Origin of the sequence: Massilia sp. TWP1-3-3, assembly GCF_049897805.1 — a bacterium.
GTDB lineage: Bacteria > Pseudomonadota > Gammaproteobacteria > Burkholderiales > Burkholderiaceae_D > Telluria_A.
Window position 1 is genome coordinate 230,686 of sequence record NZ_JAFCWX010000004.1, and the last position, 84,309, is coordinate 314,994.

83 protein-coding genes, 1 other RNA gene and 1 pseudogene (1 of these 85 only partly in view) are annotated in these 84,309 nt (G+C 62.7%); 30 read left to right on the plus strand and 55 right to left on the minus strand.

Annotated elements, in window-relative coordinates:
- The 19 genes and pseudogenes from ftsA to ACP7D4_RS05740 all read right to left on the minus strand — a co-directional run.
- Positions 1 to 790: the 5' portion of a cell division protein FtsA gene (gene ftsA / locus ACP7D4_RS05650; RefSeq protein WP_426104024.1), read on the minus strand. Its footprint begins 443 nt before the window's first position; only the first 790 of its 1,233 coding nucleotides appear in the window; the start codon lies at positions 788 to 790; the stop codon falls past the left edge of the window.
- Positions 791 to 801: 11 nt separating this feature from the next.
- Positions 802 to 1,638, minus strand: a complete 837-nt coding sequence (locus ACP7D4_RS05655) for a cell division protein FtsQ/DivIB (protein ID WP_426208086.1) — start codon at positions 1,636 to 1,638, stop codon at positions 802 to 804.
- A gap of 7 nt (positions 1,639 to 1,645) precedes the next feature.
- The gene (locus tag ACP7D4_RS05660) at positions 1,646 to 2,632 is read right to left on the minus strand and encodes a D-alanine--D-alanine ligase (RefSeq protein WP_426208087.1); all 987 of its coding nucleotides are present in this window, start codon (positions 2,630 to 2,632) and stop codon (positions 1,646 to 1,648) included.
- Positions 2,629 to 4,020, minus strand: a complete 1,392-nt coding sequence (gene murC, locus ACP7D4_RS05665; protein ID WP_426208089.1) for a UDP-N-acetylmuramate--L-alanine ligase — start codon at positions 4,018 to 4,020, stop codon at positions 2,629 to 2,631. The genes ACP7D4_RS05660 and murC overlap by 4 nt, the downstream gene beginning before the upstream one ends.
- Complete coding sequence (murG, locus tag ACP7D4_RS05670; RefSeq protein ID WP_426208091.1) at positions 4,017 to 5,126, minus strand: undecaprenyldiphospho-muramoylpentapeptide beta-N-acetylglucosaminyltransferase; 1,110 nt, start codon at positions 5,124 to 5,126, stop codon at positions 4,017 to 4,019. Before murG ends, murC begins: the two co-directional genes overlap by 4 nt.
- Positions 5,123 to 6,334 (minus strand): putative lipid II flippase FtsW, encoded by a 1,212-nt coding sequence (ftsW, locus tag ACP7D4_RS05675; protein ID WP_426104029.1) that lies wholly within the window; start codon positions 6,332 to 6,334, stop codon positions 5,123 to 5,125. Before ftsW ends, murG begins: the two co-directional genes overlap by 4 nt.
- The gene (gene murD, locus ACP7D4_RS05680) at positions 6,334 to 7,866 is read right to left on the minus strand and encodes a UDP-N-acetylmuramoyl-L-alanine--D-glutamate ligase (protein WP_426208092.1); all 1,533 of its coding nucleotides are present in this window, start codon (positions 7,864 to 7,866) and stop codon (positions 6,334 to 6,336) included. The genes ftsW and murD overlap by 1 nt, the downstream gene beginning before the upstream one ends.
- A gap of 3 nt (positions 7,867 to 7,869) precedes the next feature.
- Positions 7,870 to 9,039, minus strand: a complete 1,170-nt coding sequence (gene mraY, locus ACP7D4_RS05685; RefSeq protein WP_426104031.1) for a phospho-N-acetylmuramoyl-pentapeptide-transferase — start codon at positions 9,037 to 9,039, stop codon at positions 7,870 to 7,872.
- Between the two features lies 1 nt (position 9,040).
- On the minus strand, positions 9,041 to 10,453 hold the full coding sequence (locus tag ACP7D4_RS05690; protein WP_426208094.1) for a UDP-N-acetylmuramoyl-tripeptide--D-alanyl-D-alanine ligase: 1,413 nt from the start codon (positions 10,451 to 10,453) through the stop codon (positions 9,041 to 9,043).
- On the minus strand, positions 10,453 to 11,997 hold the full coding sequence (locus ACP7D4_RS05695; protein WP_426208096.1) for a UDP-N-acetylmuramoyl-L-alanyl-D-glutamate--2,6-diaminopimelate ligase: 1,545 nt from the start codon (positions 11,995 to 11,997) through the stop codon (positions 10,453 to 10,455). Before ACP7D4_RS05695 ends, ACP7D4_RS05690 begins: the two co-directional genes overlap by 1 nt.
- Positions 11,997 to 13,781: a peptidoglycan D,D-transpeptidase FtsI family protein gene (locus tag ACP7D4_RS05700; protein ID WP_426104033.1), complete on the minus strand. Its 1,785-nt coding sequence runs from the start codon at positions 13,779 to 13,781 to the stop codon at positions 11,997 to 11,999. Before ACP7D4_RS05700 ends, ACP7D4_RS05695 begins: the two co-directional genes overlap by 1 nt.
- On the minus strand, positions 13,778 to 14,050 hold the full coding sequence (gene ftsL, locus ACP7D4_RS05705) for a cell division protein FtsL (protein ID WP_426104034.1): 273 nt from the start codon (positions 14,048 to 14,050) through the stop codon (positions 13,778 to 13,780). The genes ACP7D4_RS05700 and ftsL overlap by 4 nt, the downstream gene beginning before the upstream one ends.
- Positions 14,047 to 15,006 carry a 16S rRNA (cytosine(1402)-N(4))-methyltransferase RsmH gene (rsmH, locus tag ACP7D4_RS05710; RefSeq protein ID WP_426104035.1) on the minus strand — a complete coding sequence of 320 codons (960 nt, stop codon included), beginning with the start codon at positions 15,004 to 15,006 and terminating at the stop codon, positions 14,047 to 14,049. Before rsmH ends, ftsL begins: the two co-directional genes overlap by 4 nt.
- Positions 15,007 to 15,015: 9 nt before the next feature.
- The gene (gene mraZ, locus ACP7D4_RS05715; protein ID WP_426104036.1) at positions 15,016 to 15,444 is read right to left on the minus strand and encodes a division/cell wall cluster transcriptional repressor MraZ; all 429 of its coding nucleotides are present in this window, start codon (positions 15,442 to 15,444) and stop codon (positions 15,016 to 15,018) included.
- Positions 15,445 to 15,961: 517 nt separating this feature from the next.
- Entirely contained in the window at positions 15,962 to 17,446 is a 1,485-nt protein-coding gene (glpK, locus tag ACP7D4_RS05720) for a glycerol kinase GlpK (RefSeq protein WP_426208097.1), read from the minus strand.
- A 154-nt stretch (positions 17,447 to 17,600) separates the two neighbouring features.
- Positions 17,601 to 17,961: RNase P RNA component class A (rnpB, locus tag ACP7D4_RS05725), an RNA gene on the minus strand.
- A gap of 168 nt (positions 17,962 to 18,129) precedes the next feature.
- Positions 18,130 to 19,908: pseudogene (locus ACP7D4_RS05730) on the minus strand (putative bifunctional diguanylate cyclase/phosphodiesterase); the annotation flags it as partial.
- Positions 19,899 to 20,093 (minus strand): hypothetical protein, encoded by a 195-nt coding sequence (locus ACP7D4_RS05735; protein WP_426104038.1) that lies wholly within the window; start codon positions 20,091 to 20,093, stop codon positions 19,899 to 19,901. The gene ACP7D4_RS05735 and the pseudogene ACP7D4_RS05730, both read right to left, overlap by 10 nt.
- A 118-nt stretch (positions 20,094 to 20,211) precedes the next feature.
- A complete protein-coding gene (locus tag ACP7D4_RS05740) occupies positions 20,212 to 20,967 on the minus strand; it encodes a CNNM domain-containing protein (protein ID WP_426208098.1) in 756 nt (251 codons plus the stop codon).
- Positions 20,968 to 21,179: 212 nt separating this feature from the next.
- Between ACP7D4_RS05740 and ACP7D4_RS05745 the strand changes: the two genes are divergently transcribed.
- Positions 21,180 to 22,877, plus strand: coding sequence for a thiamine pyrophosphate-binding protein (locus ACP7D4_RS05745; RefSeq protein ID WP_426208099.1), 1,698 nt, complete (start codon positions 21,180 to 21,182; stop codon positions 22,875 to 22,877).
- Between the two features lie 92 nt (positions 22,878 to 22,969).
- A complete protein-coding gene (locus ACP7D4_RS05750; protein ID WP_426208101.1) occupies positions 22,970 to 23,515 on the plus strand; it encodes a DUF7010 family protein in 546 nt (181 codons plus the stop codon).
- A gap of 191 nt (positions 23,516 to 23,706) precedes the next feature.
- Here ACP7D4_RS05750 and ACP7D4_RS05755 read toward each other — a convergent pair whose 3' ends face one another.
- Genes ACP7D4_RS05755 through ACP7D4_RS05790 form a run of 8 tightly spaced genes read right to left on the minus strand, consistent with a single transcriptional unit; the run spans position 23,707 to position 30,600 of the window.
- Positions 23,707 to 24,141, minus strand: a complete 435-nt coding sequence (locus ACP7D4_RS05755) for a nuclear transport factor 2 family protein (RefSeq protein ID WP_426104042.1) — start codon at positions 24,139 to 24,141, stop codon at positions 23,707 to 23,709.
- Positions 24,138 to 24,905 carry an SDR family NAD(P)-dependent oxidoreductase gene (locus ACP7D4_RS05760; protein WP_426208103.1) on the minus strand — a complete coding sequence of 256 codons (768 nt, stop codon included), beginning with the start codon at positions 24,903 to 24,905 and terminating at the stop codon, positions 24,138 to 24,140. Before ACP7D4_RS05760 ends, ACP7D4_RS05755 begins: the two co-directional genes overlap by 4 nt.
- Complete coding sequence (locus ACP7D4_RS05765) at positions 24,902 to 25,438, minus strand: DUF3833 domain-containing protein (RefSeq protein ID WP_426104044.1); 537 nt, start codon at positions 25,436 to 25,438, stop codon at positions 24,902 to 24,904. Before ACP7D4_RS05765 ends, ACP7D4_RS05760 begins: the two co-directional genes overlap by 4 nt.
- A gap of 11 nt (positions 25,439 to 25,449) precedes the next feature.
- Complete coding sequence (locus tag ACP7D4_RS05770) at positions 25,450 to 26,733, minus strand: MFS transporter (RefSeq protein ID WP_426208104.1); 1,284 nt, start codon at positions 26,731 to 26,733, stop codon at positions 25,450 to 25,452.
- Entirely contained in the window at positions 26,730 to 27,293 is a 564-nt protein-coding gene (locus tag ACP7D4_RS05775) for a chalcone isomerase family protein (RefSeq protein WP_426208106.1), read from the minus strand. The genes ACP7D4_RS05770 and ACP7D4_RS05775 overlap by 4 nt, the downstream gene beginning before the upstream one ends.
- Before the next feature lies 1 nt (position 27,294).
- Positions 27,295 to 28,527: a class I SAM-dependent methyltransferase gene (locus tag ACP7D4_RS05780; RefSeq protein WP_426104047.1), complete on the minus strand. Its 1,233-nt coding sequence runs from the start codon at positions 28,525 to 28,527 to the stop codon at positions 27,295 to 27,297.
- Positions 28,524 to 29,315, minus strand: a complete 792-nt coding sequence (locus ACP7D4_RS05785; RefSeq protein WP_426208107.1) for a DUF1365 domain-containing protein — start codon at positions 29,313 to 29,315, stop codon at positions 28,524 to 28,526. The genes ACP7D4_RS05780 and ACP7D4_RS05785 overlap by 4 nt, the downstream gene beginning before the upstream one ends.
- Entirely contained in the window at positions 29,302 to 30,600 is a 1,299-nt protein-coding gene (locus ACP7D4_RS05790; protein WP_426208108.1) for an NAD(P)/FAD-dependent oxidoreductase, read from the minus strand. The genes ACP7D4_RS05785 and ACP7D4_RS05790 overlap by 14 nt, the downstream gene beginning before the upstream one ends.
- 296 nt (positions 30,601 to 30,896) lie before the next feature.
- On the opposite strand from ACP7D4_RS05790, the gene ACP7D4_RS05795 reads away from it, so the two are divergent.
- Complete coding sequence (locus ACP7D4_RS05795) at positions 30,897 to 31,838, plus strand: MerR family transcriptional regulator (RefSeq protein WP_426104049.1); 942 nt, start codon at positions 30,897 to 30,899, stop codon at positions 31,836 to 31,838.
- Between the two features lie 40 nt (positions 31,839 to 31,878).
- Here ACP7D4_RS05795 and ACP7D4_RS05800 read toward each other — a convergent pair whose 3' ends face one another.
- Positions 31,879 to 32,292, minus strand: coding sequence for a hypothetical protein (locus tag ACP7D4_RS05800; RefSeq protein ID WP_426208110.1), 414 nt, complete (start codon positions 32,290 to 32,292; stop codon positions 31,879 to 31,881).
- A gap of 1,005 nt (positions 32,293 to 33,297) precedes the next feature.
- Here ACP7D4_RS05800 and ftsY point away from each other — a divergent pair.
- The 7 genes from ftsY (at position 33,298) to ggt (ending at position 40,798) form a co-directional block, all read left to right on the plus strand.
- Positions 33,298 to 34,638 (plus strand): signal recognition particle-docking protein FtsY, encoded by a 1,341-nt coding sequence (ftsY, locus tag ACP7D4_RS05805; RefSeq protein WP_426208171.1) that lies wholly within the window; start codon positions 33,298 to 33,300, stop codon positions 34,636 to 34,638.
- A 6-nt stretch (positions 34,639 to 34,644) separates the two neighbouring features.
- Positions 34,645 to 35,304: a cell division ATP-binding protein FtsE gene (locus tag ACP7D4_RS05810; protein WP_426104051.1), complete on the plus strand. Its 660-nt coding sequence runs from the start codon at positions 34,645 to 34,647 to the stop codon at positions 35,302 to 35,304.
- Entirely contained in the window at positions 35,301 to 36,221 is a 921-nt protein-coding gene (ftsX, locus tag ACP7D4_RS05815) for a permease-like cell division protein FtsX (protein ID WP_426104052.1), read from the plus strand. Before ACP7D4_RS05810 ends, ftsX begins: the two co-directional genes overlap by 4 nt.
- Positions 36,222 to 36,866: 645 nt before the next feature.
- Positions 36,867 to 37,766 (plus strand): RNA polymerase sigma factor RpoH, encoded by a 900-nt coding sequence (gene rpoH / locus ACP7D4_RS05820; protein WP_426208112.1) that lies wholly within the window; start codon positions 36,867 to 36,869, stop codon positions 37,764 to 37,766.
- 113 nt (positions 37,767 to 37,879) lie between these two features.
- Entirely contained in the window at positions 37,880 to 38,470 is a 591-nt protein-coding gene (locus ACP7D4_RS05825; RefSeq protein WP_426104054.1) for an ACP phosphodiesterase, read from the plus strand.
- Positions 38,471 to 38,695: 225 nt separating this feature from the next.
- Positions 38,696 to 39,022 carry a hypothetical protein gene (locus ACP7D4_RS05830; RefSeq protein ID WP_426208114.1) on the plus strand — a complete coding sequence of 109 codons (327 nt, stop codon included), beginning with the start codon at positions 38,696 to 38,698 and terminating at the stop codon, positions 39,020 to 39,022.
- A 27-nt stretch (positions 39,023 to 39,049) separates the two neighbouring features.
- The gene (ggt, locus tag ACP7D4_RS05835) at positions 39,050 to 40,798 is read left to right on the plus strand and encodes a gamma-glutamyltransferase (RefSeq protein WP_426104056.1); all 1,749 of its coding nucleotides are present in this window, start codon (positions 39,050 to 39,052) and stop codon (positions 40,796 to 40,798) included.
- Between the two features lie 23 nt (positions 40,799 to 40,821).
- Here ggt and ACP7D4_RS05840 read toward each other — a convergent pair whose 3' ends face one another.
- The 7 genes from ACP7D4_RS05840 to ACP7D4_RS05870 all read right to left on the minus strand — a co-directional run bounded on the left by ACP7D4_RS05840 (position 40,822) and on the right by ACP7D4_RS05870 (position 46,937).
- Positions 40,822 to 42,237, minus strand: coding sequence for a hypothetical protein (locus ACP7D4_RS05840; protein ID WP_426208116.1), 1,416 nt, complete (start codon positions 42,235 to 42,237; stop codon positions 40,822 to 40,824).
- The gene (locus ACP7D4_RS05845; RefSeq protein ID WP_426208118.1) at positions 42,234 to 43,109 is read right to left on the minus strand and encodes an ABC transporter ATP-binding protein; all 876 of its coding nucleotides are present in this window, start codon (positions 43,107 to 43,109) and stop codon (positions 42,234 to 42,236) included. The genes ACP7D4_RS05840 and ACP7D4_RS05845 overlap by 4 nt, the downstream gene beginning before the upstream one ends.
- Positions 43,106 to 43,504 carry a GntR family transcriptional regulator gene (locus ACP7D4_RS05850; protein ID WP_426104059.1) on the minus strand — a complete coding sequence of 133 codons (399 nt, stop codon included), beginning with the start codon at positions 43,502 to 43,504 and terminating at the stop codon, positions 43,106 to 43,108. The genes ACP7D4_RS05845 and ACP7D4_RS05850 overlap by 4 nt, the downstream gene beginning before the upstream one ends.
- 318 nt (positions 43,505 to 43,822) lie before the next feature.
- Entirely contained in the window at positions 43,823 to 44,404 is a 582-nt protein-coding gene (locus ACP7D4_RS05855; protein ID WP_426104060.1) for a TerD family protein, read from the minus strand.
- Positions 44,405 to 44,420: 16 nt separating this feature from the next.
- Positions 44,421 to 45,122 carry a TIGR00266 family protein gene (locus tag ACP7D4_RS05860; protein ID WP_426104061.1) on the minus strand — a complete coding sequence of 234 codons (702 nt, stop codon included), beginning with the start codon at positions 45,120 to 45,122 and terminating at the stop codon, positions 44,421 to 44,423.
- A 76-nt stretch (positions 45,123 to 45,198) separates the two neighbouring features.
- Complete coding sequence (locus tag ACP7D4_RS05865) at positions 45,199 to 45,774, minus strand: TerD family protein (RefSeq protein WP_426104062.1); 576 nt, start codon at positions 45,772 to 45,774, stop codon at positions 45,199 to 45,201.
- Between the two features lie 119 nt (positions 45,775 to 45,893).
- The gene (locus ACP7D4_RS05870; protein ID WP_426208121.1) at positions 45,894 to 46,937 is read right to left on the minus strand and encodes a DUF475 domain-containing protein; all 1,044 of its coding nucleotides are present in this window, start codon (positions 46,935 to 46,937) and stop codon (positions 45,894 to 45,896) included.
- 101 nt (positions 46,938 to 47,038) lie between these two features.
- Here ACP7D4_RS05870 and nhaR point away from each other — a divergent pair, with 101 nt between their 5' ends.
- The 3 genes from nhaR to ACP7D4_RS05885 all read left to right on the plus strand — a co-directional run bounded on the left by nhaR (position 47,039) and on the right by ACP7D4_RS05885 (position 50,784).
- Positions 47,039 to 47,947: a transcriptional activator NhaR gene (gene nhaR, locus ACP7D4_RS05875; protein WP_426104064.1), complete on the plus strand. Its 909-nt coding sequence runs from the start codon at positions 47,039 to 47,041 to the stop codon at positions 47,945 to 47,947.
- A gap of 55 nt (positions 47,948 to 48,002) precedes the next feature.
- On the plus strand, positions 48,003 to 49,343 hold the full coding sequence (locus ACP7D4_RS05880) for a hemolysin family protein (protein WP_426104065.1): 1,341 nt from the start codon (positions 48,003 to 48,005) through the stop codon (positions 49,341 to 49,343).
- A 211-nt stretch (positions 49,344 to 49,554) separates the two neighbouring features.
- Positions 49,555 to 50,784 carry an HD-GYP domain-containing protein gene (locus tag ACP7D4_RS05885; protein WP_426208123.1) on the plus strand — a complete coding sequence of 410 codons (1,230 nt, stop codon included), beginning with the start codon at positions 49,555 to 49,557 and terminating at the stop codon, positions 50,782 to 50,784.
- Positions 50,785 to 50,815: 31 nt separating this feature from the next.
- On the opposite strand, the gene ACP7D4_RS05890 is transcribed toward ACP7D4_RS05885, so the two are convergent.
- The 6 genes from ACP7D4_RS05890 to ACP7D4_RS05915 are packed head-to-tail and all read right to left on the minus strand — an operon-like array spanning position 50,816 to position 55,867.
- Positions 50,816 to 51,874: an AI-2E family transporter gene (locus tag ACP7D4_RS05890; RefSeq protein WP_426208125.1), complete on the minus strand. Its 1,059-nt coding sequence runs from the start codon at positions 51,872 to 51,874 to the stop codon at positions 50,816 to 50,818.
- A 48-nt stretch (positions 51,875 to 51,922) separates the two neighbouring features.
- A complete protein-coding gene (locus ACP7D4_RS05895; protein WP_426104068.1) occupies positions 51,923 to 52,510 on the minus strand; it encodes an SCO family protein in 588 nt (195 codons plus the stop codon).
- A gap of 1 nt (position 52,511) precedes the next feature.
- Positions 52,512 to 53,405 carry a heme o synthase gene (gene cyoE / locus ACP7D4_RS05900; RefSeq protein ID WP_426208127.1) on the minus strand — a complete coding sequence of 298 codons (894 nt, stop codon included), beginning with the start codon at positions 53,403 to 53,405 and terminating at the stop codon, positions 52,512 to 52,514.
- On the minus strand, positions 53,402 to 54,565 hold the full coding sequence (locus tag ACP7D4_RS05905) for a COX15/CtaA family protein (RefSeq protein WP_426208129.1): 1,164 nt from the start codon (positions 54,563 to 54,565) through the stop codon (positions 53,402 to 53,404). Before ACP7D4_RS05905 ends, cyoE begins: the two co-directional genes overlap by 4 nt.
- Positions 54,566 to 54,567: 2 nt before the next feature.
- Positions 54,568 to 55,161, minus strand: coding sequence for an SCO family protein (locus tag ACP7D4_RS05910; RefSeq protein ID WP_426208131.1), 594 nt, complete (start codon positions 55,159 to 55,161; stop codon positions 54,568 to 54,570).
- A complete protein-coding gene (locus ACP7D4_RS05915) occupies positions 55,148 to 55,867 on the minus strand; it encodes an SURF1 family protein (RefSeq protein WP_426208133.1) in 720 nt (239 codons plus the stop codon). Before ACP7D4_RS05915 ends, ACP7D4_RS05910 begins: the two co-directional genes overlap by 14 nt.
- A gap of 50 nt (positions 55,868 to 55,917) precedes the next feature.
- Here ACP7D4_RS05915 and ACP7D4_RS05920 point away from each other — a divergent pair, with 50 nt between their 5' ends.
- Positions 55,918 to 56,118: a twin transmembrane helix small protein gene (locus ACP7D4_RS05920; RefSeq protein ID WP_426104073.1), complete on the plus strand. Its 201-nt coding sequence runs from the start codon at positions 55,918 to 55,920 to the stop codon at positions 56,116 to 56,118.
- A gap of 144 nt (positions 56,119 to 56,262) precedes the next feature.
- Here ACP7D4_RS05920 and ACP7D4_RS05925 read toward each other — a convergent pair whose 3' ends face one another.
- From ACP7D4_RS05925 to ACP7D4_RS05950, 6 genes are all read right to left on the minus strand, one after another.
- On the minus strand, positions 56,263 to 57,120 hold the full coding sequence (locus ACP7D4_RS05925) for a cytochrome c oxidase subunit 3 (protein WP_426208136.1): 858 nt from the start codon (positions 57,118 to 57,120) through the stop codon (positions 56,263 to 56,265).
- A 63-nt stretch (positions 57,121 to 57,183) separates the two neighbouring features.
- Positions 57,184 to 57,411, minus strand: a complete 228-nt coding sequence (locus tag ACP7D4_RS05930) for a DUF2970 domain-containing protein (protein WP_426104075.1) — start codon at positions 57,409 to 57,411, stop codon at positions 57,184 to 57,186.
- On the minus strand, positions 57,411 to 57,995 hold the full coding sequence (locus tag ACP7D4_RS05935; protein WP_426208138.1) for a cytochrome c oxidase assembly protein: 585 nt from the start codon (positions 57,993 to 57,995) through the stop codon (positions 57,411 to 57,413). The genes ACP7D4_RS05930 and ACP7D4_RS05935 overlap by 1 nt, the downstream gene beginning before the upstream one ends.
- A gap of 161 nt (positions 57,996 to 58,156) precedes the next feature.
- Positions 58,157 to 59,740, minus strand: a complete 1,584-nt coding sequence (gene ctaD / locus ACP7D4_RS05940) for a cytochrome c oxidase subunit I (protein WP_426104077.1) — start codon at positions 59,738 to 59,740, stop codon at positions 58,157 to 58,159.
- A gap of 15 nt (positions 59,741 to 59,755) precedes the next feature.
- Positions 59,756 to 60,958, minus strand: coding sequence for a cytochrome c oxidase subunit II (gene coxB, locus ACP7D4_RS05945; RefSeq protein ID WP_426104078.1), 1,203 nt, complete (start codon positions 60,956 to 60,958; stop codon positions 59,756 to 59,758).
- 518 nt (positions 60,959 to 61,476) lie between these two features.
- Complete coding sequence (locus ACP7D4_RS05950) at positions 61,477 to 62,412, minus strand: methyltransferase domain-containing protein (protein WP_426104079.1); 936 nt, start codon at positions 62,410 to 62,412, stop codon at positions 61,477 to 61,479.
- A gap of 72 nt (positions 62,413 to 62,484) precedes the next feature.
- Here ACP7D4_RS05950 and ACP7D4_RS05955 point away from each other — a divergent pair, with 72 nt between their 5' ends.
- The gene (locus ACP7D4_RS05955; RefSeq protein ID WP_426104080.1) at positions 62,485 to 63,240 is read left to right on the plus strand and encodes a ComF family protein; all 756 of its coding nucleotides are present in this window, start codon (positions 62,485 to 62,487) and stop codon (positions 63,238 to 63,240) included.
- Between the two features lie 13 nt (positions 63,241 to 63,253).
- Entirely contained in the window at positions 63,254 to 63,724 is a 471-nt protein-coding gene (gene trmL / locus ACP7D4_RS05960; RefSeq protein WP_426104081.1) for a tRNA (uridine(34)/cytosine(34)/5-carboxymethylaminomethyluridine(34)-2'-O)-methyltransferase TrmL, read from the plus strand.
- An 82-nt stretch (positions 63,725 to 63,806) separates the two neighbouring features.
- On the opposite strand, the gene ACP7D4_RS05965 is transcribed toward trmL, so the two are convergent.
- Both ACP7D4_RS05965 and ACP7D4_RS05970 read right to left on the minus strand, forming a co-directional pair.
- Positions 63,807 to 65,144, minus strand: coding sequence for a M20/M25/M40 family metallo-hydrolase (locus tag ACP7D4_RS05965; protein WP_426208140.1), 1,338 nt, complete (start codon positions 65,142 to 65,144; stop codon positions 63,807 to 63,809).
- Positions 65,144 to 65,701, minus strand: coding sequence for a hypothetical protein (locus ACP7D4_RS05970; protein WP_426208142.1), 558 nt, complete (start codon positions 65,699 to 65,701; stop codon positions 65,144 to 65,146). The genes ACP7D4_RS05965 and ACP7D4_RS05970 overlap by 1 nt, the downstream gene beginning before the upstream one ends.
- A 239-nt stretch (positions 65,702 to 65,940) precedes the next feature.
- Here ACP7D4_RS05970 and ACP7D4_RS05975 point away from each other — a divergent pair, with 239 nt between their 5' ends.
- Both ACP7D4_RS05975 and ACP7D4_RS05980 read left to right on the plus strand, forming a co-directional pair.
- Entirely contained in the window at positions 65,941 to 66,234 is a 294-nt protein-coding gene (locus ACP7D4_RS05975; protein ID WP_426208144.1) for a hypothetical protein, read from the plus strand.
- Positions 66,221 to 67,705 (plus strand): S8 family serine peptidase, encoded by a 1,485-nt coding sequence (locus ACP7D4_RS05980; RefSeq protein ID WP_426104086.1) that lies wholly within the window; start codon positions 66,221 to 66,223, stop codon positions 67,703 to 67,705. Before ACP7D4_RS05975 ends, ACP7D4_RS05980 begins: the two co-directional genes overlap by 14 nt.
- A gap of 220 nt (positions 67,706 to 67,925) precedes the next feature.
- Here the strand turns inward: ACP7D4_RS05980 and ACP7D4_RS05985 are convergent, their stop codons facing one another.
- Positions 67,926 to 69,659, minus strand: coding sequence for a diguanylate cyclase domain-containing protein (locus ACP7D4_RS05985; protein ID WP_426208146.1), 1,734 nt, complete (start codon positions 69,657 to 69,659; stop codon positions 67,926 to 67,928).
- Positions 69,660 to 69,661: 2 nt separating this feature from the next.
- A complete protein-coding gene (locus ACP7D4_RS05990) occupies positions 69,662 to 70,723 on the minus strand; it encodes an extracellular solute-binding protein (RefSeq protein WP_426208148.1) in 1,062 nt (353 codons plus the stop codon).
- 322 nt (positions 70,724 to 71,045) lie between these two features.
- Here ACP7D4_RS05990 and ACP7D4_RS05995 point away from each other — a divergent pair, with 322 nt between their 5' ends.
- From ACP7D4_RS05995 to ACP7D4_RS06005, 3 genes are all read left to right on the plus strand, one after another.
- Entirely contained in the window at positions 71,046 to 72,485 is a 1,440-nt protein-coding gene (locus tag ACP7D4_RS05995) for a S41 family peptidase (protein WP_426208150.1), read from the plus strand.
- A gap of 213 nt (positions 72,486 to 72,698) precedes the next feature.
- The gene (locus tag ACP7D4_RS06000; RefSeq protein ID WP_426208152.1) at positions 72,699 to 73,466 is read left to right on the plus strand and encodes a hypothetical protein; all 768 of its coding nucleotides are present in this window, start codon (positions 72,699 to 72,701) and stop codon (positions 73,464 to 73,466) included.
- Positions 73,467 to 73,573: 107 nt separating this feature from the next.
- Positions 73,574 to 73,810: a hypothetical protein gene (locus ACP7D4_RS06005; protein WP_426104091.1), complete on the plus strand. Its 237-nt coding sequence runs from the start codon at positions 73,574 to 73,576 to the stop codon at positions 73,808 to 73,810.
- 66 nt (positions 73,811 to 73,876) lie between these two features.
- Here the strand turns inward: ACP7D4_RS06005 and ACP7D4_RS06010 are convergent, their stop codons facing one another.
- The gene (locus tag ACP7D4_RS06010; RefSeq protein ID WP_426104092.1) at positions 73,877 to 74,350 is read right to left on the minus strand and encodes an adenylyltransferase/cytidyltransferase family protein; all 474 of its coding nucleotides are present in this window, start codon (positions 74,348 to 74,350) and stop codon (positions 73,877 to 73,879) included.
- Positions 74,351 to 74,423: 73 nt separating this feature from the next.
- Complete coding sequence (locus ACP7D4_RS06015; protein WP_426104093.1) at positions 74,424 to 75,614, minus strand: PilT/PilU family type 4a pilus ATPase; 1,191 nt, start codon at positions 75,612 to 75,614, stop codon at positions 74,424 to 74,426.
- 165 nt (positions 75,615 to 75,779) lie between these two features.
- Between ACP7D4_RS06015 and ACP7D4_RS06020 the strand changes: the two genes are divergently transcribed.
- The 5 genes from ACP7D4_RS06020 (at position 75,780) to ACP7D4_RS06040 (ending at position 78,667) form a co-directional block, all read left to right on the plus strand.
- Entirely contained in the window at positions 75,780 to 76,721 is a 942-nt protein-coding gene (locus ACP7D4_RS06020) for a hydrogen peroxide-inducible genes activator (protein WP_426208154.1), read from the plus strand.
- Between the two features lie 17 nt (positions 76,722 to 76,738).
- On the plus strand, positions 76,739 to 77,593 hold the full coding sequence (gene ubiA, locus ACP7D4_RS06025) for a 4-hydroxybenzoate octaprenyltransferase (protein WP_426208173.1): 855 nt from the start codon (positions 76,739 to 76,741) through the stop codon (positions 77,591 to 77,593).
- Between the two features lie 68 nt (positions 77,594 to 77,661).
- On the plus strand, positions 77,662 to 77,982 hold the full coding sequence (locus tag ACP7D4_RS06030) for a DUF883 family protein (RefSeq protein WP_426104095.1): 321 nt from the start codon (positions 77,662 to 77,664) through the stop codon (positions 77,980 to 77,982).
- Between the two features lie 6 nt (positions 77,983 to 77,988).
- Positions 77,989 to 78,369: a phage holin family protein gene (locus ACP7D4_RS06035; protein WP_426104096.1), complete on the plus strand. Its 381-nt coding sequence runs from the start codon at positions 77,989 to 77,991 to the stop codon at positions 78,367 to 78,369.
- Positions 78,359 to 78,667 (plus strand): hypothetical protein, encoded by a 309-nt coding sequence (locus ACP7D4_RS06040; RefSeq protein WP_426104097.1) that lies wholly within the window; start codon positions 78,359 to 78,361, stop codon positions 78,665 to 78,667. The genes ACP7D4_RS06035 and ACP7D4_RS06040 overlap by 11 nt, the downstream gene beginning before the upstream one ends.
- Before the next feature lie 191 nt (positions 78,668 to 78,858).
- Here ACP7D4_RS06040 and proC read toward each other — a convergent pair whose 3' ends face one another.
- Both proC and ACP7D4_RS06050 read right to left on the minus strand, forming a co-directional pair.
- The gene (proC, locus tag ACP7D4_RS06045) at positions 78,859 to 79,677 is read right to left on the minus strand and encodes a pyrroline-5-carboxylate reductase (protein WP_426208156.1); all 819 of its coding nucleotides are present in this window, start codon (positions 79,675 to 79,677) and stop codon (positions 78,859 to 78,861) included.
- 19 nt (positions 79,678 to 79,696) lie between these two features.
- Positions 79,697 to 80,398, minus strand: coding sequence for a YggS family pyridoxal phosphate-dependent enzyme (locus ACP7D4_RS06050; RefSeq protein WP_426208158.1), 702 nt, complete (start codon positions 80,396 to 80,398; stop codon positions 79,697 to 79,699).
- Between the two features lie 88 nt (positions 80,399 to 80,486).
- Between ACP7D4_RS06050 and ACP7D4_RS06055 the strand changes: the two genes are divergently transcribed.
- The 4 genes from ACP7D4_RS06055 to ACP7D4_RS06070 all read left to right on the plus strand — a co-directional run bounded on the left by ACP7D4_RS06055 (position 80,487) and on the right by ACP7D4_RS06070 (position 83,779).
- Positions 80,487 to 81,530, plus strand: a complete 1,044-nt coding sequence (locus tag ACP7D4_RS06055) for a type IV pilus twitching motility protein PilT (protein WP_426104100.1) — start codon at positions 80,487 to 80,489, stop codon at positions 81,528 to 81,530.
- Between the two features lie 23 nt (positions 81,531 to 81,553).
- The gene (locus ACP7D4_RS06060) at positions 81,554 to 82,690 is read left to right on the plus strand and encodes a PilT/PilU family type 4a pilus ATPase (protein WP_426104101.1); all 1,137 of its coding nucleotides are present in this window, start codon (positions 81,554 to 81,556) and stop codon (positions 82,688 to 82,690) included.
- Positions 82,690 to 83,172 carry a glutathione peroxidase gene (locus ACP7D4_RS06065; protein WP_426208160.1) on the plus strand — a complete coding sequence of 161 codons (483 nt, stop codon included), beginning with the start codon at positions 82,690 to 82,692 and terminating at the stop codon, positions 83,170 to 83,172. Before ACP7D4_RS06060 ends, ACP7D4_RS06065 begins: the two co-directional genes overlap by 1 nt.
- A gap of 340 nt (positions 83,173 to 83,512) precedes the next feature.
- Positions 83,513 to 83,779 carry a hypothetical protein gene (locus tag ACP7D4_RS06070; RefSeq protein ID WP_426104103.1) on the plus strand — a complete coding sequence of 89 codons (267 nt, stop codon included), beginning with the start codon at positions 83,513 to 83,515 and terminating at the stop codon, positions 83,777 to 83,779.
- The last annotated feature ends 530 nt before the right edge of the window (positions 83,780 to 84,309 follow it).

The window sequence follows — 84,309 nt, forward strand, 5'->3', positions numbered from 1 at the left end:
TGGCCACGCCGTAGCGGATCTTGATTTCTTCGGCTTCCGAAGTCGGCGTGCGCAGCGCCATCGCAATGTCGTTGGTGATCTGGTCGCCGGCGATCGGAATAACCGCCGTATGGCGGATCGCGCCGTCCGAAAACACGGCGATGTCGGTGGTGCCCCCGCCAATGTCGATCAAGACCACGCCCAGTTCCTTTTCGTCGGCCGTCAGCACCGCGTCGGCCGAGGCCATCGGCTGCAAGATCAGGTCCGACACTTCCAGGCCGCAGCGGCGCACGCACTTGACGATGTTTTGCACCGCCGACACCGCGCCGGTGACGATGTGCACGCGCACTTCAAGGCGGATGCCGCTCATGCCGATCGGCTCGCGCACGTCTTCCTGGCTGTCGACGATGAATTCCTGCGGCACCGTATGCAGCAACTGCTGGTCGGTCGGGATGTTGACGGCCTTGGCAGTTTCGATCACGCGCGCCACGTCGGTGCTGGTCACTTCCTTGTCCTTGATGGCGACCATGCCGCTCGAATTGAACGAGCGGATATGGCTGCCGGCGATGCCTGCGTAGACATTGCGGATCTTGCAGTCGGCCATCAGCTCGGCTTCTTCGAGCGCGCGCTGGATCGACTCGACGGTCGCCTCGATATTGACGACGACGCCTTTTTTCAGGCCCCTCGATTCATGCTGACCGAGTCCGATCACTTCGTGGCGTCCGTCGGACATCACTTCGGCCACCACCGCCACCACTTTCGAGGTGCCGATATCGAGGCCGACGATCAGATTTTTCGCGTCTTTTGTCATTTTGCTGTCGCCTACCGTAACTTTGTTTTAACGCGGGTTGATTTGATTACTTTTTTCACTGTGGCGCTCTTGCTCACGCCAACAGGCTTGCTTGCATCCTGCGGAATCGTCAGGCCGGCGGAACTGAGCGCCAGGCCATTCGGGTACCGCATGTCGATCGTCTGGATCCCGTCCGGCAGCAGCGCCGCCAGTTGGGGATAAATATTCACCAGCCGGTCCACCCTCTTCTTCAACGTCGTCTTGTCCTGCTCGCGCCCCAGCGCCACGCTCATCCCGTTATCAAGCATGACGGTCCACGCATAGCGACTCGACAAGCTCAATTTGCCAGGCGCCAGGTGCAGCGGCGCAAACCACGCCCGCAATTCTGCAAACCGCGCCAGCACTTCCTTTTCGCTGCCCTCCGGCCCATCGAGCGCCGGCAGTTCGCGATCCTCGTCCGCCTCGGCCAAATTAGCGGTAAACACATCGCCCTTGACCGACAACAGGCGCCCATCTTCGCCCCAGGTGCCGAGCGCCTCATGCTCGTCAACTTCCACAATCAACTGGTCTGGCCATTCGCGCCGCACGGTTGCCTTGCGTACCCACGGCACCGATTCAAACGCGATCCGCACCTGCTCCAGATTGGCCGTGAAAAAATTTCCCTTGATGCGACCGACCACGCCGTTACGCAAGGTCAGCTTGTTCACGTGCTGCAACTCCCTGCCGAACATGCTCTCGACCGTCACTGCGCGCAGCGTAAACATCGGGCGCTGCGAGACCCACCACACGCCTGAGCCAATGAAGGCCAGAACCACCGCGGCCACCAGGGCGCTGGCGATTGCATTCAATGCTCGGACGTCATGCCACATCAGTTACTCATTCCTTGGTCAGCTTGCTCGGTTTGGTCAACTTTAAACGCGCGGAAGCGACGATCTCCACGCACAAATCTTCGTAGCTCATGCCGGTCGCGCGCGCCGCCATCGGCACCAGCGAATGACTTGTCATGCCGGGCGATGTGTTGACCTCGATCAGGAAAGGCTTGTTGTCGCGCTCGCGCAGCAGGATGTCGACCCGGCCCCAGCCCTCGCAGTCGAGGGCGCGGAACGCTTCCACGGCCAGGCGCTCCATCTCGGCGTTGGTGGCGGCGTCAAGCACGGCCGGGCAAAAATACTCGGTGTCGTCGTTGAAGTACTTGTTCTGGTAATCGTAGTTGCCATCGGGGGCGACGATCTCAACGATCGGCAGCGCGCGCGCGTTGACACCACGGCCCAAAACGGCGACGGTAAATTCGCGTCCGGTGACAAATTCCTCGGCCAGCACAATGTCGTCAAAGCCCGCTGCCAGTTCATAGGCCGCTTTCAGTTCGTCCGCTGCGCGCACCTTGGTAATGCCGATGGTCGAGCCTTCGTGCGGCGGCTTGACGATCAGCGGCAGGCCCAGGTCGGCCACCACGGCAGCCAGGTCGGTCGTCTCTGTCAGCGAAGCGTAGCGCGGCGTTGGCAAGCCTTTCATCAGCCAGATCATCTTGGTGTAGATCTTGTCCATGCCGATCGCGCAGGCCATGACGCCGCTGCCGGTGTACGGAATGTTGAGCTGCTCGAGCGCACCTTGCAAGCTGCCGTCTTCGCCAAAGCGCCCGTGCAGCGCAATGAACACGCGGTCAAACTTTTCAGCGGCCAGTTCGGCAATGCTGCGCTGCCCCGGATCGAAGGCATGCGCGTCAACGCCCTTGGACTGCAAGGCCGCCAGCACGCCGCTGCCGGACATGATCGACACATCGCGCTCGGCTGAACGCCCGCCAAACAGCACGCCGACCTTGCCCAGTGCTTTCACATCGATGGTTGGAAATGCGCTCACGTTCAAGCCTCCGTAAAAGAAGTCAGTTTGGCCGGCACGCCGCTGATCGAGCCGGCGCCCATGGTAATGACGACGTCGCCGTCCTGCACCAGGTCCATGATGGTGGCCGGCATGTCGGCAATGGCTTCGACAAAAATAGGTTCGACCTTGCCGTTCACGCGCAGCGCATGCGCCAGCGAACGGCCGTCGGCCGCGCGCACCGGCGCTTCGCCGGCGGCATAGACTTCGGCCAGCACCAGCACGTCGGCTTTGCCGAGCACTTTGACGAAGTCCTCGAACAGGTCGCGCGTGCGGCTGTAGCGGTGCGGCTGGAAAGCGAGCACCAGGCGACGGCCCGGGTACGCGGCGCGCGCGGCGGCCAGCGTGACTTCGGTCTCGATCGGGTGGTGGCCAAAGTCGTCGACCAGCGTAAAGGCGCCGCCCTTGGCAATGGCGATGTCGCCGTAGCGCGTAAAGCGGCGGCCCACGCCCGAAAACTGCTCAAGGCCTTGCTGGGTGGCGCTGTCCTCGACCCCGATTTCGCGCGCAATGGCAATTGCCGAGCAGGCGTTTTGCACATTGTGCAGGCCGGGCTGGTTGAGCACGAAGTCGGTGTCCGGATAGCCGTCCTGGATCACGGTGAAATGCATCTGCAGGCCGATGGCGCGCGCATTGACGGCGCGCACTTCGGCTTCTGCGGAAAAACCGTAGGTCGTGATCGGCTTGGTGACATGCGGGATGATGGCGCGCACATGCTCGTCGTCGATGCACAGCATCACCCGGCCATAAAACGGCAGGCGGTGCGTGAAGTGGACAAAAGCCTGCTTGAGCTTTTCGAAATCGTGCTCATAGGTTTCCATGTGATCGGCATCGATGTTGGTGATGACTTCGATCATTGGGGACAGGTTCAGGAACGACGCGTCCGATTCGTCCGCTTCGGCCACGATGTAGTCGCCCGTGCCCAGCTTGGCGTTGGCGCCGGCGCTGGTCAGACGTCCGCCGATGACGAAAGTCGGATCGAGCCCGCCTTGCGCCAGCACCGACGCCACCAGGCTGGTGGTGGTGGTCTTGCCATGTGTGCCGGCGATGGCGATGCCGCGTTTAAGGCGCATCAATTCACCGAGCATGATCGCGCGCGGCACGATAGGCGTTTTGTGGGCGCGCGCGGCCACCACTTCCGGATTGTCATCCTTGACCGCAGTCGAAGTGACCACGACATCGGCGCCGTCGACGTTGGCGGCCGCGTGGCCAAGCAATACGCGCGCGCCCAGGCTTTCGAGGCGCTGGGTGGCGGCATTGCTGCCCAAGTCCGAGCCGGACACGGTGTAGCCCAGGTTGACCAGCACTTCGGCAATGCCGCTCATGCCGCTGCCGCCGATGCCGACGAAATGGATATTCTTGATTTTATGTTTCATGTCTTGGTTTCAGTCTTATTCAACGATCCTGCCGGCGATCCCGCCAATACTTCGAGTACTGCTGCAATTGCTTCATTGGCGTTGCGCTTGCCCACGGCCAGTGCCGCCTCGGCCATGTCCAGACAGGTGGCGCGCTCGAGCGACGCCAGCAGCGTGGCCATGCTGGCCGCGCTCAATTCACCTTGCGGCACGTGGATGGCCGCCTTTTGCGATGCCATCCAGGTGGCGTTGTCGCGCTGGTGGCTGGTGGTGGTGGCCACGAACGGCACCAGCACGCTGGCCACGCCGGCGGCGGTCAGTTCCGACACGGTGATGGCGCCCGCGCGGCAGATCACCAGATCCGCCTTGGCATAGGCTGCGGCCATGTCGTCGATGAAGTCCACCACGTCCGCCGCGACGCTGGCCTCGGCGTACGACGCGCGCAACGCATCGATGTTTTTTTTGCCCGACTGGTGCGTGACGTGCGGGCGCGCAGCTTGCGGCAGCAGCGCCAGCGCGGCGGGAATGCTGTCGTTGAGGATCTTGGCGCCCAGGCTGCCGCCCACCACCAGGATGCGCAGCGCGCCAGTGCGCCCTTCAAAACGCGCACGCGGCGGCGCCATGTCCAGGATTTCCTGGCGCACAGGATTGCCGGTGACCATGGCCTTGCCGGCGGCGCGGCCAAAATCTGCCGGAAATCCGAACAGCACGCGCTGCGCCAGCGGCGTGAGAGTTTTGTTTGACAGCAGCAGCGCGGCGTCGGCGTTGACCAGCACCAGCGGCACGCGGCGCAGGCGCGCCATCATCCCGCCCGGCACGCAGACATAACCGCCCATGCCCAGCACCACATCCGGCTTGCGCTGGCGCAGGTAGCGCAGGCAGGTGACAAAACTGGCAGTCAGCTTGAAGGCGCCCCGCAAGGTATGTTGCAAGCCTTTGCCGCGCATGCCCTGGAAGTCGATGGTGTCGATCGCGATGCCCGCTTTGGGCACCAGATCCTGCTCCATGCCGTGGGCGGTACCTAGCCAGCTAACTTCCCAGCCGCGCGCCTGCATGGTGCGCGCAATCGCAATGCCCGGAAAAATATGCCCGCCGGTTCCGGCCGCCATGATCATCAGTCGCTTCATGCGCGCCCTCCCCGCATCAGAACGCGGTTTTCATAATCGATGCGCAGCAAGATCGCCAGACCGACGCAATTGAACAGTACTCCGGAGCCGCCATAGCTCATCAAGGGCAGCGTCAAGCCCTTGGTCGGCAGCAGGCCCAGGTTGACACCCATGTTGATAAAGGTCTGCACACCGATCCAGATGCCGATGCCCTTGGCCGCCAGGCCGGCGAACACCTGGTCAATCGCGATGGCTTGGCGCCCGATGTCGAAAGCGCGCTTGACGAGCCAGTAGAACAGGGCGATGACGACCAGCACGCCGGCCAGGCCCAGTTCTTCACCGATCACGGCCATGATGAAGTCGGTGTGCGCTTCCGGCAGGTAGTGCAGCTTTTCGACGCTGGCGCCCAGGCCCACGCCAAAAAATTCGCCGCGGCCAAAAGCGATCAGCGAATGTGTCAGCTGATAGGCCTTGTCGAGCGAATTGGCTTCGTCCCACGGGTTCAGGTAAGCGAACATGCGCGCGCGCCGAAACGGCGAGAGCCAGATGATCATTCCGAATATCACCCCGAGAAGACCCGTAATGCCGCCGAACCAGATGATATTGATCCCGCCCAGGAACAGGATGCCCATGGCGATGCAGACGATCACGCCAAAGGCGCCCAAGTCCGGTTCGAGCAGCAGCATCAGGCCCACCAGGCCGATCGCGCCGGCCATGGGCAAAAAGCCCTTGGTCAGCTTGTGCATGTATTCCTGCTTGCGCACGGTGTAATCGGCCGCGTACAGGACGGCGGCGATCTTCATGATCTCGGACGGCTGCAGCTTGAACACGATCAGGTTGAGCCAGCGCGTGGCGCCGTTGACCGATACGCCCACGCCCGGCACCAGCACCAGGGCCAGCAGGACCAGGGAGCCGACAAACATCATCGACGAATATTTTTGCCATACCTCGATGCGGATGCGGAAGACAAACAGGCCGGCCAGCACCGAAATCCCGATGAACATGGCTTGCTTTTGCAGGAAATAGACGTGCTTGTAGTTGGCGTATTTCGGCGAATCGGGCAGCGCGATCGAGGCCGAATAGACCATCACCAGCCCGAACAACATCATGAGCAGCGTGATCCAGACCAGCGGCTGGTCGTATTCCATCATTTTTGAGGCGCGCGCGCGGGAGCTGGTCAAAGCATCCTTTGACGAGCCGCTAAATTTGAATGGAATCTGGAGCGCCATCAGATGTCCTGTCCCTTTGCCAGCGCCAGTTCGCGCACGGCGCCGCAAAACACTTGCGCGCGGTGCGCGTAGTTGGTGAACATGTCCATGCTGGCGCAGGCGGGCGAGAGCAGCACGGCGTCGCCCGTCAAGGCCAGCGACGCGGCCTTTTCGACTGCTTCAGGCAGCGTGGCGCAGTCGAACATGTCGACGCCCGCCTCTTCAATGGCAGCGCGCAGCTTGGGTGCGTCGCGCCCGATCAGCACAATGGCGCGCACGTAGCGCGAGCACGGCTCGGCCAGCGGCGAAAAATCCTGGCCCTTGCCGTCGCCGCCGGCGATCAGCACGATGCGCTGGGTGGTACCCGACTGCCCACCCGACTGCGCTCCGGCAAAAGCCTTGCCCAGGCCGTTCAAGGCGGCCACGGTGGCGCCGACATTGGTGCCCTTGCTGTCGTCGTAGTAGTCGATGCCTTCAATGGCGGCCACCAGCTCCACGCGGTGCGGCTCGCCATGGTAGTCGCGCAGGCCGTGCAGCAGCGGCGCGAACGGCAGGCCGATGGCGCGGCACAGGGCCAGCGCGGCCAGCGCGTTGGCAGCATTATGCAGACCGCGGATGCGCAACGCGTCGGCCGGCATCAGGCGGCTGATCGTGCTTGGCACGACTTCAGGCGCTTCATTTTTCTTGCGCTTCTTTTCGCTTTCCTCGCCGGCGAGCGCCACGGCCAGCCACAGCACGCCGCGCTCGCTTTGCAGGCCGAAGCTTCCGGCGGCATCCGGTTCGTTGGTCCCGAAGGTGACGTTGTTGCCGGTGGCGGACGCCATCTGCATCACAGCCTGGTCGTCGCGATTGAGCACGCGCACCGTATTGGCGCCGAAGATGCGCGCTTTGTCCGCGCCATAGGCAGCCATGTCGCCATGCCAGTCGAGATGGTCCTGCGACAGGTTGAGCACCGTCGCGGCATCGGCTTGCAGGCTGAAGGTTGCGTGCAACTGGAAGCTCGACAGCTCGAGGATCCATGCCTGCGGCAGCGGCTCGCCATCGACCGCGGCGTCCAGCACTTCGCGCAGCACGTCGAGCGCCGCCGGACTGATATTGCCGGCCACGCGCGTGCGCAAGCCGGCGCGCTCGCACAACAAACCAGTCAGGCTGGTGACGGTGGTCTTGCCATTGGTGCCAGTGATCGCGATGACCTTTGGCGCATAGCCGCGTTCCACCTTGAGCGCGGCGAGCGCCTGGGCGAACAGTTCGATCTCGCTCCAGAGCGGGATACTGCGCACGCCCGCCTCAGGCCCGATCTCGGCCAGTTCGCGCTCAGGCATCAAGCCCGGGCTGACGGCGACAAAATCGATGGTGTCGAGCAGCGCAATATTGAAGGGCGCGCCGGCAAATTCAACACCGGGGACGGCATCGCGCAAGGCCTGCAGGCGCTGCGGCTCCTGGCGCGTGTCGGCAACGCGCACGCGCGCGCCGCAACGGGCCAGCCATTGCGCCATTGCGAGCCCGGTTTCCCCGAGCCCCAGTACCAGTGCGTGTTTGCCGTCGTAGTTCATCGGTCAGCGCAGCTTCAGGGTTGACAGGCCAACTAACACCAGCATCATGGTGATGATCCAGAAACGCACGACAACCTGCGTCTCCTTCCAGCCTTTTTGTTCAAAATGGTGATGCAAGGGCGCCATCAGGAACACGCGACGGCCAACGCCGGTACGCTTCTTGGTGATCTTGAAGACGACCACCTGGATCATCACCGACACCGTCTCGGCGACGAACACGCCGCCCATGATGAACAGGACGATCTCCTGGCGCACGATGACGGCGATGGTGCCGAGCGCGCCGCCAAGCGCGAGCGCGCCCACGTCGCCCATGAACATCTGGGCCGGATGCGCGTTAAACCACAGGAAGGCCAGGCCGGCGCCAGCCATCGCGCCGCAAAAGATCAGCAGTTCGCCCGCGCCTTCAATATGCGGAATGAACAGGTAGCCGGAATACTTGGCGCTGCCGGTCAGGTAGGCGAACAGGCCAAGGGCCGAGCCGACCATCACGGTGGGCATGATGGCCAGGCCATCGAGGCCGTCGGTGATGTTGACCGCGTTGCTGGTGCCGACAATGACGCAATAGGTCAGCGCGATGAAACCCCACACGCCCAGCGGATAGCTGATGGTTTTCACGAACGGCACGATCAAGTCGGCTTTTGGCGGCAGGTTCATGGCAAAGCCGGACTGCACCCACGCGAAGAACAACTCCCACACCTTGGCCGGCGTGGGCGCGGACACCGAGAACGCCAGGTACAGTGCCGCGGCGACGCCGATCAGGGACATCCAGAAGTATTTTTCGCCCGAGCGCATGCCGTTCGGGTCCTGGTAGACCACCTTGCGGTAGTCGTCGGCCCAGCCGACGGCGCCGAAACCGAGCGTGACGACCAGCACCGGCCAGATCAGGCGATTCGACAGGTCGCACCACAGCAGCGTGGACACGCCAATGGCGATCAGGATCAGCACCCCGCCCATGGTTGGCGTGCCATGTTTTTTCAGGTGCGTTTGCGGGCCGTCCAGGCGCACGGCCTGGCCAACCTTGAGCTGGACCAGCTTGCGGATGACCGCAGGGCCTGCGAACAGGCCGATCAGCACCGCCGTGATGGTGGCGAACACCGCGCGAAAGGTGATGAAGTTAAAGACGCGCAGCGGACCCAAGTCCTGCTGAAAATATTGTGCGAGCCAGAGCAGCATGTCAGTGAGTTTCCTTGCTAATGTTGCTAGTGTTACCAATGTTGCTAGTGTTGTCCAGGCCCAGAAGGTGCTGGACCACGCGTTCCATTTGCATGAAGCGCGAGCCCTTCACCAGCACCGTCGTGTCGCAATTGCTGCCAAGGCGTGCGTCGAGTGCGGCCAGTAAATCGTCAAACTGTTCAAAATGGCGGGCACCAAGGGCGACCATGTGGCGCGTCAGGTCCCCGGTGACAAAGACTTCGGCGATGCCGCAGCTGGCCGCGTAGGCGGCGATCTCTTCGTGGAACTGCTGGCCCTGGGTGCCGACTTCGCCCATGTCGCCCAGCACCAGGATATGCGGCAAGGATGACTGCGCAAGCACGTCGACCGCGGCGCGTACCGAATCCGGGTTGGCATTGTAGGTGTCGTCAATGACGGTGGCGCCGCACGCCGCGCTCTTTTTTTGCAGGCGGCCGCTAACGGGCGCGAACGCGGCCAGGCCGCGCTCGATGTCTTCGTCGGCCACGCAGGCGGCCACGCAGCAGGCAATCGCGGCCAGCGCGTTGCGCACATTGTGCATGCCGGCGGCGGCCAGGCGCACCGGGAACTGGCGCGCATCCTCGCCCGCTTCGCGCACGACGACCAGCAGGTCGCTGCCAAATGCGGTGGCGTGGTGGGTGCAGGTTACGCCGCACGAGGCGTCCAGGCCAAAGGTGATCGTGCGCCGTCCGGCGGCCAGGTCGTGCCACAGCGGCGTATAGGTGTCGTCGCCCGGGAACACGGCCACGCCCTCAGGCGGCAGGCCGGCCAGCACCGCGCCGTTTTCCTGCGCCACCGCTTGCACGGTGTGCATGAATTCCTGGTGCTCGCGCTGCGCGTTGTTGACCAGTGCAATGCCGGGCGCCGCGATGGCGGTCAGGCGCGCGATTTCGCCCGGATGGTTCATGCCCAGTTCAATCACGGCCGCTTTGTGCGCGGCGTCCAGGCGCATCAGCGTGAGCGGCACGCCAATTTCATTATTCAGGTTGCCGCGCGTGGCCAGGCGCGCCGGTTCGCCAAAGGCTGCGGCCAACACGGCGGCGACCATTTCCTTGACCGTGGTCTTGCCGTTGCTGCCTGTGACGCCAATCACGGGAATGGCAAACTGCGCGCGCCAGGCGTGGGCGATGTGGCCCAGCGCGGCCAGGGTATCCGGTACGATCAGCGCGGGCAGGGTCCAGCCTGGAGGCAGTTCTTCAGCCACCACCGCCGCCACGCCCTTGGCGGCGACCTGCGCCAGGAAGTCATGCGCGTCGAAGTTCTCGCCGCGCAGCGCGACGAACAGCGCGCCGACGCCGGCGCTGCGGCTGTCCGTCGATACGCTGTCAAACGCAGCGTCGCCCGTCACGGCGGCGCCGGGGATGGATCGTGCCAGTTGTGCCAGCGAGCCGCGCATCAGTGCGTCCTCATCATGGTGGCGCGCGCGGCCAGGGCCAGCGCCGCGTGGTCGGCGTCCGAGAACGGCATTTTGCGGCCCTTGATTTCCTGGTACGGCTCGTGGCCTTTACCGGCCAGCAGGATCACGTCAGCCTTGGCCGCGTGCTTGATGGCCGACAGAATCGCCGCGGCGCGGTCTTCGATGGCCTGGATGGTGGAGCCGGCGTGGCTCGCATCCATGCCCGCGACGATCTGGGCGATGATGGCGCCCGGCTCTTCGCTGCGCGGATTGTCGCTGGTGACCAGCACGTGCTCGGCCACCTGCGCAATGGCGCCCATTTGCGGCCGCTTGCCCGGATCGCGGTCGCCGCCGCAGCCGAACACGCACCACAGCGCCCCGCCGCGCTCGCGCGCAACCTGACGCAAGGCGCCCAGCGTTTTTTCCAGCGCGTCCGGCGTGTGGGCGTAGTCGATGACAACCATCGGCGCATCCTGGCCGCCGACCTGCTGCATGCGGCCCGGGGCCGGCGTCAGCGCCTCAATCGCGTCGAGCGCGCTGCGCAGCACGACGCCTTTGGCCAGCAGCGCGCCCAGCACGGCCAGCGCGTTGGAAACATTGAAATGACCGACCAGGTGGGTCTTGACGCTGGCGCCGCCAAAAGGCGATTCGAGGTGGAAATCGGTGCCCGCGTGACGGCTCTTGAATTGTGAGGCGCGCAGCATCGCCACGCCATCGATATCGGGCTGGGCCGCAACATCGCGCAAGGTGTAGCCGATCAGGGGCAGCGCACTGCCAAAGCGGGTTGTGAGGTGGTTGACCAGGCGAATGCCTGCCGGGTCGTCGAGGTTGAGCACTGCTGTTTTTAATCCTGGCCACTCGAACAGCCGGGTTTTGGCTGCTTCGTAGCTTTCCATGTCACCGTGATAATCAAGGTGGTCGCGCGTCAGGTTGGTGAAGATCGCCACATCGAAATGCATGCCTGAAGTACGTTCTTGTTCAAGGCCGATGGAGCTTACCTCAATCGCCAGTGCCGTGGCGCCCGCTTCGCGTACTTGCGCCAGCTTTTCAGCCAGCAGTACCGCGTCCGGCGTGGTGTAGCCGGTAACGTCGTAGTCAACTTCGCCACGGCCCTTGAACATGCCCACGCCAAGCGTGCCGATGACGGCGGCCGTTTCGCCCAGGCGCGCAAAGGCCTGGCCCAGCCACACCGCGCAAGACGTCTTGCCGTTGGTGCCGGTCAGGCCCACGGTAAACATGGCGGCGTCGGGCATGCCGTTGCAGGCGTGAGCGATGGGGCCGGCGTTTTTTTTCAGGTCGGCCACGGCCAAGTGCGGCACGTTCCACGCCGCGTCCCAGGCAAAGTCACGCCCGTCGAACAGCACGCCGGCAGCGCCCTGCGCAATGGCGCGCGCGATGAAGGCGCGCCCGTCGGCGGTGTCGCCCGGATAGGCAAAAAACACGTCGCCGGCCTTGATGCGGCGCGAGTCGGACGCCAGCTTGCCGCCCGGGGCATTGGCTGCGATCCAGCTGCAGATGTCGTGCATGTGCGCTGCCGGCATCATCACATTACCTCCTCGGCGTCGTCGGTCCCGACGATTTGGGTGACGGTGGAATCGGGCGGCACGTTCAGTGCGCGCAGCGCGTTCGACGCCACTGCGGCAAAAGTAGGCGCTGCCACCTGGCCGCCGAAGTGCTCGCGCGTGCCCGGCTCGTCGATCATGACGGCGATGATGAAGCGCGGATTGGACATCGGCACCATGCCCACGAAAGAACCGATGTACTTGCGCGGCATCGCGTAGCGGCCGTTTTCAACCTTGTACGCGGTGCCGGTCTTGCCGCCCACGCGGTAGCCGGCGACCTGCGCCTGCTTGGCCGTGCCGTCCTTGCCGGACACCACGCGCTCGAGCATTTCGCGCATATCGCGCGCCGTCTGCGGCTTGATCACCTGCTGGCCGACCGGCGGCTCCGTCACTTTTTGGAACGACAGGGGAATCATGTCACCGTTGCGGGCAAAGATCAGGTAGCCGCGCGCCAGCTGCAGCAGCGAGACCGAAATACCGTTCCCGTAGCTCATGGTGGCCTGCTCGATCGGGCGCCACGATTTGTACGGACGCACACGCCCCGCCACCGCGCCGGGAAAGCCGAATTTTGGCTGCTGGCCGAAGCCCGCTTCCGTGAACATTTCCCACATCTCTTGCGCGGGCATGTTGAGCGCAATCTTGGAGGTGCCGATATTGGACGACATCTCGATAATCTGCGCCACGCTGATCACATGGTGCGGCTTGGTGTCGTTGATCGGCGCGCCGTTGATGACGAAGCGCCCGGGGCCGGTGTCGATCAGGCTGGTCGGCTTGACGCGGCCGGTGTCCATTGCCAGCGCCACCGTAAACGGCTTCAAGGTCGAGCCGGGCTCGAAAGTGTCGGTGATGACGCGGTTGCGCAGCTGGGCGCCGGTCAGCTTCTTGCGATCGTTCGGGTCGTACGTGGGCCAGTTGGCCAGCGCCAGCACTTCGCCCGTTTTCACGTCCAGCACCACGGCGGCGCCCGCCTTGGCCTTGAATTTTTCAACCGCGGCCTTGACCTGCGAGAAAGCGATGTACTGAATCTTGCTGTCGACCGACAGCGTCAAGTCCTTGCCGTCGTGCGGCTGCTTGGACTGGCCCACGTCCTCGACGATATTGCCGCGCCCATCCTTGATCACGCGCCGGCTGCCGGTTGCGCCCACCAGGTTCTTTTGCTGCGCCAGCTCCATGCTTTCCTGGCCCGCGTCTTCAACGTTGGTAAAGCCCACCAGGTGCGTCATGACTTCGCCCTGCGGGTAGAAGCGCTTGTATTCCTTGCGCGTGTCCAGGCCCTTGATGCCAAGCTTGTTGATTTCGGCTATCACGTCCATCTCGACCTGGCGCTTCAAATACACGAAGGTGCGGTCCGAGTCGAGCTTTTTGGCCAGGTCGGCATTGCTCATCTCGAGCAGCTTGGCCAGGTGAGCGAGCTTTTCCGGCGACGACTTGAGTACGTCCTCCGGAATGGCCCACACCGCCTTGACCGGCAAGGACGACGCCAGCACCTGGCCGTTGCGGTCCATGATCTTGCCGCGCGTGGCCGGCAGCTCGATGGTGCGCTCGTAGCGATTTTTACCCTGGGAGATCAGGAATTTGTTGGCCGGACTGCCCTGCAGCCACAGGGCGCGCCCGGCCAGCACCGCAAACGAGGCAAACAGCACGAACAGCACCACGCGCGAACGCCAGGTCGGCAGGCTGACCGCCAGCACCGGGCTTTTCGAGAACGACACGCCTTTGGAGGCGGCGACCCGCGAACCTGTCACGCCATGACCGCCGCGCTTCATTTTGCACCTTCCGTCAAATACTGCGTACGCGCCGCCGACAGCGGCGCCATGTTCAAATCGGTGCGCGCGATCTGTTCGATGCGCGCGTTCTTGCCCAGCGTGGACTGGTCGAGCTGGAGCTGGGCCCAGTCGATGTCGAGCTGCTTGGCCTGATGTTCGAGCTTGCCCAATTCAATGAACAGGTTGCGCGCTTCGTACTGCGCGTTCACCAGCGACAGGGCGGACGTCACCAGCACGGCGGCCAGGATGATATTGATCTTGCCGTTCATGAGCGCGCTCCGGCCAAGCGTTCGGCGACCCGCATCACGGCCGAGCGCGAACGGGGATTGGCGTCAACCTCCAGCTCGGACGGCTTGGATTTCGAAATAAGCTTCATCAACGGCTGCGGCAGATCGACCGCGCGGATCGGCAGGCGGCGGTCGGGCTGTTCGACCTTCGCTTTACTGGCCAGGAACTGCTTGACCATGCGGTCTTCCAGCGAATGAAAGCTGATCACGACCATGCGCGCGCCGGGCGCAAGCATGGCGTAGGCTTCGTTCAGGCCTGTTTCCAGGTCTTCAAGCTCTTTATTGATGAAAATCCGGATAGCCTGAAAGGTACGGGTGGCCGGATCCTTGCCCTTCTCGCGGGTCTTGACGACACGCGCCACGAGACTGGCAAGCTGTCGTGTGCTTGAAATTGGCTCGACTGCCCGGCCAGCAGCAATCGCCTTTGCAATCTGAAAAGCAAACCGTTCTTCCCCATATTCGCGTATCACCTTTTCCAATTGTTGTTCCGGCACACTGGCCAGCCATTGCGCGGCCGACACGCCGCGCGTGGTATCCATGCGCATGTCGAGCGGACCGTCGTTGCGAAAGCTGAAGCCGCGCGCCGCGTCATCGACCTGGGGCGAGGAAATGCCCAGGTCGAGCAGGATGCCGTCAACCTGCTGCACGCCGCGCTCGGCCAGCGCGCTGCGCATGGTGGCAAAACTGTCGTGCACGATCTCGAAACGCGGGTCGCCCACCTGGGCGGCGGTGGCGATCGCCTGCAAATCCTTGTCGAAGGCGATCAGGCGCGCGTTGGGGCCGAGCTTGGACAGGATCAGGCGACTGTGACCGCCGCGCCCGAAGGTACCGTCTATATAGATACCGTCGGCGCGCACGCCATCCAGGCTGAGCGCATCGACCGCTTCATCGAGCAGCACCGTTCGATGCTGGAACTCCGGCACCGCCACATTCGTCATTGGCGGGTCCTAGAAAGAAAAATTGGAGAGGACATCGGGCATGCCGCCGGCGACGGCTTCCTGCTCGTTGTCGGACAGCTTGGCGGCATCCCAGATTTCGAAATGGGTGCCCATACCGAGCAGCATGACGTCGCGCGTCAGGCCGACGGCGCTGCGCAGCTCAGGGGAAATCAGGATGCGGCCGGCCGAATCCATCTCGACATCGCAAGCATTGCCGAGGAAAATACGTTGCCAAGCCTTGGCCGACATGGGCCACGCGGCGATCTGTTCGCGGTGCGATTCCCACACCGGGCGCGGGAAAAACAGCAGGCAGCCGTGGGGATGCTTGGTGAGCGTAAGGCGTCCTTCGCACTGAACGGCGAGCGCGTCACGATGCTTGGCGGGGATTGACATCCTGCCTTTTGCATCGAGATTGATTGCGGAAGCGCCTTGAAACACGAAAGTACCTAGCTTGAGAGTTTTTATGACTGCGCTGTTTTGACGCCAGGAGTTGAAAAACCTCCCACAAAACGACACTTTTTCACACTGTCGCCCACTTTAGATGAAGCAATTCCTATGGTCAAGCGAATTCAAACGTGCGAAATGTGAATTTTGCCAATGAAGTCAAGGACTTAGCGAACAGTGTTCAAGCGGTCTCAAGGGAAAATACGCCGATAATCAGACACTTATAAAACACATTGAATGTGCTACCTCATCTATTCACACAAGTTTTGCATGTTCAGCAATAATTAAATAAATTGTATTTGGTTGACATTGGGCAACACATACCCAAATTCCACCCGGGGTCAGTTTCCCCCATTACGACACGGCCTTATCTGTAAACGAGGTTACAGATGAGGCCGTGTCGTAATGGGGGAACTGACCCCGGGTGAGATTTTGGTGATGGAAAATATTTGGGAAGTGCTGGGAACGATGGGCGCGGTGGGGTGCGCGATTTGGGCCGTTGGCCTGGGGGTCAGGCGGCCCAGTTCCGTGAGCGCGCGACCGCTTCGGCCCAGCGCGCCATCAGCGATTGGCGCCGATCGTCGGTCATCGCCGGCTCAAAACGCCGTTCCGCCTGCCATTGCGCGGCGATCTCTTCTTGCGACGCCCAAAACCCCAGCGCCAGGCCGGCCAGGTAGGCCGCACCCAGCGCCGTGGTTTCGGTCACCTTGGGGCGCACTACCGGTACGCCCAGCAAGTCGGCCTGGAATTGCATCAGCATGTCGTTGCGCGCCGCCCCGCCATCGGCCCGCACTTCGGCAACCGGACAGGCGGCATCTTTTTGCATCGCCAGCAGCAGTTCGGCGCTTTGGTAGGCGATCGCTTCGAGCGCCGCGCGCGCAATGTGGCCGCGGTTGGTCCCGCGCGTCATGCCCACCAGCGTGCCGCGCGCGTACGGGTCCCAGTGCGGCGCGCCCAGTCCCGCAAAGGCGGGCACCAGATATACGCCCCCGTTGTCGGGCACGCTCGCGGCCAGGGCTTCAACGTCGCTCGACTTGTCGATGATGCCCAGCCCGTCGCGCAGCCACTGGACCGTGGCGCCGCCCATGAAGACGCTACCCTCCAGCAGATAGTCGGTCTGCCCGCCCACCCGCCAGCCCACGGTGGCCAGCAACCGGTTGGCCGACCGGGGCGCGTGGTTGCCCGAATGCATCAACATGAAGCAGCCCGTGCCATAGGTGTTTTTGACCATGCCGCGCCGATGGCAGGCTTGCCCGAACGTTGCGGCCTGCTGGTCGCCGGCAATGCCGGCAATCGGAATCGGCCGGCCGAACCACTGCCCGGCAGTGCTGCCCACCTCCTCTGCGCTGGACACCACGTCGGCCAGCATCGCGGCGGGAATACGGAACAGGTCGAGCAAGTCCTGGTCCCAGCGCATCAGGTGAATGTTGAACAGCATGGTGCGCGAGGCGTTGCTCACGTCCGTCACATGGCGCCCGCACAGCTTGAACACCAGGTAGCTGTCGATGGTGCCGAAGGCGAGCTCGCCCCGTTCCGCCCTGGCGCGCGCGCCGGCCACGTTGTCCAGCAGCCAGGCCAGCTTGGTGGCCGAAAAATAAGCGTCCAGCTCGAGTCCGGTAATGGCTTGTATCAGCTTGGCGTGGCCGTCCTCGCGCAGCTGGTCGCAGGCGGCGGCCGTGCGCCGGTCCTGCCAGACAATGGCGGGGGCGATCGCTTGCCCGCTCTTGCGGTCCCACACGACGGTGGTCTCGCGCTGGTTGGCAATGCCGATACCGCAAACGTCGGCAACATCGACGCCGTGATCGACCAGCACGCGGCGCGCCACGGCCAGCTGGCTTTCCCAGATGTCGGTGGCGTCATGCTCGACCCAGCCGGGCTGGGGAAAATACTGGGGGAACTCTTGCTGCGCGCTGCCGCATGGCTGGCCCTGGCGGTCGAACAGGATGGCGCGCGAACTGGTGGTGCCCTGGTCGAGGGCGAGGATGTACTTTTTCATGAGTAACCTCAAGGCCGGGCGCAAGCGCCGCAGTGAGCTGGCAAACAGGTGCTGCCGGAAGCTGTCGAACGCTTTTGCGCACGCTTGCGCGCCCCTGCGCAACGGGCCTGCCTTGCAAGGCAGGCTTGGCCCATGTCAGCGGGCCGAAATCAAAAAGTGAAGCAGGCCGATAGGCCGGATTTTGTTACGGCAGTCGCCCTTGCGGGTCCCTGCTATGACAGCCATTCCTCTAGGCGCCGAATTACTCCGGCGCTCAAGCTCCCTACCCGCACGCTCCGCGAGCCGCCTCAACGCGTGCCTATTTGGGATTGCTCCAGATGGAGGTTACCGCGTTTCACCGTAACTTAATACGCTCGTCTCTGTGGCCCTATTCCTCGCCTTATACTCCCCGGCCATACAAGTACGGCCGGTCGGCTTTCAGCGGACGGCCATTAACCGTCATCCTGCTCTATGGAGTCCGGACCTTCCTCCCGCCGACGCATTACGCGCCAGCCAGCGACTGTCTGGCCTGCTTCACGGGCGTATTGTACCGCGTTGGCGACGCGCCAGGGGCGCGCTGCCGTTGCGCCGGTCCGCCATGCCATTCTTGAGCAGTTGCGCGTACTGCTCACCGGCAAGCGGGCGGCTAAAGTAAAACCCTGCCCTTCATCGCACTTCAGTTCGCGCAGGAGCTTGCATTGCTCCTGCGTTTCCACGCCTTCGGCGACCACTTTCAAGTTCATGCTGCGGCTCATGCCGATCACCGCCTTGACGATGATGCCTTTGTCCTGCGGCGAGACCAGGTCGCGGACCAACGACTGGTCGATCTTGAGCACATCGACGGCAAAGTTTTTCAGGTAACTCAGGCTCGAGTAGCCGGTGCCAAAATCGTCCACCACCAGCTGCACGCCCAGCTGCTTCAAGTCGCGCAAGATGGCAAAGCTCGATTCGGCATTTTTCATGAGCACGCCCTCGGTCAGCTCCAGCTCCAGTCGCGCCGGATCAAGATCGGTTTCGTCGAGCACGTCGCGCACGCCGTCGAGAAAGCCCGGCGCACGAAATTCGCAAGCCGAGACATTGACAGCGATGGTGCCCGGATCAAGCCCCGCATCCTGCCACTGGCGCGCCTTGCCGCACGCCTCGCGCAGCACCCAGTGGCCGATCGCTTCAATCCAGCCGCACTCCTCGGCGATGCGCACAAAGCGGTCCGGCATCATCAGGCGCTGCCCGGGCAGGCGCCAGCGCAGCAATGCTTCGGCGCCGGTGATGACCCCGCGGCGCAGGTCGATCTTGGGCTGGAAATGGAGCACCAGTTCGCCGCGGTCTTTGGCGTAACGCAAGCGAGCTTCGAGCATCTGGCGCTCCAGCGCGCGCCGATTCATGTCGCGGTTAAAAAACTGCACCCTGCCGCGCCCCGCTTTTTTGGCGTAATACATCGCGGCGTCGGCATTGCCGACCAGCGTTTCGGCGTCGCGACCGTCTTCCGGATACATGCTGATACCGATACTGCCGGTAATGTGCAGGTGGTGCCCTGCCACCAGATGCGGGCGCGCGATGTCGGCCAATATTCTGCTCGCCGTCAGGGCGATGCCGGCCACCGACTCGTCGTCGCCGCTGATGATGATGAATTCGTCGCCGCCCTGCCGCGCCACGGTGTTGCTGGTGCGGTTGTGGGCGCTCAAACGCTGGGCCATCGATTCGAGCAGCTTGTCGCCCACCACGTGGCCAAGCGAATCGTTGACCAGCTTGAAGTTGTCCAGGTCCAGAAACAGCACCGCCAGTTGGCGCGACTGGCGCGCCGCCAGCGCAATGGCGTGCGCCATGCGCTCGTCGAGCAGCAACCGGTTGGGCAGGCCGGTCAGAACGTCGTGCTGGGCCAGATAGGCCATGCGCGCCAGCATGGTCGCTTGGGCAACACTGGCATCGTACAGCACGATCACCGCGCCGCTCAAGCCCCCGCTGCGTTCGTGCACGGGCGCGACCGACAGTTCGATCGCGGTGGCGCTGCCGTCGGCGCGCATGAGCATCATGCCGGCCGCGCCGCGCACGGGCTTGTCATGCAGGATCGCCTGGCGCAGGTGATCGCAGATGGGCGTATTGGTGAGCGCATCGAACACACAGGCGACTTCGGAAAACGGCCGGCCGTAGGCAAACGCGCGCGGGCAACCCGTCATGCGCTCCGCCACGCTGTTCAGGTAGCCGACACTGCCGTCGAGATCGGTGCTGATGACAGCCTCACCGATCGACTCCAGGATCACCCGGGTACGCTCTTTCTCGACATACAGGTCGGCCTCGACCGCCTTGCGGTGGATAATGTTGGCCAGCGCCTGGGGTATCAAGCTATTGTTGAAATAGCCGTGGAGCAAATACCCCTCCGCACCCAGCGTGACCGCCTCGAACGCCAGCGCCTCATCGGCCTGGGGCACCAGCGCCAGCACCGGCATGCCGGGCGCTGCCGCCAGCAATTGCTCGATCACGGCCACGCCGCTGCAGTCGGGCAGGCAAAGGTCGGCGAGAACGATATCGATGCGTTGCGTTGCGTGGCAAGCTCGCTGAGCGAAGCGGCCAAGGTGCCGGCCGCAACGATGTCGAACGGGCCATCGCGCGAACGCAGCAGCAGACGGCGCAAGTCGGACGCGTCAGCCGCGTGCGCGGTAACAATTAACACGACAGCATTCATGAGTTGGTCACCGGTGGCCCGCTATGCCCGCATCAATTGCAGGCCAACAACCAATATAGAACTGTTTAGGCCGTTGTCAAATTGCGAACTGAGCAATGGCTTGGCATTACAGCGCCGCCACCAGCACCCGGTCGATCCGGTGGCGGTCCATATCGACCACTTCGAAGCGGTAGCCATTCCACTCCAGATGCTCGGCGGCGCGCGGAATATGGCCAAGCTGATGCAACAGGAAACCGGCCAAGGTGTGGTAGGCGCCGCCTGCCTCGTCCGGGAACACGACGGCGGTGCCGAGCAGTTCGCGCAGGCATTCCAGCATGCCGCTGATTTCCTGATGGGTGGGCGCCTCGTCGCGCCGCTCGTACAGGCCCAGCAGACGCATGATCAAGTCATTGCTAAAGGCGAGCACCGCAACAAACGGGCGCATGAGGCGCGAGAGCTGGCGCAGCGGGCGCGCGACCAGCATCGCCACCCGCTCCGGGTGCTGCATGGCGATGCTTTTTGGCACCAGCTCGCCGAATATGAGGGACATGAACGTAATGCCGGCAATGACAACGGCCAGCGCCGCTTCGCGCGCGTAGGGCGCCAGGGCCGGCACCTGCGCCAGCCACGGCGCCAGGCGCGCGGTGAGCGACGCTTCGCCGAAAGCGCCATTGAAAATGCTGATCAGGGTGATGCTGATCTGGACGGTGGAAAGAAAGGTGCTGGGATTGTCGGCCAGGTCAAGCGCCACGCGCGCGCCCGCGCTGCCGTTGCGCTCGGACTCTTCCAGGCGCAGGCGCTTGGCCGATGCGATGGCAAGCTCCGCCATGGCAAACACGCCGTTGAGCAAGATCAGGGCAAGAATAATCAGTAGATCGGTCATCAAGGCGGCCCATGGGATCACGAAGGTCCAAGGTAGCCCGCACGAAGGGCGTTCGTTTGATATGCACCAATCGCGCGCATCTCACGCGCATCTCGCGCGCAAAACGGCCGTGCGGCCTGTCCAATTCTGAAATTTTCTGTCGTATTTTCAAAAGCTCCGTGGAAACACCTCGCATAGAATGGCTGACACTCCATCCTAGAGGCTACAGACTTATGACGCTCCCTTCCCGCAGTGGCGGCCAGATCCTGGTCGATGCGCTCAACATCCATGGCGTCGACACCGCCTTTGGCGTTCCGGGCGAAAGCTACCTCGACGTTCTTGACGCCCTGCACGATTCGGACATCCGCTTCATCATCAACCGCCAGGAAGGCGGCGCCGCCTTCATGGCCGAGGCCTACGGCAAGATGACCGGCAAACCGGGCATCTGTTTTGTCACGCGCGGGCCGGGCGCAACCAATGCATCGATTGGCGTACACACCGCCTACCAGGACTCGACCCCGATGATCCTGTTCATCGGCCAGGTCGGCAACGACTTCACGGACCGGGAAGCGTTCCAGGAAATTGATTACCGCCGCATGTACGGCCAGATGGCCAAGTGGGTGACCCAGATCGACCGCGCCGACCGGATTCCCGAATATTTGGCGCGCGCCTTCCAGGTGGCCACCAGCGGGCGGCCGGGCCCGGTGGTGCTGGCCCTGCCCGAAGACATGCTGGTCGACGTTGCCAGCGTGGCCGACACCAGGCGCTACACGCCGGTGCAGGCGTCGCCGTCAAGCGCACAGATCGAGACGCTGCGCAACATGCTGGCCGAAGCGAAGCGCCCGGTCGTGCTGCTGGGCGGCGGCACCTGGAACGCGCAAGCCTGCGCCGACCTGGCCCGCTTTGCCGAAGCGAACGCGCTGCCGGTCGGCTGCGCGTTCCGCTTCCAGGATTTGCTCGACAACGCGCACCCGAACTACATCGGCGACGTCGGCATCGGCATCAATCCCAAGCTGGCAGCGCGCGTGCGCGACGCCGACCTGCTCATCGCCATCGGCCCGCGCCTGGGCGAAATGACCACCAGCGGCTACTCGCTGCTCGCTTCCCCGGTGCCCAAGCAGCGCCTGGTGCACTTGCATGCCGACGCCGAAGAACTGGGCAGCGTCTACCAGGCCGAATTGATGATCAACAGCGGCGCCCCGCAAGCGTGCGCGATGCTCGCGGCGATGGCGCCGGTGGACGCGCGCGCATGGCAAGACAGCGTTGCCGAAGCGCGCGCCGAACTGGCCGCCTACCAGGAGCAGCCGCCGATCTTCAAGGACGGCACGGCGCCGCTCGACCTGTGGCAGGTGGTGCAGCAACTGCAGGCGGCGGTCCCGAAGGACACCATCATCACCAATGGCGCGGGCAACTACGCGTCGTGGGCGCACCGCTTTTATCGCTACGGCGGCATGCGCACCCAACTCGCGCCCACCAATGGCGCGATGGGCTACGGCGTGCCGGCCGGCGTGGCGGCAAAAATCATCGATCCTGAGCGCACCGTGATCACGTTCGCGGGCGATGGCGAATACATGATGAACGGCCAGGAGCTGGCCACCGCCGTGCAGTACAAGGCGGGCGTGCTGATCATCGTCTTTAACAACAGCATGTTCGGCACCATCCGGATGCACCAGGAGCGCGATTATCCGGGGCGCGTGTCGGGAACGACGCTGCACAATCCCGATTTTGCAGCGCTGGCGCAGGCCTATGGCGCGCACGGCGAAGTGGTGAACACGACCGCCGAGTTCGGCCCGGCCTTGGCGCGCGCGCTGGCCCATACCAGGGAGCAGTCGCTGCCTGCGATCATTGAGTTGCGCTATGACGGCAATTTGATTACGCCAAATGCAACGTTGGAGACGATTCGCAAAACGGCGCAGGCGCAGGGGAAGTGACAGCGATTTTTTAACGTTGGCCAAAGACGGCCGCAGAATGCTTGCCGGTCCGCGATGTCCGCATCAATCGCAGTGAAGCGCAGAAAGAAGTAATGAAACTATCTCTATCTGAAGATCAGCAAAATGAAATGCGCCACGCCTATTATGATGGCGCCCCAGGCATGCTGGTATCGGGTCTCGTCTGGATTGCCGCCGCACTTGTGTGTGATCTGCTTGGCCTGCGCCAGGCCGTATGGACGCTGCTCTTGGGTGGCGCGCTCATTTACCCGATCAGCATCCTTGTAACGAAGGCGGCAGGACGGGCGGCAAAGACAAGCCCGGACAACGCGCTGAACCAACTTGTCATGGCGTCGACAATTTGGCTGATCCTTGGCTGCGCGATGGCCTATGGTCTTTTTCTTTTCAATCCCGCGCTATTTTTTCCAGCAATGATGGCGACGATTGGCAGTCGCTACCTGGTCTTTGCAAGTGTTTATGGCAGAGCGATTTTCTGGACCATGGGAGTAAGCCTTATTGTTGCTGGAAATGTCGTTTTCTTTCTCGCGATCCCACCCGCCGTCGCGGCAGGACTTGGCGGAGCGATGGAGATTGCCTTTGCGTTCTTCGTGTTTTCAAAAGCGTCCAAGCTCGCGGCCTGAAACTGGAATAGGCCGTCTGCCAAACGGCCTGGACGAGCAAACCAAGCGCACAGACAAAGTTGGCGCCAACTATTTGGCGCCAACTACATGGCGTTTTTCAACGAAGAGGTATCGCGCCGCATGCTAACACCGGCGAAAGCTGCGCATTCATTCGCCACCCCAATGCCAGGCGCCGGGGTGGCAGCGCCATATTACTTGTTCGCGGCGCGCTTGAGCCAGCGCATCAGGCTGCCGATCAGCGGCAGCTTTTCATACAACTCCTCGGCCGCATCCCAGTAATCCCGGTGCACCGCCACCTTGCCGTCGGCATCGAAAATAATCTGCGTGGCGCCCACGATGGTCTGCGTTTCCTTTGAAAACCGCTTCATTTCAAACAGGAATTCCCACGTCAAGAACGCCTGCGGCCCCTGCAGCACCTTGGTCGTCACCACGAAACGGGGCGCCTTCACCTGTTCGAACATGTGCTCGAAAATGCGCGCTATCTCGCCCAGCCCGCACACCTCGTTGAACGGATCCTTGAACCTGGCATCGACCGCATACACCTGCGCCAGCCGTTCGTGCAAATCGTCGCCGCTGATGGTTTCAAAAAAGCGCACCAGGCGCTCGAGCTCTGGTTCCCGGTTCATAGCTTCGTCACTTTATGGATCAGCCAGAAGTACAGCCGATACGGCAGCAGCCGCGCCAGGCGCATGCTGTTGGTAAAGCGCCTGGGAAAGTGAATATGAAACTGCCCGCGCTCGATGCCGTCCACCAGCTGCGCGGCGGCATCCTTGGCCGTCATCAGCGCCGGCATCTCAAAGTCATTGTGCGCCGTCAGCGGCGTATCGACAAAGCCGGGGTTGATCTGGTACACCGCAATCCCCTTGGGATGCAGGTCCAGGTACAGCGACTCGGTCAGGTTGATCAGCGCCGCCTTGGTCGGCCCGTACACCAGCGCCTTGGGCAGCCCGCCGTAACCGGCCACCGAGGCCACGATCCCGATCCCGCCCGTCCCCTGGCGCAGCAGTTGCGGCAGCACCGGCGCCAGGCAGTTGAAGACGCCGCGCAAATTCAGGTCGATCAAGCCGTTGGCCAGCGCCAGGTCAAAGCTATCGGCCCGCATTTCGTTGTAGCCGCCCGCCACCACCAGCACTAGGTCGATGCCGCCCCATTCGGCCACCAGCCGCTTGCAGGCGGCGGCCACAGCGGCGCTGTCTGTCACATCCAGCGGCAATGCCATCGCGCCTGGCGTGTTGGCGGTGGTTGCCGCCAGCTTTTCCACGCTGCGCGCGGAAAACGCCACCCGCGCCCCGCCATCGACCAGCAGGTGCGCGCACGCTTCGCCGATGCCAGTGGAGGCGCCGATCACCCAGACCCGCTTGTCCTTCCAGCTGGTAATCGCCGGATTCATTGCGCGCGCCTGGTGAACGACAGCGTCACGTTGCCCAGGTTGAAACCATACTTGCTCATCGCGGTCCGGTTCAGCATGACGTTCTGGTCGATCAGGAACATCCAGTCATCCATGTCGACGTTGATGATCTTGCCGTCGACGGGCAGCGCCAGCACATATTTCCAGTTCAGCGAATTGCCCGAGACGACACCGCGCGCCGTGCCCACCACGTCCGGCGCGGTGGCGGTAAAAGCGCCCTGCCCCGTTTTCTTGAGCGTCCAGACGCGCTTTTGCTTGGTGCCGTCGGCATAGGTAAAGTCTTCGTCGAGCGTACCGGTATCGCCCTGCCACGAAGCGCGCATCACGACAACGAAGCGCTTGATGACGGCGCCCGAGCGGTCCTGGAACATGCCGTGGGCGTCGAGCGTGCCGCTGAAATACTGTTCCACTTCCAGGCGCGGCTGCTCTTTCGCGTAGAGATCCGAGTTCGGCGTGCTGCAAGCTGCAAGCAAGGCAAAAACGGCGCCGCAGGCGATGTTATTAAATAGTTTCATGATAGGTTCCTTTATAAATGCCGCAGCGGCGCGCGCCACAACAGGGCCGCGGCCAGCAGTTTCAATGCGCACGGCAGCAAGGCGTAAGCTGCCACCAGCGCGCTCGTCGCGCCGCCCGAGCCGGGCACAAAACCCAGCCACGCGAGCAGCGGCAGGGCAATGCCGGCAGCGAGCGCCAGCGTCATTTGCACGCCCCAGTTCCACACGCCGAAGTACGCCGCCTCGCGCGAGCCGGAGTGGCCCGCGCCATGGATCACGCCGGCCAGCAGCGCGGGCGGCAGCGCCAAGTCAGCGCCCACGGCCAGGCCGGACAGCACGCAGATCGCGCCGAAGCCCAACGCCGCGCCCGGCCCCAGCCCGAAAGCCCAGACAAACACCACGGCCGCCAGCAGCATGCCGCCGACCCAGGCGCGGGCCTCGCCAAAGCGCACCGCCAGCGCGACCCAAAATGGAATCGAGATGGCGGCGGCGCCGAAATACATGATCAAGAACAGGCCGGCATAGGCGCCAAGGCGCAAATGGTCGGTCGCGAAAAACAAAAACAGTGTGGCGGGAATGGCCGAGGCCACGCCATTGACCATCAATACCGCGAACAGCGCCCGAAAGCGGGCCTGGCGAAACGGGATCGCCATGGCGCGCCAGCCAAGGGCGTGGTTGCCAGCGACCGCCGGCGCCGGCCGCGGCGCCCTCCACAGCAGCAGCGCCGCGCCCAGCAGCAGCGCCAGCGCAAACGCGATCGACAGGGCGCCGTAGCCGGCCGCGCCGGTCACGCCGGCGGCCAGCACCACGCCCGCCAGGCCGCACGCTTCGCGCACGCCCGACACGCGCGCCCGTTCGGCCGGCGCCTGCGTGAGCGCCGCGCCCCAGCTCTGGTGCGCAATGGTCGCGATGCCAAAGCCGACATACACCAGCATCAGCGTGGCCAGGAACCAGGCGAGCGACGCAGCCGGCCCCAGTGCGGGTGGATGGAACAATGCCACAAAAGAGGCCAGCAGCAGCGGCAGCGCCAGCGCCACGTAGCGCGCATACGCGCCCTGCCCGCGCGCGATCCACAGCCCGAGCAGCGGGTCGATAAAGGCGGCGGCCACGCGCGCGGTCAGCAGCACCGCGCCTATCATGGCCAGCGACAGGCCGGCGCGCGCCGCGTAAAACTGCGGCAGGTAGACATAAATTGGCAAGGCGACCATCGCCAGCGGCAGACCGAAGACGCCGTAACTGAGCAGCGTCCTCAGGAGCAAAGGCGGGAGCACGGGCGGGAGCACGGGCGGGAGCACGGGCGAGGCCGCCAGCATCATCGGGGCGCCGCGTCTTTAAGCAGCGCCCCGCGCAAGGTTTTGGCGCTGGTTTGGGGATCGAGCCAGATGGCGAAAAAGGCGCGCGCAAATGCCGGATCGGAAATCGTGGCGAGCGGCCGGCCATCGAGGTAAAAGCGCGCGCCGGCGGTCGGCAGGAACACGCCGCCGATGCGCGAACCCTCCTTCACATCCGGGAAAATTTCCTTCATGCGCGCCAGCCAGGCGGCCCGCTGCACGGCCGTGCCGGCGCCGATCTTTTCCATCTGCTCGGCGCTCGCCTCGGCGATCTTGACGCCATCGAGCTTGCGCGCATAGCGCAGCTCCAGCACGAAGGGTTGGTCCGGCTGGTAGCCTTTATCGCCCACCCACAGTTCGGCGTCGTAGATCTTCAGGCCAAACCAGGTGAACGGCCCCTGCCCTGCCAGGTGCGCCCCCGTCAGATGGCTTTCGATGTGCGCGGGCGCGGCCGGTGCAGCCGTTGCGGCTGGTGCGGCAAGCGCGGCATGGGCGCCGGCCAATGCAAGGAGCATGACGAACAGCGTGACAAGGCGCGTGATCATGTCATTCCTTGACCAGCGTGAAGTGCATGACGTCGGTATTGCGCTCCCTGAAGGCGGCCTCGCAGTAGCACAGGTAAAACTCCCAGGTGCGCACGAAGCGCTCGTCGAAGCCTTGCGCACGCACCTGGTCTAGGCGCGCGTGGAAGGCGCGCCGCCAGGCAACCAGCGTGTCGGCGTAGTCAAGCCCGAAACCGGACTTGGCCGTCACTTTCAAGCCGTATTGCGCGGCCATCTGCTCGAACACGGCCGGCGAAGGCAGCATCCCGCCCGGGAAAATATACTGCTGGATGAAGTCGGTGCTCTTGCGATAGCGTTCGAACAATTCGTCGGCAATCACGATGGTCTGGATGCATGCGCGCCCGCCCTGCTTGAGGCTGCGCGCGACGCACTCAAAGTAGCTGGGCCAGTAGCTCTCGCCTACCGCCTCGAACATTTCGATCGAGGCCACCGCGTCGTACTGGCCTTCGCTGTCGCGGTAGTCGCACAGGCGCAGGTCGCTGCTGTTGGCCAGGCCCGCTTCGAACAGGCGGCGCTGGGCGTAGGCCAGCTGCTCGGTCGACAAGGTCAGCCCGGTGACGTGCACGCGCGCTTCGCGCGCGGCCAGCTCGGCAAAGCCGCCCCAGCCGCAGCCGATCTCGAGCACGTGCTGGCCGGGCGCCAGTTCAAGCTGGTTGACGATGGCGCGGTACTTGGCTTGCTGCGCCTTTTCCAGGTCGCCGCCCGACTCCTTGGTGTACAGCGCGCTCGAGTAAGTCATCGACGGGTCGAGCCACAGCTTGTAGAAGGCGTTGCCAATGTCGTAGTGGGCGTGAATATTCTTGCGGCTGCCGGACTTGGTATTGCGGTTCAGGAAATGCTTGACGCGATAGAACAGGCTGCCCCACCAGCTGCCGTACACCAGCGACTCCATGGCATCGCGATTGCGCACCATCAGCGCGATCAGGCCGGTCAGGTTGTCGGTACTCCAGCTGCCGTCGATATACGATTCGGCAAAGCCGATGTCTCCCGAGCGCATGGCCGCCGTGAACAGGTCCCAATTGTGCAGCTCCAGCGTGACCACGCCCGGGCCATTGCCGAACATGAGCGATTCGCCGCTTGGCGTGCGCAGCTTGAGCGTGCCGTACTGCAGCCTGGCCAGCAGCTTGAGGATGATCTGGGCCGAGGCCGGGACCGGCTGCGCCGCTCCACTGGTCTCGGCAAGTGCGCTCAGGGATGGCATGGATTCGGAGCTCATCGTGTTACCTCTTGATTAGGTGCTGCAGGTTTCGAGAAAAACGGCACACGCTTGAGCCACAGGCGCAGCGCTTGCACATGGATGCGCAGGACGACGCCAAACGTCATCAGCGGAAAACAGAAAAAAGCGCGCGCCACGCTGGCATTGCTGACGTCGGCCGCCACACCCGATACGCTCGTTTGCAGCAGCGCGCCGTCGGCGTCGTCGTAGTCGATGCAGGCCAGCGTGCGCTCGTGCCCGTCGCGAAGGAGCTTGGTGAAGCGGAAGCGGTAGCCGCCTTCCACCTTGCAAAAAGGCGAGACATGAAACACCTTGCGCGCGGTCAGTTCGCTGCCAAAGTCGATCTCCCAGCCGGTGTCGAGCAGATAGAAGTGGCGCTGGCCAAAGGTGTTGCGCACGTCGCACACGATGGCGCGCAAGCCGCCGTCGCGACGGTGGCAAAAATAAAAAGAAACCGGATTGAAGACGAAGCCGAGCACGCGCGGCATGGCTTGCAGCCAGACTTCGCCGTCGGCGTCGGCCACGCCTTCGCTCTTGAGCAGCGCGTCGATCCATGCCAGCAGCGGCTGCTGGCCGTCACCGTGGTCGCGGTCGACGAACGATAGAAGATTGAAACGGTTGCGCGAAAACAGCGCGCAGCCGAAGTCCTTGCTGCCGAGCGAGCGCAGCGGCAGACGCAGGTAGTAGTTACCGTAGGCGAAAGCGTTGCGCACAGGCCGCAGGCGCGTGTGGCGCACTGTGCCAAAGCACAGTTGCGGCTGAGACGCGGGCACGTCAAGCGGCAACATTGGCTTGTCCGTGCATCAAGGCCGTCAAAGCGGCGGCGGCCGCCAGACCCGATTTCAAGCCGTCTTCATGGAAACCGTAACCGGTCCAGGCGCCGGCGAACCAGGTGTTGCGCGCGCCCTGAAAGGTGCCAAGGCGCGTCTGCGCGGCCACGGCGCCGGCGTCGAACACCGGATGCGCATAGTCGAAACTGGCCAGCACGGTGGCCGGATCGGGTTCGTCAAGCGGGTTGAGCGACACGATCACGCTGGTGCGAAACGGCAGCGGCTGCAGTTGGTTGAGCAGGTAGTGCACGCACACTTGCGGCGTGGGCGCCGCGTTGCTCTGGTAATTCCAGGCCGACCACGCCTTGCGCGAGCGCGGCAGGCAGCTGGCATCGGTATGCAGCACGGCGCGGTTGGGCTGATAGCGCACCGCTTCGAGCACCTGGCGCTCGTCGGCGCTGGCCTCGTCGCCCAGCAGCGCGAGCGACTGGTCGCTGTGGCAGGCCATCACGACCTGGTCGAACTGTTCAATTGCGCCGGCCGTATGCACGCGCACCGAACGCGCGCCGCCGATGCCGCGCGTCACGCGCGTGACCGGGGTGGCCAGGCGCTTGCCGGGAATGGCGGCGAGCAGCTTGGTGACGTAATTGCGCGAGCCGCCGACCACCGTGCGCCACTGGGGTCGATCGCTCACTTGCAGCAGGCCATGGTTGTGGCAGAAACGGATAAAGGTCGACACTGGAAACTCAAGCATCTGGTCGGACGGGCAAGACCAGATACAGGCGGCCATCGGCAGCAAATACCAGGCGCGGAACTGGGCGCTGTAACCGTGCAGGTCGAGAAAATAGCCGAGCGGCATGTGCGGGATCGTGCCGTCGGTTGCCAGTTGCGTGGCTTGCTTGTTAAAGCGCAGGATGTCGCGCACCATGCGCAAAAAACGCGGGCGCAGCAAGTTGCCGCGCTGGGCGAAGACGGTGTCGAGGTTGCTGCCGGCCCATTCGAGAACGCGCGCGCGGGCAGCTTCGCCCAGCGGCATCTTGACCGAGAACGACATATCGCTGGGGGCCGTTTCCACGCCCAGCTCGGCGAACAGCGCGATCAAGTTGGGATAGGTGCGGTCGTTAAAGACCAGAAAACCGGTATCCACGCCATGGGTGACGCCGTCGAGCGTCACGTCGACAGTGTTGCTGTGACCGCCAAAATAGTTGCCTGCTTCGTACAAGGTCACATCGGCCCCGCCCTGGACAAGACGGTAGGCGCAGGACAGTCCGGAGATGCCGGCCCCAATCACAGCTATTTTCATCATTTCACCTCAATACCAAGTTTGTCTAGGACAAATGCTTTACAAGAAGCATAATCCGGGAAATAATGCGTCTTGTCAATCGTTTGTCCACGACAAACTTTGCGCATGTAGATTTATACGTGGCAGCGTGACAAATGGATTCAAAGTGAAGAAATTCCGGTACGGGAATATTTTGAGACGCCGCATCCTGCCTTCCCCTCTTATTGGGCAGGCCGATACTGCTATATCGGCTAGTAGGAAAGCGATGCGCTATGATTACAATCAGATTAGTGTCCTGAACAAACCTTGGAACCACCATGACGACCGCCCAGATCACGACCGTGCTCAGTAGTATTAGCGACGTCGAACGCGACACCGGCATCCCGAAAGAAACGCTGCGCGTTTGGGAACGGCGCTACGCCTTTCCCCAACCGGAGCGCGACAGCAATGGCGAGCGGCTGTATCCTGCCGACCAGGTGCAGCGCCTGCGCGTGGTGAAACGCCTGCTCGATGTGGGCTACCGGCCCGGCAAGATCATGCACATGGAGACGCCGGAACTGACCGAGCTGGCCAACAAGGCGGGCGCGGCTTGCCCGCCCCCGGACGCGGACGACCCGGTGCTGCGCCAGTGCCTTGCGCTGATCAAGGCGCACAAGATGCCTGAACTGCGCCAGCGCATGGCGCAGGCGCAGCTGGAACTGGGCTTGCGCCGGTTTGTGCTCGACGTGGTGGCGCCGCTCACCACCATCGTGGGCGACACCTGGGCAGCGGGCAACCTGGCCGTGTTTGAAGAACACTTGTTTGCTGAAACGCTGCAAAGCGTGATGCGCAATGCGATTTTTTCAGCCCACCAGCAAATTGGCCAGGCGGCATCGCGCCCGCGCGTGATGCTGACCACGGTGCCGCAGGAAAGGCACGGCCTGGGCCTGCTGATGGCCGAGGCGCTGTTTGTCCTGGAAGGGGCGCATTGCGTCTCGCTGGGGGTGCAGACGCCGCTGGCCGATATCGTGGCCGCGGCCAAGGTGCAGCAAGCCGATATTGTTGCGCTGTCGTTTTCCAGCGTGATGTCGCCGCGCGCGGCAATCGAGAACGTGTCGGAATTGCAAACCAGGCTGGGAGCGGACGTGCAGGTGTGGGCGGGCGGCAGTTGTGCGGCGCTGGCGCGCAGGCAGCTGGGGCCGCAGTGCGTGCTCGATCTGTTCGATATCAGCGGGGCGGTGGCGCGCTGGCGGGGGCAGCAAGAGGCGCCGGCGGCCTAATGGCGTCGTCATTGCCACAAACTTGGGTCTGCCAGCGGAGTCAGGACCTCAGTGATTCGGCCGATACCCAGGTTGTCGTGTCAGGAAATAATACCCACAGCGTCTTCCAGGCGCTGCGCCGAATGCCGCCGGCGGCATTGACGAATTTGCTTGGCGATACCTCAGCCCCCTTGTAGCGAATGCAATCGTCTTCCACCACGCAATGATGATTGCGCCCGCTGACAACCGTCCGTAGCAGAGTTCCGTGGGGAAGGAACACGTGCTTCCATTGATAGCCGGCCGTTGGCGCCGAGAATGAATCGGGATGATGGCGCACCATCCAGTCCCGGATAGCTGACTCGCCAATTTCCCAGAACTTTTTTTGAAACCCTGTTTCCCCCGCAGCGGACAAAAGTTGCTGGTAGACTTCGATGGAAATGGGCAAGTCCATGCGGTGGTTGGGGTGACGCTTCATGAACTACTCCTTTACACGATAGTGGACGATATGACCCGATTCCGCCCGATTTCGGTCCGAAAGTGCCCGATTACGCGGTGAAAACTCGCGATTTTTTGACGAATTGGACCGAAAAGCGCACGAAAGGCACCGAAAGCAACGCGAAAACGCGCGATTTTTTTGGGCTTATTCGTTAGACATTGAATCTGGGAAGCGTTCAGATACCGGAACAAAAAATCGGGTGATTTCGTTTCCAAATCGGCCGATTTCGGCCCGAAATCGCGCGTTCTCGTCTCGAAATCGGGCAATTTCGCCAGCATTTCGGCCGTTTTCGTGCCGAAATCGGCCGAAAGCGGGCAATATCATCAGCAATCGCGAAATTTGCCGCCGTGGGCATGGGGCCAGGCCCCGGGCGTAGCGAATTCCGAAACATCAGCGAATCGGACGACCCCTTTGTACTGGCAGGCAAATCGTTGGGCTTTGACATTTGCCGTCGCCATTAACACAAAGCTTGTCGATGTGGCATCCATAGGCGGGATTGCGTCCCTCCTCTGGTAAAATACTCGCCATCCATTTGATCGTGCCCGGCGCCGCCGGGCGTGTGCTTGCAGCCCCTCCCAACACATACCAATGTTTAGTTTTTTTAAGAAAAAACCACCTGCTCCGGTCGCGCCGCCGCCCCCTCCAGCGCCGGTAGAGCAAGCTCGGGCCGCGCCGTACACCGCACCCGTTGCGCCAGTCCCAGAGCCACACGTTGCGCCCCCGCCGGTAGCTTCGCCTATCGCCGAGCCTGCGCCGTTCGCCCAAGCTGCGCTGTCCGCGCAAGCTTCGCCCGTGCTCGTCCCGGCGCCCGTTGAAGCAGTTCCTGCCCCATTGGCGCCGGATGCGCCGTTCCCATCTGCGCCAAGGTTCCAGGCGCCGGTAGCGTTCGAACCGGTGCCGGCGGCAGCGCCGCCCGCGCCGGTTGCCCAGCCTGCGCTGGACGTCCGGCCCGCGCCAGTTCTCGTCCCGGCGCCTGTTGAAGCGATTCCTGCGCCACTGGCGCCGGACGCGCCCTTCCCCGCTGCCCCCGCGCCAGAGGTTCAGGCGCCGGTGGCGTTCCAACCGGCGCCAGCCGCGGCAGCGCCGCCTGCGCCCGTCGCCCAGCCTTCGCCAGTGTTCGTCCCGGCGCCTGCGGAGCCGGTGCCTGTGGCACTGGCGCCGGACGCACGCTTCCCGGCCGCCCCGGCGCAAGCGCCACAGGCCCCGGTGACGTTCGCGCCAGCGCCGGCGCCTGTCGCCGCAGCGGCCCCAACACTTGGCGCGCGCCGTTACGGCACCACCTCGACCTTCGTGGCACCACCACCGCCGCCACCGCCGCCACCGCCACCGCCACCGCCAGTGTTCGTACCGGGGCCGGAACCGGCCGTCGAACTCGCCCCGCTGATTCCCGAGACTGCCGAACGCCTGGGCCGCTCCGACTCCGACCGCAAGCGCTCCTGGATGGAACGCCTGAAAGCGGGCCTGTCCAAGACCTCGAACAACCTCGGCCTACTGTTCGTGGGCGCCAAGATCGACGAAGACCTGTACGAGGAACTGGAAGCGGCGCTCTTGATGGCCGACGCCGGCATGGACGCCACCCAGTTCCTGCTCGACGCGCTGCGCAAGAAGGTTCGCGACGACAAGGTGCAAGACGCGGCCGGCGTGAAAAACGCGCTGCGCTCACTGATGCACGCGCTGCTGCTGCCGCTCGAAAAACCACTCGAACTGGGCCGCCACGAGCCGCTGGTGATGATGATCGCGGGCGTCAACGGCGCCGGCAAGACCACCACCATCGGCAAGCTGGCCAAGCACATGCAAACCTACGATCAATCGGTGCTGCTGGCCGCCGGCGACACCTTCCGCGCTGCCGCGCGCGAACAATTGATGGTCTGGGGCCAGCGCAACAACGTCACCGTGATCGCGCAAGAGTCGGGCGACCCCGCCGCCGTCGCCTATGACGCAGTGCAATCGGGCAAGGCGCGCAAGATGGATGTCGTCATGGTCGACACCGCCGGGCGCCTGCCCACCCAGTTGCACCTGATGGAAGAACTCAAGAAGATCAAGCGCGTCGTGGCCAAGGGCATGGAAGGCGCTCCGCACGAAATCGTGCTGGTCATCGACGGCAATACGGGCCAGAATGCGCTGGCCCAGGTCAAGGCGTTCGACGATGCCTTGGGCTTGACCGGCCTGGTGATCACCAAGCTCGACGGCACGGCCAAGGGCGGCGTGGTGGCGGCCATTGCGCGCACGCGTCCGATCCCCATCTATTTCATTGGCGTCGGTGAAAAAATTGAAGACTTGCAGCCATTTAATGCGGCAGAATTCGTCGAAGCATTGCTCGGATAAGGCCACATGATTGAATTCAAGAATGTATCAAAGCAGTATTCTCCGGACGCCATTGCACTGCGCGACGTGTCGCTGACCATTGCCAAAGGCGAACTGGTCTATCTGGCCGGGCCATCCGGCGCCGGCAAGTCGACCTTGCTCAAAATGATTGCCGCCATCGAGCGCCCGACGTCCGGGCAGATCCTGGTCAATGGCCAGGATATCTGCAAGCTCAAGAAGGCAAGCGTGCCTTACCTGCGCCGCAAGCTGGGCTTGATTTTGCAGCAGCAGCGCCTGCTGACCGACCGCTCCGTGCTGGCCAACGTAATGCTGCCGCTGATGGTGCTGGGCGACGCCAAGGGTGAAGCAGAGCGCCGCGCGCGCGCCGCGCTGGCCCGCGTCGGCATGGAAGAGCGCGCCTTGGCGCGGCCGCTGGAATTGTCGGGCGGCGAACAGCAGCGCGTGGCCATTGCGCGCGCCATTGTCAACCGGCCCCAGATCATCCTGGCCGACGAGCCGACCGCCAACCTCGACCGCGCCGCCGCCGACAAGGTGCTCGACGCGCTGCGCGCCTTTAACGCTGCCGGGGTGACCTGCATGATTTCCACTCACGACGAGTACGTGCTCGACGGCGCCGCGCGCGTGATCCATCTCGACCACGGGCACGTCACGGGAGAAGCCGCATGAAGAACTGGCTGCGTCAACACCGCTTTGCCGTCGTGGCGGCGCTCGATAATGTGCGCAAGGCGCCGGGCAGCTTCCTGTTCAATGTCTTCGTGGTTGCCATCGCCCTCACGCTGCCGTTCGCCGGCCTGACTTTGCTTGAAAACATACGGCCGATGTCGCAGCAGCTGTCGGTCGATCCGGAAATCAGCATGTTCGTGACCCCGGCCACCACGCGCGAGCAAGCGCAGGCCCTGCAGCCGCAGATACAGGCGCTGCTCAAGGACCGCAAGGCGCGCATTGCCTTTGTGCCGCGCGAGGAAGCGCTGGCGAGCCTGAACGCCAAGGGCAGCCTGACCAACGTGATCGATACGCTGGGCGACAATCCGCTGCCCGATGGCTATGTCATCAAGCTCGACAGTTTTGGCACGGCGGCCGATGCCGGGAGTGTCGATGCGGTGGCGGCGCAGTTGCGCATGCTGCCCGGGGTGGAGGCGGTGCAGGTGGATTCGGCATGGGTCAAACGCCTGGCCGCGCTGATGGGCGTGCTGCGCACCGTACTGTTGTTGCTGGCGGTGACGCTGGGGATGGTGGTGGTAGCGGTGGTGTTCAATACCATCCGCCTGCAGGTGCTCACGCAGCGCGGGGAAATTACCGTAAGCAAACTGCTGGGCGCGACCGATAATTTCATCCACCGTCCGTTTTATTACACGGGCATTTTGCTGGGTCTATGCGCCGGTGGCGTGGCGCTGGGGGCCGTGGCGCTGGCGATTCAGCCCTTGAATACGTCGATTGGGGAATTTGCGCGCTTGTATGCGTCGCAGTTTCAGCTGTATCCGCTGCATCCGCTGGCGATGGCGGGCTTGCTGGCCATCAGCGCGGGTTTGGGGCTGGTTGGGGCGATGCTGTCGGTGCAACGCCACCTTGCGCGCCTGAATTAGGCCGGCGGCGGCGCCGTGGCGGAAAAGGGGGCCGCCGAGGTCTGCGCTTTTGCGCCCTACGGTCAGCGCAGTGGCGCGCAAAACGACGTTGATGAGTTGCGGCAAGTAGGGCGGAAAAGCGTAGCGCATTCCGCCATGTCCGCGTCCCGTTAACGCATGCATGGCGCAAAAGGGGCCCGCCGAGGCCTGCGCTTTTGCGCCCTACGTCAACGCGACATTTGGCAACCAGAAACCTGAATAACATCGTCCTCGCGAACGGAGCGGTGCGCGGAGGATGTAGTGCTGTTGCACCATCGCCACTTTCCGACAGCCCCCTACGTGCGGGAACGAACAGTTAGTCGCCCCATCAAAGCGTATTCTTTCGATTCCCCCGTTCGCGCAACAGTCTTGCGAAATATCAATAATCGTCTTGTGCGCTGCACTAAAGTGAGATTTGCCCGGATTAGTGACGTGTTGCAATACTTCCATTACCTATCAGACCCATATAACGGGCCAATTGGCACTCTGCGCGGGAGAGTGCTAATATACGCAAGTGTATGGCGGGGCAACAATATTCCGCCGCCAGCATCAGGTACCAACTGTCGCGCCGGGGTGTCTCCTGCCTGTGGCGCCACCTTATGCAGCAAGCTACTCTAGAGGAAACACATGACTACGTTGTCCGCACAATCCGCATTGATCCCGAGCGCCAATCGCAATCTGGGACTCGGCTTTACTGGCAACCTTGGCAATATCGACGCCTACATTTCGGCAGTGAACCGCCTGCCGATGCTCACCCACGCCGAAGAAATCTCGCTGGCTACGCGCCTGCAGGAAAGCAACGACTTGGCTGCAGCGCAAGAGCTTGTGCTGTCGCACCTGCGCCTGGTGGTGTCGATCGCCCGTGGCTACCTCGGCTATGGCTTGCCGCATGCCGACCTGATCCAGGAAGGCAACATCGGCCTGATGAAAGCGGTCAAGCGCTTCGACCCGGCCCAGGGCGTGCGGCTGGTGTCGTACGCGATGCACTGGATCAAGGCCGAGATGCACGAGTACATCCTGAAGAACTGGCGCCTGGTCAAGGTCGCCACGACCAAGGCGCAGCGCAAGCTGTTCTTCAACCTGCGCAGCAACAAGCAGGGTCTGGACGCGATGTCGCCGACCCAGATCGATGCCCTTGCCAAGCTGCTCGACGTCAAGCGCGAAGAAGTGATCGAGATGGAAACGCGCCTGTCGGGCCGCGACATCGCGCTCGAAGCGCCGACCGACGACGAAGACGACAAGTTCTCGCCCATCGCCTACCTGTCGTCCGACCTGTCGGAGCCGACCAAAGTGCTCGAGGCCGAGCAGGTTACGCGCCTGCAGTCCGAGGGGCTGGAAACGGCGCTGGGCAAGCTCGATCCCCGTTCGCGCCGCATTGTCGAAGCGCGCTGGCTGGCCAACGACGACGGCTCGGGCGCCACGCTGCATACGCTGGCCGAAGAATTCGGCGTCTCGGCCGAGCGCATCCGCCAGATCGAAGCGGCAGCGCTCAAGAAAATGAAGGGTGCGCTCGCCGCATTCATCTAAACGCCTCTGGCACGATCGAATGCCGTTCAGCCTGCGCCGAGCGGCATTTTTTTCATGCGTCCGTCATTTCGGGGCCGGGCAAGCAGCGCGAGCCCGGGCGCGTATGATGGCGCATGAACTACCTCGCCCACATCTACCTCGCCCGGCACAGCGACGACGCCATGCTCGGCGCCCTGCTCGGCGACTTCGTCAAGCCGCATGGCGGTGAGCGCTTCAGCGCCGAGATCGAGGCGGAAATTGTCACCCACCGCAAAGTCGACTCCTTTACCGACAGCCATCCCATCGTCCTTGACGCCAAGGCGCTGTTCGAAGGAGCGCACCGCCGCTACGCCGGCATCTTGCTCGACGTGTTTTACGATCACCTGCTCGCCACCCATTGGGCGCGCTACGCCGACGTTGCGCTGCCTGTGTTCATCGCCCGCTTTTACGCGGCCCTCGCGCGCCGGGCCGACACGCTGCCGGCCAACCTGGCGCGCGCGGCGCCCTATATGATCGAGCAGGACTGGCTCGGCTCCTACCTGCGCTTCGAAGGCGTGGAAACTGCGGTGTGCCGCATTTCGACACGCCTGTCCAAAAACGGCCATCTGCTGCGCGAGGGACTGGCCGACCTGCAGGCCAACTACGCGCAACTGGAAACGGGCTTTCACGCCTTTTTCCCCGAGCTGATCGCCTTTGCCGAGAGCCGGCGCACAACAGGGCCATGAAACGGCGCAGGTAGGCGCATCACGCGTCCCGGGCGGCCCGAACTGGCCATTTTGCTATGATCGACCTTTCAACTCAATGCGGAGCATGAACCGATGACCCATCTCATATCCACCCTTGCAGCGGCAGTTCTGCTGGCCGGCTGCAGTGCAGCTCCCGCCACCCCGTCCATGTCCACGTCCACGTCCACGCCGGCACCCGCCACTGCCCCAGCCCAGGAGAGTTCCATGACTTCCAGCGCCACCCTGCTTCCCCAGCGCACCGTGGCCGTCGGCCCGGCCGCCACGCTGCGCTACGATGGCGCGGCCGACAGCCGCTGCCCGCCCGATGTGCGCTGCGTCACCGCCGGCGAAATCAGCTACAAGTTCACACTCTCGGGCGCCGCCGGCACCGAGTCGTTCGACCTGACGAAAGCCAAACCGGCCTTTGAAGCGAGCACCTTCAAGGGCGTGCGCGTGGCCCTCGGCCAGACGGCCGAACCGCCGCTGCGCCCATCGACGGCGTCGGCGCCAGTCGTTATCATGCCGGTGACAGTGAACATCACCAGCCCATAATCCATCATCCATCCACGCCAAACATTCATGTCCAACAACGCGCCGCGCCATCTTGCCCTCACCCTTCTACTCCTGATCGTCATCCCCGCCGGCGCCAAGACGCCGGTGGCCAGCGGCACCGGCGGCGCGGTCGCCACCATCAGCGAGCAAGCCTCGCAATCGGCCATGACGATCCTGAACCAGGGCGGCAATGCGATTGACGCGGCGGTGGCGGCAGCAGCCACGCTCGGCGTGACCGATCCCTTCAGTTGCGGCATTGGCGGCGGCGGCTTCATGGTCATTTACCTGGCGCGCGAAAAGCGCGTGATCACGATCGACCACCGCGAAATGGCGCCGGCCGCTTTTACGCCGACCGTGTTCCAGGAAAACGGCAAGGAGCTCGACTTCGACACCGCAGTGGCCAGCGGCAGCGCAGTGGGCGTGCCCGGCACCGTGCGCGGCTGGCACGAAGCGCTCAGCCGCTATGGCAGCATGTCGTTTCGCCAAGTGCTCGCGCCAGCCATCGGCGTGGCCAACAAGGGCTTTGCCGTCAGTGAAACATTCAATCATTTGACACGCGAAAATGAAAGAAAATTTCAGCTTTTTACCAGCACCAGCGCACTCTATCTGAAAAACGGCAAGGCGCTGCCCGTGGGAACGCTGCTCAAGAACCCCGGCATGGCCAAGGCTTACGGCGAAATCGCCGCGCGCGGCCAGAAGGCCTTTTACAGCGGGCCGATGGCGCGTGCGATGGTGGCCGCCGTCAACCAGCCGCCGGTGGCGCCCGGGGTCAAGGTGCGCGCCGGCAGCATGACGCTGGCCGACCTGTCCAACTATGAAGCGCGCATCCGCCAGCCGCTCAAGAGCACCTACCGCGGCTACGAGCTGTATGGCATGCCGCTGCCGTCAAGCGGCGGGGCAACCGTGGCCGAAGCGCTCAACATCCTCGAAGCCTACGACCTGGGCGCGATGCCGCGCGCGAACGCCGAACACTTGTATCTTGAAGCGAGCCGGCTCGCCTTTGCCGACCGCAACGCCTACCTGGCCGATCCCGAATTCGTCGAGGCGCCGCTGGCCGGCATGCTCAGCAAGGAATACGCGACCAAGCGTCGCGCGCAGATCAGCGCCCAGCGCGCTGCCGGCAAAGTGGCCGCCGGGGACCCGTACCCATTCCAGAACGACGTCAGCGTGCCGCTGCGCCCGCCCCAGGCGCGCGTGATGGCCGAAAGCGCGCACACCACGCACCTGGCGGTGTCGGACAAGGAGGGCAATGTCGTCGCCTACACCTTCACCATCGAAGCATGGGGCGGCAGCGGCATCGTGGTGCCCGGCTATGGCTTCGTGCTGAATAACGAAATGACGGACTTCGACTTCAGCGGGCCGCACCCCAACGTGCCTGAACCCGGCAAGCGGCCGCGCTCGAGCATGGCGCCGACCATCGTGCTCAAAGACGGCAAGCCGGCCTTCACGGTGGGCAGCCCGGGCGGCTCGACCATCATCACCACGGTGCTGCAGACAATCGTCAACTACCTCGACTTCGACATGACGATGGATAAGGCGATCAACGCGCCCCGCCTTAGCCAGCGCAACGACGTGACCACCGACACCGAGCCAGGCTACATCGGCGGCGCGGCCGCCAAGGGGCTCGACAAGCTTGGCCACAAGTGGGGCGCCCAGCCCGAAGAAATCGGCGCGGCCAATGCCATCGTGTTCAATGCCGACGGCACGGTGACGGCGGTGAGCGAAGGCGCGCGCCATGGCAGCGGCAGCGCGCTGGTGCAAAAAGCGGGGCACTGATCACCCTTCAGTAGCCGAAGCCACTAGCCGAGGCGCCCGGCGGGAAACTGCACGGGTGCGCGGGCCATCTTGTAAAAGCGCCGGGCCAGCAGCGCGGCGGTCAATGCGAGCATCAAGACAAACACGCCATCCCACAGCGGCTCGTTGGCGCGGGTAAAAAACAAGGCCATGACGCCGACCAGCGCCAGCACCGGAGACACGAGATTGCCAACGCCCCAGTTCTTTGCCTGGTGCGAATAGTCGCGCAAGATCCAGCCGATCGCCGCCAGGCAAGGCAGCGCCAGCGACAGGATGCCTTTCGCTTCGTACCAGCCGCCGCCAAGCAGCGCCACCACGCCCAGCGCGAAAATGGTGCAGGTCATCCATTCGCCAAGCGCAATGGCGAGCAAGCGTCGCGCCAACACGCTAGAGAGCACATTGGCGTCCGGCGCCAAGGGCGAGAGCCGTACCAGCGCCTGTTCGCGCTGCGTTACGTACATGCTCAGCACGAACCGTTGCAGCGCGACTGCCTGCAACCCCACGGCACCCCCGAACGCGCCCGGCATGATCGAGGACAGTACCTGCGCGGGCACTGCCGGTGCGCCCGACCACAAGTAGCCGGCCCTGGCCAGTAGCGCCGCCACACCGAACACGAACAGTGGCCATACTGTACTGAAGCGTTGCATGTTCGGCCCCAGGGCGTGCATCAGCAAGTTGGCGCGCTTGGCGCCGCTGCGCAGGTCGCGCTTGAGTAGCCATGCGTAGAAAGGCAGGCGCGCGCCGCTGCCGTGCCTGAAACGCTGCAGCACGAGCATATCATTGTTGGCGCCTTGCTTCACCTGTTGCCGATACAGCTTCCAATGCCCTTCGCCAGCACAGGGAAAGACCACCCGCAAACCGTGCCAGGCCAGCGCCAGCGTGCACAAGCCTGCTGCCAGCAGCGCGCCGGGATGCGAGAACTTTGCCAGTAACGCCGGGCTGTTGTGGGCGTAAGCGACAAAGGCGACCAGCGCGGGCGCGAGGACCTTGCCATCCCTGCGCGCGCCGCATGCGATGCCGACCGCGGTCAGTTGGGCCGCCAGCGCGATGAACGTGAGCTCCGGATTGCCCATGGCCGACGCCAGCAGCGCCATCGGCGCCAACGACACCGCCCACACCAGCACGGTGGTGCTGCGCACGGCGCGGTGCAGGTGCGGAACCAGGCCTGCGTTGACCGGCGTGTGCTGCCGGATCACGCCAAGCACGTAGCGCATCCACAGAAACAGCGACAGCATCGACAAGGGCACGCTGAAACCGATGATTCGCGCCGACTCGGGCGCCGGCATGAACGCGGCGGCGCCGGCGGCCATCAGCGGCGCGAGCATGAGCAGCAGCGCGGAATACACCTTCACCATCGTCGGGCGTGCGCCATAGACGGCAGTGCGCCAGATCGCGAAGCAGGTGCGCCAGGACGGGCTCATTGGGTCACCTCGGCGAACAGCTCTTCCAGGTTGAGCGCTTCAACCCGCAGCGCCGGCTCGCGCGCGGCCAGCGCCAGCGCCGGCGCGCTTTCGCGCACGATGATGCTGGTGCGCCCGTCGCGCCCTGTGCTGCGCCGCAGCTCTCCCGGCAGCACCGCGCCGGCCAGCAGCATCTGGGGGCCGACCACGCGGCGCGCGTTTTCCATCAACTCGTCGAGCGCGCCCTGCAGGACGATGCGGCCATCCTGCAGAAATGCGACATCGAGCGCCACCCGTTCAAGGTCGGACAGGATGTGAGTCGAGAACACGACCGTGGTGTCGCGCTCGATCACGCCGTCGATCAGCTCGCGCAGAAATTCGCGCCGCCCCACCGGGTCGAGCGCGGACACCGGTTCGTCGAGAATGAGCAGGTCCGGCTCGTGCGCCAGCGCGCGGATGATCGACAGGCGCTGCTTTTCGCCGCCCGACAAGGTGCTGATCGGCTTGTTGCAGGCACGCTCGTTCAAGCCCCAGCGGGCCAGCAGCGCATCGGTCTTCTCGCTGTTCCAGCGCGGGTACAGCGCCTTGAAATAAGCGAGCAGCTGGCGCGCCGTGAGCCACTCGAACAGGTCCGATTGCTGCGGCACATAGCCGATACGCGCGCGCACATCCTCAGACAGGTTGCGCACGTCGTCGCCGAAGATGGTGACGGTGCCGGCGTCGGTTTCGCGCAGCCCGAGCAGGCATTCGATCAGGGTCGACTTGCCGGCGCCATTGCGGCCCAGCAGGCCCACCACCTGGCCGGGCGCGATCTGCCAGTCAAGCTGCTTGATCACCGCGCGTCCATCGAACTTTTTGACGATGGCACTGGCATCGATGACAGGGTTGGTCATGGTTTTTCCTTCAGAATGTGGGTGAACAGGGCAAGTACGGTGTCGGGATCGAGTTCGAGCTGGCGCGCCTCGAGGGCGGCGCGTTCCAGCGTCGGGCGCAGCAGGTCGGCGCGGCTGGCCAGGCTGTGGGTTTGCTTGGGAGCGTCGGCCACGATCATGCCCATGCCGCGGCGGCGCGTCAGCGCGCCTTCCGTTTCAAGCATGCCGTAAGCCTTGGAGACGGTCATGGGATTGAGTGCGAGCGCCTGGGCGATTTCGCGCACCGAGGGCATGGCGTCGCCGGGGGCGAGCTGGCCGCCGGCGATCAGGCGGCGCGCCTGGTCGACCAGCTGGCGGTAGATCGGCTCGGAAGAACCGGTCGCGATGGAAAACAGATTGGGAGGGTGGGTTGTCATTTTTTGTCTACTGTATTAATTAACTAATACAGTAAACACATAATGAGGGCCAGTCAAGCGTTTTGTCGGGGATGCCGAGTCCGTCGGGTCCAGTCCGTCCGGGCCGTCCGGTTTGTCCGGTTCGTCGGTTTGTCGATTCGTGGGATCGTGGGATCGTGGGATCGTAGGGCGGAAAAGCGACAGCGCATTCCGCCATGAGTCGTCGGCGGCTCATGGCGGAATGCGCTGCGCTTTTCCGCCCTACGTGTAGATGACGCGGGGGTTTAGACCGCGTCCGTTTTATAGATGACGCGGCGTTTTCGGCCGCGTCCGTTTTTCTTACAAGTGCGGCACGATCTGGCGCACCAGGTCTTCAATGGTACGCCCGCTGCCGTTCTCGCCAATCGCGTGCATCTTCCACTCGCCGTTATGGCGATACAGCTTGGTCATGATCTGCGCCGTGTGCGAGCCTTGCACCGACAAATCGTAGCGCGCCACTTCCTTGTTGTCGGCCGCATTGATGATGCGGCAAAACGCGTTTTCGATCTTCTCGAAACTCTGGCCCGTGAAGCTATTCACCGTAAACACCAGCGACTTGACGTTGGCCGGTACCCGCGCCAGGTCCACCACGATCTGCTCGTCGTCGCCATCGCCCGCGCCCGTGCGGTTGTCGCCCGTGTGCACGATGCTGCCATCCTTGCTTTTGAGCTGGCGGAACCACACCGTATCGATCTGGTTGTTCGCTTCGTCGAACAGCACGCACGACGCATCCAGGTCAACCGTTTCGCTTTTTGCCCCAAAACCGAACAAACCCTTGCTCTTGATGGCATCCCAGCCGAGACCCATCGTGATCTTTGTCAGCGTGCTACCGGCTTCTTTGTCGAGCGAGATTTTCTGGCCCTTGCTTAAATTGACTGACATGCTATTGACTCCTTAATTAGCGCGACTGGGCCGCGGACTGCACCCAGGTGCGGAACGATTCGCGATTGCGCGAACAGACATATACCTTGCCATTGCCGGAAAACTTCAGCACCACGCCTTCGCCGCTGGTCTGGCTATTGATCAGGTTGCCGATAAAGCCCCCACTCTGGCCCGTTGTGATCGAAATTTCATAACGCAAGGTGCTGTCCCAGCACACCACGTGCGAATTGTCGATCGTAATATCCTTGCCCTGCTCGACGACCAGTTCGGACATCGAGCCAAAACCCGATACCGCCACCTGGCCGCTGCCGCTGGTCTCGGTGACAAAAAAGCCCCCGCTGCCGGCGAACAGTGCGTTGCCGATGCTTTGCGTGCGCACCTTCAAGTCGACCTTCTGGCTGGCGGCCACAAAGGCGCCGTCGCTCAGGATGTAGTTGCGCGGGCCGACGTCGATGATCTGCATCGCACCCGGCAGCGTGGGCGAGAGCAGGCAGTCGCCGTCGCCGCGCACCGCTTCAATGTGCTGCTGGAAAAACGATTCGCCATTCGCAAAGCGGCGCATGATGGCGCTGCCGATGCCGCCTTGCATCTTGCCCTTGAGGTCAAGATTGGCTTCCATCATCACCATCGCGCCGGACTCGCAGTAGATGGTCTCGCCGCGCGTGAGCGACACGTGAAGAAAGGGATCGACATCCCCTGTGACTGTAAAAACTGGCATGGCTTTTCCTTTCGTCGGAGGGCCGGCGCACCGCGCACCGGCCCACGATCTGTGTGTCAACCCTCAGTGGAGGCGCTTAAACGTTGACACCGTAGCTCTTGGCCAGTGGGCCCAGGCCGCCCTGGAAACCCTGGCCGATGGCCTTGAATTTCCAGTCGGCGCCGGCGCGGTAGACTTCGCCGAAAATCATCGCCGCTTCCGTCGAGCCGTCTTCCGACAGGTCGTAGCGGGCGATCTCGGCGTTGCCATTGGCATTGATGCAGCGAATGAACGCCTTGGACACCATGCCGAAGTTTTGCTTGCGCGTTTCGGCGTCGTGGATCGTCACGGCCAGGATGACCTTGTCGATGTCGGCCGGCACGGCGGCCAGGTCGATGGTGACGGTTTCGTCGTCGCCCGCGCCGTCGCCGGTGGTGTTGTCGCCCGAGTGGACCACCGAGCCGTCGGTGGATTTGAGGTTGTTGTAAAAGACGAAGTCGGCGTCGGAACGCACCTTGCCGGCGGCGTTGACGAGGAACACCGCGCCATCAAGGTCGAATGCGGCGCCGTCGGTGGCGCGCGTATCCCAGCCCAGGCCGATGGTCATTTTCGACAAGCCCGGTGCTTCCTTGCTCAGGTTGAGGTTGCCGCCTTTTTGCAGACTGATAGCCATATGTAACTCTCCAGATAAATGAATGAATAAAAACTACCAATGAACACCTGCTCCAGCAGGCGCGGCAAAGGGGTGTTCAGCCGCTTGCCGCGCGTTTTTTTGCTCGCTTGTTGCGCCGTTTATGAAGCGGCTACTGCGTGACGCTTTCTGTGGCGAATCGACGACCATAACGAGGCAACGATGAACGCCACACCGATCAGACCGGTGAACAGTTCCGGGATGTGGTATTTCATGCTTGCCAACATGATCAAGGCCAGGATACCGATTGCATAATGGGCGCCGTGCTCCAGATACACATACTCGTCGAGCGTGCCGGTCTTGACCAGGTACACCGTCATCGAACGCACGAACATGGCGCCAACGGCCAGGCCCAGCATGATGATGACAACGTCGTTGGTGATCGCGAAGGCACCGATCACACCATCGAACGAGAACGACGCATCCAGCACTTCCAGATACAGGAAGCCGCCGATGCCGCCGCTCTTGACGATCGCACCAATATTTGCGTCAGTCTCTTCTTCCTTTTCCAGCAGCCCGGAAATCATGTCCACGCCAACGTAGACCAGGATGCCCCACAGGCCGGACATCAGCACCACCATCTTTTGCGCCTCTTCGACCATCGTCATGGCGCCCATCAGCATGGCGATCGAGATCATGACCGAGATCGAGGACACCTTGCCCAGCGACCCAAGCTTTTGTTCGACGTGGCCGAGCCAATGCAGTTCCTTTTCATCGTCCAGCAGGAAGTTAAGGAACACCAGCAGCAGGAACATGCCGCCAAAGGCTGCCACTTCCGAGTGGTGCGCCGTCAGGTGGCCCGAAAACGCTTTCGGATCGTTTAGCGCCAGCGTCCACACGTCGCCCATGCTCAGGTCGGCGGCCACAGCCACGATCACGAGCGGAAAGACCAGCCGCATGCCGAACACGGCAATGATGATACCCACGCCCAGGAACAGCTTTTGCCAGAAGTCGTCCCAGGTCTTGAGGACCGAGGCATTGACGACCGCGTTATCGAACGACAGCGACACTTCCATCACTGCCAGAATCGTGGCGATGCCCATGAAGGTCACCGCCTTTTCCATGCCGCCATGGGTGTAGCCCCAATACCCCGCCAGAACCAGGCAGACAATGCTGACCAGGATGGACCATCTGAAATGCTTCATTGCAGCTTCCCCTCATTAAAATTAACTAGGCATAGTGTAGACCCAGTTGATCAATTTAAAAATAGGAGATAATAAGACCGTTACTTCTGAAAAACAGAACAATGAAAACAACAGGAATGAATTTTCGCCACCTTTATTACTTTTGGGTCGTCGCGAAGGAAGGCTCGATTACCCGCGCCGCCACGCGGCTCGGACTGGCGATCCAGACCGTCAGCACGCAACTGGCCCAGCTCGAGCAATCGATCGGCAAGTCGCTGTTGATGCCGCAGGGGCGCAGCCTGGTGCTGACCGAGGCCGGTCGCTTGGCGCTGGCCTACGCCGACCAGATTTTTTTGCTTGGCGAGCAGCTGCAAGAAGCGCTGTCGGAAGCGGACAGCGGGCGCACCCGGCTCACCGTCGGCATTTCCGATTCGCTGCCCAAGCTGACCGCCTTTCGCCTGCTTGAAACGACGCTGCACCTGCCCACCCCGGTGCGGCTGGTGTGCTACGAAGATAATTTCGAGGCGCTCTTGGCCGACCTGGCGCTGCACAAGCTCGACGTGGTGCTGACCGACCGCGCGGTGCGCTCCGGCACCACCTTGCGCGTGTTTAGCCACATGCTGTTTGAAAGCGCCACCATTGTCGTTGGCGCGCCGCAGCTGGCCCAGGCTTACACGGCGGGGTTTCCAGCTTGCCTGAACGGCGCCCCGTTCCTGCTGCCCACCCGCAATAACGCACTGCGGGGCCGGATCGACGAGTGGTTCGAATTGCACAATGCGCGCCCTGACGTGGTCGGCGAATTCGAAGACAATGCGCTGCTGAACACGTTCGGGCGGCGCGGGGCGGGCTTGTTCTTCGCCCCGGCGGCGCTGGCGGCCGACCTGCAAGAGCAGTTCGGCGCGGTGCTGGTGGGCCAGGTGCCGCAGGTGCGCGAGCAAGTGTACGCGATCTCGAACGAACGCAAGATCAAGCATCCGGCGGTCGAGGCCATACTTTCTTCAGTGCACGAGGGTGTCTTCAGCAGCGCCTGAACGGTACAATGGGCGTTCCGGCTTTTGTGGCCAAGCAAAAAACAACAACATCTCTATGACTAATGTACTTCTTGTTCTGCTCGCCGTCTTCCTGGTCGTGCTGAACGGTTTCTTTGTGGCCGCCGAGTTCGGCATGGTTGCCTTGCGTCCCACCCGCGTGCGCGCAATTGCCAAAAGCCAGGGCTGGCGCGGGCGCATCCTGGGCAAGGTGCACGGTCAGCTCGATGCTTACCTGTCGGCCTGCCAGCTGGGGATCACCCTGGCCTCGCTGGGCCTGGGCTGGGTCGGCGAACCGGCATTCGCCGGCTTGATCGCGCCGCTATTTACCGCCATCGGCATGGGTTCGCAGGCGCTGATTCATACGGTCTCTTTCCTGTTCGCCTTTAGCGTCATTTCTTTCCTGCACATTGTGGTGGGCGAACTGGCGCCCAAGTCGATGGCGATCCGCAATCCGGAAGTGGTGGGCCTGTGGACGGCGCCGGCGCTGTACGGTTTTTACTGGAGCATGTATCCGGCCATTTACCTGCTCAATGCCAGCGCCAACGCCGTGCTGCGCCTGGCCGGTCTGTCGGGCCCGGGCGGGCACGACGCGCATTATTCGACCGAAGAATTGAAACTGATTTTGCGCACCAGCCAACCGGGCGAAAAATTCACCCGCGACGAGCGCCACATCCTGGCCCAGTCGCTGGACTTTTCCAAGTTGACGGTCAGCGAACTGATGCGCCCCATCAATGAAGTGATCGCGCTGCACGCCAACAAGTCGCTGGAAGACAATTTGCAGACCGTGGTGCGCAACCGCTTCAGCCGCTATCCGTATTTCGACGCCAATGGCGAAGACGTGCTCGGCGTGATTCACTTGAAGGATTTGTTTTTCGCTCAGCAGGCAGGCAAGAAAATCAGCGACCTGAAGCCATTTTTGCGGCCGGTGGAAACCATGTCGGCACGCACGGCCGCGCAAACCATGTTTCGCCGGTTTCGCGACGGCGCACCCCACTTTGCGCTGATCGGCGAAAAGGGCAAACGGCCGGTGGGCTTTCTCACGCTCGACAATTTGCTGGGCGCAATGGTCGGCGAAATCCGCGATGAATTCCGGTTGAACGAAAACGATTGGCTGCGCCAGCCGGACGGCACACTGGTCGGCAAGGCAAGCTTGCCGATCTTCTCGCTCGAGCGTATTCTGGGTCTCGATATCGATAACGAGACGCTGGGGCTGGACGAAGTGGAGTCGGTGGGCGGGCTGTTGATGGTCAAGCTGGGCGATATACCCAAGCAGGGGCAAAAGATCGAATTTCCCTACTTTGATATCGTGGTCAAGAAGATGAACGGGCCGCGCATTGTGCTGGTGAAGGTGATTCCACAAAAGGGACGCGCAAGCGATCCGGACGAGCACGACTAAAAAAACAACACCGTCGCGCACATGGCGCCGTACGGCCGCAACCGGATGGGCTAGCCTGCTCTTTATCTTTTTACCTGAAGTGTTTTTTATAGAAACTTTAGTTTCTCGGTGCTATAGTTCATTACTCGAAAACGTGTCACCCGATATTCGCCCTGGACAGGCTCGGCTTCCTTGCCGTGGACGCCGATTATTCGAAAAACTGGCAGAACACATGGCTGCGAACGATATAAAGAAAATCAGCGTAAGCGAACTGCGGCTGGGAATGTATCTGGTCGGGTTTGACGGGAACTGGCTGTCCAATCCGTTCTGGACTTCGCGCTTCCTGCTTGCCAGCGCCGACGAGCTGCGCCAGGCGCGCGCCAGTGGCCTTGCCGAATGCTGGATCGACACCAGCTTGGGCGCCGATGTCGCGCCCGTCGCGCCCGCCCGGAGCACCGCCGGCGCTGCCCCGGTTGCGAAGCGGCGCCGGGCGCCTCCCCAGGCGGCAGGCGCGCTTAGCATGGAAGAAGAGCTGCAGAACGCGGCCCGGCTGTGCCAGACGGCGCGCGCATCGATTTTTTCCATGTTCTCTCAGGCCCGGCTCGGCAAGATCGCCGACACCCATTTTTGCAGCGCCCTGGTTGACGATATCGTGCGCTCGGTGGAGCGCCACCCTGGCGCCCTGATCAGCCTGTCGCGCCTGAAGTACGAAGACGACTACACCTATATGCATTCGGTGGCGGTGTGCGCGTTGATGGTCGCGCTGGCCAAGGCCATGAAATTGTCCGACCCTGACATGCGCGAGGCGGGCCTGAGCGGCCTGCTGCATGACATCGGAAAAGCCAGGATTCCGCTGGAAATCCTCAATAAACCCAGCAGTCTGAGTGACGACGAATTCGCGACCGTCAAACGGCACCCGGAACACGGCTTTGAAGCGCTGCGTCACGGCGGCGTCAGCGACAGCGTGCGCGAGGCTTGCCTTCACCATCACGAGCGCATGGATGGCGCGGGCTACCCCCACCGGCAGGCAGGCAAGGCAATTTCGCTGATGGCGCGCATGACGGCCGTGTGCGACGTGTACGACGCCATTACGTCCGATCGGCCCTACAAGCGGGGCTGGGATCCGGCGGACGCCCTGTCCAAGATGATTTCCTGGAAAGGGCACTTCGATCCGACCGTGCTGTCCGCGTTCATCGAAGTGGTGGGTATCTATCCTACCGGATCGCTGGTGCGTCTCAAATCGGAAAAACTTGCCGTCGTCGTTGAACAAAACAAACAAAGTTATACCCGGCCTACGGTGCGGGCCTTTTACTGCATCGCATCAACACGGGCCATACCGGCCGAGCTGATCGATTTGTCCGGCACAGAGGAAGATTGCGTCGTCGGTTCCGAAGACCGGGACCGCTTGCCCACCGCCGTCATCGAAAAACTGTGGGCGGGCGAGCTGTATCGCGAGCGCTGAGCCCTCCCGCGACAATTGTCCGGGACCCCAACTAGGTCTTCATCACCGCCGCCGGCTGCGCCCCGGTCCACTCGCGCAGCAGCGAGTACCCCACGGCCAGCAGCACGGGGCCGATAAACAGGCCCACGAACCCGAACGCCATTACCCCGCCCAGCACACCTAACAGCACCAGCAGGAACGGCATGTCGCTGCCCCGGCTGATGAGCATCGGCTTGACCACGTTGTCGACGCCGCTGATCAAAATCAGTCCCCACACCAGCATGAACACGCCCCACCCCGTCTTGCCCTCGCTAAAGAGCCAGATCGCCGCGCCGCCCCAGATGATGGGCGGGCCGACCGGCACCAGCGACATGACAAAGGTCGCAAAGCCCAGCAGCAGCACGCCCGGCACACCGGCGATCGCAAAGCCGAGCGCGGCCACCAGCGCCTGCGCCAGCGCCGTGCCCAGTAAACCGTACATCACCCCGCGCACGGTGTGGCTGACGGTGCTGGCGATGCGCGGCGCGCTCTCGCCGATGATGCGCTCCATCGCCACGCGCGTGGCGCGCAGCAGCGCCTGACCGTCGCGGTACAGGAAAAAAGCGACAAAGGCGGCCAGGCTCATTTGCGCCACGCCGGCGCCCAGCACAATGCCTCCGCCCAGTAAATAGTGGCGCGCCGGCTCGAGCATCTGCTTGGCCACTTCCATCATCTGTTCGCGGCTTGACACCAGCGTGCGCACATATCCATGGAGCCAGTCGCCCACCAGGGGCACGCGCCGGATCCAGCCGGGCGGCTCCACGTGGCCCGTTTCCACGGCCAGCTTGATCTGGTCATACAGGCGGCCCACGTCGTCGGCCAGGTTGTAGGCCACCAGGCCGATGGGCACGATCACCAGCAGCGTGAGCGTCAACGTCAGCGTGAGCGCGGCGAGCGAGCGGCGACCGTTCATCCGCCCCAGCAGGAACAGGTACATCGGCCAGGAAGAAATGACGACGGCGGCGGCGAACAGGATCGCGGCCAGGAAGGGGCGCAGCACGTACAGGCAGCCGATCACCAGGAAGGCGACGGCGCCGATCGAGGCGAGGTTCTTGCCGATGCGTCGTTCCATGGTGGTCTGCCGAAGATGTTTGCTTAGTGTATGACCTAGTGTATGCACCTAGTGCAGCAACAGCTTGATGTCTTGTGCAATCGGCGTGGCGCCCTTGCCGTGGCGGACGAACAGGCGGATCTTGCCCTGCTGGTCGAACACGTAGCTGCCCGCAGTATGGTCCATCGAGTAGGCGCCGGGCGTGGCGCCGGGTGACTTGGCGTAAAACACCTTGAATTCCTTGGCCACTTTGGCGGTCGCGGCCGCGTCGCCGTACAGGCCGATGAAGCTGGTGTCAAAAGCGGGCACGTACTGCGCCAGCAGCTCTTGCGTATCGCGCTCCGGATCAACCGTCACGAACAGCACCTGCACCTTGGCCGCATCCGGACCGAGCTGCTTGCGCACCTCCGCCATTTCAGCCATCGTGGTCGGGCACACGTCGGGGCACTGGGTGTAGCCAAAGAACAGAAACACCACCTTGCCCTTGAAGTCGGCCAGCGTGCGCTGTTTGCCCGTATGGTCGGTCAGCGCAAAGTCGCGCGCATACTCGGCGCCGGTGATGTCGACGTTGTTGAAGACGGGCGGCGCGGCCGGCTTGGCGCAGGCCGCCAGCGTCAAGGTCAGCGCCACGGCGCACAGGGCAAACAGATTTTTCATCTTAGAATGGGAAGTAATGGTCGACCAGCAGCGCGGCAAACAGCAGCGACAGGTAGATGATCGACCAGGTAAAGGCCTTGCGCGCCACCTGGTCGGAATAGTGCTTGTAGACCTGCCAGCCGTGCCACAAAAAGACCGCATTGAGCGCGACGGCGGCCGTGAGGTAAATCAGGCCGCTCATGCGCACCACGAACGGCAGCAAGGTGGTGGCGGCGAGCACGATGGAGTACAGCCACACGTGAAAGCCGGTGAAGTTCATGCCGTGGGTGACCGGCAGCATCGGCAGCCCGGAACGCGCATAGTCGTCGCGCCGGTACATGGCCAGTGCCCAGAAGTGCGGCGGGGTCCAGACGAAAATGATCAGGACCAGGAGCCACGCCTGCATCGGCACCGCGTCGGCGATCGCGGCCCAGCCCAGCGCCGGCGGCATCGCGCCCGACAGGCCGCCGATGACGATGTTTTGCGGCGTGGCCGGTTTCAGAATCAGGGTGTAGATGACGGCGTAGCCGACGAAAGTTACCAGCGTGAGCCACATGGTCAAGGGATTGACCAGCGCGTACAGCACCCACATGCCGGCCCCGCCAATGACGGCCGAAAAGGCGATGGTCTGGGTCTTGGTCAGTTCGCCGCTGGCGGTGGCGCGGCGCGCGGTGCGCGCCATGCGCGCATCGATTTCGCTCTCGAGAATGCAGTTGACGGCAAAGGCGGCGCCGGCCAGCAGCCAGATGCCAACGGTGCCGAAGAACACCTTGTGCATGTCGGGCAGCCCCGGCGTTGCCAGGAACATGCCGATGACGGCGCAAAACACCGCCAGTTGCGTGACGCGCGGCTTGGTCAGGGCCCAGTATTGGGCGATGCGGCTGCTCGATTTTTGTGTAGCGGTCTGGGTTGTCATGTAGGTGGTCTTGCATGCGCTGCTGCGCTGAATCGGTGCTTGATCTGGTAGTTTAACATGGCGACCAGCGCCACTAGCAGGGCGGCCCCCGCGTTATGCAATACGGCGATGGCAAGCGGGAAGGCGAAATACACGGTTGCAATGCCCGCCGCCAGCTGCAGCGCGAGCACGATGGCAATCTTGCGCGCCGTGCCGCGCAGGTCCGGCATTGCCATCGCGCGCCAGGCGGTAAAGCCAAGGATTGCGGCTGCGACATACGCAAAATGGCGATGCACCCAATGAATGGCCGTGAGGGCCGAGAACGGCAGGTAATGCCCCGCCGCCGTCTTGCCCAGTTCGCGCCACAGCGTAAAACCATGGCCGAAATCCATGTCCGGGAAAACCTGCCCCGCGCACAGCGGGAAATCCGCGCAAGCGAGCGTCGCGTAATTGGTACTGACCCAGCCCCCCAATGCAATCTGCACGCCCAGCACCAGCGCCGAAACAAGCGCCAAGACGCGCAGCGATACCATCGATACAGTCGATACAGTCGATACCGTAGGGCGCGAAAGCGCAGCGCATTGCGCCATCTCTGGCCGGCCACCAACGGCAGCATCCTGGCGCGCCCCCAGCCAGCAAAGCATGAACAGCAAGCCCATCGCCAGCAACAAATGCATCGTTACAATGACCGGCTGCAGTTTCATGGTCACGGTCAGCGCCCCGAACGCTCCCTGCACGCAGACGGCGACAAACACCGCCGTCGGCAAGAGCGGCCTGAACTGCACGCTGTTCGAACGGCGCCACTGCAGCCAGGCAGTTCCCATCAAGGCCATGCACAAGAACCCCACGCCCATCGCCAGGTAGCGGTGAATCATCTCGATCCACGCTTTCACCACCGTTACCGGCCCGGTCGGCAATAAGGCTTGCGCGGCGCTGATCTGCTCATGCGCAATAAACGGATTGGCCGCGCCATAACATCCCGGCCAATCCGGGCAGCCAAGCCCGGAATCGGTCAGGCGCGTGAACGCGCCGAACACGATCAGGTCAAAGGTGAGAAAGGCGGTCAGCCACACCAGCTTGCGGTATTTGTGCGGATCGGACGACATCCACACCATGGCCAGCGGCAAGGTTGCCGCCAGCAAGCCCGACAGGGCCAACTGCACCAGGGTTGACGACTGCATGATCAGCCGATCGCGGACGCTTTGAGCAGCTTGCCGATATCCTTGGTCACCTTGTTCGGCTCGGCATCCTTGGGAAAGCGCATCATCAGGTTGCCCAGCGGGTCGATCAGGTATAAGTGGTCGGTCACGTCGCCGCCCGGCTCCACCGGCAGCCACGCCTTGACCGCATCGGGCTTTACGCGCAGCATGCGCACGCCGTCGATGACTTTCATCAGCTCGATGTCGAGCGGCGCATTGTCGGTAATGAGCCAGACGCGCTCGATGCGTTCCATGCCCTTGCCCTGCATCAGGCGCAACTGGCGCACCTTGACCAGCTGGTCCTTGCATGCTTGCGGGCAGTCGCCCGGCTCGACCTGCAGCATGATCCACTTGCCCTTGTAGGCGTCAAGCGCGAGCGGCTTGCCGTCCAGGCCAGTGGTGCCCAGCGCGGGAATCGGATGGGCGCGCGGATCGATCAGCGTGCCGTAATTGGTGCGCCCGCTCGGCTTGATGACGTAATACGTGAGGTAGGAAAAGATCAACGGCGAAGCGCACACGGCCAGTACGGCCAGCAGCTTCCAGCGTCCGCTGGTTTGATTCGGTTTATTTTGTTCCACGTCGAAATCCTGTCACTACGAAAAATAAGAGCGCCATCCCTGCCAGCGCGTACCACTGAAATGCATAACCCTGGTGCTTTTCGACGCCCAGCGCGGGCGCCGGCCAGTCGCGCACCAGGTTGTCGCCCGCTTCGGGCGGCCCGGTCTGCTCGATAAAAAATGGCTGCACGGCCAGCTTGCTGGCGTCGGCGAACTGGTCGGGTGTGAGGTTTTGTAAAATCGCGCCGGGCTTGACCATGGCCGGGTCGCCCAGCTGCATCACCTTGCCCATACCCGCCTTGGCAACGCCGGTTACGATCACCGTGCCGGGCGGGGTGGAAAATTCAGGCAGGCGATCGTGTTCGCCGTTGTAGCGCGGCAACCAGCCGCGCGCCACCAGCACATGGGTGTTCGATCCGGCAATCTTGAATGGCATCAGCAGGTAAAAACCCACCTTGCCTTGCTGGGGCCGGTTGTCGAGAAACAGCGGCCACCCGGTGACGAATTCGCCGGCCACCGACACCGGCCGGAACGCGACGTCTTCCTTGCCAAGCAGCTTCGGACCGAGCACCAGCGGCGCCTGGACGGCGCGCTCGGCGAGCGTGGCCTGCAAGGCGATTTTTTGCGCGGCGCGCCGGTCTTGCCACTGCCCCAGCGAGACGCCGAGCGCCACCAGCAGCACGGTGGCCAAGAAAGGGATAGCACGGAAACGGAAGCGCTTAAGCATTACAATGAAGCCTTGTTTAACGGAGCATTGTTTAAGTACATCGAAAGCCTATGAAAATCCTCGTCGCCATCGCCTTCATCATGATCCTGGGCAGCCTGGGCTCGGCCCTGTTTTTCCTGATGCGCGACAAAGGCAAGAGCAATCGTACCGTACATGCGCTGGCGCTGCGCGTGGGCTTGTCAGTGACGCTGTTTCTGTTGTTGCTGGGCGCCCATTACATGGGCTGGATCCAGCCGACCGGCATCAGTTGATGAACTGCAGCTGACCACCTGCCGCGGCTCAACGTTGGACTGCGGCTGACCGACTGCAAAGCTTTCTGGCAAAAAACCGGGGACAGGCCCACCGCTTGATGGTCTGTCCCCGGTTTTTTTGCTTGAGGGATCAGCCCCCTCGTATTACAGCCAGTAGATGACGACGTACAAACCAAGCCAGACAACGTCGACAAAGTGCCAGTACCACGCAGCGCCTTCAAAACCGAAGTGATTGTCCGCGGTAAAGTGGCCCTTCATGACGCGATACAGGATCACCGACAGCATGATCGCACCCATCGTCACGTGAAAGCCGTGGAACCCGGTCAGCATGAAGAAGGTCGAACCATAGATGCCCGACGTCAGCTTCAAGTTCAGTTCGCTGTAAGCGTGCATGTACTCATACACCTGGAAGCCCATAAAGGTTGCGCCCAGCAAAATGGTCGCCGCCAGCCATACCGCGGTCTTGGCGCGATGGCCGGCACGCAGTGCATGGTGGGAAATGGTCAGCGTCACGCCCGACAGCAGCAACAATGCCGTGTTGATCGTTGGAATTGGGAACGGACCCATCTTCGCAAACGGCTCGATCGTGCCGGCCGGGCTGTCGCCCCACTGCGCGGCAAAGTCTGGCCAGATGAATTTGTGGTCCAGGTCGCCCAGCCAAGGCAGTGAAATCGTGCGGGCGTAAAACAAGGCACCGAAGAAGGCACCGAAAAACATCACTTCCGAAAAAATGAACCAGCTCATCGACCAGCGGAACGACAGATCGATGCGGCTGTTGTACTGGCCCGATTCCGATTCGCCGATGGCGTCGCCGAACCAGAAATACAGCACCAGCAGCATCGACAGGATGCCGCCGATGTTCAGGATCGGGCCCCACGAGGCGCCGTTGACCCAGCCGGAAGCGCCGATCATCGTCACCAGCAGCGACATGCCGGCAAACAGTGGCCATTTGGACGGACCCGGCACGAAATAATACGGCGCGGCGGCGTGTGGTGAACTCATCTTCATCTCCTAAATCAAAACTTTTATGCGGTGAATTTCGTGCTGCTCATTTTACGTGATCTATTACTTTGCTACGGCAACGCGCACCAGCATGATGATAACGCCGATAAACAGCGCCACGCCAATCAGGGCGGCAATAACCACATGAATGGGATTCAGGTTCGCTGAATCGCTTTCGTAGTCGCTGCGCTTGCGGATTCCGAAAAACGACCAGAACACCGCCTTCATCGTGGCCCCGAACGACGCTTTGCGTCCGGTGGGTTTGTCGCCCTTGTTTTTTACGTCATTCATTACTTCACCTTCGTCGCTGCCGCCTGCGGCGCGGCGGCCTGGGCGCCGGCTATTTCAAAAAACGTGTACGACAGCGTGATCGTCGAAATCTCGCGCGGCAGCTTGGGATCGATGAAAAACACGACCGGCATCTGCCTGGCCTCGTTCGCCTTCAGGGTCTGCTGCTTGAAACAAAAGCATTCGACCTTCTTGAAGTGCGGCGTGGCCGACTGCGGTGCATAACTGGGAATTGCCTGCGCCTGTACCGTGCGCGCCTGGGTGTTGACCACTTCATACATCACCGTGGCCAGTTCCCCCGGGTGCACCTTGATGCTGCGGGTGGTCGGGCGAAAGCGCCACGGCCCTTGCGCATTGCCGTCGAGTTCGACGGTAATGGTACGCGTCTTGTCGACCTGGCTATTCTTGTCGTACTCGACGAAATTACCTTCTTGCCGGCTCAGGTTGTTAATCCCGAGCACTTCGCACATCTGCCGGTAAACCGGCACCAGCGCGTAGCCAAAACCGAGCATCCCCACGGCGATGACGATCAGCTTGACCAGCATCTTGCGGTTCCGGGCCAGGCGTTCGTTTTGCTCAGTTGCCATTTAGAGCCAAATTCGCTTGATGAAGACGATGGCAAAAAAAAACAAGGCCACGCCGCCAAGAATCAGGCCGGTCTTCGCGTTATTCGGTTTCTTTGGATCGGACATGTTCAACCTGCAAGTTTCATTTCATCCGGGCAGCAACAGCTGCCCGGATGACGGCATTACTTGACCGTCGGTGGCGTTTCGAACGTGTGGAACGGAGCAGGACTAGGGACGGTCCACTCCAGGCCTTCGGCGCCATCCCATGGCTTGTCGGCCGCTTTCGCGCCGCCACGGATGGTTGGCAGAATCACGAAAAACAGGAAGTACACTTGCGACAGGCCGAAACCAAACGCGCCGATCGAGGCAATCGCATTGAAGTCGGTGAACTGCGCCGGGTAATCGGCATACCGGCGCGGCATGCCCGCCAGCCCCAAAAAGTGCATCGGGAAGAACGTCACGTTGAACGTGATCAGCGACGCCCAGAAGTGGATCTTGCCGCGCGTTTCGGCGTACATGTGGCCAGTCCACTTTGGCGACCAGTAGTAGAAACCGGCAAATAGGGCGAACAGGGAACCGGCAACCAGCACGTAGTGGAAGTGGGCCACCACGTAGTAGGTGTCTTGCAACTGGATGTCGATCGGGGTCACCGCCAGGATCACGCCGGTAAAGCCGCCCATCGTGAACACGAAGATGAAGCCGACGGCAAACAGCATCGGGGTCTCGAAGGTCATCGAACCCTTCCACATCGTGGCGATCCAGTTGAACACTTTGACGCCGGTAGGCACGGCGATCAGCATCGTGGCATACATGAAGAACAGCTGGCTGGTCACCGGCATGCCGGTGGTAAACATGTGGTGGGCCCAGACGATGAACGAGAGCACCGCGATCGACGCCGTGGCGTAGACCATCGATGCGTAGCCGAACAGCGGCTTGCGTGCGAACGCTGGCAGGATCTGCGAGACGATACCGAATGCCGGCAAAATCATGATGTACACCTCGGGGTGGCCGAAGAACCAGAAGATGTGCTGGTACATGACCGGGTCGCCACCGCCGGCAGCGTTAAAGAACGAGGTGCCGAAGTGACGGTCGGTCAGAGTCATCGTGATCGCGCCTGCCAGAACCGGCATCACGGCGATCAGGAGGAAGGCGGTGATCAGCCAGGTCCAGCAAAACATCGGCATTTTCATCAGGGTCATGCCGGGAGCACGCATGTTCAGGATGGTGACGATGATGTTGATCGAACCCATGATCGACGAGGCGCCCATCAGGTGCATCGCGAAAATACCCATGTCCATGCCAATGCCCATCTGGGTCGACAGCGGCGCGTACAGCGTCCAGCCGGCAGCGGTGGCGCCGCCCGGCACGAAGAACGAGCTGGCCAGCAGCAGCGCCGCGGGCGGCAGCAGCCAGAACGAGAAGTTGTTCATGCGGGCGAACGCCATGTCGGCGCAGCCGACCTGCAGCGGGATCATCCAGTTGGCAAAGCCAACGAAGGCCGGCATGATGGCGCCGAAGACCATGACCAGGCCGTGCATCGTGGTCAGCTGGTTGAAGAACTCAGGCTGGAAAAATTGCAGGCCAGGCTGGAACAGTTCGGTACGGATCATCAAGGCCAGCACGCCGCCGGACAACAGCATGATCAGGGAGAACCACAGGTACAGGGTACCGATGTCCTTGTGGTTGGTGGCGAACAGCCAGCGCGCCATGCCGTGAGGATGGTCGTGCGCGTGGTCGTGTGCGTGATCTAGTGTAGTTGTGCTCATTGTCTTAACTCCCGATTACTTGGTACGTGCAGCCAGAACGTCGGCTGGTTGAACGATATTTTCTGCAGCCTTGTTCGACCAGCTGTTGCGGGTATAGGTGATGACCGCGGCAATGTCGGAATCCGACAGCTGTTTCCATGCTGGCATTTCCGAAGGGTATTTACCGCTCTTTTTGCCATTCAACAACACATTGATCTGTTCCGCTTTCGGGCCATTCACCACTTCCGAGCCATCCAGTGGTGCAAACGCACCCGGTACGCCCTTGCCGGTTGCTTGATGGCAAGCGACGCAGTTGGTGGCGTAGACTTTTTCGCCCTTGGTTTTCAATTCGTCGATGGTCCAGACCTTGGCTGGATCGTCGGCCAAGGCCGCCATTTCTTTTTGCTTGCCCGAGACCCACGCGGCGTAGTCGCCGGCGCTGACGACGCGCACCACGATCGGCATGAAGGCATGCTCTTTACCGCACAGCTCGGCGCATTGGCCGCGGTAGGTACCAATTTCCTTGGCCTTGAACCAGGTATCGCGCACGAAACCGGGGATGGCATCTTGCTTGACGCCAAAGGCGGGAATCATCCAGGCGTGAATCACGTCGTTGGCGGTGAGCACCATGCGGATCTTCTTGTTGACTGGCACGACCACTTCATTGTCGACTTCCATCAGGTAGTTGATGCCGCGCTTGCCGGTGAACTGGTTGCCGGGGGAACCGACCTGCTCGCGCGGGGTCGACAGGCTCGACAGGAAGCTGATGCCGGCGCCTTCGCCGTTCAGGTAATCGTAGCCCCACTTCCACTGCATGCCGGTGGCCTTGATGGTGATGTCGGCGTTGGACGTGTCCTTCATCGCAACCACGGTCTTGGTCGCTGGCAGCGCCATGCCGATCACGATCAGGAACGGCACGATGGTCCAGGCGATTTCAACGGCGGTCGACTCATGAAAGGTTGCCGGCTTGTGGCCCAGCGAACGGCGGTGCTTGAAGATCGAGTAGAACATGACGCCGAACACGGCGACGAAGATCACCATGCAGACGACCATCATCCAGGTGTGCAGATTATTGATCTCGGTGGCGATGTCGGTCACCGATCGTTGCAGGTTCAACTGCATCTCCACCGGACGGCCCTGAACGCCAACTTCTTGAACAGGCTGTGCGGTTTGTGCCCAGCTGCCGGCTGAAACCAGCAGGCCGAACATCAAGGCGTGAAGTCGCTTTGCATATGTCATGTTTTCCCCAACCACCCAAAAATAATCATTCTTTTTAAACGCCGGCGAACTTACTGACCGCCAATGCTCCGAAACCATCGCACAAAAGGCTCCTGAGCCGGCTTGACGCGCGCTGCGCGAAAAATCCAGCTGGAACCAAACCATCGCACATAGGTGCATACGCACACTGTGAACGCTGTTGCTGACAACCGCTAAAAGCCCGTATTGATCGCCTGAATTTCAGGCGGCACGTTCGCAGTCGACAAAATTAGCCTTTAATTATACTCAAGGAACACCGTATGCATCAAGGACAAATGCGGCAAACTATGGGCGTAGACCTTGTAATTGCACACGGCGGCCCCACGTCGTGCCGCGGAAACGACACCGGCGCTGGCCACTGTCTTGCCGTTGTTTTGCAGCTGCCTTGCCGCTGTCTTGCCAGCGTTGGCCGCTTTGCCGCGGTTTGGCACGCTTTGGCACGCTTTGCCGCTCTTGCACCGTTGGCCGCTCCCGCAACAATGCCGGCCGCGCCAATGCTGTTACGGTGCCCGCGGCGTGAAGCGCACGATGGCCTCGCCAGCGGCCGTGACGCGCGGCGCCGGACGAAAAGCATGGCCGTAAATGACTTCGAAGCTCAAGCCCAGCTTGCCGTCCGGACGGCGCTGCGCCTCGAGCGCCTGCAGGAAGCGGCCCCAGGCAACGCGACCAGTCAGACCGCGGCGGCGCGTGGCAAGCGGATTGCCGCCCAGCGCGCGCACATCGGCCAGCATGGCTTGTACCGTATCGTAGGTGACGGTAATGACCTCCATATCCATGACGGGCGTGGAAAAACCGGCGTCGACCAACTGGTCGCCAAAATCGTGCATATCGACGAAAGGCAAAACATGCTCCGATACAGGCGCCGAAGCCTGCGCCGCATCGAGCGTGGAAAAGGCGCTGCGCAACTCCCGAAAGGTGTCGGGGCCAAAATTGGAAAACATTAACAACCCTTCGACGCGCAGCACCCTTCTCCACTCCGCAAAGACGCGGTCGGGCTGGGGATGCCAGTGCAGTGCCAAATTCGACCACACCAGGTCGACAGAGTTCGGCGGGAACGGACAATTACCGAAATCGCCACACAACAAGTCAATCCCGGCCTTGCCCGACAGCAAACGGCTGAGCAGGCGTCGGGACGGCGCCGCCGCAGCCGCTGCGTCGGCAACGGCGGCCATGGCGGGCGCGGCATCGATGCCGATGACCTGGGCAGCCGGATAGGCTTTCTGCAACAGCGCCAGGTCGGCTCCCGCGCCGCAGCCGGCGTCGACCACCCGGCCCGGGGCCAGCTTGACCAGACCGAGCCGGTCATGCATGCGGGCCGCAATTTCGCGGCGCAGGAAGTCGGACGGCGCAATGCGCTGCGGATCGGCAAACAAAGCGCGCACGCGCGCCTGCTCGATAGGCGCGCTCAATGTTGATGGAGATGCAGGAGAGGACATGGGCGAAAGCGGGTGGACGGCGCCGAAATGCGATAATGGCGCCAGTGTACCTGTTTGTTGAAAGTCGAGCCGATGCGCCACCGCCTGCTGCCGTGGCCCGGGCGCTGGCCGCTGGGGCTGGCGCGGCAACTGGGCCGATCGCTGCTGCCCTCGTCCTGCGCCCTGTGCGGGGCGCGCTGCGCTGCGTCCGTCTGCCCGCCGTGCCAGGAACAGTTCCTGGGGCCGTGCCCGCCCCGTTGCCGGCGCTGCGCCAATCCGGTGAGCGCGCTCGACGTGGATTGGCCGTGCGGTGCCTGCCAGTCGCATCCGCCCGCCTTTGACGCCACCATCGTCGCGGCCGACTACAGCGCGCCGCTGGATCAACTGGTGCTGCAGCTCAAGTTTGGCGGCACGCTGGCACTGGCGCCCTGGTTCGGACTGGCGTTGCGCGACGCCGTGATGGCGCGCGAGCGCTTCGAGCTGCCCACGCTGCTGTGCCCGGTGCCGCTGGGGCCGCACCGTCTGGCCGAGCGGGGTTTTAACCAGGCGCTGGAAATTGCGCGGCCGCTGTCGACAGCGCTGGGCATTGCCCTGCGCCCGGCGCTGGCCGTGCGCGCGCGCGAGACGGCGGCGCAGTCGGGCGTGGCGCCGGCCGAGCGCAAAAAGAACATGCGCGGCGCCTTCATCGTGGCGCCCGATGCGCTCGAATTGGTGCGTGGCCAGCACATCGGCGTAGTCGACGACGTGATGACCAGCGGCGCCACGCTGCACGAACTGGCGGCCGTATTCAAACGATTTGGCGCCGCGCGCGTGAGCAACTTCGTGTTCGCGCGCACCCCGCCCCACTAATAGGAGAAGCATTTTGTTCCATGTTGTTTTGGTAGAACCTGAAATCCCGCCCAACACCGGCAACATCATTCGCTTGTGCGCCAACACCGGCGCCCAGCTGCACTTGATCGAGCCGCTCGGCTTTCCGCTGGACGACGCCAAGATGAAGCGTGCCGGGTTGGACTATCACGACTACGCGACGATGAAAGTGCACAAGAACTGGGACGCCTACCTGCTTGACTGCAAGCCCGAGCCCGCGCGCATGTTCGCCCTGACCACGCACGGCTCAACGCCGTTCGCCACCGCCACCTTCTTGCCGGGCGACGTATTCGTGTTCGGCGCTGAGACGCGCGGCCTGGCGCCGGCGCTGCGCGAATCGTTCGCGCCGGCCCAGCGCATCCGCCTGCCGATGCGCCCGGACAACCGCAGCCTGAACTTATCGAACACCGTCGCCGTCGTCGTCTTCGAAGCCTGGCGCCAAAACGGCTACGCCGGCGGCGCCTGACTCCAGGGTGGATGGGGGAACCTTATGGCTTGGCGGGAAGTGTGGCCGGCTGGTGGGGCAGGCGTTCGCCGTTGAGCAAGCCCTAGGCCGCGAGCGCCATGACTTGGGCGCTATGGTTCAAGTCGGCTTTGGCAACGTGATCGACGTTGTCGAGCTCGCTGTGCTGGGTATGGCTGCGGTAGTCGAGCGGGTCCTGGATCGGCGAAAAAGCGGGAATGCCCCGTTCGAAAAATGTGTCGTGATCGGAACCACGGCTCAGGCCGTACGGCACATCGAGCGCACCCAGCACTTGCGCAGGTTCCAGCGCCGCAGTGAGCCCCGCATGCCACGCGTCGACCTTCATGTCGGGAAACCCCATGATGCGCCCGGCGCCCGCATCCTGCACAAAAATTGCCTGGATCCGGGCCAGCTCGGCGCGATGCCGGAGCACGTAGGCCTTGCTGCCCAACAGCCCTTGCTCCTCGCCGGAAAACAAGACAATGCGCAGTGTCCGCTTTGGCTGCAACCCGGCGGCCCGCATGGCGCGCAGCACCTCGATCGCCACCACGGTCCCGGTGCCGTTGTCGGTGGCGCCAGTGCCCAGATCCCACGAGTCCTGGTGCGCACCAATGATCACCATCTCCTCGGGCAAGCTGCTGCCAATAAAGTCGGCCACCACGTTGTAGGCCTGCACCGGCGCCTTGCCGAAGCCGCCGCCAAGCTCAACTTCCAGCCGTGGCACCACGCCTCTGGCGAGCAAGCGCTTGAGCAGGCTGGCGTTCTGCTGCGTGATGATACCCGCATGGGTAGCGAAGCGCGACTGCGCCCCGCCCCACATCTCCAGTACGCCGCCCTCCTTGCCGGACACCAGCAACACCGCTGCCATGCGTGCATTGGCGATCACTTGATTGACCTCGGTTTGAAACCGGGCCGCGTCCTTGCCCTCGGCCTCGCTCGCCTTCGGTCCGGACAGGACCAGCACGATTTTCCCTCTCAGCCCAGGCGCGGCCAGCTTGAATTCGTCCAGCGTCTTGACGTCCAGCACCGCGAGCTCGCCTTGCACGGGGCCGCCGGTGCCCGCAGTCCAGGCCTTTTGCACGATGTTCAGGTGCTGCCCGTTGGCATTAAGCAAACGGGCCCGGGCCACGCCGCGCTGCCATGGCCGGCCGAGCTCGTACGCTTCCTCATGCACATTGACGGCGCCGTAGGCCGTCAATTTTTTTATCGCCCAGCTTTGCGCGGTACGCAATTGCAGGGAGCCGGTCAGGCGCGGGCCTATGTCGTCGCACAATTGTTCCAGGTTTTGCATGGCTTCGGAATGCTCGGCGATCTCGGTGACCAGGCGCGCGGTGTCGCCAGGCGCCAGCGGCGCGCCGCACGCAGGGTTCGCCTGCAGGCATAGCCATCCCAGCGTAACGATCAGTAGTGAGGCGGTGCGCATCACCGCTCCGGCATCGGTGGCAGGGCCTTGACAAAGGCCGCCAGGCCGCCCTTGTCGCGGATGGCAATCGCTTCGTCGAGCTTGGCTGAGCGGTTGTCCGGATTCTTGGCCAGCAGGCTTGCATAGGCGCGCAGCAATCCTTCGACCCCGGCCAAGGTCTTCGCTTCCATCTGGGCCGGGTCCTTTTTTGGGTCAAGCATGTGGTGCCTGATCTGGAAGGCGGCGGTGCTGACGGTATGCTGGAAGCGCACCACGCGCTTGAGCTCGCCCTTGGCGGCTTTGGTCATGACCCAGAACACGCCGTTATCGGGACCAAACATATAGTCAGGTACTTCGTCGGCCCATTTTTCAAACCAGCGCCCGTCTGCCGACGCCATCGTCCCCAGCGGGTCCTTGTCGGCGGCGGCGGCGAGCTGGACCACGCGCTCCTGCTCTTCGGACGTGGCCGGACCGCGGCCCTGCTGCGCGTGCGCGGGTGCAGCCAGGCTGGCCATGATGGCCATGATGGCGAGGGTGGCAAGGACGGCGGCAAATAAGGTTTTCATCAAACGGTTCATGTCAGCTCCAGGAAAGTGCACGGGGGCGAAGGATTCGCGCTGTGCTTGCTGCCTGTTCAGCAACTCCTGTGCCAGCGCCGTTGCCAGGCGCAATTGGCCTGCACCTGCCTGGCAATGTGTTCGCTATCGGGCAATCGCCCTGCAAAAACGGACACGGCCCGTGACGCACAATTGACCTTGCTTGGCGCAAACGGGCACAAAGCCTTATCATCATCCTGTCCAGCCTGCCCAACAACGCCATGATCAAGCTCCAGCTCCTGCTGCGCCGCCCCAGCACCGACATCGCGCTCGATCCGCTCGTGCGCGCCGCGCTCGAGCAGCTCGGCTTTGCCGTCACCGGCGCGGGCCGGGCCACGGTGTCGGCCGAGCTGACCGAAGAACGCTTCGCACAGTTGTTCGGCCCCGCTGCGCCGGCGGCGAACCTGACGCTGCCGCTGCCCGCCAGCCTTGCCGACGCCATCAGCCTTATCACGATCGCACCGCGCCACAGCGCGCTGCGCCACACACCCAGGGTCCACCATGCAGCCATTTAAACTTAGCCACCGCCACCCTTCCCAGCATACGCCGGCCCCCGCCGACGCCATCTTGCGCATCGCCGTCACCTTCAAGGGCCGCTCCAATGTCGGCCCGACCAAGGTCCAGGCGCGCTTGTCGTCGGCGAGCATCGGCAGCTTCGAACCTGCGGCGGGCGAGATGGAAACGGCGATCGAGGCGCTGCGCCGGCACGGCTTCGTTGTCTCGGGCAGGGGCCGCATGACGGTCTCGGTGCGCGGCACCGCCGCCCAGTTCGAACGCGTGTTCGGCACCGCGCTGACCACGTTCGCGCTCGACCAGTCGCTGTGCTACTCGAGCCCCTGCGTGTACTATCCGCCCGACGGCGCGCCGTGGAATCCCGACCCCGAACTGGCCGACCTGATCGACGACGCCTACATCCAGTGGCCGCACATCTACCTGTCCGACCCGGTCATCGGCGCCCGTGCGCCGCACGTCAATTATTTTCACCTCGACGTGCTGACCGACGTCCCGGCCAAGCTGAACGTGCCGCCGATTCACCGCGAACGGCACCACGGCGAAGGCATCCGCGTGGCCATGATCGACACCGGGTTCGACCACTCGCACCCTTTTTTCGTGCGTAACAGCTTCACATCTTCGGTGGTGCTGGCGCCGTCGGCCACCAACCGCTGCACCGATCCGGGCAGCCATGGCACGGGCGAATCGGCCAACGTGTTTGCCGTCGCGCCCAAGGTCACCTTCATCGGCGTCAAGCTGGGCGACGACGCCGATCCCTACGGCGGCGCCAGCATCCTCGAAGGCTTCCAGGAAGCGCTCAAGCACAAGCCGCACATCATCACCGTGAGCATGTGCTACGACCTGCGCGAAACGAACGGGCGCGGCGAACTGACCGAACTGCCGAACGGCCTCAAACCGCTGGAAGCGGAAATTCAGGCGGCCATTGCGGCCGGCATCGTGGTGGTGTTCTCGGCCGGGAACGGGCATTACGCCTTTCCGGCCTCGATGCCCGAAGTGCTGAGCGTGGGCGGCACCTACGTGGCCGAAGACGGCAGCATGCGCGCCTCCGACTATGCGTCGGCCTTTACCAGCACGATCTATTCGGGCCGCCATGTGCCTGACGTGTGCGGCCTGGTGGGCATGCTGCCTTACGGCGACTACATCATGCTGCCGGTGCCGGCCGGCTTCGAGATCGACACCGGCAATGCGCAGCACGACGGCACCACGCCGGGCGACGGCTGGGCGGTCTTTAGCGGCACTTCGGCGTCGGCGCCGCAAATTGCCGGCGTGTGCGCGCTGCTGCTGCAAAAAAATCCCGCGCTCAAGCCGGCCGACATCAAGGCGCTGCTCACGCGCACTGCGGTGGACGTGCGCGAAGGCGCCGCCAATCCGGCCAGCGATCCGGAAGGGCTGGGCATCAAGGCCGGTCCGGGCGTGGACGGGGCCACCGGCGCCGGGCTGGTTGACGCGTTCGCCGCGTGGCTGCAGGCTTGACCGCTGTCGCATGCACTACATCGTCCCCGCGAACGAGGCTGTTGCAAAAGAGGCGACGGTGCTGCAGCACTACATCGTCCTCGCGAACGCGAGGACGATGTTGGTTTCGGTTGTCGAGATGCGAAATGGCGCGGTGTGTACCAAGTCAAAAGGGGCGCAAAACGTTTGCACACCCTCCTCCTGCGCAAGCAGGTTGTCGTCGACCTTGTACGGCATACAGTTAGAATCCCGCGCTTAGCTGCACCCGGTTCCCCCCGGCCGCCTTGGCCCGGTACATGGCCGCGTCGGCCGCCAGCGCCAGCGCGTGCTCGCTGTCGCCGTGGCGCGGAAACAGGGCCACGCCGATACTGGCCGAAATCTGCTGCGTGTTTGCGTCCAGTTCGAACGGCTGCGCCAGCGCAGCGCGTACTTTCTCGGCCACGGCCAGCGCATCGCGCTCAAGCTCGATGGCGCCGAGCAGGATCACAAACTCGTCGCCGCCGATCCGCGCTGCCGTATCGGCAGCGCGCACGCAGCTTTGGATGCGCAGCGCCACCTCGGCCAGCAGCAGGTCGCCGGTATGGTGGCCGCAGCGGTCGTTGACCTGCTTGAAGCCATCGAGGTCGACGAACAGCACCGCGATGCAGCCGTTGCCGCGCCGCGCCAGCACCATCGCCTGGCGCAACCGGTCTTCGAACAGCGCGCGGTTCGGCAGCCCGGTCAAGCCGTCATGCTGGGCCAGGTGGCGCAGCGCCTGGCGGCTGTCGTCAAGCTCGCCGATATTGGCCACAATGGTGCGCTGCATGTCGTTCAAGCTGCGCGCCAGAACGCCGATCTGGTCGTTGCGATCGGACGGCAGTTCGCTCACCACGCGCTCCTGCGAAAAGCGCCGCACCGCATGGGCCATCTGGCGCAGCGGCTCGGTCACGGCGCGCGAGACAATCGCCGCCAGCAGCACGGCCGCCACGCTCAGCAGCAAAATCATGCGCACCGTATCCCAGCCCAGCTCGCGCGCTTGGCGCGTGACGATTTCCAAGGGCTGCGACAGGCCGATTACCACAAAGTGCGCGTCCGCCGCCGCGCCCATCGGCAAGCGCGCGAAAGCGGCCACCCGGCCGTCGGCGCTGTCGGGCGTGGTGACCACGCTGGCCCGGCGCCCCCCGATCAGCTCGGCCACCGGGCCGAATGCATTCTGGATCAATTCGCGCCGCCCGCGGTCAAAGCCGAAGGTCAGCGCCGCGTCGGGGTGGATCAGATAGTCGCCCCAGTGGTTGCTCAGGTAAAGCTGGTGCGACGAGGGCAGGTTTTTTTTCAGACGCGCGAACATGGTGTCGAGGTCGACGTTGATGACGATCAGCCCGACGATGCCGCCACCGGGGCCGGCCACGGGCGTGGCCACGCGCAGCGTCGGTTGGTCCAGCCCCGCGTGGGCGCCCGTTTCGCGATTGAGCGTGATGTCGGACAGGTACACCTGCCCGCGCGCCAGCTTGAGCGTATTGAACACATACGGATAGTGGGCTTTTTCCTGCAGGTGCAAGCCGTCGATGCGCAGCAGCAGCGTGGCATCGCGGTCTACGCGCACCAGTTCGATGCCATGGCCGGCGGCGCTGATCAGGCGCGCCTGAAAGTAATCCGGGTGCACTTCCAGCAGCGCCGTGAACGCTTGCGCCAGGTGGGTCCTGTCGTTGGCATCCATGACGCCGCCTTCTTGCAAGCTCGGGGTCAGGCGCGCCAGCAGCAGCGCCTGGGCCGCCACTTCCTCGATCCGTTCCTGGAAGTTTTTGCCCAGCACCTGGGTGGCGGTCAGCAGGTCGCGCTGGGTTGCGCCCAGCAGCGCGGCGCGGCTGCTGGCGTAGGAGGTGTAGCCAACCATGCCCATGGCGACGATGCCGAAAGTGGCCAGCAGGACCGCCAGCCGCACGCCAATGCCGTGCCCGAGGCCGTGCTTGATGCCAGGTCCGAGCCGGCGCCCCATGGCTAGAGCTTTTCCGGCACGTCGCCGGAAAGGATGCGCGCCCAGTAGGCGGCGCGCCGCTGGTCGTCCTCGACCGGTTCGAGCCAGATCAGCTTGTCGCTATCCCTGGTCGCCGCGCCCGCCGCCAGCGTGTTGGCCAAACCCTGGCGCCGGGTCAGTTCGGCGCTCACTTTACTGTCGAGCATGAAATTGATCCAGCGCTCCGCCAGCGCCTTGTTGGCCGCGCCGCGCGTCACGGCCCAGCAATCAAGCCATGCCAGCGCCCCTTCGCGCGGGATCACGTAGCCGACATCGACCCCGGCGTTGCGCAGCAGCTTGACCTGCTGGCGGCCATAGTTGGCGAACATCAGCGCCACCGAATGGCGGCGAAACAGTTCGACCGATTCTTCGGGCAAGGTATAAAAAGTGAGCACGTTGCGGCGCAGCGCGACCAGCTTGGCCACGCTCTGGCGGAACTGCGCTTCGTCGAGGTGAAACGGATTGGCGTGCATGACCAGCGCGGCGATCGAAAAATTATGCCCGCTGGTATCGAAGGCAAGCACCTTTCCCTGGTACTTGGGGTCCCACATGGCCGAAAGCGACACCGGCGGCGCGCTGAACTGCTTGCGGTCGTAAATCAGGCCCATCTCGGCATAGGTGTAGGCCACGGCAAACACCTGGCCGGCGCGGCTGATGCCTGGCACGCGCTGCAAGTCGCGAAAGCGCGGCAGCTGGCGCGCCCGGTTCGGGATGTTCGACAGCTGTAGCGGCACTGCTACGCCATGCTGGATGTAGAACTGCATCTCGGCCGTGTTGGCGGCAAAAACGTCGTAATTGATGCTGCCGTTGGACGCCAAGTGCTTGCGCAAGGCTTCGTCGGAGCCAACGTAACTCACCTGAACCCGGACATCGTTTTCCTGCTCGAAGCGCTTGACCAGATCGGGGTCGGCATAGCCCGGCCAGGTGAGCACGCGCAGCGTTTGGCCGGCGTGGGCGGGCAGCACGCAGCCTAGGGCAAAGGCAACGGCGGCAAACAGGCGGCACGCCGGCGCGATCGCGCAGCGGCGCCAGTTCAACGCCGCCACCGGCCCATGCCTGACGCGCAGCGCACAGTGGCGAGCTTGCCGGGAACGGGCATCAGGCCAGGTCGGATCGGTGCGCGCATGATACTCCTGATAACTTTTCAGCCCGTACAGGGCGGGGTCGGCTTCGCTCTCATGGCAATTCTAACTCCTATACAACTTGCTGTTGCGAAAGTTGCCCGCATGCGGGCAAAGGTGTCCGAATTCGTACGGCCGGTGCCAGCGACGATGCAATTTTGCGACAGTCCAGTCCGCGGCCTGCGGTTTTGCCAGCATGGCATGGCCCTTGCTGTGAAAAGGACACCAATCAAAAAATGGATTTCCTATGACTGCACTGCACCGCCGTACTAGCCGGCTATTGCTCCTCGCTGCCGGCGTCCTGTTGATGGGCGCTGGGGCGGCTAGCGCGCTCGCCGCCCCACTGAGCGCCGCCCAGCTGCAATCGGACTTGCAGCTGGCGCGCGGCGCGCTGGAAGAGGCGCACGGCGGCGTCTACCGCTACACCCCAAAGGCTGACCTTGACCGCGTATTCGACGCCGCCGCCCGCAAGCTGGACCGGCCGATGGAAGCCATCGCGTTCGCGCGCATCCTGGCCCCGGCCGTGGCTGCGCTGCGCTGCGGCCACACGGCAGTACTGCTGTCGCCGGCCTTGAAGGCCGAGATGGAACAAGCCTTGCTGCTGCCGCTGGACGTCAAGCTGCTGCGCGGGCGGCTGTACATCCTGCGCGATTTCGATGGCGCGGGAAAGCTGGCCGGGCGCGAGATCGTATCGATCAACGGGGTCGCTATCGGCAGCGTCATCGAGCGCTTGCTCGCGGCAGCGCCGGGCGACGGCTTGATCACGACCGGACGCGCGCAGCGGGTCGCGCGCAAGTTCAAGGAAGAACTGTTCATCCAGTTCGGCATGCAAGGCAAGTTCACCCTCGGCCTGCGCGCGCCAAAGCGCGAGAGCGTCACGCTGGCCGGCCAGACGCTCGCCGCGCTCAGGCAGGCATCGGTCAACCGCTATCCGCAGGACCAGCATTCGCACAAGTTCACGGAACTGTCGCTGCTTGACGGGGGCAAGATCGCGCGTCTGCAAGTGTTTAACTTTACGGACGAGGAAGAAGATGACGAAGGCGGGGCCATGTTGAAAAAAGCCTTCGAAAAGATTGAAGCCAGTGGCGCGCAGACGCTGCTGCTTGACTTGCGCGACAACGGCGGCGGCGAAGACCGGCTCGGCAAGCTGGTGTTTTCGTATCTGGTTGAGGCGCCGTTTCCGTACTATGAAGCGTTGACGGTCCAGCGCGAGCGCTTGAGTTTTGCCGCACATGTTGAAGGCTCAGCCGTGATTCCGGCAGCGATGCTGACGGCGCGCCCGGATGGTTTGTTCGCTGTGAAGGGGCATCCGAATCTGGGAATGCAAAAGCCGTCCCTGCCAACCTTTCGGGGCAAGGTGATCGCCTTGATCAACGGAAGGTCTTTTTCGACAACCGCCGAACTGATCACCCAACTGCATGACAAACAGCGCGCGACCTTCGTGGGCGAGGAGTCAGGTGGTGCGTATCACGGGAATAATTCGGGCAATGACGTGACGCTGGTGCTGCCCAATAGCGATCTACGGATAGCCATCCCGCTGGTGACGTACAAGCTGGCCGTCAGCGGCCAGCATGCCAATGGGCGCGGGGTAGTGCCGGAAGTGGAAGTGCTGCCGAGCATGCAGGACTATCTGGCTGGACGCGACGTGGTGCTGGAAAAGGCATTGGGCATCGCACGCGCACAATGATCTTCCTCCTCATTCACACGGACAGTCAGGCAACCAAGAGTGATACGATAGCTCCTTGGCAATGGCCAAAAGCGACCGTTCGCCTGCAAGCAAGATTTGGCGGACCAACGGGAGGACAATCGCTTCATGACACGGAACTTGGGTCGAGACCGAATTGATGCAGTTGCACCGGACTTGCACTGCACGGCCCAAGCTGCATAAAGAAAATCTGCCGTGAAACACGCCCACCAAATCCCTACATTGCCTGACGTGCTGGCGCCGGACGCTGGTGCATTGCTTCGGCTGATGTCAGTCATGGTCGATGACGAGCTGCTCGGAAAAATCGCCGTAGCCGATCACGGATGGAAAGCTGACGAGTGTCTTGAAAAACTCAAGGAGATCAGGAAGACCCATACCGTACCAGCCCCGCTCGACTTCCACGTGCAGGAGGTCCTTCAACTATCGCGCTGGTCAAACCCTGCTGATGAACGAGGTCATCTGCTGCGGGCATTTTGTTGCGCAACCCTGATAGCAGCCGGCGGCAACCGGCTAAATTGCGACAGGCTGGAGGGCGAAAACATCAATATCGCGCTGCTGTTGGAGAGCTTGGCCCCGTTGCCCTCCAGGTACCAGGAAGCCGCAGTCAGTCTTTTCTCCTGGCGCTTGGACAATGCATGCGATGCTGAAGATCTACCTTTTTTCCTTCTAGCCATATTACTGACTTCGCTGGCTGCAGGGCCACGTTTTGGCGGCAGCGTCATCGATATCCTTGCCGACTTGTTGCTGGCAAGTGAAACGGCCGCCAGAAATGATGAGCGCATCGTACGACAGACTGACCCCGCCGAGCCGGGCGCCTGGCTGGTCGGCCTTACCTACTTCGATCAATGTGAGCCGGTATGGCGGTCATTTGCGGAAAGACTGCGTGTACTGGCAGACCTGATTTCCCAGGCACCAATCAGGGCAAAGGTGCGCGCGATTGCTGGTTTGTTGGCGCCAGTTTAAGGCAAGGTACAATCGACGCACGCGGCGGCAATGTCGAACAGAGACAGGTCGCATCAATTGACGTGCCATGCGCGGACAGCGCCCCACCAGCCACCTGGAGGTTGACTTTGCCTACCAAAAGCATCGATAGTTTTTTGATTGAGTTCACCGGCGAATTGTTGGAGGGTAGCGAGCACTGGGGAGCGTACGTGTCAATCTCTGCCCCGTCCGATAACCCGATGCATATGAACATGATCTATCCAAAAGCGCGCGTTTCAGCCGAGCTTGCCTTTCCGGATCAACAGGCGGCCGAGGCGCAAGCTGAGCGCGCGGCGTCACTCATTTTGAGTCAATTGCGTTCGTAGCTCGACGCGCTTGCTTCCCTACCGGGCAGACCTTGAGAATGGCACGCATAAGGCGCGCGCCGCCGTCTACCCGCGTATTTTGCCCAGCAACTTGGTGGTCGACCGGTCGTGCTCAAAATCGATTGCAATCGCCTGCCCGCCATAGCCGATCACCGCCCTGCCCTCGGGAATGGCACCCATGTCGTAATCGCCGCCCTTGGCATAAATGTCCGGCTCGGCCTCGAGCACCACTTCAAGCGCTGTATCTTCGTCAAACTCCACTACCAGGCTCACTGCCTCCAGCGCCGCCAGCACGGCCATCCGGTCCGGCCCCGTATTCAAGGGCCGGTCGTCGCCCTTGCCCAGCCGCTTGACGGACGCATCGGTGTTGGCCGCCACCACCAGCGAGGCGCCCAGCGCGCGCGCCTGGGCGAGATACGTCACGTGGCCGCGGTGCAAAATATCAAATACGCCGTTGGTCAGCACCACCGGTTTGGGTAAGGCGGCAATGCGCTCTTTCAATTCGCTGCGGCTGCAGATCTTGCTTTCAAATTCAGGCATCAGGACGTGTGCTCATAGGTTGTGCGCGCCACACTTGCAGCCTTTGCCGCAAGCGATGGTCGCGCGGGGTGGCTTATTTGCCCGGCTCTTCTTCTTCCGGCTCCTCGTCGATGGCCATCGACAAGTCGGCCGAGGTGACCGCCGCGCCCAGCGCGCCGGGTTCCTTGCGCTCGCCGCGCAGCTTGATCTGCAGGCGCAAGCCGTTGGCCGAGTCGGCATTGCGGATCGCTTCGTCGTAGCCGATATCGCCCTTGTTATACAGCTCGTAGAGCGCCTGGTCGAAGGTGCACATGCCCAGCTCGCGCGACTTGTGCATGATCTCCTTGATGGCCTGGAAGTTCCCCTTCAAGATCATCTCGGCAATCGTGGCCGTGTTGAGCAAAATCTCAATGGCGGCCTTGCGCCCCTTGCCGTCCTCGGTGCGCACCAGGCGCTGCGAGACGATCGCGCGCAGGTTCGACGACAAGTCCATCAGCAGCTGGTTGCGCCGCTCTTCGGGGAAAAAGTTGATGATCCGGTCCATGGTCTGGTTCGAGTTGTTCGCGTGCAGCGTGCCCAGGCACAAATGGCCCGTCTCGGCGAATGCAATGGCATGCTCCATGGTTTCGGTGTCGCGGATTTCGCCAATCAGGATCACATCCGGCGCCTGGCGCAAGGTGTTTTTCAGCGCGTTGTGCCAGGACAGCGTGTCCACGCCAACTTCACGGTGCGTGATCAGGCAACTCTTGTTCTTGTGAACGTATTCAACCGGGTCTTCGACCGTGATGATGTGCCCGGCCGAGTTGGCGTTGCGGTAATCGATCATCGCCGCCAGCGTGGTCGACTTGCCTGAGCCCGTGCCGCCCACCACCAGCACCAGGCCACGCTTGGTCATGATGACGTCTTTCAGCACATCGGGCAGGTCGAGCTTTTCAAAGTTGGGTATCTCGGAAGCAATCGTCCGCACCACCATCGCCACCGCCTGCTGCTGCACATACACATTGACGCGGAAGCGGCACACATTCGGCAGCGAAATGGCGAAATTGCTTTCCATGTCGGCTTCAAATTCGCGGGTCTGTTTTTCGTTCATCAACGACAGCGCCAGCGCGCGCGTGACGTCGCCGGTCAGCTTTTGCTGGCTCATGGGCTTCATTGCGCCCTGGTACTTCATGGAAGGCGGAAAGTCGGCCGAGATGAACAGATCCGAGCCACCCTGATGGTGCATGACGGTGAGCAGCTTGTGAATATAAGCCTGTGCTTCGGCCGGGCCAAAGGTCGTGGACATGCGTGCCTTTCTGCGTACGTTCTGGTCGATAATGCGGGTGCGTCCCGGGTGCCTTCCAATTATATCGACTGCATTCCGGTAGAATATAAATTCTTTGCTGACTGATTTGCAACTCTGTGTCAGGTTATCCACGGAAATTGTCCCCGCAATCACTCAAAAGCCTCTATGACTCTGACCGAACTGAAATATATCGTTGCCGTAGCGCGTGCGAAACATTTCGGGCACGCCGCTGAAGCGTGCTATGTCGCCCAGCCCACCCTCTCGGTCGCCATCAAAAAGCTCGAGGACGAACTGGGCGTGGTGCTGTTCGAGCGCGGCGGCGCGGAAATCTCCGTCACGCCGCTGGGCGCGCAAATCATCGCACAGGCCGAGCGGGTGCTGGAACAGACCGCCGCAATCAAGGAACTGGCCAAGCAAAACAAGGATCCGCTGGCCGGGCCGCTGCGCCTGGGCGTGATCTACACCATCGGCCCCTATTTGCTGCCGCCGCTGGTCAAGACCATCATCGAGCGCGTGCCGCAGATGCCCTTGATCCTGCAAGAAAATTTCACTGTCCGGCTGCTGGAACTGCTGCGCCAGGGCGAACTGGACGCGGCCATCATGGCGCTGCCGCTGCCCGAGCACGGCATGTCGATGCAAACCCTGTATGACGAGCCGTTCGTGGTGGCCATGCCGCGCACCCATCCATGGGCCAAGCGCAAAAGCATCTCGGCCCAAGACTTAAAGTCGGAAACCATGCTCTTGCTGGGCAACGGCCACTGCTTTCGCGACCAGGTGCTCGAGGTGTGCCCGGAAATGGCGCGCTTTTCGTCGCCCGGCAACGGCATGCAGCGCACCTTCGAAGGTTCATCCCTGGAAACCATCCGCCACATGGTCGCCAGCGGCATCGGCCTGACGGTGCTGCCGCGCGCCTCAGTGCCGGACATGGGCACCCGCGACGGCATGCTCGCCTTCGTACCATTCGACGCCCCGGTGCCGTCGCGCCGGGTGGTCATTGTATGGCGCAAGAGCTTTACGCGGCGCACCGCCATCGAGGCCATCTGCGCCGCCGTGGCCGCGTGCGCGTTGCCGGGCGTCGACATGCTGGCACTGGAAGAAGCCGCGTGACCGTTTTTGCCGGCGCGATAAACCGCTTGTCCCTGTATTTCCGCCTGGTGCGGCTCGACAAACCGATCGGCATTTTGCTGCTGCTGTGGCCGACGCTGATCGCCTTGTGGATCGCCTCCGGCGGCCCGCCAGACTGGCGCATTCTCGGCATCTTTACGCTTGGCACCGTGCTGATGCGTTCGGCCGGCTGCGCGATCAACGACTTTGCCGACCGCGACATCGACAAGCACGTCAAGCGCACCGCCGAGCGGCCCTTGACCAGCAGGCGCATCAAGAGCTGGGAAGCGGTGGCCGTGGCCGCCTTGTTGGCCGTGCTGGCCTTCGCGCTGATTTTGCCGCTCAATACATTGACCCGGCAAATGTCGATCGCCGCCGTGATCATTGCCGGCACCTATCCGTACTTCAAGCGCTTCTTTGCCATTCCGCAGGCGTATCTTGGCATCGCCTTTGGCTTCGGCATTCCGATGGCGTTTGCCGCCGTGCAAAACGATGTGTCGGCGCTGGCCTGGTGGCTGCTGGCTGCAAACGTTTTTTGGGCAATTGCCTACGACACTGAATACGCGATGGTTGACCGCGACGACGACCTCAAGATTGGCATCCGCACCTCGGCCATCACTTTCGGACGCTTCGACGTGGCCGCCGTGATGCTGTGCTATGGGGCGGCGCTGGCGATCATTTTGGTGTGCGGCTGGCTCGTTGGGCTGCGCTACTGGTTCGCCGCCGGCGTTGGCGTGGCCGGCGCCATCGCGCTTTTCCACTACACCTTGATCCGCGACCGCGACCGGATGCGCTGTTTTTATGCATTTCGCCACAACAATTGGTTGGGTGCGGCCCTTTTTGCCGGTGTCGCGGTAGACTACGCTTTTGGATAATGTTGTCCTTGTAGCACGGACGGCAAATGTAGCGCATCCCTTTCAACACTATCGTGAGGTAATAACAAATGATCGAATCCATTCCAACCAAAACCGGCGCCCGCGACCAACTGATGAGCGATCTGAAATCGGTGATCCAGGATGCTGAATCATGGCTGCGCAACGGCAGCCAGATGACCGGCGACGAGCTGGCTTCGGCCCGCGCCAAGTTCGAGCGCACGCTGTCCGGCGCCAAGGCTGACCTGATCCGCATCGAAGAAACCGTGGTCCAGCGCACCAAGGACGCGGCCAAGGCGACCGACGTCTTCGTCACCGAAAACCCATGGAAAGCGGTCGGCGTGGGCGCCGCCGCCGGCATCTTGATCGGCATGCTGATCGCGCGGAGATAAGACGCCATGGCGATCATCGAAACAGTAGGACGGATCGGCGGCACGATGCTCGCCATGGTCGAGACGCGGCTGGAACTGGCCGCGCTCGAAGTCGAAGAGGAGTCGCAGCGGCTGCTCGGGTATTTCGCGCTCGCTTTGCTCTCGCTCATCCTGCTGGGGATCGCCTTGGTGCTCGTCTCCCTGACCATCATCCTGGTGTTCTGGGACACTTACCGGCTGCAGGCGGCGCTGGCGCTGGCCGCGCTGTTTGCCGTGGCCGGCACCATGGTGGGCCTGAAGCTGCGCACGGCATTCCGGACGCGTCCGCGCATGCTGGCGGCCACGGTGGCCGAGCTGAACAAGGATGTCAATTTCTTCCGGAACGCGGGGCACAAACATGAAGCATGAGAACTCGAAAGCGGCGCGCTCGGCGCGCCGTGAAGTGCTGATTGCCGAGTGCTCGGCCCAGCGCATGCAGATTGGACGCGAGATCAGCATGATCGGCGCGCCCAGCATGTTGACGGGCGGGGGCATCTTGCAGTCGCTCACCAGCGGCAACCTCAAGGGGCCGCTGGCGATCGCCGGCGTGCTGATGGGCTTGATTGCCGCAAAACCGGGGCGCTTCATGCCGCTGGTAACCACCGCGCTGTCGGTCTTCAAGCTGGCCAAGACCGGCATCACGATGCTGCGCAACCGGGCCAAGTAAGCTGCCGGCATCGTCCTCGCGACACCGTAGGTCGGATAAGCGGATGGCCTGGGCGGCCCCCTTATCCGACATGCGTCACGTTGACGCCTGTCGGATAAGGGGGCCGCCCAGGCCATTCGCTTATCCGACCTACGCGGCACCCATTCGCGAAGACGATATGATTGCGTTTTCGAGTGACGCAATGCCGTGCTCTAGTCCCGTCCCATTTCGTCACCCAACTCACGCCCGCGCGCCGCAGCGGCCTTCATCGCCTCGATGATCTTCTCCTTCACGCCGCTCGCTTCCATGCTGCTGATCGCCGCGTAGGTCGTCCCGCCCTTTGACGTCACCTTCTCGCGCAGCACCGGCACCGCGTCGTCCGACTGCGCCGCCAGCTGCGCGGCGCCCACAAACGTGGCCAGCGCCAGTTCCCTGCCCTGCTCGCGCGAGAGACCCATCTCGATCGCCGCCTGCTGCATCGCCTCGATAAAATAAAACACATACGCCGGACCGCTGCCCGATACCGCCGTCACCGGATCGATCTGCGCTTCGTCGTCCAGCCACACGGTCTGCCCTACTGCCTTCATGATGCTGTCGGCAGCGGCCTTTTGCGGCGCGCTCACGCCATCCATCGCCACCATGCCGGTAATCCCCAGCCCGATCAGCGCCGGCGTGTTGGGCATGGTGCGCACGATCTTGCCGTAGCCGCCCAGCCAGCGCGCCAGGTCGGCGCCGCGAATGCCCGCCGCGATCGACAAGATCAAAGGCTGCGAGGCGCCCACGTGTGCACGCAAGGCAGCGGCCACCTCGCGCATCTGTTGCGGTTTGACGGCCAGGACGATCACGTCGCTGGCGGCCAGCGCGCTGTCAATGGTCAAGGAGGTCGTCACGCCATGCTGCTCGCCCAGGCGCGCCAGCGCATCGGCATTCGGATCGACGACATGGATGTCGCCGCCTTTCGCCAGCTTGCCCGCCAGTCCCGCGATCAGGGCGCTGGCCATATTTCCGCCGCCAATAAATGCAATTTTCATTCCTTATCCTTTAGTTGAATCACTCGTATTTGCGCGAACCGAAAATGGCGCTGCCTACGCGCACAATGGTCGCGCCCTCGGCCACGGCCGCGCCCAGGTCGGCCGACATGCCCATCGAGAGCGTATCGAGCGCGATGCCCTTGGCTCCAAGCGCAGCGGCCAGCTGGCGCACGCGCGCAAACACGGCGCGCTGTTTGGCAACGTCGCTCTCCGGTTCCGGGATCGCCATCAGCCCGCGCAGGCGCAAGCGTGGTAGCTGTGCCACATGCTGCGCAAGTTCAAGCAATTCTTCGGGCGCGACGCCACTCTTGCTTGCTTCACCACTGATGTTAACTTGTAGGCAAATATTGAGCGGGGCCAGTTCCGGCGGGCGCTGTTCGGACAGGCGCTGCGCGATCTTGAGGCGCTCGACCGTATGCACCCAGTCGAAACTGGCGGCGATCGGGCGTGTTTTGTTGCTCTGTATGGGGCCAATGAAATGCCACTCGACCGGACGGCCCGGCAAAGCCTGCGCAATTGCGGCGATTTTATCTAGCGCTTCTTGCAAGTAATTCTCGCCAAACGCAGATTGGCCGGCGGCGATTGCTTCGAGCACGGCGTCGGCGGGGAAGGTTTTTGAAACGGCGAGCAACTGCACATCGGCGCGGGCGCGGCCGGCGGCACCGGCGGCGGCGAGAATACTCGCATCGACAGCTTGCATGTTGTGGGCGATTGTGGACATAATCATTTTCAGCGGGCAATTCATGCAGGACATTTGCAAAATGCGCATACATGTCGGCATGCGCCCATTCACGGCACAGGGATTATAAATGGACATCTCCGAATTACTCGCATTCTCCGTCAAGAACAAGGCTTCCGACTTGCACCTTTCGTCCGGCCTGCCGCCGATGATCCGGGTGCACGGCGACGTGCGCCGGATTAACCTGCCTGCGCTCGAGCACAAGGATGTGCACGGCATGATCTATGACATCATGAATGACGGCCAGCGCAAGGCCTACGAAGAAGTGCTGGAGGTCGACTTTTCGTTCGCCATTCCGGGCCTGGCGCGCTTTCGCGTCAACGCCTTTAACCAGGAGCGCGGGGCGGCTGCCGTGCTGCGGACGATTCCCTCGAAAATCCTGAGCCTGGAAGACTTGAACGCGCCGAAAATTTTCGCCGACCTGGCGATGAAGCCGCGCGGCCTGGTGCTGGTGACCGGCCCGACCGGTTCGGGCAAGTCGACCACGCTGGCGGCGATGGTCAACCACCTCAATGAAAACGAGTATGGCCACATCCTCACCATTGAAGACCCGATCGAATTCGTGCACGACTCGAAAAAGTGTTTGATCAACCAGCGCGAAGTGGGACCGCACACGCTCTCGTTCAATAATGCACTGCGCTCGGCGCTGCGCGAAGACCCGGACTGCATTCTGGTGGGCGAGCTGCGCGACCTGGAAACCATTCGCCTGGCGCTGTCGGCTGCCGAGACGGGCCACCTGGTGTTCGGCACGCTGCACACCTCGTCGGCCGCCAAGACGATCGACCGGATCGTCGACGTGTTCCCGGCGGACGAAAAGGAAATGGTGCGCGCCATGTTGTCCGAATCACTGCAGGCGGTGGTCTCGCAGACCCTGCTCAAGACCAAGGATGGCAGCGGCCGCGTGGCCGCGCACGAAATCATGATCGGCACGCCGGCCATTCGCAACCTGATTCGCGAGTCGAAGATCGCACAGATGTATTCGGCGATTCAGACCGGCAGCAACGTGGGCATGCAGACGCTGGACCAGAACCTGACGGACCTGGTGCGGCGCAATATCATCTCGGCGTCGGCTGCGCGCAGCGCTGCCAAGATTCCCGACAACTTCCCCGGCTAAGCTAATACAGGATCCTCACTACAATGGAACGCGACCAGGCTTCAAAATTCATGTTCGACTTGCTGCGTCTGATGACCAGCAAGGGCGGCTCCGACCTGTTCATCACTGCAGGCTTTCCGCCAGCGATCAAGATCGACGGCAAAATGACGCCGGTGTCGAGCCAGGCCCTGACGCCCTCCCACACCTCCGACCTGGCGCGTTCGATCATGAACGACAAGCAGACCGCCGGCTTCGAGCTGACCAAGGAATCGAATTTCGCGATCAGCCCGGGCGACCTGGGACGCTTTCGCGTATCGGCCTTCGTGCAAATGGGATATGTGGGCATGGTGCTGCGCACGATTACCACCACCATTCCCAAGCTTGACGACCTGCGCCTGCCCGAGGTGCTCAAGGATATCGTGATGACCAAGCGCGGCTTGGTCATCATGGTGGGCGCGACCGGTTCGGGCAAATCGACGACGCTGGCCGCCATGGTCGGCTACCGCAACGAAAACAGCTACGGCCACATCATCACCATCGAAGACCCGGTCGAGTATGTGCACCCGCACCGCAACTGCGTGATCACGCAGCGCGAAGTGGGGGTGGACACCGAGTCGTTCGAGGCGGCGCTGAAAAACTCGCTGCGCCAGGCGCCGGACGTGATCCAGATCGGCGAGATCCGCGAGCGCGAGACCATGGAGCACGCCATCGCGTTTGCCGAAACGGGCCACCTGTGCCTGGCCACGCTGCACGCGAACAGCGCGAACCAGGCGCTCGACCGCATCATCAACTTTTTCCCCGAAGAGCGCCGCCAGCAACTGCTGATGGACTTGTCGCTGAACCTCAAGGGGCTGGTGTCGCAGCGCCTCATTCCACTCAAGGAGAGCAAGGGCCGCTGCGTGGCGATCGAGATCATGCTCAATTCGCCGCTCATTTCCGACCTGATCTTCAAGGGCAATGTGCATGAGATCAAGGAGATCATGAAAAAGTCGCGCGAGCTGGGCATGCAGACCTTCGACCAGGCGCTGTTCGACCTGTACGAGTCTGACCTGATCAGCTACGAAGATGCGCTGCGCAATGCGGACTCCGTGAACGACTTGCGCCTTTCGATTAAACTCAAAGGCAAGGACGCGAAAAACCGCGACCTGTCGGCAGGCACGGAACATTTAGGGATCGTCTGATGAGCACATTCGACTTCAAGGCAGAAGCTATTTCCGGCGACGCGGTGGACCTGTCCCAGTACAAGGGCCAGGTGCTATTGATCGTCAACACCGCCAGCAAATGCGGCTTCACGCCGCAGTACAAGGGGCTGGAAGCCGTGTACGAGCAGTTCAAGGACAAGGGCGCGGTGGTGCTCGGCTTTCCGTGCAACCAGTTCGGCGGGCAGGAGCCGGAAGGCGAAGCGGAAATCGGCGCGTTTTGCGAAAAGAATTTTGGCGTCACGTTTCCCTTGTTCGCCAAGGTTGAGGTGAACGGTGCGGGTGCGCATCCCTTGTTCCAGCACCTGAAAAAGGCTGCGCCGGGTTTACTGGGAACGGAGGCCATCAAGTGGAACTTCACCAAGTTCCTGATTAAGAAAGATGGCAGTGTGTACAAGCGCTACGCGCCGTCGACCGCGCCGGAAGAGCTGGTGGGCGACATTGAGAAGCTGCTGGCGGAATAGCCCTTACATCGTTTTCGCGAACAAGGGGGTAACGCTCAAGGAGACGACGGCGCTGCCGCTGGTGTCAACGTGCTGCAGTGAGGAGGGTAGGTCGGATAAGCGCCAGCGCAATCCGACATGCGTCGCGTTAAAGCATATCGAATTGCGCTGCCTCTTATCCGACCTTCTACCGCCTGATCCCGAAAAGCTCCGGGCAAAGCAATGCAACAGAATTAGATCGTTCTCGTGCATGAGGTAGTTGTAAAAAGAGCGACATAATCCAAGAATCGCGCCGAACAGGGGCGGAGCGTCATGACAAATGCGCTCGTTTCGTAATGGGAGATCTGACCCTCTTAGTTCCGTGACCCTCTTAGTTCCGGCCTACGCGGTCGGACGCCGGCCCATACCGGTGTCAGCGCTGCCGGTGGTGGCGCGCCTGCTGCAGGTGCCGATGGAGGAATTGTTCGGAGAAACCGGCCGCGCCGGCCGCGGCAAGCGTGGGCAGATGTCACTGCTCGAACGCAGCATCGAGCGCATCGGCGAGCTGCCCAAGCAAAAGCAGAAATTCGTGATGGAGATGCTGGAAACGGTGCTAGCCCAGGCCAACGCATTGCCGCATTTTCCTTAGCCGCTAAAGAGAAAGCCACTCGCAGCCGGGGCACCGGAGGGAGTGGCTTTTTTGTTTTAGAAGAAGAACTTACCGATCAGCTTGTGTCCGAATGGCGGCACTGACCCTGTGCTGTTCCCCGGCCGCGGCAAGCGCGGGCCGATGTCACAGCTCGAGCGCAGCATCGAGCGCATCCCCCTGTGTCAGACTACTTGTCGGGTGTGTTTTTTGAACAAATTATGTCCTGATCTTGGTTGTTGTGGTGGAATTTAGGGTTCGTTCTTGTGCTTTATTTCTAACATCGTTTCCGGGAGCGGGGGACGGGTGTTACGGGTGGAGCGCAGCGGAACCCGTTCCCTCAAGAGGTCAGGTTTTTGATTTTTGTTCTAGCAGGACGAACTCCTATGCTTGGCCCACGGGTCGGCGACGGAACTAGTGTAGTGCGTCATAAATAATAAGACTTATTATATATATGCATGTATCCTTGTCATATGGAGGGGAAATCATGCGTGTAGCGATGAAAGTTGAGTTGACGGAAGCGCAGCGTGGGG

Bases quoted from the DNA above. Each gene is read 5' to 3' on its own strand.
- ACP7D4_RS05655 (WP_426208086.1), bottom strand. From the start codon at position 1,638: ATGTGGCATGACGTCCGAGCATTGAATGCAATCGCCAGCGCCCTGGTG.
- murC (WP_426208089.1), bottom strand. From the start codon at position 4,020: ATGAAACATAAAATCAAGAATATCCATTTCGTCGGCATCGGCGGCAGC.
- murG (WP_426208091.1), bottom strand. From the start codon at position 5,126: ATGAAGCGACTGATGATCATGGCGGCCGGAACCGGCGGGCATATTTTT.
- ftsW (WP_426104029.1), bottom strand. From the start codon at position 6,334: ATGGCGCTCCAGATTCCATTCAAATTTAGCGGCTCGTCAAAGGATGCT.
- murD (WP_426208092.1), bottom strand. From the start codon at position 7,866: ATGAACTACGACGGCAAACACGCACTGGTACTGGGGCTCGGGGAAACC.
- mraY (WP_426104031.1), bottom strand. From the start codon at position 9,039: ATGCTGCTCTGGCTCGCACAATATTTTCAGCAGGACTTGGGTCCGCTG.
- ACP7D4_RS05690 (WP_426208094.1), bottom strand. From the start codon at position 10,453: ATGCGCGGCTCGCTGGCACAACTGGCACGATCCATCCCCGGCGCCGCC.
- ACP7D4_RS05695 (WP_426208096.1), bottom strand. From the start codon at position 11,997: ATGATGCCGGCAGCGCACATGCACGACATCTGCAGCTGGATCGCAGCC.
- ACP7D4_RS05700 (WP_426104033.1), bottom strand. From the start codon at position 13,781: ATGAAGCGCGGCGGTCATGGCGTGACAGGTTCGCGGGTCGCCGCCTCC.
- ftsL (WP_426104034.1), bottom strand. From the start codon at position 14,050: ATGAACGGCAAGATCAATATCATCCTGGCCGCCGTGCTGGTGACGTCC.
- rsmH (WP_426104035.1), bottom strand. From the start codon at position 15,006: ATGACGAATGTGGCGGTGCCGGAGTTCCAGCATCGAACGGTGCTGCTC.
- glpK (WP_426208097.1), bottom strand. From the start codon at position 17,446: ATGAAAAAGTACATCCTCGCCCTCGACCAGGGCACCACCAGTTCGCGC.
- ACP7D4_RS05740 (WP_426208098.1), bottom strand. From the start codon at position 20,967: ATGACCGATCTACTGATTATTCTTGCCCTGATCTTGCTCAACGGCGTG.
- ACP7D4_RS05745 (WP_426208099.1), top strand. From the start codon at position 21,180: ATGACGCTCCCTTCCCGCAGTGGCGGCCAGATCCTGGTCGATGCGCTC.
- ACP7D4_RS05750 (WP_426208101.1), top strand. From the start codon at position 22,970: ATGAAACTATCTCTATCTGAAGATCAGCAAAATGAAATGCGCCACGCC.
- ACP7D4_RS05755 (WP_426104042.1), bottom strand. From the start codon at position 24,141: ATGAACCGGGAACCAGAGCTCGAGCGCCTGGTGCGCTTTTTTGAAACC.
- ACP7D4_RS05760 (WP_426208103.1), bottom strand. From the start codon at position 24,905: ATGAATCCGGCGATTACCAGCTGGAAGGACAAGCGGGTCTGGGTGATC.
- ACP7D4_RS05765 (WP_426104044.1), bottom strand. From the start codon at position 25,438: ATGAAACTATTTAATAACATCGCCTGCGGCGCCGTTTTTGCCTTGCTT.
- ACP7D4_RS05770 (WP_426208104.1), bottom strand. From the start codon at position 26,733: ATGATGCTGGCGGCCTCGCCCGTGCTCCCGCCCGTGCTCCCGCCCGTG.
- ACP7D4_RS05775 (WP_426208106.1), bottom strand. From the start codon at position 27,293: ATGATCACGCGCCTTGTCACGCTGTTCGTCATGCTCCTTGCATTGGCC.
- ACP7D4_RS05780 (WP_426104047.1), bottom strand. From the start codon at position 28,527: ATGAGCTCCGAATCCATGCCATCCCTGAGCGCACTTGCCGAGACCAGT.
- ACP7D4_RS05785 (WP_426208107.1), bottom strand. From the start codon at position 29,315: ATGTTGCCGCTTGACGTGCCCGCGTCTCAGCCGCAACTGTGCTTTGGC.
- ACP7D4_RS05790 (WP_426208108.1), bottom strand. From the start codon at position 30,600: ATGAAAATAGCTGTGATTGGGGCCGGCATCTCCGGACTGTCCTGCGCC.
- ACP7D4_RS05795 (WP_426104049.1), top strand. From the start codon at position 30,897: ATGACGACCGCCCAGATCACGACCGTGCTCAGTAGTATTAGCGACGTC.
- ACP7D4_RS05800 (WP_426208110.1), bottom strand. From the start codon at position 32,292: ATGAAGCGTCACCCCAACCACCGCATGGACTTGCCCATTTCCATCGAA.
- ACP7D4_RS05810 (WP_426104051.1), top strand. From the start codon at position 34,645: ATGATTGAATTCAAGAATGTATCAAAGCAGTATTCTCCGGACGCCATT.
- ftsX (WP_426104052.1), top strand. From the start codon at position 35,301: ATGAAGAACTGGCTGCGTCAACACCGCTTTGCCGTCGTGGCGGCGCTC.
- rpoH (WP_426208112.1), top strand. From the start codon at position 36,867: ATGACTACGTTGTCCGCACAATCCGCATTGATCCCGAGCGCCAATCGC.
- ACP7D4_RS05825 (WP_426104054.1), top strand. From the start codon at position 37,880: ATGAACTACCTCGCCCACATCTACCTCGCCCGGCACAGCGACGACGCC.
- ACP7D4_RS05830 (WP_426208114.1), top strand. From the start codon at position 38,696: ATGACTTCCAGCGCCACCCTGCTTCCCCAGCGCACCGTGGCCGTCGGC.
- ggt (WP_426104056.1), top strand. From the start codon at position 39,050: ATGTCCAACAACGCGCCGCGCCATCTTGCCCTCACCCTTCTACTCCTG.
- ACP7D4_RS05840 (WP_426208116.1), bottom strand. From the start codon at position 42,237: ATGAGCCCGTCCTGGCGCACCTGCTTCGCGATCTGGCGCACTGCCGTC.
- ACP7D4_RS05845 (WP_426208118.1), bottom strand. From the start codon at position 43,109: ATGACCAACCCTGTCATCGATGCCAGTGCCATCGTCAAAAAGTTCGAT.
- ACP7D4_RS05850 (WP_426104059.1), bottom strand. From the start codon at position 43,504: ATGACAACCCACCCTCCCAATCTGTTTTCCATCGCGACCGGTTCTTCC.
- ACP7D4_RS05855 (WP_426104060.1), bottom strand. From the start codon at position 44,404: ATGTCAGTCAATTTAAGCAAGGGCCAGAAAATCTCGCTCGACAAAGAA.
- ACP7D4_RS05860 (WP_426104061.1), bottom strand. From the start codon at position 45,122: ATGCCAGTTTTTACAGTCACAGGGGATGTCGATCCCTTTCTTCACGTG.
- ACP7D4_RS05865 (WP_426104062.1), bottom strand. From the start codon at position 45,774: ATGGCTATCAGTCTGCAAAAAGGCGGCAACCTCAACCTGAGCAAGGAA.
- ACP7D4_RS05870 (WP_426208121.1), bottom strand. From the start codon at position 46,937: ATGAAGCATTTCAGATGGTCCATCCTGGTCAGCATTGTCTGCCTGGTT.
- nhaR (WP_426104064.1), top strand. From the start codon at position 47,039: ATGAAAACAACAGGAATGAATTTTCGCCACCTTTATTACTTTTGGGTC.
- ACP7D4_RS05880 (WP_426104065.1), top strand. From the start codon at position 48,003: ATGACTAATGTACTTCTTGTTCTGCTCGCCGTCTTCCTGGTCGTGCTG.
- ACP7D4_RS05885 (WP_426208123.1), top strand. From the start codon at position 49,555: ATGGCTGCGAACGATATAAAGAAAATCAGCGTAAGCGAACTGCGGCTG.
- ACP7D4_RS05890 (WP_426208125.1), bottom strand. From the start codon at position 51,874: ATGGAACGACGCATCGGCAAGAACCTCGCCTCGATCGGCGCCGTCGCC.
- ACP7D4_RS05895 (WP_426104068.1), bottom strand. From the start codon at position 52,510: ATGAAAAATCTGTTTGCCCTGTGCGCCGTGGCGCTGACCTTGACGCTG.
- cyoE (WP_426208127.1), bottom strand. From the start codon at position 53,405: ATGACAACCCAGACCGCTACACAAAAATCGAGCAGCCGCATCGCCCAA.
- ACP7D4_RS05905 (WP_426208129.1), bottom strand. From the start codon at position 54,565: ATGCAGTCGTCAACCCTGGTGCAGTTGGCCCTGTCGGGCTTGCTGGCG.
- ACP7D4_RS05915 (WP_426208133.1), bottom strand. From the start codon at position 55,867: ATGCTTAAGCGCTTCCGTTTCCGTGCTATCCCTTTCTTGGCCACCGTG.
- ACP7D4_RS05920 (WP_426104073.1), top strand. From the start codon at position 55,918: ATGAAAATCCTCGTCGCCATCGCCTTCATCATGATCCTGGGCAGCCTG.
- ACP7D4_RS05925 (WP_426208136.1), bottom strand. From the start codon at position 57,120: ATGAGTTCACCACACGCCGCCGCGCCGTATTATTTCGTGCCGGGTCCG.
- ACP7D4_RS05930 (WP_426104075.1), bottom strand. From the start codon at position 57,411: ATGAATGACGTAAAAAACAAGGGCGACAAACCCACCGGACGCAAAGCG.
- ACP7D4_RS05935 (WP_426208138.1), bottom strand. From the start codon at position 57,995: ATGGCAACTGAGCAAAACGAACGCCTGGCCCGGAACCGCAAGATGCTG.
- ctaD (WP_426104077.1), bottom strand. From the start codon at position 59,740: ATGAGCACAACTACACTAGATCACGCACACGACCACGCGCACGACCAT.
- coxB (WP_426104078.1), bottom strand. From the start codon at position 60,958: ATGACATATGCAAAGCGACTTCACGCCTTGATGTTCGGCCTGCTGGTT.
- ACP7D4_RS05950 (WP_426104079.1), bottom strand. From the start codon at position 62,412: ATGTCCTCTCCTGCATCTCCATCAACATTGAGCGCGCCTATCGAGCAG.
- ACP7D4_RS05955 (WP_426104080.1), top strand. From the start codon at position 62,485: ATGCGCCACCGCCTGCTGCCGTGGCCCGGGCGCTGGCCGCTGGGGCTG.
- ACP7D4_RS05965 (WP_426208140.1), bottom strand. From the start codon at position 65,144: ATGCGCACCGCCTCACTACTGATCGTTACGCTGGGATGGCTATGCCTG.
- ACP7D4_RS05970 (WP_426208142.1), bottom strand. From the start codon at position 65,701: ATGAACCGTTTGATGAAAACCTTATTTGCCGCCGTCCTTGCCACCCTC.
- ACP7D4_RS05975 (WP_426208144.1), top strand. From the start codon at position 65,941: ATGATCAAGCTCCAGCTCCTGCTGCGCCGCCCCAGCACCGACATCGCG.
- ACP7D4_RS05980 (WP_426104086.1), top strand. From the start codon at position 66,221: ATGCAGCCATTTAAACTTAGCCACCGCCACCCTTCCCAGCATACGCCG.
- ACP7D4_RS05985 (WP_426208146.1), bottom strand. From the start codon at position 69,659: ATGGGGCGCCGGCTCGGACCTGGCATCAAGCACGGCCTCGGGCACGGC.
- ACP7D4_RS05995 (WP_426208150.1), top strand. From the start codon at position 71,046: ATGACTGCACTGCACCGCCGTACTAGCCGGCTATTGCTCCTCGCTGCC.
- ACP7D4_RS06010 (WP_426104092.1), bottom strand. From the start codon at position 74,350: ATGCCTGAATTTGAAAGCAAGATCTGCAGCCGCAGCGAATTGAAAGAG.
- ACP7D4_RS06015 (WP_426104093.1), bottom strand. From the start codon at position 75,614: ATGTCCACGACCTTTGGCCCGGCCGAAGCACAGGCTTATATTCACAAG.
- ACP7D4_RS06020 (WP_426208154.1), top strand. From the start codon at position 75,780: ATGACTCTGACCGAACTGAAATATATCGTTGCCGTAGCGCGTGCGAAA.
- ACP7D4_RS06030 (WP_426104095.1), top strand. From the start codon at position 77,662: ATGATCGAATCCATTCCAACCAAAACCGGCGCCCGCGACCAACTGATG.
- ACP7D4_RS06035 (WP_426104096.1), top strand. From the start codon at position 77,989: ATGGCGATCATCGAAACAGTAGGACGGATCGGCGGCACGATGCTCGCC.
- ACP7D4_RS06040 (WP_426104097.1), top strand. From the start codon at position 78,359: ATGAAGCATGAGAACTCGAAAGCGGCGCGCTCGGCGCGCCGTGAAGTG.
- proC (WP_426208156.1), bottom strand. From the start codon at position 79,677: ATGAAAATTGCATTTATTGGCGGCGGAAATATGGCCAGCGCCCTGATC.
- ACP7D4_RS06050 (WP_426208158.1), bottom strand. From the start codon at position 80,398: ATGTCCACAATCGCCCACAACATGCAAGCTGTCGATGCGAGTATTCTC.
- ACP7D4_RS06055 (WP_426104100.1), top strand. From the start codon at position 80,487: ATGGACATCTCCGAATTACTCGCATTCTCCGTCAAGAACAAGGCTTCC.
- ACP7D4_RS06060 (WP_426104101.1), top strand. From the start codon at position 81,554: ATGGAACGCGACCAGGCTTCAAAATTCATGTTCGACTTGCTGCGTCTG.
- ACP7D4_RS06065 (WP_426208160.1), top strand. From the start codon at position 82,690: ATGAGCACATTCGACTTCAAGGCAGAAGCTATTTCCGGCGACGCGGTG.